This window comes from Oceanobacillus sp. FSL W7-1304, assembly GCF_037969805.1.
In the GTDB taxonomy this organism is placed as follows: Bacteria; Bacillota; Bacilli; order Bacillales; family Amphibacillaceae; genus Oceanobacillus; species Oceanobacillus profundus.
Window position 1 is genome coordinate 3,976,884 of record NZ_CP150211.1, and the last position, 115,343, is coordinate 4,092,226.

The 115,343-nt window shown below is 38.0% G+C and carries 99 protein-coding genes, 3 riboswitches and 1 other annotated feature (2 of these 103 cut by a window edge); of the genes, 74 read left to right on the forward strand and 25 right to left on the reverse strand.

Annotated features, from left to right (window positions below; genetic code table 11):
* The 3 genes in view from NYE61_RS19610 to NYE61_RS19620 are tightly spaced (at most 14 nt apart) and all read left to right on the forward strand, a layout consistent with a single transcriptional unit that may run on beyond the window.
* Window positions 1-619 carry the 3' portion of a tartrate dehydrogenase gene (locus tag NYE61_RS19610; RefSeq protein WP_095310926.1) on the forward strand. 452 nt of this gene lie to the left of the window's left edge, so the window shows 619 of its 1,071 coding nt (coding positions 453-1,071); its start codon lies off the left edge, out of view; its stop codon occupies window positions 617-619.
* Between the two features lie 4 nt (window positions 620-623).
* Window positions 624-1,370, forward strand: a complete 747-nt coding sequence (locus NYE61_RS19615; RefSeq protein ID WP_095310924.1) for an SDR family oxidoreductase — start codon at window positions 624-626, stop codon at window positions 1,368-1,370.
* Between the two features lie 14 nt (window positions 1,371-1,384).
* Entirely contained in the window at window positions 1,385-2,827 is a 1,443-nt protein-coding gene (locus tag NYE61_RS19620) for an aldehyde dehydrogenase family protein (RefSeq protein ID WP_095310922.1), read from the forward strand.
* A 345-nt stretch (window positions 2,828-3,172) separates the two neighbouring features.
* Here NYE61_RS19620 and NYE61_RS19625 read toward each other — a convergent pair whose 3' ends face one another.
* The 6 genes from NYE61_RS19625 to NYE61_RS19650 all read right to left on the reverse strand — a co-directional run bounded on the left by NYE61_RS19625 (window position 3,173) and on the right by NYE61_RS19650 (window position 9,976).
* Window positions 3,173-3,988 carry an ABC transporter permease gene (locus NYE61_RS19625; protein ID WP_095310916.1) on the reverse strand — a complete coding sequence of 272 codons (816 nt, stop codon included), beginning with the start codon at window positions 3,986-3,988 and terminating at the stop codon, window positions 3,173-3,175.
* Between the two features lie 12 nt (window positions 3,989-4,000).
* The gene (locus NYE61_RS19630; protein WP_095310914.1) at window positions 4,001-4,942 is read right to left on the reverse strand and encodes an ABC transporter permease; all 942 of its coding nucleotides are present in this window, start codon (window positions 4,940-4,942) and stop codon (window positions 4,001-4,003) included.
* A 15-nt stretch (window positions 4,943-4,957) separates the two neighbouring features.
* Window positions 4,958-6,415 (reverse strand): ABC transporter substrate-binding protein, encoded by a 1,458-nt coding sequence (locus NYE61_RS19635; protein ID WP_095310920.1) that lies wholly within the window; start codon window positions 6,413-6,415, stop codon window positions 4,958-4,960.
* Between the two features lie 223 nt (window positions 6,416-6,638).
* Window positions 6,639-7,634 (reverse strand): P1 family peptidase, encoded by a 996-nt coding sequence (locus NYE61_RS19640; RefSeq protein WP_303447542.1) that lies wholly within the window; start codon window positions 7,632-7,634, stop codon window positions 6,639-6,641.
* Window positions 7,635-7,639: 5 nt separating this feature from the next.
* A complete protein-coding gene (locus NYE61_RS19645) occupies window positions 7,640-8,659 on the reverse strand; it encodes a dipeptide ABC transporter ATP-binding protein (protein ID WP_303447543.1) in 1,020 nt (339 codons plus the stop codon).
* A 291-nt stretch (window positions 8,660-8,950) separates the two neighbouring features.
* The gene (locus tag NYE61_RS19650) at window positions 8,951-9,976 is read right to left on the reverse strand and encodes an ABC transporter ATP-binding protein (protein WP_095310901.1); all 1,026 of its coding nucleotides are present in this window, start codon (window positions 9,974-9,976) and stop codon (window positions 8,951-8,953) included.
* A gap of 579 nt (window positions 9,977-10,555) precedes the next feature.
* On the opposite strand from NYE61_RS19650, the gene NYE61_RS19655 reads away from it, so the two are divergent.
* Complete coding sequence (locus NYE61_RS19655) at window positions 10,556-11,200, forward strand: 5-bromo-4-chloroindolyl phosphate hydrolysis family protein (protein WP_187393168.1); 645 nt, start codon at window positions 10,556-10,558, stop codon at window positions 11,198-11,200.
* Window positions 11,197-12,363, forward strand: coding sequence for a toxic anion resistance protein (locus NYE61_RS19660; protein ID WP_095310897.1), 1,167 nt, complete (start codon window positions 11,197-11,199; stop codon window positions 12,361-12,363). Before NYE61_RS19655 ends, NYE61_RS19660 begins: the two co-directional genes overlap by 4 nt.
* Window positions 12,364-12,532: 169 nt before the next feature.
* Here NYE61_RS19660 and NYE61_RS19665 read toward each other — a convergent pair whose 3' ends face one another.
* Window positions 12,533-13,048, reverse strand: a complete 516-nt coding sequence (locus NYE61_RS19665) for a GbsR/MarR family transcriptional regulator (protein ID WP_095310910.1) — start codon at window positions 13,046-13,048, stop codon at window positions 12,533-12,535.
* A 463-nt stretch (window positions 13,049-13,511) separates the two neighbouring features.
* Between NYE61_RS19665 and NYE61_RS19670 the strand changes: the two genes are divergently transcribed.
* From NYE61_RS19670 to yhbH, 43 genes are all read left to right on the forward strand, one after another.
* Entirely contained in the window at window positions 13,512-14,738 is a 1,227-nt protein-coding gene (locus NYE61_RS19670; protein ID WP_095310895.1) for an NRAMP family divalent metal transporter, read from the forward strand.
* 97 nt (window positions 14,739-14,835) lie between these two features.
* The gene (pxpB, locus tag NYE61_RS19675; RefSeq protein WP_339316389.1) at window positions 14,836-15,585 is read left to right on the forward strand and encodes a 5-oxoprolinase subunit PxpB; all 750 of its coding nucleotides are present in this window, start codon (window positions 14,836-14,838) and stop codon (window positions 15,583-15,585) included.
* Between the two features lie 14 nt (window positions 15,586-15,599).
* Entirely contained in the window at window positions 15,600-16,364 is a 765-nt protein-coding gene (locus tag NYE61_RS19680; RefSeq protein ID WP_303447545.1) for a 5-oxoprolinase subunit PxpA, read from the forward strand.
* Window positions 16,365-17,330, forward strand: a complete 966-nt coding sequence (locus NYE61_RS19685) for a biotin-dependent carboxyltransferase family protein (protein ID WP_095310892.1) — start codon at window positions 16,365-16,367, stop codon at window positions 17,328-17,330.
* A 191-nt stretch (window positions 17,331-17,521) separates the two neighbouring features.
* On the forward strand, window positions 17,522-18,313 hold the full coding sequence (locus NYE61_RS19690; protein WP_303447549.1) for a putative hydro-lyase: 792 nt from the start codon (window positions 17,522-17,524) through the stop codon (window positions 18,311-18,313).
* A gap of 202 nt (window positions 18,314-18,515) precedes the next feature.
* Window positions 18,516-19,928 carry a hypothetical protein gene (locus tag NYE61_RS19695; protein WP_303447550.1) on the forward strand — a complete coding sequence of 471 codons (1,413 nt, stop codon included), beginning with the start codon at window positions 18,516-18,518 and terminating at the stop codon, window positions 19,926-19,928.
* Between the two features lie 120 nt (window positions 19,929-20,048).
* Window positions 20,049-20,702 (forward strand): GntR family transcriptional regulator, encoded by a 654-nt coding sequence (locus NYE61_RS19700; RefSeq protein ID WP_303447552.1) that lies wholly within the window; start codon window positions 20,049-20,051, stop codon window positions 20,700-20,702.
* Between the two features lie 326 nt (window positions 20,703-21,028).
* Window positions 21,029-21,880, forward strand: coding sequence for a CoA ester lyase (locus NYE61_RS19705; protein WP_303447553.1), 852 nt, complete (start codon window positions 21,029-21,031; stop codon window positions 21,878-21,880).
* 48 nt (window positions 21,881-21,928) lie between these two features.
* The gene (locus NYE61_RS19710; protein WP_303447554.1) at window positions 21,929-23,086 is read left to right on the forward strand and encodes a CaiB/BaiF CoA-transferase family protein; all 1,158 of its coding nucleotides are present in this window, start codon (window positions 21,929-21,931) and stop codon (window positions 23,084-23,086) included.
* Between the two features lie 22 nt (window positions 23,087-23,108).
* Window positions 23,109-23,642 (forward strand): MaoC family dehydratase, encoded by a 534-nt coding sequence (locus NYE61_RS19715; RefSeq protein ID WP_303447555.1) that lies wholly within the window; start codon window positions 23,109-23,111, stop codon window positions 23,640-23,642.
* Between the two features lie 127 nt (window positions 23,643-23,769).
* Window positions 23,770-24,969 carry an acyl-CoA dehydrogenase family protein gene (locus NYE61_RS19720; protein WP_303447557.1) on the forward strand — a complete coding sequence of 400 codons (1,200 nt, stop codon included), beginning with the start codon at window positions 23,770-23,772 and terminating at the stop codon, window positions 24,967-24,969.
* Between the two features lie 255 nt (window positions 24,970-25,224).
* Complete coding sequence (locus NYE61_RS19725) at window positions 25,225-26,823, forward strand: SLC13 family permease (RefSeq protein WP_303447558.1); 1,599 nt, start codon at window positions 25,225-25,227, stop codon at window positions 26,821-26,823.
* Window positions 26,824-27,017: 194 nt separating this feature from the next.
* Window positions 27,018-28,397 carry an MmgE/PrpD family protein gene (locus NYE61_RS19730; RefSeq protein WP_303447559.1) on the forward strand — a complete coding sequence of 460 codons (1,380 nt, stop codon included), beginning with the start codon at window positions 27,018-27,020 and terminating at the stop codon, window positions 28,395-28,397.
* A 224-nt stretch (window positions 28,398-28,621) separates the two neighbouring features.
* Entirely contained in the window at window positions 28,622-28,915 is a 294-nt protein-coding gene (locus NYE61_RS19735; RefSeq protein ID WP_303447606.1) for a zinc-binding dehydrogenase, read from the forward strand.
* Between the two features lie 90 nt (window positions 28,916-29,005).
* Complete coding sequence (locus tag NYE61_RS19740; RefSeq protein ID WP_303447560.1) at window positions 29,006-29,839, forward strand: N-acyl homoserine lactonase family protein; 834 nt, start codon at window positions 29,006-29,008, stop codon at window positions 29,837-29,839.
* A 74-nt stretch (window positions 29,840-29,913) separates the two neighbouring features.
* Window positions 29,914-31,386 carry an aldehyde dehydrogenase family protein gene (locus NYE61_RS19745; RefSeq protein WP_303447561.1) on the forward strand — a complete coding sequence of 491 codons (1,473 nt, stop codon included), beginning with the start codon at window positions 29,914-29,916 and terminating at the stop codon, window positions 31,384-31,386.
* Between the two features lie 48 nt (window positions 31,387-31,434).
* Window positions 31,435-32,559 (forward strand): zinc-dependent alcohol dehydrogenase family protein, encoded by a 1,125-nt coding sequence (locus tag NYE61_RS19750; protein WP_303447562.1) that lies wholly within the window; start codon window positions 31,435-31,437, stop codon window positions 32,557-32,559.
* Window positions 32,560-32,768: 209 nt separating this feature from the next.
* Entirely contained in the window at window positions 32,769-33,611 is an 843-nt protein-coding gene (locus NYE61_RS19755; RefSeq protein ID WP_303447563.1) for a fumarate hydratase, read from the forward strand.
* 51 nt (window positions 33,612-33,662) lie between these two features.
* Entirely contained in the window at window positions 33,663-34,226 is a 564-nt protein-coding gene (locus NYE61_RS19760) for a Fe-S-containing hydro-lyase (RefSeq protein WP_303447564.1), read from the forward strand.
* 219 nt (window positions 34,227-34,445) lie between these two features.
* Window positions 34,446-35,843 (forward strand): DASS family sodium-coupled anion symporter, encoded by a 1,398-nt coding sequence (locus tag NYE61_RS19765; RefSeq protein ID WP_303447565.1) that lies wholly within the window; start codon window positions 34,446-34,448, stop codon window positions 35,841-35,843.
* 289 nt (window positions 35,844-36,132) lie between these two features.
* Window positions 36,133-36,726 (forward strand): TetR/AcrR family transcriptional regulator, encoded by a 594-nt coding sequence (locus NYE61_RS19770; RefSeq protein ID WP_095310888.1) that lies wholly within the window; start codon window positions 36,133-36,135, stop codon window positions 36,724-36,726.
* A 21-nt stretch (window positions 36,727-36,747) separates the two neighbouring features.
* Complete coding sequence (locus tag NYE61_RS19775; RefSeq protein ID WP_095310885.1) at window positions 36,748-37,515, forward strand: 3-hydroxyacyl-CoA dehydrogenase; 768 nt, start codon at window positions 36,748-36,750, stop codon at window positions 37,513-37,515.
* A gap of 18 nt (window positions 37,516-37,533) precedes the next feature.
* Window positions 37,534-38,685, forward strand: coding sequence for a thiolase family protein (locus tag NYE61_RS19780; RefSeq protein ID WP_303447566.1), 1,152 nt, complete (start codon window positions 37,534-37,536; stop codon window positions 38,683-38,685).
* 20 nt (window positions 38,686-38,705) lie between these two features.
* Complete coding sequence (locus NYE61_RS19785) at window positions 38,706-39,839, forward strand: CoA transferase (RefSeq protein ID WP_303447567.1); 1,134 nt, start codon at window positions 38,706-38,708, stop codon at window positions 39,837-39,839.
* Window positions 39,840-39,878: 39 nt separating this feature from the next.
* On the forward strand, window positions 39,879-41,495 hold the full coding sequence (locus NYE61_RS19790; protein WP_118889857.1) for a long-chain fatty acid--CoA ligase: 1,617 nt from the start codon (window positions 39,879-39,881) through the stop codon (window positions 41,493-41,495).
* A 47-nt stretch (window positions 41,496-41,542) separates the two neighbouring features.
* The gene (locus NYE61_RS19795; RefSeq protein WP_303447568.1) at window positions 41,543-42,520 is read left to right on the forward strand and encodes a nitronate monooxygenase; all 978 of its coding nucleotides are present in this window, start codon (window positions 41,543-41,545) and stop codon (window positions 42,518-42,520) included.
* Between the two features lie 12 nt (window positions 42,521-42,532).
* Window positions 42,533-43,309, forward strand: coding sequence for an enoyl-CoA hydratase/isomerase family protein (locus NYE61_RS19800; protein WP_303447569.1), 777 nt, complete (start codon window positions 42,533-42,535; stop codon window positions 43,307-43,309).
* A gap of 29 nt (window positions 43,310-43,338) precedes the next feature.
* Window positions 43,339-44,496, forward strand: a complete 1,158-nt coding sequence (locus NYE61_RS19805; protein WP_303447570.1) for an acyl-CoA dehydrogenase family protein — start codon at window positions 43,339-43,341, stop codon at window positions 44,494-44,496.
* A 27-nt stretch (window positions 44,497-44,523) separates the two neighbouring features.
* Window positions 44,524-46,116: a long-chain-fatty-acid--CoA ligase gene (locus tag NYE61_RS19810; RefSeq protein ID WP_303447571.1), complete on the forward strand. Its 1,593-nt coding sequence runs from the start codon at window positions 44,524-44,526 to the stop codon at window positions 46,114-46,116.
* 57 nt (window positions 46,117-46,173) lie between these two features.
* Window positions 46,174-47,112, forward strand: coding sequence for an MBL fold metallo-hydrolase (locus NYE61_RS19815; protein WP_303447572.1), 939 nt, complete (start codon window positions 46,174-46,176; stop codon window positions 47,110-47,112).
* 133 nt (window positions 47,113-47,245) lie between these two features.
* Window positions 47,246-48,076: an aldo/keto reductase gene (locus tag NYE61_RS19820; RefSeq protein ID WP_251659272.1), complete on the forward strand. Its 831-nt coding sequence runs from the start codon at window positions 47,246-47,248 to the stop codon at window positions 48,074-48,076.
* A gap of 118 nt (window positions 48,077-48,194) precedes the next feature.
* Entirely contained in the window at window positions 48,195-48,347 is a 153-nt protein-coding gene (locus NYE61_RS19825; RefSeq protein ID WP_251659270.1) for a hypothetical protein, read from the forward strand.
* A gap of 218 nt (window positions 48,348-48,565) precedes the next feature.
* Window positions 48,566-49,006, forward strand: coding sequence for a hypothetical protein (locus NYE61_RS19830; RefSeq protein WP_095310863.1), 441 nt, complete (start codon window positions 48,566-48,568; stop codon window positions 49,004-49,006).
* Window positions 49,007-49,283: 277 nt separating this feature from the next.
* Window positions 49,284-50,006 carry a GntR family transcriptional regulator gene (locus NYE61_RS19835; protein WP_118889864.1) on the forward strand — a complete coding sequence of 241 codons (723 nt, stop codon included), beginning with the start codon at window positions 49,284-49,286 and terminating at the stop codon, window positions 50,004-50,006.
* A gap of 33 nt (window positions 50,007-50,039) precedes the next feature.
* Entirely contained in the window at window positions 50,040-51,098 is a 1,059-nt protein-coding gene (locus NYE61_RS19840) for a TRAP transporter substrate-binding protein (RefSeq protein ID WP_339316399.1), read from the forward strand.
* 52 nt (window positions 51,099-51,150) lie between these two features.
* A complete protein-coding gene (locus NYE61_RS19845) occupies window positions 51,151-53,061 on the forward strand; it encodes a TRAP transporter large permease subunit (RefSeq protein ID WP_339316401.1) in 1,911 nt (636 codons plus the stop codon).
* 98 nt (window positions 53,062-53,159) lie between these two features.
* The gene (locus NYE61_RS19850; RefSeq protein ID WP_095310854.1) at window positions 53,160-54,350 is read left to right on the forward strand and encodes an iron-containing alcohol dehydrogenase; all 1,191 of its coding nucleotides are present in this window, start codon (window positions 53,160-53,162) and stop codon (window positions 54,348-54,350) included.
* 284 nt (window positions 54,351-54,634) lie between these two features.
* The gene (locus tag NYE61_RS19855; protein WP_095310851.1) at window positions 54,635-54,937 is read left to right on the forward strand and encodes a heme biosynthesis protein HemY; all 303 of its coding nucleotides are present in this window, start codon (window positions 54,635-54,637) and stop codon (window positions 54,935-54,937) included.
* A 264-nt stretch (window positions 54,938-55,201) separates the two neighbouring features.
* Complete coding sequence (gene adh, locus NYE61_RS19860; RefSeq protein ID WP_251659264.1) at window positions 55,202-56,722, forward strand: aldehyde dehydrogenase; 1,521 nt, start codon at window positions 55,202-55,204, stop codon at window positions 56,720-56,722.
* Between the two features lie 28 nt (window positions 56,723-56,750).
* Window positions 56,751-57,110 (forward strand): DUF779 domain-containing protein, encoded by a 360-nt coding sequence (locus NYE61_RS19865; protein ID WP_095310846.1) that lies wholly within the window; start codon window positions 56,751-56,753, stop codon window positions 57,108-57,110.
* A gap of 307 nt (window positions 57,111-57,417) precedes the next feature.
* Window positions 57,418-58,458: a hypothetical protein gene (locus tag NYE61_RS19870; protein WP_118889867.1), complete on the forward strand. Its 1,041-nt coding sequence runs from the start codon at window positions 57,418-57,420 to the stop codon at window positions 58,456-58,458.
* A 727-nt stretch (window positions 58,459-59,185) separates the two neighbouring features.
* The gene (locus NYE61_RS19875; RefSeq protein ID WP_339316406.1) at window positions 59,186-61,081 is read left to right on the forward strand and encodes a PrkA family serine protein kinase; all 1,896 of its coding nucleotides are present in this window, start codon (window positions 59,186-59,188) and stop codon (window positions 61,079-61,081) included.
* A gap of 255 nt (window positions 61,082-61,336) precedes the next feature.
* Complete coding sequence (gene yhbH / locus NYE61_RS19880; RefSeq protein WP_095310825.1) at window positions 61,337-62,509, forward strand: sporulation protein YhbH; 1,173 nt, start codon at window positions 61,337-61,339, stop codon at window positions 62,507-62,509.
* Window positions 62,510-62,617: 108 nt separating this feature from the next.
* On the opposite strand, the gene NYE61_RS19885 is transcribed toward yhbH, so the two are convergent.
* Entirely contained in the window at window positions 62,618-63,817 is a 1,200-nt protein-coding gene (locus NYE61_RS19885) for an MFS transporter (protein ID WP_339316409.1), read from the reverse strand.
* A 65-nt stretch (window positions 63,818-63,882) separates the two neighbouring features.
* Window positions 63,883-64,141: a binding site (T-box leader), on the reverse strand.
* A gap of 245 nt (window positions 64,142-64,386) precedes the next feature.
* Here NYE61_RS19885 and NYE61_RS19890 point away from each other — a divergent pair.
* Window positions 64,387-65,799 carry a SpoVR family protein gene (locus tag NYE61_RS19890; RefSeq protein WP_095310820.1) on the forward strand — a complete coding sequence of 471 codons (1,413 nt, stop codon included), beginning with the start codon at window positions 64,387-64,389 and terminating at the stop codon, window positions 65,797-65,799.
* 104 nt (window positions 65,800-65,903) lie between these two features.
* Here the strand turns inward: NYE61_RS19890 and NYE61_RS19895 are convergent, their stop codons facing one another.
* Window positions 65,904-66,542: a 2OG-Fe(II) oxygenase gene (locus NYE61_RS19895; protein WP_240033811.1), complete on the reverse strand. Its 639-nt coding sequence runs from the start codon at window positions 66,540-66,542 to the stop codon at window positions 65,904-65,906.
* Between the two features lie 406 nt (window positions 66,543-66,948).
* Complete coding sequence (gene shc / locus NYE61_RS19900; RefSeq protein WP_339316412.1) at window positions 66,949-68,838, reverse strand: squalene--hopene cyclase; 1,890 nt, start codon at window positions 68,836-68,838, stop codon at window positions 66,949-66,951.
* 171 nt (window positions 68,839-69,009) lie between these two features.
* Between shc and NYE61_RS19905 the strand changes: the two genes are divergently transcribed.
* Window positions 69,010-70,140 (forward strand): DUF2515 family protein, encoded by a 1,131-nt coding sequence (locus tag NYE61_RS19905; RefSeq protein WP_339316414.1) that lies wholly within the window; start codon window positions 69,010-69,012, stop codon window positions 70,138-70,140.
* Between the two features lie 3 nt (window positions 70,141-70,143).
* Here the strand turns inward: NYE61_RS19905 and NYE61_RS19910 are convergent, their stop codons facing one another.
* From NYE61_RS19910 to NYE61_RS19930, 5 genes are all read right to left on the reverse strand, one after another.
* Window positions 70,144-70,380, reverse strand: a complete 237-nt coding sequence (locus tag NYE61_RS19910) for a hypothetical protein (protein WP_303447581.1) — start codon at window positions 70,378-70,380, stop codon at window positions 70,144-70,146.
* 301 nt (window positions 70,381-70,681) lie between these two features.
* Window positions 70,682-71,680, reverse strand: a complete 999-nt coding sequence (locus tag NYE61_RS19915; RefSeq protein WP_303447582.1) for a GTPase — start codon at window positions 71,678-71,680, stop codon at window positions 70,682-70,684.
* A gap of 561 nt (window positions 71,681-72,241) precedes the next feature.
* Window positions 72,242-73,198 carry an aliphatic sulfonate ABC transporter substrate-binding protein gene (locus NYE61_RS19920; protein WP_339317528.1) on the reverse strand — a complete coding sequence of 319 codons (957 nt, stop codon included), beginning with the start codon at window positions 73,196-73,198 and terminating at the stop codon, window positions 72,242-72,244.
* Between the two features lie 87 nt (window positions 73,199-73,285).
* Window positions 73,286-74,041, reverse strand: a complete 756-nt coding sequence (locus NYE61_RS19925; RefSeq protein WP_095310807.1) for an ABC transporter permease — start codon at window positions 74,039-74,041, stop codon at window positions 73,286-73,288.
* On the reverse strand, window positions 73,974-74,816 hold the full coding sequence (locus tag NYE61_RS19930) for an ABC transporter ATP-binding protein (RefSeq protein WP_339316416.1): 843 nt from the start codon (window positions 74,814-74,816) through the stop codon (window positions 73,974-73,976). The genes NYE61_RS19925 and NYE61_RS19930 overlap by 68 nt, the downstream gene beginning before the upstream one ends.
* 193 nt (window positions 74,817-75,009) lie before the next feature.
* Between NYE61_RS19930 and larE the strand changes: the two genes are divergently transcribed.
* Window positions 75,010-75,843 (forward strand): ATP-dependent sacrificial sulfur transferase LarE, encoded by an 834-nt coding sequence (gene larE, locus NYE61_RS19935; protein WP_095310803.1) that lies wholly within the window; start codon window positions 75,010-75,012, stop codon window positions 75,841-75,843.
* 82 nt (window positions 75,844-75,925) lie between these two features.
* On the opposite strand, the gene NYE61_RS19940 is transcribed toward larE, so the two are convergent.
* A complete protein-coding gene (locus NYE61_RS19940; RefSeq protein WP_339316419.1) occupies window positions 75,926-77,296 on the reverse strand; it encodes a hypothetical protein in 1,371 nt (456 codons plus the stop codon).
* A gap of 128 nt (window positions 77,297-77,424) precedes the next feature.
* Here NYE61_RS19940 and NYE61_RS19945 point away from each other — a divergent pair, with 128 nt between their 5' ends.
* The 10 genes from NYE61_RS19945 (at window position 77,425) to NYE61_RS19990 (ending at window position 90,758) form a co-directional block, all read left to right on the forward strand.
* The gene (locus NYE61_RS19945) at window positions 77,425-79,002 is read left to right on the forward strand and encodes an acyl--CoA ligase (RefSeq protein WP_339316421.1); all 1,578 of its coding nucleotides are present in this window, start codon (window positions 77,425-77,427) and stop codon (window positions 79,000-79,002) included.
* 89 nt (window positions 79,003-79,091) lie between these two features.
* Entirely contained in the window at window positions 79,092-80,057 is a 966-nt protein-coding gene (locus NYE61_RS19950; RefSeq protein ID WP_095310797.1) for a dipeptidase, read from the forward strand.
* A gap of 82 nt (window positions 80,058-80,139) precedes the next feature.
* Window positions 80,140-81,744: a glutathione ABC transporter substrate-binding protein gene (locus tag NYE61_RS19955; protein WP_339316423.1), complete on the forward strand. Its 1,605-nt coding sequence runs from the start codon at window positions 80,140-80,142 to the stop codon at window positions 81,742-81,744.
* A 373-nt stretch (window positions 81,745-82,117) separates the two neighbouring features.
* On the forward strand, window positions 82,118-83,713 hold the full coding sequence (locus NYE61_RS19960; RefSeq protein WP_339316425.1) for an ATP-binding protein: 1,596 nt from the start codon (window positions 82,118-82,120) through the stop codon (window positions 83,711-83,713).
* A gap of 4 nt (window positions 83,714-83,717) precedes the next feature.
* Window positions 83,718-84,416 (forward strand): response regulator, encoded by a 699-nt coding sequence (locus NYE61_RS19965; RefSeq protein WP_095310791.1) that lies wholly within the window; start codon window positions 83,718-83,720, stop codon window positions 84,414-84,416.
* 80 nt (window positions 84,417-84,496) lie between these two features.
* On the forward strand, window positions 84,497-86,170 hold the full coding sequence (locus tag NYE61_RS19970) for an SLC13 family permease (protein ID WP_339317530.1): 1,674 nt from the start codon (window positions 84,497-84,499) through the stop codon (window positions 86,168-86,170).
* A 408-nt stretch (window positions 86,171-86,578) separates the two neighbouring features.
* The gene (locus NYE61_RS19975; RefSeq protein ID WP_339316428.1) at window positions 86,579-88,045 is read left to right on the forward strand and encodes an ABC transporter permease; all 1,467 of its coding nucleotides are present in this window, start codon (window positions 86,579-86,581) and stop codon (window positions 88,043-88,045) included.
* A gap of 36 nt (window positions 88,046-88,081) precedes the next feature.
* Window positions 88,082-88,753, forward strand: coding sequence for an ABC transporter ATP-binding protein (locus NYE61_RS19980; RefSeq protein WP_095310783.1), 672 nt, complete (start codon window positions 88,082-88,084; stop codon window positions 88,751-88,753).
* Window positions 88,746-90,263, forward strand: coding sequence for a PASTA domain-containing protein (locus tag NYE61_RS19985; protein ID WP_339316430.1), 1,518 nt, complete (start codon window positions 88,746-88,748; stop codon window positions 90,261-90,263). The genes NYE61_RS19980 and NYE61_RS19985 overlap by 8 nt, the downstream gene beginning before the upstream one ends.
* A gap of 171 nt (window positions 90,264-90,434) precedes the next feature.
* Window positions 90,435-90,758 (forward strand): hypothetical protein, encoded by a 324-nt coding sequence (locus NYE61_RS19990; protein WP_339316432.1) that lies wholly within the window; start codon window positions 90,435-90,437, stop codon window positions 90,756-90,758.
* Between the two features lie 66 nt (window positions 90,759-90,824).
* On the opposite strand, the gene NYE61_RS19995 is transcribed toward NYE61_RS19990, so the two are convergent.
* On the reverse strand, window positions 90,825-92,198 hold the full coding sequence (locus NYE61_RS19995; protein ID WP_339316434.1) for an LLM class flavin-dependent oxidoreductase: 1,374 nt from the start codon (window positions 92,196-92,198) through the stop codon (window positions 90,825-90,827).
* Window positions 92,199-92,232: 34 nt separating this feature from the next.
* Window positions 92,233-92,784, reverse strand: coding sequence for an NADPH-dependent FMN reductase (ssuE, locus tag NYE61_RS20000; protein WP_339316436.1), 552 nt, complete (start codon window positions 92,782-92,784; stop codon window positions 92,233-92,235).
* Between the two features lie 381 nt (window positions 92,785-93,165).
* A riboswitch (SAM riboswitch) is annotated at window positions 93,166-93,272 on the reverse strand.
* A gap of 127 nt (window positions 93,273-93,399) precedes the next feature.
* Window positions 93,400-93,506: riboswitch (SAM riboswitch) on the forward strand.
* 87 nt (window positions 93,507-93,593) lie between these two features.
* Between ssuE and NYE61_RS20005 the strand changes: the two genes are divergently transcribed.
* The 9 genes from NYE61_RS20005 (at window position 93,594) to NYE61_RS20045 (ending at window position 103,096) form a co-directional block, all read left to right on the forward strand.
* The gene (locus NYE61_RS20005; RefSeq protein WP_339316438.1) at window positions 93,594-94,646 is read left to right on the forward strand and encodes an LLM class flavin-dependent oxidoreductase; all 1,053 of its coding nucleotides are present in this window, start codon (window positions 93,594-93,596) and stop codon (window positions 94,644-94,646) included.
* Between the two features lie 18 nt (window positions 94,647-94,664).
* The gene (locus tag NYE61_RS20010; protein WP_339316440.1) at window positions 94,665-95,633 is read left to right on the forward strand and encodes an alpha-L-glutamate ligase; all 969 of its coding nucleotides are present in this window, start codon (window positions 94,665-94,667) and stop codon (window positions 95,631-95,633) included.
* Window positions 95,634-95,648: 15 nt separating this feature from the next.
* Window positions 95,649-95,756: riboswitch (SAM riboswitch) on the forward strand.
* 357 nt (window positions 95,757-96,113) lie between these two features.
* A complete protein-coding gene (locus NYE61_RS20015; protein ID WP_339316442.1) occupies window positions 96,114-97,424 on the forward strand; it encodes an O-acetylhomoserine aminocarboxypropyltransferase/cysteine synthase family protein in 1,311 nt (436 codons plus the stop codon).
* Between the two features lie 32 nt (window positions 97,425-97,456).
* Window positions 97,457-97,819 carry a hypothetical protein gene (locus NYE61_RS20020; protein ID WP_251659245.1) on the forward strand — a complete coding sequence of 121 codons (363 nt, stop codon included), beginning with the start codon at window positions 97,457-97,459 and terminating at the stop codon, window positions 97,817-97,819.
* A gap of 29 nt (window positions 97,820-97,848) precedes the next feature.
* Window positions 97,849-98,625: an ATP-binding cassette domain-containing protein gene (locus NYE61_RS20025; RefSeq protein WP_339316446.1), complete on the forward strand. Its 777-nt coding sequence runs from the start codon at window positions 97,849-97,851 to the stop codon at window positions 98,623-98,625.
* 88 nt (window positions 98,626-98,713) lie between these two features.
* Window positions 98,714-99,838, forward strand: coding sequence for an LLM class flavin-dependent oxidoreductase (locus NYE61_RS20030; protein WP_251659242.1), 1,125 nt, complete (start codon window positions 98,714-98,716; stop codon window positions 99,836-99,838).
* A gap of 18 nt (window positions 99,839-99,856) precedes the next feature.
* Window positions 99,857-100,816, forward strand: coding sequence for an aliphatic sulfonate ABC transporter substrate-binding protein (locus NYE61_RS20035; RefSeq protein ID WP_339316449.1), 960 nt, complete (start codon window positions 99,857-99,859; stop codon window positions 100,814-100,816).
* 152 nt (window positions 100,817-100,968) lie between these two features.
* Complete coding sequence (locus NYE61_RS20040) at window positions 100,969-101,748, forward strand: ABC transporter permease subunit (RefSeq protein ID WP_303447595.1); 780 nt, start codon at window positions 100,969-100,971, stop codon at window positions 101,746-101,748.
* Window positions 101,749-101,767: 19 nt separating this feature from the next.
* Complete coding sequence (locus NYE61_RS20045) at window positions 101,768-103,096, forward strand: LLM class flavin-dependent oxidoreductase (RefSeq protein WP_339316451.1); 1,329 nt, start codon at window positions 101,768-101,770, stop codon at window positions 103,094-103,096.
* 94 nt (window positions 103,097-103,190) lie between these two features.
* Here NYE61_RS20045 and fetB read toward each other — a convergent pair whose 3' ends face one another.
* From fetB to NYE61_RS20065, 4 genes are all read right to left on the reverse strand, one after another.
* On the reverse strand, window positions 103,191-103,952 hold the full coding sequence (gene fetB, locus NYE61_RS20050; RefSeq protein ID WP_303447596.1) for an iron export ABC transporter permease subunit FetB: 762 nt from the start codon (window positions 103,950-103,952) through the stop codon (window positions 103,191-103,193).
* The gene (locus NYE61_RS20055) at window positions 103,949-104,680 is read right to left on the reverse strand and encodes a phosphate ABC transporter ATP-binding protein (RefSeq protein ID WP_095310757.1); all 732 of its coding nucleotides are present in this window, start codon (window positions 104,678-104,680) and stop codon (window positions 103,949-103,951) included. The genes fetB and NYE61_RS20055 overlap by 4 nt, the downstream gene beginning before the upstream one ends.
* A 197-nt stretch (window positions 104,681-104,877) precedes the next feature.
* Window positions 104,878-105,744, reverse strand: coding sequence for a YitT family protein (locus NYE61_RS20060; protein ID WP_095310755.1), 867 nt, complete (start codon window positions 105,742-105,744; stop codon window positions 104,878-104,880).
* A 147-nt stretch (window positions 105,745-105,891) separates the two neighbouring features.
* On the reverse strand, window positions 105,892-106,353 hold the full coding sequence (locus NYE61_RS20065) for an SRPBCC family protein (protein WP_339316454.1): 462 nt from the start codon (window positions 106,351-106,353) through the stop codon (window positions 105,892-105,894).
* Between the two features lie 157 nt (window positions 106,354-106,510).
* Between NYE61_RS20065 and NYE61_RS20070 the strand changes: the two genes are divergently transcribed.
* Complete coding sequence (locus tag NYE61_RS20070) at window positions 106,511-106,711, forward strand: alpha/beta-type small acid-soluble spore protein (protein ID WP_095310751.1); 201 nt, start codon at window positions 106,511-106,513, stop codon at window positions 106,709-106,711.
* A gap of 111 nt (window positions 106,712-106,822) precedes the next feature.
* Here NYE61_RS20070 and NYE61_RS20075 read toward each other — a convergent pair whose 3' ends face one another.
* On the reverse strand, window positions 106,823-107,917 hold the full coding sequence (locus NYE61_RS20075; protein WP_095310749.1) for a branched-chain amino acid aminotransferase: 1,095 nt from the start codon (window positions 107,915-107,917) through the stop codon (window positions 106,823-106,825).
* Window positions 107,918-108,061: 144 nt separating this feature from the next.
* On the opposite strand from NYE61_RS20075, the gene NYE61_RS20080 reads away from it, so the two are divergent.
* Window positions 108,062-108,841, forward strand: coding sequence for an HAD family hydrolase (locus NYE61_RS20080; protein WP_339316456.1), 780 nt, complete (start codon window positions 108,062-108,064; stop codon window positions 108,839-108,841).
* A 50-nt stretch (window positions 108,842-108,891) separates the two neighbouring features.
* Here NYE61_RS20080 and serA read toward each other — a convergent pair whose 3' ends face one another.
* Together serA and NYE61_RS20090 are read right to left on the reverse strand one after the other, a co-directional pair.
* A complete protein-coding gene (gene serA, locus NYE61_RS20085) occupies window positions 108,892-110,478 on the reverse strand; it encodes a phosphoglycerate dehydrogenase (protein ID WP_095310744.1) in 1,587 nt (528 codons plus the stop codon).
* Entirely contained in the window at window positions 110,475-111,635 is a 1,161-nt protein-coding gene (locus NYE61_RS20090; protein WP_339316458.1) for an alanine--glyoxylate aminotransferase family protein, read from the reverse strand. Before NYE61_RS20090 ends, serA begins: the two co-directional genes overlap by 4 nt.
* A 339-nt stretch (window positions 111,636-111,974) precedes the next feature.
* Here NYE61_RS20090 and ilvD point away from each other — a divergent pair, with 339 nt between their 5' ends.
* Together ilvD and ilvB are read left to right on the forward strand one after the other, a co-directional pair.
* Window positions 111,975-113,657, forward strand: coding sequence for a dihydroxy-acid dehydratase (gene ilvD, locus NYE61_RS20095; RefSeq protein ID WP_339316460.1), 1,683 nt, complete (start codon window positions 111,975-111,977; stop codon window positions 113,655-113,657).
* A 781-nt stretch (window positions 113,658-114,438) separates the two neighbouring features.
* Window positions 114,439-115,343: the 5' portion of a biosynthetic-type acetolactate synthase large subunit gene (gene ilvB, locus NYE61_RS20100; RefSeq protein ID WP_095310737.1), read on the forward strand. The gene runs 817 nt beyond the window's last position; the window shows 905 of its 1,722 coding nt (coding positions 1-905); its start codon is at window positions 114,439-114,441; its stop codon lies beyond the right edge, outside the window.

A 115,343-nucleotide genomic window follows, 5' to 3' on the forward strand; every position in this document is an offset into this window, starting at 1 on the left:
CGAAACAGTGATTCAAAACAGTGTTTTCACAAGGTATGGAACAGAACGGATTGTTAAATATGCATTTGAATATGCAAAACAAAAGGGAAGGAGCAAGCTTTCCGTTGCGACAAAATCAAATGCTATGAATTATTCGATGCCGTTTTGGGATGACATCGTCCGTGAAATTGCGAAGGGATATCCATCTATTCCGTTCCATTTATATCATATAGATGCATTGGCTGCCTTTTTTGTCTTAAAGCCAGAAGAATTTGAAGTGGTCGTTGCCAGTAATTTATTTGGCGATATATTAACAGACTTAGGTGCAGCGATTGCAGGTGGTATTGGTATTGCACCATCTGGAAATATCAATCCGGAAGGTACGTATCCATCTATGTTTGAACCAATACACGGATCCGCACCAGATATTGCAGGCAAAGGAATTGCTAATCCCGTTGCACAAATTTGGAGTATCAGTTTGATGTTAGATCATTTCGGTTATATCGATTTAGCTGAGAAGGTTGTACAAGCAATTGAAAGTGTGTTAGTTGAGGGTGATAACATAACACCAGATTTAGGTGGGAATGCATCAACAGCTGAGATGGGAGACAAGATTGTTAATAAAATTCTAGAGGGGTGAACGTGTGAAACAGAAGGAAAAAGTATTTATCGTTACAGGTGCTGGAGGAGGTATGGGTAATGAAGTCGTCTCTACATTACTTTCTGAAGGAGCATTTGTTGTTGGAATTGATATTTCTTTAGAAGGTATGGCACACATTACGCATAATAATTTCCGACAAGAAGAAGTAAATCTTTTAGACAGTAATCGGATTAAGGAAGTGTTTAAACAGATTTTTGAAACATATGGGAAAATAGATGGACTTGTGAATCTGGCGGGGATAGCTCAATCATCAACTCCAATTGAGGATGTTTCTTTAGATTTTTGGAATAAAATCATTGGCATTAATGCTACCTCGATTTTTTTAACATGTAAGGAAGCTGTATCCTATATGAAAAAGCAAGAGGGAGGAGCAATTATAAATGTTGGCTCTGTTTCTGTGGCAAGACCAAGACCCGGTCTTCAATCATATATCGCAACAAAGGGTGCTGTAGAAGCTTTCTCAAGAGCGCTCGCAATTGAAGTTGCCCAAGATAAAATTCGTGTTAATGTACTGCATCCAGGACCAGCGGAAACACAAATGCTTGTGCAATTTCCATCTGAGAAGGACCAAGAAAATGGATTAACACTAGATGATTTTAAAATGAGTGTACCATTAGGTGAACTGATTAAACCGACTGATATTGCGGAAGCGATTAGCTATCTGTTATCAGATGGAGCAAAGATGGTTACTGGGACAACACTCCATGTGGATGGTGGAAGAAGTTTATAGGAAGGGGTAAATAAATGGATAAGATAAAAATGCTGATTAATGGGGAATGGGTTGGAGCTGGAGAAGACGAATGGCTTCCAGTATATAATCCATCAACAGGTGAAAAGCTAGCAGAAATTGTGAATGCGACGGAGAAGCAAATTGATACTGCTGTAGAAGTTGCGCGTGAAGCTTTTGAAAGTAAGGAATGGAAGTCATTTAAACCGTATGAGCGTGGACAGTTGTTAATGGAGCTCGCAACCTATATTCGCGAAAATAAAGATAAGTTAAGTGAGTTGGAATGTCTAGATGTTGGAAAACCGATGACACAAGCAAGGAATGATATCGAAGCAGCTGCAAGATATTTTGAATTCTATGCTGGAGCGGCAGATAAGTTAATGGGGGATAGCATTCCGATTGAAGATGGACTTCTTGATGTAACTGTACTTGAGCCGATGGGAGTGACCGCCCATATAATACCTTGGAACTATCCGATTCAAATTATGTCCAGAAGTGTAGCTGCTGCAATTGCAACAGGTAATGCTGTTATTGTAAAAAGTGCGGAGGATACACCATTGACAGCAAATGCTCTGGCGAAATGGTTCGCTCAATGTAAGTTGCCAAAAGGAATTTTTCAACATGTTACAGGTCTTGGTTCAACTGCAGGCAGCCATCTGGTTTCCCATGAAGGTGTCGATCAAATTACATTCACTGGCTCTGTAAAAACGGGAATTACTGTTATGAAGGCTGCTGCTGAAAGTGTCACTCCAGTAACACTTGAACTAGGAGGGAAATCTCCGAACATCGTGTTTCAGGATGCGGATTTAGAAAAAGCGGCAGAGGGTGTTAAGAATGCAATTGTTCAAAATGCAGGTCAGACATGTTCAGCTGGCTCAAGATTACTTGTGCACTCATCAATTAAAGAGACGTTTGTTAATCAATTGGCAGAAAAATTTGCTGCATTAAAAGTTGGTCGGGGAATAAACGATCCAGACATTGGACCAATTTTAAATAAACGTCAATATGAGAAGATATTGTCTTACTTGGAAATAGGCAAAAAAGAAGGAAAAATTCTTACTGGGGGAGAACCGGTTAAAGTTGAAGATACAAGTGGCTATTATATTCAACCAACCATTATTGACGGTCTGGAGCATAATAGTACATTGGCACAGGAGGAAATTTTTGGACCGGTTCTTACTGTTTTTACCTTTGAGGATATAGAAGAAGCAATTGCACTTGCAAATCAGACGGAATATGGTTTAGTAACAGGAATTTGGACTTCAAATATTGATACAGCTCATTATACAGCTCAGGGAGTCAAGTCCGGCCAAGTATTTGTAAATAATTATGGTGCTGGTGGCGGAGTTCAAATGCCATTTGGAGGCTATAAAAAAAGCGGAATAGGAAGAGAAAAAGGATTTGAAGCATTGAAGAATTATGTTCAAATTAAAAATATTGCCGTGAAATATAATATGTAAAGAAGGGATGGTTCTTATGCGAGAAGTTGCATAAAAACCATCCCTTTATTTTAGTGTAAGAAAGCATAAAATGTGGATGTAGTATTTCTTTTACCGGAACAGCCACGTCCAGCTCCAGCGCCTAGAGAGACTTCCCTCACCTCCGTACGATAAAGAAGACTTGCCGACTGGCTAAGACATGAGACCTAGTCGCACTTATACCCTTGCGGTGAAAGTCAACATCGGCATACCCCTGAAGGGACATGTTTCCTTTATCTCCTCCGTAGGAATGTTCGACTGTCGAACCGCCCCAGAGTTCGGGGCGCAGTCCGTACGTCGCTAACCGGGCGCTTCCGCTTTTGAGCTTTATTTTGAACGAGGATCCATTAAATCCCTTAATGCGTTGCTTAATAGGTATAACCCCAATACGAGTAATGTGATTGCCCCACCAGGTGCATACGTATACCAAGGAGAGTTGATTAAGTAGCTTTGAGCATCCTTTAACATTCTTCCCCAGCTTGGATCAGGAGGCTGTACGCCTAACCCTAAATAACTGAGTGCTGCTTCTGCTAACATGGCAATTGCAAAGGCAATTGATAGAGCTACAATAATTTGCGAAGAAATGTTTGGTAAAATATGCTTAAACATTATTTTGTAGTTTTTCACTCCGATTAGCTTGGCTGCAGTCACATATTCTGCTTCTTTTTGCTGTACAAAGCCACTCCGTGTTACCCTAGCGATACTTGGAACAGCAATGATGCCAAGTGCAATAGAAGTGTTAATTATTCCTGGACCAAAAACAGCAACAAGCATTAAAGCCAAAATAATCCCTGGGAAAGCCATGAGAGCATCCATTATTCTCATGAACACTTCATCTAGCCATCCACCTGCATAGCCAGCAATTCCTCCAATTAATACACCGAAGAACCCGCCGATCGCAATTGTCAGTATACCTACTAAAAACGCTGTTTGACTGCCTTTTAAAATCCTGCTAAAAATATCACGGCCAAATTCATCTGTCCCAAAGATATGTGTTGTGCTTGGCTCTTTTAGCTTATTCGGAATATCCATTGAATTAACATCGTAAGGAGTATAGAAAAAACTTACAATTAAAATACCGATAAAGGCCAGCAGTATACCCGATCCCAATAGGAGATTGATATTTTTTTTATGTTTTTGCATGGTTTACACTCCCTAACGTAACCGGATTCTTGGATCAACGACAGAATATAAAATGTCCACAAGAAAGTTGATACATACAACGGCAACAGTTATATACATAACGATTCCTTGTACGAGTGGAAAATCCCGATTGCTTATCGATGTGATTAACAATTGACCTATTCCAGGCAAAGCAAAGACTTGTTCAACGATAATTGTCCCTGCTACAATTTCGGCAGTGATCAATCCGAAAATAGTGAGAATCGGGATCATTGCATTTTTCAAGATATGTTTATAAACAACGATTTTCTCTGGTAACCCTTTACTTCGAATCGTTCTTACATAATCAAGCTGCACCTGCTCTAAAATCGACGTCCGAACATATCGGAATTTAACAGCAACCTGTGGAATAGCAATTGTTAGTGCAGGTAATAGCAGTGTACTTAATGCACCCTGAATACTTTCAGTCCATGGAATATATCCATTAATTCGGAAAAAGTCTACATTCATCCCGATATAGAGAATAAAAATCATTCCGAGCCAGAAGGAGGGGACCGCCATCCCCAATTGGGTCACAGATGATAAAACGACATCACTAGCTTTATTTTTTCGGCGAGCTGCGAAAATCCCTAGCGGAAGTGCAACAAGTAAAACGATTAGTAATGCTATACTTGCTACAGATAATGTCACGGGTAACCGTTCCATTAGTAATGTACTGACTGGCATTGAAAAACGGATTGAATTCCCTAAATCACCAGTGAACAGTCCCTTAATCCAAGTGAAGTACTGTTCATACAAAGGACGGTCTAGACCTAACTCGCTTCTTAAATTTTCAATTTGCGTCTCATCCGCCTCAGTTCCGAGCATTGTTCGAATTGGATCACCTGGTAATACTTGAAAGACTGCAAACGTAATGACCGACACTAGTGCTACCGTTATAAAAAGTAAAATGATGCGACGAAGATAAAAGAACATAGTACCAGCCCTTCACTATTCGAATTTAACTTCTTTCATATCATGGAACCAGAATGGATAACTTTTTAGACCTGTAATATTATTCGTAGATCCCCACAGAATTTGATAATCAGCAATATAAACAGCCGGTACTTGTTCATTTAAAATTTCCTGAGCACGTTGATAGTATTCAATCTGCTTATCCCGATTTGATTCCAATAGCACATCTGACATGACTTGGTCAAATTCCTCATTATCGAAGAGGAAGAAATTCTCCGCATCGTTTTCTGAAATGTAGTCATTAAGAACCTCATAAGCAGATGGACGTCCTGTTAAATCAATGGTTGTCATTTCATAATCCCGACCGGAGTAAACACGCTCTAACCAAATTCCCCATTCAACTACCTCAATCTCAACATCAATTCCAATTTCTTTTAAGTTCTCAACTGCAATCTGAGCAATACTGGAGTATATATCATTATGTGAAGATACGGTTATTTTTGTTGAAAATCCATTGGGGTAACCAGCCTCTGCAAGAAGTTCCTTTGCTTTTTCTACATCACGGTTATAAACCTCCTGAAGTCCGTCTAAGTAATAATCTCCCATAGCAGGGCTCATATTTGACCCAATTGGCGTTGCATAGCCAGAGAATACAGAATCAATAATATCCTGCTTATTTATTGCATAGTTAATTGCTTGTCGAACCTTTACATCATTAAATGGTTCTTTATCACCATTAAATGTAATAATTAAGCTAGAATTGTTATTTTGATGTGAAACATTATAGTTACCTTCTACTTCAGAAACACGATGTCCAGGAATCCCTGTTAGATTAACCTCATTTGCTAATAGGTTCATTACAGCTGCTTGGTCATCAGATTGAAAGATAAAATTTACTTTTTCTAAATATGGCAAGCCTTCTTGCCAATATCCCTCATGTTTTTTCAGTTCCAAACTTGATCCAGGTGAATAGTTCACAAAGGCGAAAGGTCCTGTACCAATTGGATTTTCATTATGCTTCCCATCATTACTTTTTGGTATAATCGCTGATTGTAATGCGGTTAATGAGTATAGAAAGTTCGAGTTTGGTTCTTTTAATGTCATAACAAAGGTTGTGTCATCCAGTGTGTCAATGGAATCAACATTATCAAAGTTATTGGATAATTTTTCTCCACCAGCTAGTCCCATTAAACGCTCAAATGTATACATAATATCGTCAATTGTTAAATCTTCACCGTTATGAAAAGTAATCCCTTCACGGATTTTAAAGGTATACGTTAAACCATCATCAGATACTTCATAGCTCTCTGCAACCCCTTCAGTTAAGGAGCCGTCTTGTTCTGGAATAAATAACCCTTCGAACATATTTAAAATCATTTGGAAGGAAATTGATGCTGTTGCATGGTGTGGATCTAAAAAGTCTGGATCGTCATTGATACGAACGCGAATTTCCTGTGCTTGTGACGACGATTGTCCATTTGTATCACCACTCATTGCTGTAGAACTATTATCTCCCTCTGAATTTGAACAAGCACCGATTAAAAATAGAACGCAAACCAAAACGAATGATAACCAACATTTTCTCTTTAACACTGCATTCACCCCTTTTATTTAGTAAAGATACTATAAAATTTAGCTGGAGGTATTCCTTATATCGGAAGAACCAAACCTGCAAAGCATAAAGTTCTAACGAAACTTTCTTCACTTCTGTACGTTGTTAACCAGATATTTCTATTTTTCTCTCTTGTAAACTAGTATAACTTTCCATATGATTAATAGATTCTGCTGCTTTAACAGCTTTTACAATTGCCTGTTCCATTGATTCAGCTGCAAGTGCACCTAAGTAATCCACTGGATATTTCTTCGTTCCTGTTCCCAACACAAAAATAGTATCGCCATCAAACATTGTGTGAACAGGGAATATTGTTCGTGCTAAAGCATTTTGTGTAAGGCTAGCAATCTTCTTAGCCTCAGCTTTTGTTAGTTTTGCATTCATTGCAACAACTCCAATGGTTGTGTTTGCTCCTGGCTGGGCTTGATGTGTCTGGTTCTGTTTTATGTAGTCGTTACAATTGATGAATATAGACGCATCGGGGTCCCAAGCTCCGGCAAGTATTGTATTTGTATCCGGATTTTTGATATCTCCCACGGCATTTACAGAAACAATTGCTCCGACAATTAAATCAGAAGCACCCGCAAGGGATGAACTACCTAACCCTGATTTCATTGCCTTTTCAGGACCAGCTAGTTTTCCCACTGTTGCTCCACAGCCGGCGCCAACATTACCCAGAGGAAAATCCCCAACTCTAGCTTTTTTAGCAGATTCATAGCCCATTTGGAGATTAGGTCGAACGTTGGAATCTCCAATATTAAGATCAAAAATAACAGCACTTGGAACAATTGGCACTTTTGCAACGCCAACGTTAAATCCAATATTTTCCTTCTCTAAATACTGCATAACCCCAGACGCTGCTTCTAAACCGTAAGCACTCCCGCCAGCTAAGCAAATTGCATGCACTTCTTGAATTGCATTAATGGGATCAAGTGCATCCGTTTCTCTTGTGCCTGGAGCAGAACCACGGACATCCACACCGCAACTAGCGCCGTACTCAGCTATAATGGAGGTACAACCAGTTAATGCGTCTATATCCTCTACATTGCCTACTTTGATACCGGGAACATCTGTGATATTGTGATATTTCAGCAAATTCATCACCCTTAAACTTCAATTGTATGATATGGATCATTTTCTTTTGTTTCTTCTTTCTTATATAAAAAGCATGCTACTTGCTGCTCTGCATTGATGTCCTGTAGTTGTGGGCGTTTCTCTCTGCATATATCCATTGCGAACGGACACCTCGTGTGAAAAGCACAGCCAACTGGTGGATCTACTGGACTTGGCAATTCACCAGAAATCATAATTTCTTCTCGTTTATTCTCAAAATCAACAACAGGTATAGACGAGAGCAGTGCTTTTGTATAAGGATGCAGTGGGTTCTTATAAATAGATTCCTTCGTCCCTATTTCTACAATTCTTCCTAAATACATGACAGCTACTCGATCACTGATGTGTTTGATGACACTTAAATCATGGGAGATAAATAAGTAAGTTAAGTGAAACTCATCCTGTAAATCCATCATCAGATTCAAAACTTGAGATTGAATGGAAACATCAAGAGCACTTACTGGTTCATCTGCAATGATAAATTTTGGGTTAATAGCAAGTGCTCGAGCAATGCCAATACGTTGGCGCTGGCCTCCCGAAAATTCGTGGGGGAACTTTTTTAATGCTTCCTCCGATAAACCAACCTTTTCAATCAATTCTTTTATTCTGCTTTTTCTTTCTGATTTTGATAATCTTGTATGCATTTTAATCGGTTCTTCAATGATTTCCTCAATTCTCATTCTGGGATTGAGTGATCCAAAGGGGTCTTGAAATATCACTTGCATCTGATTTCGAATTACCTGCAATTCCTTTGGTTTTAAGTTTTCAATATGCTGACCTTCGAAAATAATTTCACCCTCGGTTGGCTCAACCAGCCTTAAAATTGTACGGCCAAATGTGGATTTTCCAGATCCGGATTCTCCAACAATACCGAGTGTTTCTCCCTTATAAACGGTAAGTGAGATATCATCAACTGCTTTTAATACCGGCTTTTTTCCAATTTTATTTGCCTTCACTGGAAAATAAGTTTTTAAGTTAAATACTTCCAGTAATACTTCTTGTTTTTTCGTCAACTGCTTGTCCTCCTTTCGCGTGCTGGAAGAAAGTATAAAATATGACTGAATTACTTCATGTACCGGAATAGCCTAGTCCGGCTCCAGCGCCCAGCGACTAGCGAGACTTCCCTCACCTCCGTACGATACAGAAGACTTGCCGACTGGCCGTGCCAGAGGCTTAGTCGCACTTATACCCTTGTGGTGAAAGTCAACATCAACTCCAAGTAAAAGGATGGCCGACTAAAATCAGGCTAAAGCCTAACATCGGCATACCCCTTACGGGGGCATGTTTCCTTTATCTCCTCCGGTTCAGTCCAGTCCGTACGTCGCTATCCGGGCGCTTCCGCTTTTGTTCACATGGAGGTGGCAACGGACCTGATGTCCATCTGATATACTGTCTAATGCTGGAGCAACCTCTTTGCAAATATCCATTGCAAACTCGCATCTGTCAGCAAAGCGACAGCCTTTTGGAAATTTATGTGCAGGGGGAACGTTTCCAGGAATGGAAGGTAATCTTCGCATATTTTGTTCCAAGCTCGGAATTGTTCGAAGCAGGGCTGCTGTGTACGGATGTTTTGGATTTAAAAATAATTCTTTAACTTGCGCTTCCTCAACAATCTGACCACCATACATGACTAACACGCGATCAGCAGTTTCTGCTACAACCCCCATGTCGTGCGTGATTAATAAAATTGAAGAATTAAACGTGTCTTTCATTTTAAGCATTAATTTTAGAATTTGTGCTTGAACAGTTACATCTAGGGCAGTTGTTGGCTCATCAGCAATGAGCAATTTTGGATTATTCGACATTGCAATGGCAATCATGACGCGTTGGCGCATTCCACCGGATAACTGATGAGGATATTCGTGTAATACTTTTTCTGGATTTGCAATCCCAACAAGTTTTAATAACTCCAGTGCACGTTGTTTCGCTTCTTTTTTAGAGATACGTTGATGGTATATAATAGATTCTATCAACTGGTTTTCGATCCGAAAGACAGGGTCGAGGGATGTCATGGGTTCTTGGAAAATCATGCCGATGTCCTCACCACGAACCTTTCTCATTCTTTTTTCAGTGTAGCTAAGTAAATCCTGCCCATCCAGTTCAATCGAACCACCTACTATCTTCCCAGGTGGAATGGGAATTAGTCGCATAATGGAAAGAGAAGTAACACTTTTTCCGCTACCTGATTCGCCAACTAATGCTACCGTTTCTCCCTTATTTATGAAAAAACTAACACCATCAACTGCCTTTGCAATTTTATTGTGGCCAACTTCAAAATTAACTTTTAGATCCTTTACTTCGAGAAGTTTCTCTGTCCCTAGTTGTTTCATACTACCACCTCATTCATTTAAGAATTGCAACGCAGCGTCTGTTTAAATATGACTTTTCGAAACATTAGCCCCAAAAACAAATTAAATAATATTCAGATATTATTATATAAGATAAATGATATAGATGTAAATTTCAATAGCTATATGTGTATCCTTTATTTACCGCATGCACTATTTTCGCTAATCTACTAGCCTAAAGAAGAATACTGATATTTTTTGAAAACGTTACCATTTTATGGTATTTGAACATTAATTCTAAATATTTGGATATATGAATTATAGTGGATAATTACAGTTGCTTCATTAGACATTTTGTAAAGTGTGCAGCGATATGTATTGACCTTTTGTATGATGTTTGTTTTAAATAGTTTAGTACTAAAACCTTCGTCAAAACTTGATCATACTTTAGTTCGAACATAAAAAAATTGAAACCTATTGCGAGTCTTTATCGTAATAGTATAATGGTAGGAGAATGATTTTATTTAATAATTGACTTTAATGGTAGTTCAAAAAGTCTGGGGAGAATGACATGACCTTTTTGAACTTGTATAGAGGAATTTCGAATAGGAGTTGATGGATTTGAGGGCGTTTTTACAATTTATTATTCAATCCATGCTTGGTTTTACTGGTACGATATTAACATGGCTTGTTAGCTTTTTCGCTTTTAGTCAAACCTTTTTATTATCAAGTTTGATCGCATTAGGGGGAGGTATTGTATTTTTCATTACTTCCAAGCAAATTTTGGATTATCGGTATGTGAAAAGAAATGGGTTGACAAGAAGAGAATACAAATTTATCGAAACAAACTTAAAAGAAGCAAAGCAAAAGATTTCCCGTTTGCAAAAAGCGTTATTTCGTGTTCGCTCACTGCAGGATGCCAAACGAAATTTGGAAATTGCCCGTACAGCTCAAAAAATATATATAAATGCAAAGCGGGATCCTAATCGTTTTTATCAAGCAGAAGGATTTTTCTATAATCATTTGGACTCTCTTGTAGAGCTAGCAGAAAAATACGCTTTTTTGGCAACACAGCCTGCTAAAACCAGAGAAATGGAAAGCTCGCTAAGACAAACACGTCAAACAATTACAACGCTTGGAGAAACGATAAAAAAAGATTTACATGTTATGCTTAATGATGATATGGATACGTTACAATTCGAACTTGATGTTGCAAAGCAGTCCATTCATCGGATGAATAAGAACAACAAGGGGATGATGAAATGAGTGAACACAATCAACATAAAGCTTCACAAGCAATTGATGATATATTAGCAAACCCATTTGGGGGAGAGTCTAAATACTCCTCATCAGAAACTTTAGCACAGCAAAATGCAGACAAGCCTGAGAAGTTGATTCATACGTTATCGAAAGAAAATCAAGCAAGAGCAATACAATTGGCAGAACAAATTGATCCGAAAAATAACGGGTCGATTGCACAATATGGAACAGAGGCACAATCAAAACTATTGAATTTTTCGCATGGAATGCTAGAGCACGTGCAAAAACAGGATGTTGGCGAGATCGGTTCCATTTTAAGTGATTTAATGAAGAAGCTTGAGCAAGTTAATCCAGACGAGCTTCGACCAGAAAAACGTGGCTTGCTTTCTCGAATGTTTGGTAAAATTTCTGGTACGGTAAATGAGATTTTATCAAAATATCAAAAGACAGGTGCTCAAATCGATCGTATTCGAGTGAAACTAGATCGAAGCAAGGATGCATTGATTACTGATAATGGCATGCTGGAACAGCTTTTTGATCAAAACAGAGATTATTATGACGCATTGAATATATATATTGCCGCCGGTGAAGTAAAGCTGGAAGAACTGGAAACCAAATTAATTCCGGAATTAAAGCAAAAAGCAGAAATTAATCAAAGCCAAATGGATTTTCAAGAAGTGAATGATCTCATGCAATTTGCTGATCGTTTGGAGAAACGGACGCATGATTTAAAATTAAGCAGACAAATTACGATGCAAACTGCTCCGCAAATTCGTTTGATTCAAAATACAAATCAAGCACTTGTTGAAAAAATTCAATCATCTATCTTAACAGCTATTCCGTTATGGAAAAATCAAGTTGCGATTGCATTAACGCTGTTACGTCAGCGCAACGCGGTAGAAGCGCAAAAACAAGTATCGAAAACAACGAATGAACTTTTGCTGAAAAATGCGGAAATGTTAAAAACAAATACGATTGAAACAGCCAAAGAGAATGAACGCGGACTTGTTGATATTGATACGTTGAAGCAGACACAGGAGCATTTAGTTTCTACGATTGAAGAAACGATTCAAATTCAAACAGAAGGACGTGCGAAGCGCAATCAAGCAGAGCAAGAGTTGATTGGCATGGAGGAAGAACTAAAGCAGAAGTTATTAGAATTGCGATAACACATTTGTGAGCTGGAGAACCCTCAATTGCGTTAAATCCTTTAAATAAAGCTGTTGGTTTTAATCAAAATCAACAGCTTTTGTTTGGGAAATATTGGATGATATATAGAAAAACCGTTTTTAGATATCCTGAATCTTTAATTTAGTTCTGAAAAAACCTATCTAACAATTATTTCTCTTTGGGGACATGATTAAATACTTCTCCGCTATCAAAAAACTCCACTAAACGATGAAGCCAGTCATAATAGTTTAACCATTCTTTTGTTTCACTTAACAAATCATTAATTTTTGCTTCTGTTTCTTCATTTATTGTTTCGTTTTCAAGGAGGTTTGCTAATTCGGCAGATAACTTTTTACCAACTAACCTATTCCGCTTAATTGCACGCTGCCAACCGGATGTAAATAAAGAAATAAAGGTCTGGTAATAATCCTGCTCCACATTATAAATGTCTTTGCGAACCCCTTTTTCAAATACCTTCTCGGCAATATTATGATCGACCATTTCACGAACGACTTGACTCATTCTCGTTTTGCTCATTCCAGTAGCTTCAGATAGTTCGTCCAATGTCATCGGATTTCGATTAATATATATGATGCCTAGCACCCTGCCCACAGTTGTAGAAATCCCATACATCCGCATATTATCCGCGATATTTTCAATAAATTTATCTTCAATTTGCATCATTTTTAAAGATGCCTTTTCTTCCAATAGGCTCACCTACCAATTATCAACTTTATTAAGCCACTTTACCACAGAATGTTAAAAAATTAAACTCTAATAATAGAGTGTAAAATAGAGTAAATGTAAGGATACATTAGAAAAGTTTAGCTTATACTAATTATAATCTTATTGTATATAAAAAGTTTACATTTTATCCAGTTTGTAAAATTATTATTTTAGATATTGAATCACTGTTAGAATATCTACATCTAGGTTTCCTCATTTTTGAAATATATACATGCTCATGATAGGTAATTGAAAGTGAGTTATCTTCTGCTGTGAGCATAGAATTTATAATTTCTTGATGGGAATAATTAGTTCAAAAGTTATCAAAAATACGTTTTGTGCTATAATAATAAAATCTTTCTTCATTTCATTCGATAATTGACAATCAATCTGGGGTATTTCAACATAGGAGTGTGACATCATGACAGATAAAAATAGAGGTCATCATGTGATGACAGAGAAAGACAAGAAAAGCAGGAGAAATTCGTTAATTGGTGCTGCTTTTCTAATGGCTACATCAGCAGTTGGGCCAGGTTTTTTAACACAAACAGCGTATTTTACAGAAGCACTATTGGCAAGTTTCGGCTTTGTTATTTTAGCTTCGATCATATTAGATATCGGTGCGCAGTTAAATGTCTGGAGAATAATTACGGTTTCGAAGATGCGTGGTCAGGAGATTGCCAATGCAGTTTTACCTGGCTTAGGCTTCGTTGTAGCAATATTTATTGTAATTGGTGGAATTGCCTTCAATATTGGAAATATTGGTGGATCAGGTCTAGGTATTAATGCAATGCTAGGAATCGATCCGAGAATTGGTGCTGTCATTACGGCGGGAATTGCTATTTTTGTGTTTTTATCAAAAGAAGCAGGAGCTGCTATGGATCAAATTGTAAAATGGCTTGGGGCATTGCTTATTATCCTTATTGCTTATGTAATGTTTGTGAGTCAACCACCGGTTGGTGAAGCAATTTACCGATCCTTTGTTCCTTTGGAGCTTGATGTATACGCAATTATCACAATTGTTGGTGGTACAGTTGGAGGATACATAACATTCTCTGGTGGGCATCGATTATTAGATGCGGGTATTTCTGGGAAGGAAAGTATTCCTGAAGTAAATCGAACATCCGTCATGGGAATTCTAATTGCTTCTGCGATTCGAATTTTACTGTTTTTAGCAGTACTTGGGGTAGTTTCAGCCGGTGTATCTTTAGATCCGGATAATCCTGCTGCAACTGTATTTCAATATGCTGCAGGTGAATTTGGCTATCGTATGTTTGGTCTTGTACTCTGGGTTGCGGCAATTACCTCAGTTATTGGTGCAGCATACACATCTGTATCATTTTTACGCACATTCCACGAAAAAATTGATCAATATTATCGTTATTGGATAATTGGGTTTATATTATTATCAACCCTCATTTTTGTGTTTATTGGCCAAGCTGTTACATTGCTCGTGTTTGCTGGTGCTGTAAATGGTTTAATTTTACCATTGACATTAGGGTCTATTCTGCTTGCTGCACATAATACAAAAATTGTCGGTGATTATAAACATCCTGTCTGGTTGACTGTTTTTGGTATAATTATAGTAGTGCTGACAACGTTCCTTGGAATTAGAACACTAATTCAAACATTGCCGCAACTTTTCTAATGTTGCGCAGTAATATTTTTTAAGATATAACTTTGTTTTTTATATATAATAGTGCGTGTTCAAAAAGGAGGATAGACTTTTTGAACAACCTCTAATAATGATTAATTTTAATGGTGGGATACGTATGTTTCAAATAAGTGCTTTTGGGGATACAGGTCTACGGATTCAGTTTGGTGACCATATATCAAAAGATATAAACCAACAAATTCGCAGCTTCTGTATTTTATTAGAGAAAGAAGGAATACCGGGTGTAATTGAGTGGGTTCCAACGTACACAGCGATTACGGTTGTGTACGATCCATACACGATTTTCTATAGTGCATTAGTAACTCAAATGGAGAAGTTGCAAAACAGGCTTTCAGATATGGAGCTTCCACCTGCAGAAATCATGCATGTTCCAGTTTGTTATGGAGGGGAGATGGGACCTGACCTAGCAGCAGTTGCTCGTCTTCATAACCTCGATGAATCGCAAGTGATTTCCACTCATTCAAGTGGGGACTATTTAATTTATATGATGGGATTCATCCCAGGATTTGCTTATCTTGGGGGGATGTCCAAGGAAATTGCAACAGCAAGGCTTGAAAATCCTCGTGCTGCAATTCCGGCTGGATCTGTAGGGATTGCAGGTGAGCAGACTGGAATTTATCCACTTGAATCGCCTGGTGGCTGGCAAATTATTGGAAGAACACCTATAAAATTATATGATCCGAACAGCTCGTCTCCAATTCTTTTGCGAGCAGGTAATTATATTCGTTTTAAACCAATTGATGTTGAAGAATATGAAGTGATTGAGAAAGAAGTGAATGCAGGAACGTATATTCCTTATGTAGAAACATTCATAGAATAGGGAGGTTTTAGCACGTGACCTATTTTGTTGACGTAAATAGTGACTTAGGAGAAAGCTTTGGAGCATTTAAAATTGGCATGGATGATTTAGTGATGAACTATATTTCTTCTGCCAATATTGCATGTGGTTTCCATGCTGGAGATTATAATGTAATGCAACACTCGGTAAAAATGGCGACAGAGAAAAAGCTAGGAATTGGTGCTCATCCTGGCCTTTTGGATTTAATTGGGTTTGGTCGTCGTCCAATGAAAATAGATCCGCAAGATGTCTATAATCTTATGATTTATCAGGTTGGAGCGCTTCAAGCTTTTACCCATATTAATCAAAATGCATTGAATCATGTGAAACCACATGGGGCGTTGTATAACATGGCCGGAAAAGATCCAGAAATTGCCCAAGCTATTGCTGAAGCAGTTTATGCAATTAACCCGAAACTTATTTTATATGGTCTAGCAGGAAGTGAGTTAGTCAAAGCTGGGGAAAAAGCAGGATTGCCTGTTGCTGAAGAAGTTTTTGCTGACCGCACGTATCAGCCGGATGGTTCACTAACATCAAGAACGCTTGAAAATGCGATGGTTAAGGATGCAAACGAAGCAGTTAGCCGTGTCATTCGGATGGTAAAGGATGGCAAAGTAGAGGCGGTTGATGGCTCAGATATAGCAATCAATGCAGATACTATTTGCATTCATGGGGACGAACCAAAGTCGCTGGAGTTTGCTAAACGTTTATGTACAGCATTAACGGAGAACGGAATTATCATAAAAAGAGTAGGGAAGTAAATGAGTAATACAATTATTGAAGTTGTAAAGCCAGGTCTAGCAACCTCTGTACAAGATCTTGGAAGAACTGGGTTTCAGGCATTTGGCGTTGTTGTATCAGGAGCAATGGATAGCTTCGCGTTACAGGTTGGAAATATCTTAGTAGGTAACCCTCGAGAAGCAGCAGGAATTGAAATTGTGATTATGGGACCGGAACTCCGAATACTTGAGGATACTGTACTTGCTATTTGTGGTGCAGATTTATCACCCAAGCTAGATGGGGAACTGCTCCCGGTATGGAAATCATTTTCTGTTAGAAAGGGACAAGTTATCACCTTTGGACAACCAAAAGACGGAGCATATGCTTATATTGCCGTCGCAGGTGGTATAGATACTCCTGTTGTAATGGGAAGTAAATCTACTTATACGAAAGCCGCGATAGGTGGTTTTAAAGGAAGATATTTACAAAAGGGAGATCACTTAGCTAGCAGTCCATTCAGTTTCTCTTTAAAAAGTGTGTCTGGTAGGGGATTATCTCCCACATACGTACCAAATTACAAAAATGTAGAAAAAGTTCGTGTTATCCTTGGACCAGATCAAGCAGCGATTGCGGAAAGTTCCATCGAGCAATTTTTATCATCCAGCTATAAAGTATCCACGCAATCTGACCGGATGGGATACAGGTTAGAAGGGGAAGAGCTCACTCATAAGCATGGAGCAGATATTTTATCCGATGCCGTGCTTTCTGGAACGATTCAAGTTCCTGCAAGTGGACAGCCCATTGTTCTACTAGCTGATCGCCAAACAACCGGTGGATATACAAGGATAGGGACTGTTATTTCTGTTGACCTGCCATTTGTAGCTCAGAAATATACTGGCAGTGAATTGCGATTTGAGACAGTCCAAGTGGAAGAAGCACAATTGCTTTATGTGAAACGTGAACGTTTGTTAAGATGCTTGAGTTTGGGAGCAGGAGTTATTGGATAGAAAATAATGATGGTTGTCAAGAATGAAATTGATTTTAACAGAATAAGATGCCTCATTCTTCCTGCTCGTATTAATCACCATGGCACGGAAAGCAGAGGCATCTTGTAAATCGAATTAAGATTGACATAGATGTACTAGTTGTAAATCTAAAAATCTTAAATTTGTAAACTGAATAAAAAGGAAGTGTTTAAGTGGTTAATGATACGAATGAACAAGTAAATGAAATTCGAAAGATGATTCGCAAAGGAGATTGGACAAAGCCGACGACAGGACTCGCACCTGGTTACACACAGGCCAATCTAGTGATTTTACCGAAAAAATACGCTTATGACTTTCTATTGTTCTGTATGCGAAACCCTAAAACCTGTCCGCTAATAGAAGTTACGGATGTCGGCTCATCTATACCACATAAGACTGCGCCAGACGGTGATTTAAAAACAGATCTTCCAAGATATCGAATTTATCGAAATGGAGAATTTGCTGAGGAAGTTACAGATATAACTTCTTATTGGCAAGATGATTTTGTTTCATTTCTTATCGGCTGCAGTTTTACATTTGAAAAACCGCTGCTCGAAAATGGTATTCCAATTCGTTATATTGAGGAAGGCCGAAATGTATCCATGTACAAAACAAACATAGCTTGTGAACCAGCTGGTATATTTGAAGGACCAGTGGTCGTAAGCATGCGTCCGATGAAGCCTGCAGAAGCGATTCGAGCAACACAAATTACTTCGCGTTTTCCTTCTGTCCATGGTGCACCGATCCATATTGGTGATCCGAGCTTAATCGGAATCGACGCAATTGATAGTCCGGATTTCGGGGATGCTGTAACAATTCATGAAGATGAAGTGCCTGTATTTTGGGGGTGTGGTGTAACTCCACAGGCAGCAGTTATGGCAAGTAAACCCGAATTAGTAATTACCCATGCACCTGGACATATGTTTATAACGGATGTTAAAGATGAAGAACATGCAGTGATTTAGTCTGAAACATTTCTACATTTTTATACTGCTTATCTTGGATATTAATCAAGATAAGCAGTTTTTATTATGCCTAAATTGGTTTACTAGTAAAATTTCGTCTGGAGGAACAAGTTGAAATGACGGTTGTCCATACTGTAATCTATAGACGAATTGACGGAACTATGGAAGAATAAGGTTAACATGTTGTCTAGGGGATATTACAATGAAAAATCTGACAAACTGGTGTTTGACGCTTTCTATTATAACGTTTACTGTTTTGCATTTCGTCACATATTTTTATGATAATGAATGGCTGTTAAGAATCCTTTCCATTAGTGGAATCGGAGTTTTTGTGTTTACGGTGGTCAAGTACACACCACCAAAAATAAAAATGCCATCTTCATTGTTTGTTATTGGTTTTATGATTCTATTTTTCTCTAAAACTTCTTTAGTAGAAGGATTTTGGAGCGGATTTTTACAAATGAGAAATATCATTGGGCTCCTTGTCATTGTACCAATGATTAGCTGGGTGCTACGAGAAGAGCCATTTTTGGAAGCAATTATGGGATTTGGACATCGCTTTTTGAATACTAGTCGCAAATTTTACTTTGGTATGATCTCTTTTACACAAGTTATTGCTTATTTTTTACTGTTCGGCTCGATTACGATGATGTATCAATTTGTAAATATGATTTTAAAAGATGAAAAGGGAGAAGCGTGGGAACATTTTAAAGGAACTGCTCTCCTGCGGGGATTCTCACTTTCAGTGCTTTGGGTAATTAGTATTCCAAGTTTTGCTTATGTTGTTGAAACAATGGATGCATCACTAAGCATTTCTATTATTCAGGGATTAATCATCTCGATATGTGGAATTTTTGTCGCACTACTATTTTCAAAATCGGAAGAAAAAAAGTATGGAGTAAACTTGACGGCTGGATTAAAGACTGAAATCGCAGAACTTCTAAACCATACTTCAAATAAAAAGGTGATGCACCGTAATGTTAAAGAATTTATTATCCTGTTTATTTCGTTGTTCGGCACTATATTTATATTAAATTTTATAGTAACAATGGAGCTGCTTATTTTAATTCCATTGGTCGTTATGGTCTGGATTGTAGTTTACTACATAATTAAAGGTAGGATGAACAAATTATTTGATTTAGCTAAAAGCTATGTAAGAACCGATATGGCAAAGCAATCCTATCAGCTTTGTGTCATGCTTGGAGCAGGATTTCTAATTTTTGCTCTTAATCAGACTGAATTTGCGAACTCTATCGTGAATGGGATTTATTCTCTACAAGAGATGCTGCCATTTTTGAATATATTGTATTTCCTGCCGATTATGGTAATCCTATTAGGTTTTGTAGCATTAGGTCCTCTTACGGTAATGGTTCTGGTAGCTGGTATATTACAAAGTATCCACCTACCATATCCTCCAGAGTTAATTGTATTGGCAATTACGCTGGGAAGCTCTATTTCTATATTGCTATCGCCAGTGATTATGCCAATTATTATGCTGAGTGGACAAAATCAATTAAGTGGATTTAAAAATGGCATTCAATTTAATTGGAAGTTTGCTGTTGTGTTGTATGTGTTAGTGATGGGGTATGTGCAAGTGAGGGTTTATCTGGGGTAGTCTTTAATCTATTTATAGTTTAGTAGAATTCTTAAAGAAGGTAAAAAACTTTCATTTAAACGCTTTCTTAGCTATAATACTGTATACAATATCCGGATTTTTTAGATTGGGGAAAATTTTATGGCAGACAAGATAAATTTAAGAATTGGTGATAGAGAAATGTTGCATAATCGTGTATGCAGCGTATTAAGACAAGCAATTTTGAAAGGGGATTTTAAGCCTGGTGAAAGGCTTGTACAAACAGAGCTGGCTGATCAAATTGGAGTTAGTCGCATGCCAATAAGAGAAGCATTGCGGACATTAGAATTAGAGGGACTTATAATTATGGAGCCACATAAAGGTGCAGTGGTTCGTGAGATAAAAAAAGAAGATATTCAAGAAATATATGAACTTCGATCCATGTTAGAAGCATTAGCATTAAAGAAAAGTATGGAGCACTTTTCAAAAGCGGATATGGATGCTTTATCGGCATATCATCAATCGATGCTGCAAACTTTATCAAATGAGGAGTATGTAGATTATAATGCCAAGTTCCATGATGTGTTAGTTAGCCGTTGTAAGAGTTCCCGTTTATTAAGCTTTATTGAAACGGTTTCCCATGGGTTTGCACTGGACACTCCGCAAATAATACCAGGACAAATTCAAAAGTCAAATAAGGAGCATGCTAATATTTTAAAAGCAATTGAAGAAAAAGATGCTGACAACGCTGCAGACTTTCTTGCGCAGCATATCCGCCGAACTGGTGAAGAATTGCTTACTACACTAGAAAAATAAAAGGATGTACCCTCATTTAGTTCTGACTAGATGGGGGTTTTATTTAATCTGTTAAGGATTAGTTTTAAGATGTAGATTACAATATACATTTATCAGACCGACAAACAAAGATGTATTTGAATAAAAATTCAAAAAAGGTAGAAAATGTGTTTACAAATTCAGAATGTTATACTATGATTAAAATTGTATCCAATATCCAGTATTCAAATTTAAAATAGAAAGCGTTTACGATAAAGATTTAAAACATAGAAGTAATCGTACCTATTGAAGATTTAATATCAATTTTATTTCTTACAAGAAAAGAGTTAAGAACGGAGGGAGATTAATTGTATAGATCGTGGTTGTTTGTGCCTGGTAATCAGGAAAAATATTTGAATAAAGTAAATAAATTGCCAGCAGATGTAATCATCTATGATTTAGAGGACGCTGTACCAGTTGAAAGTAAAGAGTCTTCCAGAATAAAAGTTAAGAAGACAATAAAAGAAGCTGACAAGCAAATGAACATTATAAGGGTAAATGCTTTAGCTACAACGCATTTTTTGGATGATTTGAATGGAATTATAGAAACGAATCTCTCAGGAATTATGTTACCTAAGGTTAACCGGGCGGATGACATCATTATTGCAGATTATTTGCTTGGACAACTGGAAAGAAAACACAACCTAGCAAAAGGCACCTTTTCTATTATTCCACTTATCGAAACAGCCCTTGGGGTTTATAATGTCCATGAAATTGCTCAGGCGAGTGAACGAATTTTGTGTCTTTGTTTTGGTGCAGAAGATTTCATGCTCGATTTAAATATTGAACAAAAAGGACAGCAACCTGAATTAACGTATGCTCGTTCTAAATTGGTGATTGCTTCCAGAGTAGCAGGAAAGGAAGCACCAATTGATTCTGTTTACACAAATTTTCAAGAGATTAAAGGATTAGAAGAGGAAGCCCAAGTTGCAAAACAGTTGGGGTTTCAGGGGAAGCTTGTTATTCATCCGAATCAAATTGAGGTTGTGAATGAGGTTTTTTACCCAACTACAGCACAAATTGAAGAGGCCCAAAAAATTGTGGCATTGTATAACCGGTCTATAGAAAGAGGGGAAGGCGCTATTCAGTTTGGTGGAAAAATGATCGATGTTCCTGTTGCTGAACGGGCTAAAAAAATACTTTCCTACGTTGAATTCTAACATCGTAGTATTAGGGATTGACATGAAATAAATTGGAGGAGGAACAAAATGTTACCTTTAGAAGGGGTTACTGTTATTGCATTGGAACAAGCAATTGCAGCTCCATTTGCCACCCGACAATTAGCAGATTTAGGAGCGAGGGTGATTAAAGTAGAAAGGCCAGCAGTTGGAGATTTTGCAAGAAGTTATGATTCTACTGTTAATGGGATGTCCAGTCATTTTGTATGGTGCAACCGTTCAAAGGAGTCGATTGAACTCGATTTGAAGTCTGATGAAGGGAAAGAAGCACTAAGCCGTTTGCTTGAAAAAGCAGATGTACTTATACAGAATCTTGCACCAGGTGCATTAGAGAGAATGGGTTTTGAGCCCGAAGAATTATTAGAAAAATACCCAAAGCTGATTGTTTGCAGTGTATCAGGATATGGAAAAAATGGACCCTATGAACAAAAGAAAGCCTATGATTTATTAGTTCAGTGTGAAGCTGGTCTCGTATCTATTACCGGAAGTGAAGAAACACCATCAAAAGCTGGTATTTCGATTGCAGATATTGCTGCTGGAATGTATGCGTATACAGGGGTTTTGACAGCTTTATTAAATCGTACAAAGACTGGAGAAGGAACGGTTATCGAAGTATCAATGCTCGAAGCACTGGGAGAATGGATGGGCTATCCTGCCTATTATGCTGAATATGGAGGAGATGAGCCAAAGCGTTCTGGTGCTAGTCACGCTACGATTTATCCGTACGGACCTTTTCAATGTGGCGATAGTAAAACAGTGTTTATTGGGCTTCAAAATGAGAGAGAGTGGAAGCATTTTTGCGAGCTTGTTCTTAAAGATAATGCTCTTACTGAAGATCCAAGATTTGCAACGAATTCAAAAAGGTCTGCAAATAATTACGAGCTGAAAGCGATTATTGAGACTGCATTTGAAGACCTTACCTCCGAGCAAGTAATCGAAAGAGTAGAAAAAGCTAAAATCGCAAATGCACGTTTAAATAATATGAAAGATTTCTTTAACCACCCTCAGTTAACAGCAAGGAAACGCTGGGAACAGGTTCAAACACCTAATGGAGAGATTTATGCACTTAAGCCGCCTGCTACGATTTCTGGCATAAATGCGGTCATGAAGCCAGTACCGAAACTTGGTGAGCATACAAATAAAATTTTAGAAGAAATAGGGCTAGCACCAGAAGAGCTGAAGAACTAGAAAAGGAAATGGAGGAGTTAAAATGGGAGTAAAAGAAGGATGGAATGGGCGATTTTATGGGGATTTTGAGATTGGTGATATTTATCCGCACCCATTGGGCAGAACGGTAACGAAAACAGATAACATTTATATGACGCTGCTAACACAGAACACAAACCCGATTCATTTCGATGACTATTACTCAGAGCAAACGGAATTTGGTAAGCCATTGGTAGATTCTACATTTACATTAGCTCTAGTAACCGGACAGTCGGTTACTGATCTTTCGCAGAATGCGATGGCAAATTTAGGTTGGGATGAGATTCGTCTGCCGAATCCTGTATTCGAGGGAGATGTTATCTATTCTTATTCAGAAGTACTTGAGAAAAGGGAATCGAAGTCGAGACCAAATGTTGGCATCGTCAAAGTTAAAACGAGCGGCTATAACCAACGAGCGGAAATTGTGATTACTTATAAACGTACGTTTATGATTTACAAGAAAGAATACGCACCAATGAAGGAAAATAAATTATTAGAAAAAGTGCTGGAACAGGAAAAAGGTTTAACAAACAATTAAGTGGGTTTTAAATATGAAGGATTTAGGAGATAGCATGAGGTGTTAAAAGTACACCACATTTGGGCAGGATGTAGTGAACTATGATAGCATGCTTCCGTTATTTTGTGAAAAAAAGGGGATGAACGATATGGTTAACATAAAAGAAACAGGTGCTCCAATTCAATTGAATAAAGAGGAAAGAAAGAAGCTTAGGGAAGAAGTTCATGCATTATGTCAATCCTTTGGTAATGAATATTGGAGGAAATTAGACGTACCACGTGAATATCCTTATGAATTTGTTGAAGCGCTAACAAAAGCTGGTTACTTATCTATATTAATTCCTCAAGTATATGGCGGAAAAGGTTATGGTATAGCAGAAGCGACAATTATTTTAGAAGAAATCCACCGGTCAGGGGGGCATGCAGCTGCTTGTCATGCACAGATGTATACGATGGGAGCTCTCTTACGACATGGTAGCACAGAACAAAAGGAGAAATATTTACCAGGTATTGCTAAAGGAGAAATCCGTTTACAAGCTTTTTCAATAACGGAACCGGAAGCAGGCTCCAACACAACCGGAATTCAAACATTCGCAGAAAAAACAAAAGACGGTTATATCATTAATGGACATAAAAACTGGACTAGTCGAATTTTACAATCAGATTTATTGCTATTACTAGCTAGAACAACACCATTAGAGCAAGTGGAGAAAAAGTCAAAAGGCATTAGTCTCTTCTTAGTTGACTTGCGTGAAATAAGACAGAGCCAACCAGAAGCACTTGTGATTGAACCTGTTCGGACAATGTTCAATTATGCAACGAATAAAGTGTGGTATAAGGATATGGCAATCCCTCACAATAGTATCATCGGAGAAGAAGGAAAAGGTTTTAAATATGTGCTGGATGGTATGAATGCAGAGAGAATACTGCTTGCTGCTGAAACAATTGGAGACGGTTACTTTTTTATTGATAAAGCTGTTAAATATGCCAGTGAACGAGAAGTGTTTAATCGTAAAATTGGCCAAAATCAAGGAGTCCAGTTTCCGATTGCGCGAGCTTATGCATCGATAAAAGCAGCTGATCTTTTACGATATGAAGCGGCTGCAAAGTTTGATGAAGGCGAATCTTGTGGAGAAGAGGCGAATATGGCAAAGCTTTTATCGAGTGAGGCGAGTTGGGAGGCCGCAAATGTATGTATCAATACATTTGGAGGAAATGGATTTGTAGATGAATATGATGTGGAGCGGAAATTTAGGGAAACACGAATGTACCAGGTGGCACCGGTGAACAATAATATGATTTTGGCTTATATTGGACAGCATGTGCTTGGGATGCCGAGATCTTATTAAAATAATTAAATTCATATGTATAATGGACAACAATGAAATAACCCTGTGAATAATTTCGATTATTCACAGGGTTAAATACAAAGCCGTTTTGACAGCGGATATGTAGTCAAATTCACCTTACTCATAACGATAAATCTATAATGATTAAACCTTCAACAATTAAAATAAACATATCTGATTGTTGTTAAGTGGCAAATAAAGTAAGCGTTTTCCGCCGGTGTTAATCTAATCCTAAATGTTGAAAGGAAGGGAAAAATGATTCGTTTTATTGGAAACTTAATGAAAAGCGTAAGTGTAGAACGTTCATCATCTGCAGCTCCTAACATCATAATGCAAGAGCAAAAAATACAAAACCCTACAACCAATCAATCTCCATCACCGAAAAGAACATATCCTGCAAGTAAAATAGTTGGTCTTTTATTAGGGCCAGCACTATTTATATTGATTATGTTGTTCTTTTCACCACCTGGTTTATCCTATGAAGGAAAATCTGTCATTGCTGTAACTTTATGGGTTGCTACATGGTGGATATCGGAAGCAATCCCGATTCCTGTCACATCACTTCTGCCCATACTGTTGTTGCCGATGACTGGTACTATAACTTCAAACCAAGTCACTTCCTCCTATGGGAATGACATTATATTTTTATTTTTAGGAGGATTTTTTCTTGCTGCTGCATTAGAAAAATGGAATCTTCATAAGCGTTTAGCGCTTCTGATATTAACAGTGATGGGTACAAAAACAAATAATTTATTATTTGGATTTATGTTTGCCACAGCATTCTTGTCCATGTGGATTTCAGCAACAGCGACAGCGATGATGATGATGCCAATGGGATTAGCTTTGGTAGCACAATTAAAAAACGTTAATTCAGTAGATCACGAGAAGTCAGATATTCGCAAATTTGAAAAATCATTATTATTCAGTATTTGCTATGCAGCTACCGTTGGTGGAATGGCAACGATTGTTGGGAACCCACCGAACATGGTACTTGTGGCTCAAATGCAACAATTTTTCAATATCGATATAAACTTTGGTGTTTGGATGATATTTGCAATGCCAATCGTGATTCTAATCATGTTTTTTTCGTGGTTGTATTTAAGCCGCTTTGCATTTCCTCTCCAAATTAAATCCATTCCCGGTGGTAAAGATTTAATTACAAAGGAGAAACAACAACTTGGAAAAAGTGGAAGAGAAGAGAAAATTGTAATCGCTATCTTTTTGTTCACCGCATTTATGTGGATTACAAGAGGCTTTATCTGGAATACTTACTTTCCATTTTTAACGGATGGGATGATTGCTATTCTTGCAACCGTGCTTCTATTTCTTATTCCAGCCTCTAAAGAAAAAGGGAGACGAATTTTGGAGTGGGATGATTCCAAAAACATTTCCTGGGGTGTTTTATTGTTATTTGGTGGGGGATTGGCAATTGCGTCTGGATTCCAGGAATCTGGATTATCGGAGTGGATTGGTTCTAGTTTTTTAATGATGGATGACATGTCGTTGTGGGTGATGATTACAATTTCCATTATCTTTGTTTTATTATTAACGGAAATAACGTCGAACACTGCTACTGCCACTATACTTTTACCAATCATGGCATCTGCTTCAATCGCATTAGATTTTCACCCGTTTGCTTTGATGATTTCCTGTGTTTTTGCAGCCAATGCGGCTTTCATGCTTCCAGTTGCAACACCTCCTAATGCCATTATATTTTCAACTGGTAAAATTACCATTTTGGATATGATAAAAGTTGGGTTTGCTATGAATATCTTTACTGCAGTCATTATAATAATTGCAACGTTATACTGGCTTCCGGTTGTTTGGAATATCGATTTGATAATTATTCCTTAAAGGATAGAAGTCTTAAAATATTAAAAGTAAAATTATTTACAAAATAAAGAATATAAGCTACAATATATTGTATCCAATATTACAATATCCAAAAAAATTGAACTGTAATTGAAGGCGCACTATCTATGTGTTTATTTCAAATCGAGATCAGTGTCTAAGTGAAGTGGTACGATACCTAAAATGGAGGTGTGCTTGTGGAACTAAGTAAAATAATTGCAAATTATGTAAAGGTCACAAATTATGACAGATTACCAGAAGAGGTTGTGGATTTTACAAAACAATGTATTTTAGATTACTTTGGCTCGGCTATTGCTGGTTCAGAGGAAGAACCGATACGGATCATTGATGCCTACGTATCTGAAATGGGAGGATCACAGCAAGCTACATTAATAACTGGTGGAAAAACATCTGTTGCTCAAGCAGCCTTTGTAAATGGAGCTTCAAGTCATATTGTAGAGTTAGATGACATTCATAAAGCATCCATTATTCATGCGGCTACTGTTGTGATTCCAGCAGCTTTTGCAATAGCTGAATGGAAACATCTATCAGGGAAGGCATTAATAACTGCTATCGCAATTGGCTATGAAGTATGCTATCGAATTGGTGAAGCTGTTACACCATCGCATTATTACTATTGGCATAATACCGCAACTTGTGGAACTTTTGGTGCAGCAGCGGCTGTAGCGAAATTATTGGATTTAAATGAAGAACAAATAATACATGCTTTAGGTAGTGCTGGTACACAGGCTGCGGGACTATGGGAATTTATTGAAGATGGAGCAATGTCCAAGCAATTACACCCAGGAAAAGCAGCAATGAACGGAGTAATTAGTTCACTTCTAGCAGAAAAAGGCTTTACAGGGGCACGGAAAATTCTCGAAGGTAATCGTGGCTTTTTTAATGCGATGAGTGAAAACTATGACGAATCATTGATAACAAAAGGACTTGGAGAACAATTTAAAATTATGGAAAATGGTTTTAAAATTCATGCATCCTGTCGTCATACACATCATGCGATGGATATAATGATAACTTTGAAAAAGAAAAAAGCGATAGAAGTGGAATCCATCCAAAAGGTAGTCGTTAAAACCTATCAGGTTGCCCTTAATATAACAGATAATGATAACCCAACAACTGAATATGCAGCTAAATTCAGCATACAATTTTGTACATCTCTAGCACTCGTTAAAGGAGAAGGCGGACTTAATGCTTTTAATGAAAAGACGTTATGGGATAAGAATGTTCGAAGTGTAATGGAGAAAGTAGAGGTACAAGTGGATCCAACGATTGACAAGAATTATCCTGAAAAATGGGGAGCAACAATCGAAGTCATTTTAAAAACTGGTGAAAAGATTACAATGGAAACAGATTGTCCCAAAGGTGATCCGGAAAACCCTGTAACAAGAGAAGATCTAATTGCTAAATTTTTAGAGATTACTAAAGGGTTGCCAACAGTGGAAAGTGAATCAATCGTTAATCAGGTAATGACATTGGAAACTCTTGAATCTATCGATGATATTATGAAGTTTTTTCAGGAAATGCCATTACTAGAAAAAAGTAATTATTTAAGTTAGTGGAAGAGATTGAAAAATCGGCTTTTTAATACTTATTGATAAAAATAATGCCACATAATATGAATGAACAGTAAACTGATGGATTGTGTACTGTATTCAATTTTATGTAAGCGCTATAATTTAGGGGATGATGGATATTAACACACAATTTAGATGAGGAGTTATTATCACAAGTTTATTTTGAATTAGATAAGTCATGTATTACTTTTAATCAATCTATTGTTATTCAAGAAGCAGGAGGACTTAGTTTAAATGCTACAGCTCTAGTAAAAGAAGGAGGCACAACAATTATTGTTTCAGACGGAGTAGAAGATCGACCGCAACAAGCAAAGAAATTTGAGGCAGATTATACTATTAATCTTAATGACTATGAAACGTTGGAAGACCTTACAAAAGCTATCCATGATTTAACAAATGGAGTTAATGCGGGATTTACATTGGATAACATAAAACCAGCATTAGACAGATCTTCGGCAAGAGAAGTAACGAGGGGATTATTGTTATGGAGGGAGGTGTGACGATTAATAGGATTTAATTTTGCAATTCTAACTCCAACAGTTGGTGAAATTTAGGTGTTTAGTCAAAATATAATAAATGGAGGGAAAAAAATGAACAAACCGAAGTTATATGTATTGGACACAGGAACGATGAAAATGGATAAAAACTATATGATAGCGATGCATAATCCAGCGAGTGTGGACAATCCAAATCCCCCTGCAGAGTTTGTTGAGTTCCCAGTATATGCTGTGTTAATTGATCATCCTGAAGGCAAAATTCTTTTTGATACTGGCTGTAACCCAGAAGGAATGGGTGAAGAAGGTCGCTGGCCGGAAGGGATTCAAAAGATGTTTCCTTCGTTTCAGGATGAGTCCTGTTACTTGATTAATCGGTTAGAACAATTAAACATAAGACCGGAAGATATTAAGTATGTAGTTGCTTCTCACCTACACTTAGATCATGCTGGATGTTTAGAATTATTCACGAATGCGACTATTATCGTTCACGATACAGAGCTCACTAACACGATGAAGCAGTATGCGATGACTAAAGATATGGGGGCCTATATTTGGGCAGATGTCAATGCATGGATTACAAATGATTTAACATGGAAAACAGTTATGCCGCATGAGGATGAATTAGAGCTTGCAAAAGGGATGAAAATCCTTAATTTTGGTCCTGGTCATGCTTGGGGTTTACTAGGGTTGCACATTGAATTGCCAGGTGAGGGAGGGATTATTTTAGCATCTGATGCTGTATACACATCAGAAAGCTATGGCCCACCAGTAAAAATGCCAGGAATTATCCATGATTCTCTTGGATATTTAAACGCAGTGGAAAAGATTAAGAAATATGCAGAAAGAACCAATTCACAAGTCTGGTTTGGACATGACTCGGAGCAATTCAGAAGGTTTATTAAATCAACAGAAGGTTTTTATGAGTAACGCACAAGATTAACAGATTAGTCTCGTGACATCTAGAATAGAATTGTCATGAGACTTGTTTTCTAAGGTTTAGAATGACAAAAAATGGAGGATGGATCGACATGATTGATGTCAATGCTCATTACTTTGGTTCCATAATTAATGGAGTGGAAAGAAAGGGAGAAAGAAAACGTTTAGAGGTATTTAATCCATATAACAATGAAATTATTGGAAAAATAGCATGTGCAAATTTAGAGGACGTTTATGATGCAGTTGATACTGCTCAATATGTTTTCCAGAGTACGATGAAGACAATGCCTGCACATAAGCGCTCAAATATTTTGCGGAAAGCTGCTGATCGATTAGAAGAACAATCAGAATCTTTTTCCCAAGTGTTAACATTGGAGGCAGGTAAACCAATTCGTGAAAGCAGGGCTGAAGTGGCTCGTGCTGTTCAAGTTTTAAGGTTTGCATCAGAAGGGGCAAAGTCGATTTATGGCGAACAAATTCCTATGGACAGTGCAGTTGGTGGTGAAAATCAAGTTGGTATATCCAAGCGGGTTCCTTTGGGGGTAGTAGCGGCTATTACACCATTTAATTTTCCATTAAATCTTGTGCTTCATAAAGTTGCTCCAGCAATAGCAGTTGGAAATACAATCGTTTTGAAGCCTGCCGAAAAAACACCATTATCTTCTGTACTGCTTTATAAAATATTTGAAAAAGCGGGACTTCCAGATGGAGTGTTAAATATAGTTATGGGATCAGGTCAAGAGCTTGTAGAGCCACTGGTGACGCATCCATTCGTTAAAAAAGTTACTTTTACTGGAAGCGGTGCGGTAGGGTGGAAAATAAATGAAATGGCAATGCGGAAGAAAGTAACACTTGAGTTAGGGTCAAATGCACCAAACATTATTTTTGAAGATGGAGATTTGGATGGTGCTGTTCGTTCAATTGTAATGGGAGGTTATACATATGCAGGCCAGGCATGTGTTTCCGCCCAACGAATTTATGTCCATGAAAGCATATATGATTCATTTACTGAGAAACTTGTTGCTGAGGTAGAATCTTTAAAAATAGGAGACCCACTTGAAGAATCAACTGAAATGGGTCCAATGATTACAGAGGAAGCAGCTAAACGGGCTCAATCTTGGGTTAAAGAGGCTATTGATCAAGGTGCAGAATTATTGACTGGAGGCAAAAGAGACGGAGCAATATTAGAGCCAACTGTAATAGGAAATGTGTTACCTGAAATGAAGGTTGTTTGCGCAGAAGTATTTGCACCGATTGTCAGTGTAATGTCATTTTCATCAGAAGCGGAAGTAATTGCACATGCTAATGATACTGATTATGGGTTACATGCAGGTGTTTTTACGTCGGATATTAATCGGGCAATGCGTGTAGCAGATGCTATTGAAACTGGTGGTGTTTGGATTAATGAAGTGTCTGTTCGACGTTATGATCATATTCCTTACGGGGGCGTGAAGAATAGTGGTATCGGAAAAGAAGGGGTTAAATATGCAATGGAAGATATGATGGACACAAAATTTATTGGAATCAAACTCTCTTAAGATTTTGCAGGAAATAGATATCCAAATTTATATGAGGAGTGGGTAAGTATGAAAGTAAAAACGGCTGTATTACGAACTTCAGGAGCAGCTTCTCCATATTCAGAAAGTAAGCCAATCAAGATTGAAACGCTAGAATTAGATTCTCCAGAGCATGGAGAAGTATTAATTCAAATAAAAGCAGCTAGTCTCTGCCACTCAGATTTATCTGTCATTAATGGAAGCAGACCGAGACCATTGCCTATGGCGCTTGGGCATGAAGCTTCAGGTGTTGTTGTTGAGGTTGGTGAAGGTGTTACAGATTTGGAGTCGGGTGATCATATTGTATGTGTATTTGTCCCAAGTTGTGGACACTGTGTGCCATGTAAGGAAGGCCGTCCCGCATTATGTGAACCAGGAGCAGAATCTAATACAGCAGGGACATTAATTAATGGAGGAATTAGACTCCACGATGATGAGGAAAACGTTAATCATCATGTTGGTGTATCCGCCTTTTCAGAATATGCAGTGGTATCTAGGAATTCATTAGTCAAAGTAGAAAAGGATATTCCATTTGAAAAACTAGCCCTATTTGGTTGTGCGGTTATTACTGGCGTTGGAGCTGTTGTTAATACTGCGAATATTAAATTGGGGAGTACAGTCGCGATTGTTGGTCTTGGTGGCATCGGTTTAAGTGCATTGCTTGGCGCTGATTCAGCAGGAGCAAGCAGAATTGTTGCAGTCGATATCAACGAAGCAAAATTAAAAAAAGCCAAGGAACTAGGGGCAACAGATACATTTAATTCAAAAGATCCTAATGTGATAAAGCTAATACGTGAAGCCACAGCTGGTGGGGTGGATTATGCATTTGAAACAGCCGGAGTAGTACCAGCGATGGAAGTTGCATATGGTATTACAAAACGAGGGGGAACCACTGTTACAACAGGACTACCACATCCGGAACACCATTTCTCTTTCCCATATGTCAGCTTAACTGCCGAAGAAAAAAGTATCAAAGGATCTTACGTTGGTAGCTGTGTTCCAGATCGAGATATTCCTAATTATATCAATCTATTTAAACAAGGTAGACTACCAGTTGATAAACTGATGACAGATTTTATTTCGATAGATGAGATAAATGAAGGGTTTGATAAGCTGGCAAAGGGAGATTCGTCGAGGGTTATTGTTAGGATGTAGATGATTTACAAGAGTTGCTCGATTAATGAGTGACTTTTTTGTTTTAGTACTAAGTAATTAAGTGAGCAAGATATGAGATGTTAGCCTGCTTTTTTATTTAAACATACTTAAAGTGTGATAAGGATAAGCATTCAAAAAATATATGAACGTACTGTAATCTGGGAATGTAGGTACAGTATGCTCGCTAAACAGAAAGGAGAGCTTTTCGAATGAGAAAGGTTTATTATAAGGATATAGTAAGTAAAGTAAAATTACTCTGCCAAGAAGCAAACTATGATTTAGGGCAAGACGTTATGATGGCCTTTGAGCAAGCAGCTCGAACAGAATCATCTGACATTGGGAAAGAGGTACTTAATCAGTTAATAGATAATGCAGCTATCGCAAGTGAAAATCGTGTTCCAATGTGCCAAGATACTGGAGTTTCTGTATTTATTGTTAAGCTTGGGCAGGAATGCCATATTACTGGTGGTAGTTTATATGAAGCAATAAATGAAGGTGTCAGAAAAGGTTATGAAGAGGGTTATTTACGTTATTCTATCGTGGATAACCCGTTGACCAGAAAAAATACCGGAGATAATACTCCCTCTGTTATTCATGTAGAAATAGTTGGAGGAGATGAACTGGAAATTCAAATGACTGCTAAAGGCGGAGGTGCAGAAAATATGAGTGCTCTTAAGATGCTAACTCCCAGTGACGGAGTGGAAGGAGTAAAAAAGTTCATTCTGAATACAGTGAAAGTGGCAGGGCCAAATGCTTGCCCTCCATTAGTAGTAGGAATTGGCATTGGTGGAAATTTTGAATGCTGTGCTTATCTGGCAAAAAAATCTCTATTTAAACCTGTTGGTGAGCGACATTCAAATCTAGAGATTGCTAAACTAGAAGAGGAATTAATTCAATCGATTAATGCACTCGGAATAGGACCACAAGGATTAGGAGGGAATACAACGACTTTAGATGTAAAGATTGAAGTAGCTCCCTGTCATATAGCGGCGCTTCCTGTTGCAGTGAATTTAAACTGTCATGCGAGCAGACATAAGCATGCAGTATTATAATTTACTATTTTAATAGCTTTTACCTAACAATAAGAATTTTGGAGGATAGGCATGGTTCAAAAAAAAATCAGTGTACCATTCAATGATGAAGGAGCAATAAAGTCACTTCAAGCAGGAGACCAAGTACTATTAAGCGGAACAATTTTCACAGCGAGAGATGCAGCACATAAAAGAATGGTGGAGCAACTGGAGAAAGTGGAGAAACTTCCTGTCGATTTAACAAATCAAGTTATTTATTATGTGGGTCCAACGCCTGCAAGACCCGGAGATGTTATTGGTTCTGCTGGACCAACAACAAGTAGTAGAATGGATAAATATACACCTTGTTTACTTGAAAAAGGTTTAAAAGGAATGATTGGAAAAGGTTATCGTAGTCAAGCGGTTATCGATGCTATTGTAAAGAATGATGCGGTGTATTTTGCAGCTATTGGTGGATCGGGTGCTTTATTAGCGAAACGTATTAAATCAGTTGAATTAGTTGCTTATGAAGACCTGGGGACAGAAGCAATCCGGAAGCTGGAAATAGAGGATTTTCCTTGCATGGTTATTAATGATTCAGAAGGAAACGACTGGTATAAAGAATCCCAAGCTGCATATAAGAAAAGTAAAGAGTAAGAATAGAATGTTTATAGATGTCATGCTTACAATAACACATCCGGGTAGAATGAGCATTGTAATGGAAAACGTGCCCCGTACCAAATCCTAATGGTACGGGATCATTCGTTATCCTTTAATTTTTTCCTTTGCTCTTAGTATAGATTAAAGGAATTAGAGAGAAGGGTGTAATCTATGTTTTTCAAAATGAAAGGCAAGCATCAACCCAATAGAATAAAGATGTCAGGAAACATAGTCTCGTTCTTATTTTCTACAGTCATTTTTTTAGTGCTATTGTTTCTGTTGCCAGAAGATATAGACTGGTCAGCAAAAGCGACAATATCGATTATGGTTTACGGGTTGCTATTATGGGCTTTTGAATCACTGCCGCTTGGAATGACCTCTGTCCTCGTACTTGTTTTGTTACTATTTTTACATACTGTTTCAGTAGATGTCGTATTAAGTGGTTTTGCATCCCCCGCTGTATTTTTAATTATTGCTGGAATGATGATTGCTAAAGGGGTTAATGAAACTCCTTTAATGAACAGAGTTACCTATTGGATGCTTCAAAAATGGGGATCATCTGCAAAGGGTATTTTTATCGGGATATTTTTACTTATGCAAATTCAAGCCTTTTTTATACCGGCAACTGCAGTACGGGCTTCATTAATGGTTCCTGTTGTTGTTTCTATACTCAAATCGGTTGGGGCGCAAAAGGGAAGTAATTTTAGCAAACTTATGCTTATAGGCACAGCATATGCAGGTAATATCAGTGGTACGGCAATTTTAACAGCTGCTATTGGGAATATATTAACAATAGAGATTTTACAATTATATGTTGGAAGAACAATATCATATTTGAACTGGTTTCTGTATACATTTCCTATCTGGTTAATTTTAATTATTGTTATTCCCTATATTGTATGGAAATGCTTTCCACCTGAAGAATATTCCTTTGATAAATTACAATCAACTATGAGAGAGCAAAACCAGGAACTCGGTAGACTTACCAGCTCCGAAATAAAATGTATTGTAATTTTATTCATTACAGTACTTCTGTGGATGACCGAATCATTACATGGCTATCATCCAACAGTTCCGGCTTTAATGGCAGTATTTTTAATGGCAATGCCTGGAATTGGTTTTGTGGAATGGAAAAAGCTAGTAAATATAAATTTTGATTTAGTATTATTAATCGGGGCAACTCTTTCTTTAGGTTTTGCTTTAATTGAGTCTGGAGCAATTGAGTTACTAGAAGTTCTTATTACATCAGAATACATATTAAATGTATTTTCGAATCCGTGGATTTCTATATTCGTGGTTATCTTAGTATCGCAACTTTATCACCTAGGTGTAACCAATGTATCGACTGCGGTTGTAACTTTACTGCCTGTATTGATTAGTCTGTCTCTACAGACTGGTCTGGATCCTGTAGTTATAAGCTTTGCTTCAGCAATAACAATGTTGTTTGGTTATATATTAATTGTGGAAACAATGCCAAATGTTGTTGTTCATGGAACAGGATTGGTCAGCCAAAAGGATTTTTATCTTCCTGGTATTTTGTCCACAATTGCGAGTACGATTGTAACCTTGATTGTCGTATTTACGTGGTGGAAGTGGCTGGGGTTTTGGCCGTAATTGGTGAACTTTTTCGTCGTGACAGGAGCTTAATCATTTCTGGTTCTGCAAGGAACGGAGTAATAAGCGTAAATGGCAGGCACAGTATGATTGGATAATTGAGGTATGGAATAAAAAAACACAAAGAAAACCAGGATATAAAGTTTATCCTGGTTTTCTTTTCGATAAGAATAATCTTAATTTATAAATTTAATATAAATTTTCTGACTACATACTTGACATTCAAAAACTAACTAACTAGAATAAAAAATGAAAGCGATTACAAATGGTTTGTCAGGATGTGTGATGAATGTCTTTACGTGAAAGAAAGATAGCAAAGAAAAAGGAAGAGATTTTACGTTCTGCGGTTCATATTTTTGCAGAAAAAGGCTACCAAGGAACGACAATGGAAGATATCGCCGCAAACCTCCTCATGACGAAAGGTGCTGTTTATTATTATTTTAAAGATAAGCAGGACCTACTCTATCAAAGTCACCAAATGCTGCTGGAACGCAGTATTGAAAATGTGAAATATATCCAACAACAAGACATATCTATAGAAGAGAAGTTGAAACAATCCATGGTTGTTCATATTGAGCATGTTATTCATGAACAATCTGGGTTTGAACTCATGTTGAAGCTGGAACAATTCTTTTCAGAAGAACAGCAGGAAAAGTTACGCGAGCTTCAGGCAAAGTATAGTCATTGTTTTGACGAAATAATTCAACAAGGAATCCACACGCAAGTATTTCGCAACTTAGATAAGAAAATTGCTCGAAATATTCTTTTTGGCGCGATGAATTGGGTGACACAGTGGTATACAGCTGATGGAAAAAAAGATAAAAAAGAAATCGCTGCAGTTATTGCAGATTACGTAATGCTCATGCTGCTAAAAAATAAATAAAAGTAAGGGTGGGTGGACTCGATGAAACTAGTAAGTACTGTAGCTGTGATTACAGGAGGAGCATCAGGACTAGGTGAGGCGACAACTAGAAATATAATTAAAAATGGCGGAAAAGCAGCCATTCTTGATTTAAACGAAGAGAGAGGGAAGATTCTTGCAGAAGAGCTAGGGACAAGTAGTTTATTTGTTGAGACGGATGTTACAGATGAAAAAAGTGTAGAGCGAGCACTGAATGAAACGGAAAATCATTTTGGAAAAGTTAATGTAGTTGTCAATTGTGCTGGGATTGCAATTGCTGAAAAAACTTATGGAAGAAGGGGCGTGCATGATTTAGCAGCCTTTTCTAAGATTATTCAGATCAATTTGATTGGAACGTTTAATGTTATTCGTTTAGCAGCAGAGCGGATGGGTTCCAATGAACCGAATGAGCTTGATGAACGTGGTGTAATTATCAACACAGCTTCTGTTGCTGCATTTGAAGGACAGATTGGACAGGCTGCATATAGTGCTTCTAAAGGTGGCGTTGCTGGGATGACACTTCCGATTGCTCGTGATCTTGCTCCATATGGAATCAGAGTGATGTCAATAGCGCCAGGTCTTTTTCTAACTCCAATGTTTGAAACTTTACCTGAAAAAGCAAGAGAGGAACTCGGTAAAATGACACCATTCCCATCACGATTGGGTAAACCTAGTGAGTATGCGCTATTAGTGCAGAGTATTATCGAAAATCCAATGTTGAATGGAGAAACAATTCGGCTAGATGGTGCGATCCGGATGCAGCCGAAATAACAAGGAGAGAAGTTAACTATGAGAGAAGCAGTAATCGTCGCGGCAGTCAGAACTCCAGTAGGAAAACGGAACGGATCATTGAGTGGTATTCGAGCAGAAGAGTTAGCCGCAAAACCACTGGCAGAAGTAGTGAAGCGAGCAGGAATTTCACTGGGCTTGGTTGAGGATGTCATCATGGGCTGTGTTACCCAGGTGGGGGAACAGGCTTTTGATATTGCAAGACAAGCAGCTTTAATAGCTGGTTATCCAATCGAAGTACCAGGTACGACCATTGACAGACAGTGCGGTTCAAGTCAGCAGGCAGTTCATTTTGCAGCGCAAGCAATTATTAGCGGAGATATGGATGTAGTTCTTGCAGCAGGGATTGAAAATATGTCACGGGTACCGATGGGCTCCAATATGCAAGGGGTTAAACTGAGTAATGCATTAACAGGAAACTATGAAATTATTAATCAAGGTTTATCAGCAGGACGTATCGCGGAAAAATGGGGAATCACAAGACGAGAGATGGATGAATTTTCATTAAACAGTCATGAAAAAGCGGTGGCAGCTAGAAAGAAAGGTCATTTTGAAAAAGAGATCATGCCACTTGAGGTTACACATTCGGATGGAACAAAAACAATGTTAAAGGAAGATGAAGGTCCACGTGCTAACTCATCTATCGAGAAGCTAGCAAGTCTGGCTCCAGCTTTTAAAGAGGACGGAACGATAACGGCAGGGAATGCGAGCCAAATTAGTGATGGTGCAGCAGCAATCCTTTTAATGTCACGAGAGAAAGCGGAAGAGCTTGGGCTAAAGCCAAGATTCCGAGTTTTAGCAAGAACGGTAGTTGGTTCTGATCCGACATTGATGTTAACTGGACCAATACCTGCAACAGAGAAAGTATTAAAAAAAGCAGGACTGACGATTGAAGATATCGATGTTTTTGAAGTGAATGAGGCATTTGCTTCTGTTCCAATTGCCTGGCTGAAAGAAACTGGAGCAGACACTGCGAAGTTAAATCCAAATGGTGGTGCTATCGCACTCGGTCATCCGTTAGGTGCAAGCGGGGCAAGGTTGATGACGACGATGATACACGAGCTTGAGCGTACCGGAGGACGTTTCGGGTTACAGACGATGTGTGAAGGACATGGCATGGCAAATGCAACCATTATTGAAAGACTCGATTAAGCTTTGAAAGGGTGAGAGGTATGGTTTTACAAGCGATACGTGTACTTGATCTCACAAGACTGCTGCCAGGCCCATATTGTACATTAATGCTTGCTGATTTTGGTGCAGAGGTAATTAAAGTAGAGGATCCAGTGGCTGGAGATTATTTAAGAGACTTTGAACCAAAGCTTGATGCGGATAGCGCAGTCTTTCATTCTCTAAATCGCAATAAAAAAAGTATCTGTCTCGATTTAAAAACCGAAAAAGAACGAAGCCATTTTTTAAAGCTAGTAGAAACTGCGGATGTTGTTATGGAATCGTTTCGTCCAGGAGTAATGAAGAGGCTTGGACTTGACTATGAAACATTGAAACAAATAAATCCGAGACTGATTTATTGTGCTATTACTGGCTATGGACAGACCGGTCCATATAAAGACAAACCTGGACATGATATAAACTATCTTAGCTATGCGGGCTTATTACATGTGATGGGGGAAAAGGATCGCAAACCAGTTATCCCAGCTACACAAATTGCTGATATTGGTGGTGGAGCATATCCGGCAATTGCGGGGATTTTGCTAGCATTATTTGAACGGGAGAAAACAGGAAAAGGACAGCTTGTGGATGTATCGATGCTGGACGGGGTCGTATCTTGGATGCACATGCTATTGCCAAATGCTTTTGCTGAACGAGAAGTAACTCGGGGGGAAGAGCTTTTGAACGGAGGGTTTGCTTGTTACCAAGTATATGAAACGAAAGATAATCGGTTTCTATCGATGGGTGGCATTGAACAAAAGTTTTGGAAGGTTTTTTGCGAAGGAATCGAAAGACAGGATTTCATTGACTGTTTAGATGCTCCAAAGGAGAAACAAGAGCAGATGATACACGAAACCCAAACGATTATTGCCAGGAAAACGTTGGAGGAATGGTTGGATATCTTTTCTGAAAAGGAAGCATGTGTTACACCAGTGAAGATAATGGAAGAAACACTGGAAGATTCGCAGCTGCAGGCAAGAGAAATGATACAAACAATAGCTCACCCTGAATTAGGTAACATGAAGCAAATTGGCAACCCGATAAAATTGTCGGAAAGCCCTAAAGAAACTTTTTTGCCGGCACCAAAACGTGGTGAACACACGGAATTAATTCTTCGAGAAATAGGCGTATTAAATTAGTTATCTATATTTTAATTAATAGAGAAGGGGAAATGCCCAATGATGAACACGCAATTGACACTGCCTTTTATGATCAATCATACGGAAAAGTATTATGCGAAGAAAAAGGTTATTTCACGAACACTATCTGGAACCCATTCGTTTACGTATAAGAAAATCGTGAAAAGAATGCGATCGCTTGCTAGTGCGCTTGAATCTCTTGGGATAGAAAAGGGAGATCGAGTTGGAACGTTCGCTTGGAACCACCATCGTCATCTGGAAGCATATTTTGCTGTTCCAAGTATGGGAGCAGTTTTGCATACAATTAATATCCGGCTTTCAGAAGAGCATCTCATTTACATTATTAATCATGCAGCGGATAAGATTCTTTTAATTGACCCCGATTTACTGCCACTAATTGAAAGAATTCAAGACAGGCTCCAAACAGTAGAGGCTTTTGTTGTAATGACAGATGAAGCATTTTTACCAGAGTCAAAGTTAACATCTTTATATTCATATGAAGCGCTCGTACAAGATGCTGATCCAACATATGAATTTCGGGAAGATTTAGATGAGAATGATCCAGCAGGATTGTGTTATACATCTGCCACAACTGGAAAGCCAAAGGGTGTGCTATATACGCACCGGGGAATCTACTTGCATAGTATGGCACTTGGAATGGCGAATACAGTTGGCTTGTCGGAAGCTGACATAGCTATGCCAGTTGTACCTATGTTTCATGTGAATGCTTGGGGGATACCTTTTGCAGCAGCTTGGCTTGGTGCAGATCAAGTGCTGCCCGGACCTTCGCCTACACCGCAAATATTAGCGTCTCTAATCGAAGAAAACCAAGTGTCAATAACGGCCGGAGTTCCTACAATTTGGCTCGGTTTATTAAAAGCACTTGAGCAGGGAAGCTACAACATGAAAAGCTTACGAGCTGTTTTATGTGGGGGATCGGCAGCGCCAAAAGGAATGATAAAGGCGTTTGAATCAACGTATGGTATTCCTTTTATCCATGCATATGGTATGACAGAAACGTCACCACTTGCAACGGTCTCCAGGTTGAAAAGTTATCAATCAGATTTATCGGAGGCAGATCGATTAGAATTCCGATCAAGACAAGGAATGATTGTTCCAGGTCTTGAGCTTAAGGTTGTAAATGAAAATGGTGAGGTTGCAGCAGATGGAGAGGAAATGGGGGAAATGTTGATTCGTGGCCCGTGGATAGCGGATCAATATTACAAGGATGAACGAACGGCGGATGCTTTTCGTGATGGTTGGTTACACACTGGAGATGTTGTCACGATAGATGAGGAAGGTGCGGTAAAAATCGTCGATCGTACAAAGGATCTTATTAAGAGTGGTGGCGAATGGATTTCGTCTGTTGATTTAGAGAATGCATTAATGGCACATGAAGCAATTTATGAAGCGGCTGTTGTTGCGATTCCAGATCCAAAATGGCAGGAACGACCGATAGCTTGTGTTGTACTTAAAGAAAACGCGAATGTCACAAAAGAGGAAATACTTGCGTTTTTAAAGACACAGTTTGCGAAATGGTGGTTACCGGATGAGGTTTTATTTTTAGAAGAAATTCCAAAGACGTCTGTCGGTAAATTCCTGAAAATGGCATTGCGTGATCAAGTCAAGAAACAATTAGCAATTTCCAATGAGTAATACATGATTATTTTATGGAAACAAAAAAGTAAAGGAGATTGAAGAAAATGGAATTAAACGAGTTAAAGCAGCAAATGACACTACCAGTCATTATGGCTCCAATGTTTTTAATTTCTAATCCAACCATGGTCATCGAAGCTTGTAACGCTGGAATCGTTGGTTCTTTTCCAGCCTTGAATGCCAGAACTACGGAAAAGCTGGATGCGTGGATGGAAGAAATAAAGTCGGAACTCACACAACGGAAAGAGCAAAATCCAGGCCGTAAAATTGCGCCATGGGCTATTAATTTTATTAGCCATAATTCTAATAAACGTTTTTTGGAAGACCTTCAACTAATTGAAAAGCACCAGCCACCAATTGTCATTACATCACTTGGAGATCCGAGTCCGGTAGTAAACATCGTTCACAATTATGGTGGGATCGTACTCTCCGATGTTATTAACATCAAATTCGCAAAAAAGGCGCTGGAAAAGGGAAGTGATGGTCTTATTCTAGTTTCCAGTGGTGCCGGAGGTCATGCTGGGATATTAAATCCAATTGCCTTTGTTCATGAAGTACGAAGCTTTTTTGACGGGCCACTCATACTTGCTGGTGCGATGTCTAAGGGTGAGGATATTCTAGCGGCACAGGTTTTGGGAGCAGATTTTGCTTATTTTGGAACTCATTTTATTGCTGTAAAAGAGAGCGGAGCTAGTGAGGGTTACCAGAGTATGGCAATCGCATCATCAATCGATGATATTGTTTATACCCCTGCATTTAGTGGTGTTCCAGCTAATTATTTAATTCCTAGTATTATTAATTCCGGTCTGGATCCGAAAAACCTACCAGAAAATAAAAAAATGGATTTTTCCGAGCTAGGAGATCCAACTATACGTGCATGGAAAGATATATGGGGAGCTGGACAAGGTGTTGGTGGAATTGAGAAGGTACAGTCCATTGCAGAAATTACCGAGGAGCTGAACAAGCAATATCAAGCCGCACAGGAAAAAGTGAGTCGGGAATATAATTCTATTGTGAAACAATAAGGGGGGCTCAACATGTCAGAAGTGGTACGAGTAAAAAAAGAAAACAAGATTGCTTATATTTCAATGAATCGGCCGGAAAAACGAAATGCGCTATCAGTTGAAATGGCAGATGAGCTAGTAGCTGCTTTAGAGGATGCAAATCAAGATGATGACGTGAAGGCAATTATTCTTTACGGAGAAGGGAAAGCGTTTTCCGCTGGTGGTGACCTTGAAGCAATAAATAGCCTGAATAACTCAGTGGAAATTATGAAGTACATGAAGCGTGCTTTAGCAATCATCCAAACGATAAGGAATTTGGATAAATATGTTGTAAGTGCGGTTCATGGTTTTGCTGCTGGTGCTGGATTTAGTATTGCAGTTGCAGCAGACTTTGTTGTTGCACAAAAAGATGCAAAATTCGTATGCAGTTTTACGAATGTCGGGATTATTCCAGATCTTGGCCTCATCAAGGCATTAGCAGAAAAGCTACCGGCTAATCTTGCAAAGGAGTGGATTTCTTCGGCTCGTCCGATTTCAGCAACTGTTGCTCATGAAAAAGGCGTTATTAATCGCGTAATTGAAGGAAATTTATTAGAAGGTGCAACAGAGTTTGCTCAGTTTATTGTTGATGGTCCACCACTTGCCAATCAGTTTGTAAAACAATTGGTTAATCATTCACAGGAACTAACTTATGACACGAACGATATGCAAGAAACAGCTGTACAAACGCTACTCCTTCAGACAGAAGATAATGAAGAGGGAATTCGTGCTTTTTTTGAAAAAAGGAAACCTAGCTTCAAAGGTAAGTAGTTATCATGCATCACAAAGGGGAGGAGAAAATGCATCAGACATCTGAAGAGAAAGAGGAAATTAATCTGCTTAGTAAAAGCGCAGCAGAATTTTGTAGAAAGGAAATTGCTGATCACTATGCTACTTGGGAAAAGCAAGGAAATATTCCAAGAGATTTATGGAATAAGCTTGGAAATCAAGGGTTTCTTTTACCAGAGGTACCTGAAGAATACGGTGGGCTTGGAACGACATTTTTATATTCGACAACGATTATTGAAACGTTTAGTAGATTAGGATATAACTCGATTGCCGCTAATTTATCGGTCCATGATACAATCATTGCACAATATCTATTAAACTACGGCACAGAAAAACAAAAGAAACACTACCTTCCGAAAATGGCGACCGGAGAATTGATTGGTGCAATTGCTATGACCGAACCAGCAGCAGGAAGCGATTTGCAAGGGATTAAAACGATCGCTAAGTATGATAGAAAACAAGCAGCTTATCAATTAAATGGTTCTAAAACATTTATTACAAATGGACAGCATTGTGATTTTGTTGTCGTTGTTGCAAAAACAAATTTGGATGTAAAGCCATCTCGAGGAATAACGTTGTTCATCGTGGATGTTCCTGTAGCTGGTTTTGAACGAGGAACGAATCTGGATAAAATTGGTCTGCATTCCTGTGATACATCAGAATTATACTTTGAAGATGTTCTTGTAACGGAAGCTGCTATCTTGGGAGAAAAGGATCAAGGCTTTAAGATTTTAATGAGCGAGTTACCGAGGGAACGATTAATTGTTGCAAACAATGCTGTAGCTTCGATGGAAGGAATAATTGAGCAAACGGTTCAATACGTGAAAGAGCGTGAACTTTTTGGAACAACGCTCGCCTCCTTTCAAAATACCCAATTTGTTTTAGCAGAAGTGGCAACGAAGGCAAGGGTTCAACGCTCCTTTGCTAATGAATGTACAAATCTATTAATTAAGGGAGAATTAGATACAGTAACAGCAAGCATGGCTAAGTTAAGCTGTACCGAGGTTCAGGGAGAAGTGATGGATCATTGTCTACAGCTTTTTGGAGGATATGGGTATATGACAGAATATCCCATCGCCCGAGCATATGCAGATGCAAGGGTACAACGAATTTATGGCGGATCCTCGGAAGTAATGAAGTTAATTATTGGTAAAGATCTATTCTTATAAACGATTAAAGACGAAGGAGTTGTTACGATGTTATCACCACTTACACCACTAGATTGGAAAAGACGTGCAATCAAATACTATCCAGAAAAAGTTGCTGTTATTGATGGAGAAAAGGAATTTACGTATAAAGAATTTGGCAATCGGGTGGATAGGCTCTCCCAAGCTTTAATCGAAACTGGGATCGGGGAAGGAGATCATGTTGCAGTGATGCTCCCGAATACGCATTATATGCTTGAGTGCTTCTATGGGATTTGTCAGTTAGGTGCTGTTATGGTGCCATTAAACTACCGCCTCACTGCAAACGATTTAGCGTATATTATTAACCATAGTGATGCTAAAATGCTGATCGTTGATGAGGAATTTGCTAAACCAATTGAGGAAATTCAAGAGAAGCTATCGTTGGAAACGATTATTGTTGTTGCTGTTGATGATCAAAAGACTTCTTTAACTGGAATCGATTACGAGAATTATCTAAGTGGCGTACAAGCAGACCTTATGCTTCCTTCGGTGAATTTTGATGAGAATCAGCTTTTAACGCTTAATTACACAAGCGGAACGACTTCACATCCAAAAGGTGTGATGCTAACGCACAGGGGCAATTATATGAACGCGGCTAATTTTTTACATCATTTGCGTGTGGAGCATGATGATGTCTATCTACATACATTGCCAATGTTTCATGCAAATGGCTGGGGAGGCGTTTGGGCAATTACCGCAGCAGGTGCTACCCATGTATGTTTACGAAAAGTAGATCCTCCACTTATTTTAGACCTGTTTGAAAAACGAAGGATTTCATTGTTATGTGGAGCACCAACAGTAATCAATATGCTAGTGAACGAGCCAAAGGCAAAGGATGTTAAGATAACGACTCGACCACGGATGGCAACAGCTGGTTCACCACCTGCAGCGGCACTTATCCATAAAGCCCAGGAGATTCTCGGTTTAAATATGATTCATGTTTATGGTTTAACAGAGACATCTCCATTTATCCTCTACTGTGAGTGGAAAAAAGCGTTTGATGGCAAATCAATGGATGAACAAGCAACGATAAAAGCGAGGCAAGGAATTGAGCTTGCCTTTAATGGCGAAACAAAGGTTGTCCATCAGGATGGCGAGGAAGTACGCTGGAATGGGGAAGAATTAGGTGAAATCATTACAAAAGGAAATGTAGTTATGAAGGGCTATTATAAAGATGAGGAAAAAACGAATGCAGCAATTAAAGATGGCTGGTTCCACACGGGAGATCTTGCTGTAACCCACCCGGATGGATTTATAGAAATTCGTGACCGCGCCAAGGATTTGATTATCTCCGGTGGCGAAAATATATCTTCTACGGAGGTTGAAGGTATGTTGTACAAGCATTCAGATGTCCTTGAGGTGGCTGTGATTGCGATTCCAGATGAAAAATGGGGAGAGGTGCCGCTTGCCATCATCGTGCTTCAACCCGATGCGACGTTGACAGAAGATGAGGTAATTCGCTATTGTCGTGATAATATGGCACATTTTAAAGCACCAAAGGCTGTGAAATTTGTGGAAGCGTTACCCAAAACTGCAACGGGTAAATTACAAAAGTACCTGTTACGTGAAATGTTCTGGGAAGGAGAAAGGAAAGTTAACTAATAAGAAGTAGAACGAAGCTATGCTTAAGTGTGTTTTTAGAGAAGGAAGTGAATTGTTGTGTTAGAAGAATACGGAATCCAATTAGTTAAAATTGACCTTCCCTTTCGCCTAAACCATGTAAATTGTTTTCTGGCAGAGGGGGAAAATGGTTTTCAAGTAATTGATACAGGGCTGCATAATAAATCAACTGCAGAGCGATGGGAGAAAGAATTGGATGGTAAGACAGTAACAAATATTATCATTACACATTACCATCCAGATCATTTTGGTTATGCTGGAGGGTTGCAGAAAAAGATGGCTGCAAAAGTTTCGATGTCACGTATTGATGCTGAGGCAGGTCTGGTAGCATGGCAGGAACATTTTTTAAATGGTCTGCATGAAAACTATCAGCTGTCGGGAATTCCTGCAGATGTTGCAACTAAAATGAGCTCGAATACAAGGGAATTTGTACCGCTGGTAACACCATATCCAAATGTTTACCATTATTTTGAGGAAGGTGAATCGATTCCGATTGGAAAATATGAATATGAGGTGATTTTTACACCTGGACATTCAGATGGACTAGTAAGCTTTTATAACAAAGAAAAAAATATGCTGCTTTCAACCGATCATATTTTACCAAGCATCACACCGAACATTTCCTACTGGTTTCATGGTGACCCAAATCCTTTAGGAACGTATTTTACCTCATTAGCTAAAATAAGAAAATTGGATGCTGATTTAGTCGTACCATCACATGGAAACCCATTTAACGGTGCAAGCAAACGGATTGATGAAATTAGAGCACATCATGATGAACGATTAGGTGTACTTATAGGTATATTAAAAAATGGACGTACGATTTATGAGGCTACCGAAAAGCTTTTCAAAAGGCAGCTGACCATTCATGAAACAAGGTTTGCGGTTGGTGAAACACTCGCCCACTTGGAATATCTACGGTATAACGGGGAGTGTCAGCGGGAAATTAGAGATGGGAAGTATTGGTATACACTGTAAATTGGGTCCCAGATAAACGATTTAATTGTTTACCTGGGATTTATTTATGCCTACTAATAAACATATAGATTAACAATGTCCATTAAAAAAGCTAAGATAAGATAGATGGAGAATGGAATAGGAGGGGTTCGATATGATTACACATTTGCAGGATACCGTTACATTAAATAATGATGTGAAAATGCCAGGGTTTGGACTTGGAGTTTATAAGGTTGAAGATGGAGAAACGGTGGTCAATGCTGTTAAAGCGGCATTAAAGTATGGGTATCGCAGTATTGATACTGCATCTTTTTACGATAATGAGGTCGGGGTTGGGCAGGCAATCAGTGAGTCTGGTATCCCTAGAGAAGAGCTTTTTATTACATCGAAGGTTTGGAATGATGAACAAGGCTACGAGAGCACGTTGGAAGCCTATGAAAGAAGTTTACAGAAATTAGGGCTTGCGTATTTAGATCTTTATCTCATTCATTGGCCAGTAAAAGGAAAGTATAAGGAAACGTGGCGAGCTATGGAAAAATTATATAATGAGGGCAGGGTTCGGGCAATTGGTGTTAGCAATTTTCATGTACATCATTTACAGAAATTATTAAAGGATAGTCATGTTCAACCTGTCATTAATCAAGTAGAATTTCACCCGCATTTAAGCCAAATGGAGCTGCGGGAATTTTGCGCAAATGAAAATATTAAGTTTGAGGCATGGTCACCATTAAAACGTGGACAATTGTTTGATGATCCAACACTTATAGAAATTGCAAAAAAACATGGGAAAACAACAGCGCAGATCATTTTGCGCTGGGATATTCAGCATGAAGTTATTACCATTCCTAAATCGATTACAGATGAAAGGATTAAAGCGAATGCGGACATATTTGATTTCTCACTCACAAAAGAGGATATGGAAAAGTTGGATGCGATGAATAACAATGATCGGGCAGGGACAAATCCAGATAGCTATGATCTTTAGAAATGCAACATGCTACATTTGAATTCTAACTATGAAACAGTGTACATAGAATGAATTAGGTCAGAAAAAGAGTAAAAAGCAATTGCCAATTTGACCAATTCAAACAGGAGGTGTACGTATGACCGGTCGCAAACTGATTTGGATCGTCACCGTACTATCACTTCTCATTATTTCTGTTTTAATCATTGTTTCAGCGTTAAATAGCACTGAAGATGTGGTGGATGATCAGTGGAACATTCACTCCCTTATGCATGAAAACCTTTTTCACTAAAAAAGAAAAATCTTACATCTATCATATCAATGATGCAAGGTTCAAATGAATCTGCATCATTTATGGAAGTAGGAAAGTAAAATAACTTTTCTACTTCCATAAGTGCAACTAGAGCATTCGCCTATAGCCGAATGCTCTGTTTTCTAATGTTTAGAGTTTAAATTTTTCTAGTAATAGCTTAGAATTTAATTGATGAAATTGCTAAGAGAGGTTATTTTATGAAACGACTGATAGCCGTAATGATATGTATACCAATGCTGTTATTGAGCGGATGTTTTAATGCAGTAGCTGTATCTGTAGTATCAGATATGTATGAAGCAGCTTTATTGGAAGATGATGAATTAGTAGAAACATATTTTTCCGAGGATTATCTAGCGAGGCACCCGCTAGAAGAGTTATCGGACGAGTTAGCGGAAGACGTTCACAATCGTGGTGGGATAAATTTACTAAATATGAAAGAGCTTCAAGAAAGAAATCTCCAGAAAGATATCTCCCAGGATCTGAATAATGTGTATGATGAGGACTGGCGTTTTATCGTGGTTCAAACAGGTGAAAACACCATTAAAACATGGGTAGTTTTAAGAGGTGAAACACAATATTACATTGTAGATGGTCAGGTGATGGATGTTAAGACGTATAATCGTGAAGTATTGAAATAGCTAGAAGCCATTGTATAGGTTTAAGAAATAAGAAAGGTTCATCCTTTCTTGTTTTTATGCGATTCTATCAACAGTATAGAGATTGGCATGTATGTTCAATATTAGAAATTATAATAAGGTATATTATAATTTCTGATAATCCGAATTTACAGAATCTATTGACTTATAAAAAAGCAACTGTTTTAATAAAAGAAAATAATAGCTTAATCGTCAAGATGAGATTTCTGGTACGTACGACATGACATCACTACTAGTATACATGCAAAGGAGGATGTAGATGATTAATGCTGATTTACCAATTCCATTACACGCACAAATTAGTAATTTGCTGGAAAAGCAAATTCGAGTTGGAGCATATCAAGAAAAGATACCCAGTGAGCGAGAATTAATGGATATGTATGCTGTTAGCAGAACGACAGTCAGAGAAGCTGTTTCCAAATTAGTAAATGAAGGAAAACTTCAAAAGGTTCATGGAAAAGGTACATTTATTTCTGAACATCCCCCAATACAAGAGTGGTTAACCTCATTAAATAGCTTTACCGATACGGTAATAAGAACGGGAATGAATCCGAGCAGCAGGCTATTATATTCTGGAAAACTATTACAGCAAGATGGAGTGAAGATATTTGAATTCAACAAGGATGCTTATTTAATCGAGCGGTTGCGTTTTGCAGATAACATTCCAGTAGCAATTGAAAAGCACTTTTATCCATCCGAAATAGGAATAAAGCTTTCAGCATTTGACTTAAATACAGCAACAATTTACGATCTGTTAGAAAATGAACTATCTATCAATTTAAGTGAAGCAGAGCAATCAATTACAACCCATCAAGCTAATAAACAAGAAGCTGCACATTTAGAAATACCTGAATCCTCAACTGTACTTTGTACAGAAAGAGTTATTTATGATCAGTTTGGAAAAGCTGTTGAGTCTTACCAAGGCTTATATCGTCCGGATATGTATGTTTTCCGTATCAAAATAAAAAGAAAACTAACATAAATGTAAGCGTTATCAAATGAGAGGAGTTATTTGATGAAAAAAGTGAAATCCACTGTTATTATCCTCCTAGTTATTTTAGCCTTCTTAAGTTTTACGTTGATTGGAAATAATGTACTCAATCAAAATGCTATTGCTGGTCAATCTGAGGAAATAACACTGCGACTTGGTCAATCAAAAGCTGGTAGTCACCCAGTTTCAATCGGAATTAACAAATTTGCGGAACTAGTTGAGGAGAAGTCAAATGGAAAAATAACCGTGGATACATTTCACGATTCTCTGCTCGGAAGTGATAGAGAAGTAATCGAAAGTGCTCAGAGAGGAAGTCTGGAATTGGCCAGCTCCTCTACTCCAAATATGACTAGCTTCACAAATTATTTTACCGCTTGGGATCTTCCTTATATTTTTGAGAATAAAGAAGAAGTGTATAAAGCCGTAGATGGGAAGCCAGGAGAAATCATTCGAAAGGAAATGGAAAAGTCAGGATTCAAAGTTATATTCTTTCCTGACTATGGATTTCGTCAGGTTGTTAATAACGTAAGACCAGTTAAACTTCCAAAAGATATGGCCGGGCTTAAAATTAGAACAACAAATTCTAGAATTGAACAAGCTGATTTTAGTGAATTTGGTGCAAGTCCGACACCTGTAGCTTGGTCAGAGGTCTTTACTGCATTGCAGCAAGGTACAGTAGAAGGAGAAGGAAATAGCTATTCTTTGCTTTGGGATTCCAAACATCAAGAGGTGTTAAATTATGCTACTGAGGTGAATTATAATTACAGTTCGGACATCGTTGTTATGAATAAAGATAAATTTGATGCACTATCAAAGGAATATCAAGATATCATTATGGAGGCTGGCCTAGAGGCAACGGAATGGCAACGTGATCTTGCGAATGAAAGAGAAGATGAAGCAAAGCAGCAGTTTATTGATTATGGAATTGAAATCTATGAACCAACAGAACAAGAAATGAAGATATGGAAGCAAACTGCAGAGCCAGTTTGGGATCAGTTTGTGAAAGAGGGAGTGGCAGAGCCTGAGTATGTCGACATCATTCTTGAAACACTTGGGAAGACAAGGGAAGACATCTTTAAATAATCTATTTCAGTTTTAAAAAATCCCTCAACTGGGTGGGAGGAGCTGAGAAAATATGGGGCGAGATTTATCTGCAATGGAAAATAGGCATCATAATTCACCACTAATGAAAAAAAACAGCGGATTACTAAAAACATTGAAATTTATGGATCAGCGATTTGAGGAAGTGCTAATTGTACTGGGCTTTCTGACGTTTATCATCTTAATTAATCTTCAAGTGATCAATCGATATATTTTACCATTTATTGAGTTTGCTAATATTACCACATGGACAGAAGAAGTTTCCCGCTACATTTTTATTTTTGTTTCATTTCTAGGTGCTAGTCTAGCTATTAAAAAGAGAGATTCAATCCAGGTTACTGCTTTAGTAGACAGGTTTCCTTCAGGATTACAAAAATCGATTCATATTGCCAACACAATTTTTATGCTTTACTTCAGCTACATGATTGTTAAATATGGATACACGTTAATTATGTTCCAGTTTGAAACAGGTCAGACTACACCAGCATTATCTCTGCCGATGGCAATCCCTTATAGCGCTGTACCACTTGGCTTCTTGCTTATGGCAATCCGCTTAATTCAAAATCTAATGCAGGATACAAAACATATGGATGTAAAGGATGGACTAATTGGAACAATCCTTGCATTTATAATGATCCTTCCTGTCTTGACCTTAGGTGAATCAAGCATATCCTTGTTGCTATTTGGCTATTTTATATTGTTTATTGTTCTTGGTATGCCGATTGCTTTTGCACTCGGTGTTAGTACATTAGCAACGGTATTAGCTACCAATGCAATTCCTATAGATTTTTTTCCGCAGACCGCATTTACAAGTATTGATAATTTCCCAATCATGGCTGTTCCGTTTTTTATTGCTGCTGGAATTATTATGGGTGGTGGAAACATCATCAGAAAGCTATTGAATTTATCAGATGAGTTACTTGGTTACTTGCCAGGTGGTCTTGCACTCGTAGCAATTGTGACAAGTATGTTTTTCTCAGCGATTAGTGGGTCGGGTCCTGCAACGGTTGCAGCTATTGGAACATTATTAATACCAGCTATGATCAAGCAAGGATACTCACCAGGGTTTGCAACTGCGGTCGTAGCTGCTGCAGGAACAATTGGAGTTATTATTCCCCCTAGTAATCCTCTGGTGATTTATGGAGTTGTTTCCCAACAGTCGATTTCACAATTGTTCATTGCAGGAATAATTCCTGGAATTCTGACAGGCATTGCCTTAATAGTGGTGACTTACTTTATTGCAAAAAAGAATGATTGGCGAGGAGATAAAACTGCTTTCAGTTTAAAAAATACATTGTCTGCTGCGTGGGATGCCAAACTAGCTTTACTCGTTCCCATATTTATTTTAGGCGGTATCTATGGTGGATTCATGACCCCTACGGAAGCGGCAGCAGTTGCAGCTGGCTATGGAATTATTATTGGAATGTTTATCTATAAGGATATGGATTTTAAAGGTTTATATAGAAATCTAGCAAAAGCAGGCATTACATCCTCGGTCATTATTTTACTAATTGTGATGGCAAGTATATTCGGGAGATTAATCACATTGGAAAGAGTTGCAGAAGTAGTAGCTAACTTTGTACTGGGTATTAGTGAAAATAAATGGGTCATTCTGCTGTTACTAAATGCTTTCTTATTACTCGTTGGTTTAATAATGGAGTCATTAGCGGCAATCGTTATTTTAACACCGATTTTGCTGCCAATGGCACTAGCAATTGGGGTAGACCCAGTTCATTTCGGTTTGATTATGATTTTCAATTTAGCAATTGGATTCATTACACCACCAGTAGGAGTGAATTTATTTGTTGCAGCTGGAGTAGCCAAATTGAAAATAGAGGAAGTGGTTAAAGGAATTGGAGTATTGTTAATTACGATGGTCGTTGTTCTGCTACTTGTCACCTATATACCAGATATCAGCTTATGGCTGGTTGAATATATGAGGTAATGGGTTTCGTTCATTTAATAATAGTGCTTTGAAGGGAGTGAGTAACTGCAAATACTGAAAAAATTATCAGATGGAAAATTACTGAAGGAGGTTTAATAATGGCTTCAACATATTTACCACGTCAAATTGAACTGGGATCAAATAGCTTAGAACACTTAGGGAAAATAGCAGTTGAAAATGGAGCAACGAAGTTATTTGTCGTAATGGATGCGTTTCTAGCTTCTGAAGGTCTAAATTATGATGTGAAAATCAAATCTATCGTACAAAAACAAAATCTTGCAGTTACGATTTTTTCTGATTACAGGGGAGAGCCTACAACTGATCACCTTCTTGCCGCATTGGATAGTCTGCTCAAATCTAATGCAGATTGTGTTGTCGCAATCGGGGGAGGAAGCGCTATAGACATTGCCAAAGCAGCTTCTGTGTTTGCGGTTAATCCAACTTTAGCGTGGGAGGATATAGCTGCTCAAAACCGGTTGAAAAGGCTTCCGCTGCTGGCTGTGCCTACTACAGCTGGTACTGGTTCTGAGGCGACAAAAGTAATGGTCGTAAAAAATATGAAGACAGAGATTAAAATGAATCCAGGACATAAAGACTTGGTACCAGATGTTGCTATTCTAGATCCGTTACTGACAAAAAGTCTACCAAGTCAATTCACAGCTTACACTGGTCTTGACGCACTGGCCCATGCAATGGAAGCATATGTATCAACGCTTGCCAGCGCAACAACAGATAATTATGCGCTAAACGCAATTCGTATGATTGGCAGGTCGTTACCTAAGGTTTATGAAAACGGAGCAAATGTGGAGGCTCGTGAAGAAATGCTGCTCGCAAGCTGTTATGCCGGAATTGCTTTCTCCAATGCATCTACAAATTTGGCACATGCTGCAGGGAGACCATTAGGTGCAAGGTTTAATATTCCACATGGATTAAGTGTTGCGCTGTTATTACCGTTTGTAGTCGAATTTGGCCTAGAAGCAGCAGCAGAGAAATATGCAGCTATTGCAGTAAATTTAGGAGAAGAAGATACTGGAGAAAGAGATCAATTAGCTAAACAGGCTCATAAGCTAATTAAATCATATAATGATAAATTTGCCATTTGGGAGGATGCGTTACGATATATTGACTTAGAGGAATTTAAAGATAGCATTCCGCTGCTTGTAGAAGATTCCTTTAGCGGTAATGGAATTGTGACTAATCCTAAAGTTCCAGAAGCTTGCGATGTGGAGCATATATTTCATTCCCTGCTAAAAAAATTAACGCAAATAGCACAAATCCAGACAGCTTAAATATTTACTTATTCTGGCTGGTAGTGACGTCCTAACAAGTGGGTTCAATATGTAATGGAATAAGTAACATGTATGGATTATGAAAGTGAAGGATTATTTATTCAGATATTAAAGCTTTTACAAGGCGATTATGAGTCATGGAAGAAATAATTAGAAAAATCTCCGAATGAATGGGGATTTTTTTAATTCTCCCTAAAGCCAGTCTGAAATATTAGGATTTTCATCGATTTCATGGGATAATATATACTTGTACAACAGATGCATAATAGATTGGAGACTAGAACATGAAATGTAAAATAAATCGTAATGCAGCAAAAATGCTAAAGGAAATGCTGGCAAAAGAAGAAGCAGAAGGCAAAATGATCCGAGTAAATATTTCTCATATGCACGGTGATCATGCACATTATGGTATTTCTTTAGATACACCAACAGAGCATGATGAAATTGTGAAAACAGATAAAGATGTTGATATATTGCTTGATACACGTGAGGAATTTTTAGATGGAATTTGGATTCAATACTTCTTTGTGAACAACGAAGGATTTGTGATTACCAACCCATCAAAAGGGCATAGCCATCATCATTAAAATTAGGAAAAGCTGTGACGGGAAGATTGGTCACAGCTTTTTTTTAGCAGATAAGAAAGTATAAACTTTCTTATCTTGCATAAGTGCAACTAAGAGATTCGCCTAAAGGCTTGGCAATGTTGAGTTTATTAAGGTTTTTTAGGCGAATCCACCAGATTTATTTGAATGATTCTGATAATACCGATATAATTGAAAATAGGGAATACAACATGATTCTTCAGCATGTATTTGTAAATCATTACAATATAAGAGGAGGAATGGAGTATGAGGTATGCAAACCCAAATACAGAGGGTTCAATCGTCACATTCAAGGAGCGTTATGATAATTTTATTGGAGGGGAATACCGGCCACCGATGAATGGAAAGTATTTTGAAAACGTCAGTCCCGTAACGGGCAAGGTATTTTGTGAGATTGCTCGCTCTACAAAAGAAGACGTTCAGGCTGCAGTTGATGCGGCTAATGCAGCAAAAGACGCTTGGGGAAAGACTTCTGTTACAGAACGTTCAAATATATTAAATAAGATTGCCAATCGCATGGAAGAAAATTTAGAAAAGCTGGCAGTCGCTGAAACCTGGGATAATGGAAAAGCAGTCCGAGAGCCGTTAGCTGCAGACATACCGCTTGCTATTGATCATTTTCGATATTTTGCAGGTGTTATCCGAGCACAAGAAGGTGGGATCAGTCAGATTGACGATGATACAGTAGCATACCACTTTCATGAGCCACTTGGTGTCGTCGGACAAATTATTCCTTGGAACTTTCCATTGCTGATGGCAACATGGAAGCTAGCGCCGGCACTTGCTGCTGGGAACTGTGTCGTACTGAAGCCAGCTGAACAAACACCGGCTTCCATCCATGTGTTCATGGAGCTTATTCAAGATCTGTTACCACCAGGTGTTGTTAATATTGTAAATGGATTTGGTGTTGAAGCAGGAAAACCACTTGCTACGAACCCTGGTATTTCCAAAGTAGCATTTACAGGGGAAACAACTACCGGAAGATTAATTATGCAATATGCATCTGAAAATATTATCCCTGTTACACTGGAGCTTGGTGGCAAATCACCAAATATTTTCTTTGAGGATGTACTGGATGCAAATGATGGTTTCTTGGATAAAGCGGTGGAGGGCTTCGTTATGTTTGCACTCAACCAAGGTGAGGTTTGTACATGTCCGTCTCGTGCTCTGGTCCATGAATCGATCTATGATCAATTTATGGAACGTGTGATCGATCGCGTAAAACAAATTAAAATTGGTCATCCGCTAGATACGGAAACAATGATGGGGGCACAAGCTTCACACGAGCAATTGGAAAAAATCGCATCTTATCTGGATATCGGAAAACAGGAAGGTGCAGAGGTCCTGATTGGTGGCAATGTAAACAGGCTTGAAGGTGAGCTTGAAAATGGTTATTATGTCGAGCCAACGATTTTTAAAGGGAATAATAAAATGCGTATTTTTCAAGAGGAAATTTTTGGACCTGTTCTTTCCGTGACAACGTTTAAAGATAAAGAGGAAGCTATGGAAATCGCTAATGACACATTATATGGATTAGGTGCAGGTGTTTGGACACGTAATATTAACATAGCTTACCGATTTGGCCGTGAAATTCAGGCTGGCCGTGTATGGACAAACTGCTACCACCAATACCCAGCACATGCAGCATTTGGCGGCTATAAGAAATCAGGTATCGGACGGGAAAATCATTTAATGATGCTTGGCCACTATCAGCAAACGAAAAACTTATTAATAAGCTATAGTGAAGGTCCAGCAGGATTATTCTAAATAGGGTCTGATAAAGGGAGGCGTTTACATGGTCGAACGTGTAACGGCTACAGAGGACGCATTACGTCTGATTAATACCTTGATCAACATTCACGGATCTTTAATGTTTCATCAATCAGGAGGGTGCTGTGATGGCAGTTCACCAATGTGCTATCAACTCGGAGAATTTCGAACTGGAGAATCAGATGTTTTACTAGGAGAGATAGGCGATACACCTTTCTACATGTCAAAAGATCAATACGAATACTGGAAGCATACCCAGCTCATTATTGATGCAATCGATGGTAGAGGTGGAATGTTTTCATTAGAAGGTCCGGAAGGGAAACGATTTATTACGAGATCTCGTGTATTTACAGAAGATGAAATGCGTCAGTTAGCAAACAGTTAATAAGAACGGGAAGAAGCTGGGACATAACAAAAGTGTTTAATGTTAAAGACGAACGATGCATAAGCTTAGCTTTGGAAATATACGTAGACTCCAGCCGTCTCTGGATGCGCGAAGTATATTTCCGGAGCGAGTTATTTGTACCAATCATGTTCGGTTTTTATTTCATAAAAATACTTTTGTCTCAGCTTCTTCTTGTATCAATAAACTCCAGAAATTACCTGCTCACAAATGTATGGTCGTAGAACATGATTCACATTCATTTGGGCAATACATAAACTAGGAAAAACGACCAAAAGGATGTGTTAACTTGTCTATTCATAACTATTATGTGAGTGGGAATACTGCAGTGGGATTAGTGAATTACTTACAGACAAACATAGAACAATTAGAGACAATTATTTATTTAAAGCATCCCTCTGAAACGTATAAAACAAATATTTTAAAAAAGCTCATTGACATCTATAATTCAACGGATAAGCTAGAAGCTTTAAAAAGCCCTCTGGGCAGAAACTATTTAGATGGTATAATCATTCGTGAAAAATCTGTAGCAATCGTTACCGACCGCATTGCATTAAATGAGACAAAGGGGATAGAACTTGATTTAGAGCAAATAACTGGGAAGCATCAACCAACAGCTGAAAAGAGGGAACTACAAGATAAGGTGAATCATTTTACAGAGAAAGCTTATGAAAACTTTGCAACAGGTCTAAAAATTCATGATGATTTAGAAGCCATTTATATTAATGAAATGAACTTCGAACGAGCGGATAAGTTAGCCGAAACTTTTATTCAAGGTTTATTGTCTTCAGCCACAACCTTGAATAGAGATGCGCAGGTATACCACCGCTTATTTGGTACGAATACACCGAATGGAGTTGTTAATGAGGTCCCGCATTTAATCGAAAACCTTTCTAATGTTTATTATATTAAAGGAAGAGCAGGTACTGGAAAATCAACCTTTATGAAAAAAATTGCAAAAGCATGTGAAGAGCGTGGGTATGATGTGGAGTTGTATCATTGTAGCTTTGACCCCAAAAGCTTAGATATGGTTCTCGTCCTTGAGCTTGGATTTTGTATATTTGATAGCACGGATCCACATGAATTTTTTCCAGCTCGTGATGGTGAAAAGGTAGTGGATTTGTATGTGGAAGCTGTTACTCCAGGTACTGATGAAAGGTTTGCAACGAAAATTGATACGGTGAATCGTAATTACAAATCGTATATGAAAAAAGGGATTCAGGATTTAGTGGAGGCAGGTAAAGCTTTTGAAGAATTGGAACAACATTATATCATTACAGATCGAGTTATCGAAAAAGCGGTCGAGTCTATACAAGACATAATTAAATAGTAAATGAAAAACAATCCAGATACAATCAGCTCTGGGTTGTTTTTTGTTCAATGTAAATGGGATTTAGTCAGTTATAAAAAGAAGACGGGCAACTGATTTGACATTTTCGACCTCATGCAGTCTGCCTGATTTATCTTGTGAATAGATAACGAGACGCATTGTATTGGAACAGATATTAATGATTGCATAGTAACTTCTTATCCTGCTAGTGCACCAGCCTTTATTAGATTATTTGCATTATATCATACCCTGGATTCCTATAGATTAACTTGCTTTTAAAGAGAAAATTACAATTCCCCGCCTTTTTAAGGGAAAACAAATATAATAACTAGCTTGATTTATTTTTCAAAGTAGAATAGCCAAGTCCAGCTCCAGCGCCCAACGACTAGCGAGACTTCCCTCACCTCATGACACGATAAAGAAGACTTGCCGATTGGCTGTGCCAGAGGCTTAGTCGCACTTATACCCTGGCGGTGAAAGTCAACACCGTCTCTAGGTAAAAGGATGGCCGACTAAAACCAGGCTACGCCTAACATCGGCATACCCCTAAAGGGGCATGTTTCCTTTATCTCCTGCGTAGGAATGTTCGACTCGTCGAACCACCCCAGAGTTCGGGGCGCAGTCCGTACGTCGCTACCCGGGCGCTTCCGCTTTTGAATACAAAGCATGAAAAGATGTGTCCGTGCATAGGATATATAAACCGCTGCATAGATGGAGGGAGTAGCTGATGAATATATTAAATAAGGCGAGAGACTATAGGGAAGAAGAAAATCGTTTAAAATGGGAAGGTACATTTGAAGAATATTTAGAGATTGTTAAAGAGAGACCAGAAGTCGCACAGACAGCACATTCTCGTGTATATCATATGATTAAAAGCTCAGGAGTTACTGAAAAAGACGATAAGAAGATGTTCCACTTCTTTGGGGAAGGAATTTTTGGATTAGAGACGGCCATTGAACGATTAGTAGAAGAGTATTTTCATCCAGCGGCTAAAAGGTTAGATGTAAGAAAGCGGATATTATTATTAATGGGTCCAGTAAGTGGTGGGAAATCGACCATCGTCAGTATGTTAAAGCGAGGACTTGAGCAATATTCACGTACTGAAGAAGGGGCAGTATATGCGATAAAAGGCTGCCCAATGCATGAGGATCCGCTTCATTTAATTCCACAGCATTTGCGAGAAGATTTTTATGAAGAGTATGGTATCCGAATTGAAGGGAGTTTATCACCATTAAATACAATGCGACTTGATCAGGAGTATGGTGGCCGTATTGAAGATGTGAAGGTGGAGCGAATATTCTTCTCAGAGGATAAACGTGTTGGGATTGGAACGTTCAGTCCATCTGATCCGAAGTCGCAGGATATCGCTGATTTAACCGGGAGTATTGATTTCTCTACGATTGCAGAATATGGATCTGAATCCGATCCACGGGCATATCGTTTTGATGGAGAATTAAACAAGGCAAATCGAGGCATGATGGAGTTCCAAGAGATTTTAAAAAGTGATGAAAAGTTCCTTTGGCATTTATTATCTTTGACTCAAGAAGGAAATTTCAAGGCTGGGAGATTTGCGTTAATTTCCGCTGATGAGCTTATTGTGGCGCATACCAACGAATCGGAATATCGTTCCTTTATAGCAAATAAGAAAAATGAAGCATTGCATTCTCGAATTATTGTAATGCCGATTCCATATAATTTAAGAGTTAGTCAGGAAGAACGAATCTACGAGAAAATGATTAAAGAAAGTGATATTGCGGATGTTCATGTGGCACCACATTCACTTCGAGCTGCTGCGATATTTTCAATCCTGACAAGATTGAAGGAATCGAAGAAACAAGGAATTGACCTTGTGAAGAAGATGAGGCTTTATGATGGCGAAAGTGTTGAAGGGTTTAATCAAGTGGATACAGAAGAGTTAAAGAAGGAATTTCAGGATGAAGGAATGTCTGGAATTGACCCTCGTTATGTCATTAACCGGATATCCTCAACGATAATTCGTAAGGAAGTGCCATCGATTAATGCATTAGATGTATTGCGCTCGTTAAAGGATGGACTTGATCAACATCCGTCTATTTCAAAGGATGACTTGGAAAAATATATGAATTACATTGCGGTAGCAAGAAGAGAATATGATGAGATTGCGAAGAAAGAAGTACAAAAAGCGTTTGTTTACTCGTATGAAGAATCAGCTAAAACGTTGATGGATAACTATTTGGATAACGTGGAAGCGTACTGCAATAAAAATAAATTACGTGATCCACTTACTGGAGAGGAAATGAGTCCAGACGAAAAGCTGATGCGATCGATTGAGGAACAAATTGGGATCTCAGAAAATGCGAAAAAGGCATTTCGTGAGGAAATTCTTATTCGACTTTCTGCTTATGCAAGAAAAGGAAAACGATTTGATTATAATTCACATGAACGTTTGCGTGAAGCAATTCAGAAGAAACTATTTGCAGACTTGAAGGATGTTGTAAAAATTACGACATCATCGAAAACACCAGATGAGTCACAATTGAAAAAGATAAATGAAGTCATTGCACGTCTCATCGATGAACATGGCTATAACTCTGTGTCTGCTAACGATTTATTACGCTATGTTGGTAGTTTGCTAAATCGATAATGTGTGAAGAAAAAATGCGAACAGGGCTGACTTAATGTTAGTCCTGTTTTCACTTTTTGGAGGGTTGATATGAGAGAGGCTGCACTTAGATAAACTTTATGAAAACTGCATATATATAAATGAAATATTGATTATTCTTTTGTTTTTATACTAGATTTCTTGAATTAGTGGCAATAACTTGTTTCTCTCTGCATAGTATAAAGAAAGTATATTTTCATAATAAGAGATTGAAAATTCAAATAGGAGAGGATACAAATGACTGAAGAAAATGAGCATAACTTTGTTGTCTCCCAGGAAAACTGGTCTCTCCATCGGAAAGGTTATCAGGATCAGCAACGTCATATTGATAAAGTGAAAGATGCGATCAAAAATAACTTGCCAGACCTTATTAGTGAAGAGAATATTATTATGTCCAATGGGAAAGACGTCATTAAAATTCCGATTCGATCTTTAGATGAATATAAGATACGTTATAACTATGAAAAATCGAAACATGTAGGGCAAGGAAATGGCGATTCCGAAGTAGGAGATGTAATTGCTCGTGATCCGAATGCGGATGCGAACGGGCAAAAAGGTGCAGGAAATGGAAAGAAGGCAGGAGAAAATCCAGGAACCGATTATTACGAAACAGAGGTTTCGATTGCAGAAATAGAAAATGCGCTATTTCCAGATTTAGAACTTCCAAACCTAAAGCAGAAGGAATCGGCAGAAATCACAACAGAGAAAATTGAATTTAATGATGTTCGAAAAAAAGGGTTAATGGGAAATGTGGATAAAAAACGAACCATTTTAACAGCACTGAAACGCAATGCAAGAGATGGAGAAGCGAAAATCACACCAATTTATAATGAAGATTTACGTTTTAAGACATGGAACGAAGTGATTAATCGAGAATCAAAAGCAGTTGTCATTGCCATGATGGATACGAGTGCATCGATGGGAAATTTCGAAAAGTATATGGCGCGAAGCTTTTTCTTTTGGATGAATCGCTTTTTGCGAACAAAGTATGAAACAGTGGAATTTGCATTTATTGCACATCATACGGAAGCAAAAGTAGTTTCAGAGGAAGCATTCTTTTCGAAGGGAGAGAGCGGTGGAACAATCTGCTCGTCTGCTTATAAAAAAGCGTTAGAGCTGATAGAAGACAAATTTAGTCCATCCCGTTATAATATCTATCCATTTCATTTTTCAGATGGAGAAAATATTAGCTCAGACAATGCAACATGCATCAAGCTCGTAAAAGAAATTATGGATGTTTCCAATATGTTTGGCTATGGAGAAGTAAATGGGTATAACCGTTACTCCACATTAATGAATGCATATAAAAATATTGATGATCCAAAATTTCGATATTACGTGTTAAAGGAAAAAGGCGATGTTTATCATGCGATGAAAAGCTTTTTCCTAAAAGGTGCAGCCACAGTTTAACAAAGTAAGAAATTCGTTGTTTATATCGATGGAAAATATACAAACAGAGGAATTCACACAGCCAATGTGTGAATTCCTCTGTTTCTAACTATTATCATTACGAAACACTTAATGATAGTAGTTGCTGTTTGATTTATTGAATACAACCAAATAAATTACAAACCCTAGCACTAAAAATACAAAACAACCTATAATATAAATTAGTCGGATCTCAAATAGTTCAGCAGCTATCCCAATAGTTGCTGTAAACAGAATGATTAAGAAAGCCTCTAAAATTCCTAACACACTTGAAAATCTCCCCATAATATCTACTGATACATTATTTTGATAAAAAGTTAAAAAGCCAGTGTTTGCAAATGACAGTGCAAATGTTAAAGTAAAAAATCCTATAGCGGCCCAGATGAAATTATGTGAAAAAGCAAAGATTAAATAACCAGCTGGTGTAAAAAGGGAACCAAAACCAATTAGAATATTTAGCTTTAATTGTTTAGTGAATAAAGTGTTTATGAATGATCCTACAATAATTCCCATTCCTGCAACAGTTACAAGGAATCCATAGGAGCTTTCAGATAAAGAAAGTATTTCGGTTGCGAATGCGGCTTCTAAAGAATCTAAAGCAGTCATAAGTACTGTAATTCCACTAAAGAAAACATAAATCAAAGTCACATAACTATTTGATTTGCTAAAACGAAGAATCTTTTTCCAGTCATTTACAATTAAAGTAATGGTAACTTTTTCTGAAAGGTCATTCTGTTTTCTTCGTTCTAGATTTGGAAGTAAAAGAATAATGATTGCAGATAAACATAATGCTATAGCATTTAATTGAATGGCTAAATTTGGAGTCCCAAGTATAAAGAGGAACCCTGCAATGGAAGGGCCTAGTATAAAACCACAAGAATTTATAAAGTTTCTCAGTGCATTAAACCTTTGCCTATCGTCTTTGGGGATCACCCTTGTCATATAAATCATAGAAGCTGGCGCAAACATGGAGCTTGCTATATTAATGGCAAAAGCAAAAGTATAAATGAGAACTAGTGAATCGATATAAGCTAATGTAAATATAAATATTGCTCGAATTAAATCTAAGAATATCATTAAACTTCTTTGGTTTATTCGATCAATAAAACTTCCAGCCCAAAAATTAGTACATAAAGTTGCAACTGGAATAAGGATATAAAGAAATGATATGGCTAAGGGAGATCTTGTCATGTCCAATACAATTAAGTTCAATGAGATTAAATAAACCCATGCACCTAAATTTGAAACACCGATTCCTAACAAAAGTAAAAGAGGGTATTTCCACTTCACGAGATCAACTCCTAAATCTAGAATTATTTTGCGAACAAAAAAGTCTCACCCCCAAGGTTAATAACCTTGGGGACGAGACTCTTTGAATTTAGAAGTTCGTGGTGCCACCCCAGTTTATTTCTGTATCTCCACAGAAACCTTTTCGAGTACGAAATATACTCTATCTCTATAACGGGAGAACCCGACACATCATCATAATCGATAAGAATAATCCTATGTGCAGCTCTAAGTTTTGGTTCAATGTGCTATTACATCCTCCATTTCCAGCTACTGGAGTTCTCTGTTATGCTTGAACACATTTACTCTTCTCTTCATTGCCTTTTAATATAGAGTTATTTTACTATAATTGACCGAATAAAAAAAGAATTATTAAAGGAACAAAAGTCAAATGATTGATCCTTTAAAATTTATTACTATTTTTTCGATTGAAAGTGATAAATGTATATGCTGTCACATATAAAACTTCTTTAGATTCTTGCTTAATCGTATAAACTGTTTACCGAGGCTTACGATTTGTTGGACATTTTTCTTCTGACATATCATAAACTATATAAAGCACTTGTGGAGGGATGAAGTTGACACAATCAAAAGAGCTAAAGTTTGCAATTGAAGAAATCACAGAAATTGCAACTGGTTTTGGGCTTGATTTTTACCCGATGCGTTATGAAATTTGTCCAGCAGATATTATTTATACATTTGGTGCATATGGAATGCCAACACGGTTTACGCATTGGAGCTTTGGAAAGCAATTTCATAAAATGAAGCTTCAATACGATCTTGGGCTAAGTCAAATATATGAGCTAGTAATCAATTCTGACCCATGTTATGCCTTTCTGCTCGATACAAACAGCTTGATACAAAATAAATTAATTATCGCACACGTACTAGCTCATTGTGATTTTTTCAAAAACAATGTGCGCTTCTCAAATACGAGGAGAGATATGGTTGAGAGCATGACAGCTACTGCAGAACGAATTGCTGATTACGAGATGCTGTATGGGAAAGATGAGGTGGAGAGTTTCTTAGATGCAATTCTGTCGATTCAAGAACACATCGATCCATCGATTATTCGTTCGAAACTACCTATAGTAGACGAGGATGAAGTGGAAGAAGAGCAACGAACAAAAAGTCCATATGACGATTTATGGAGTTTAGACGAGAAACGAATCGACCCAAAACCGAAAGTTAGAAAACGACTAAAAAAACTGCCGCCTAAGCCTGAAAAGGACCTATTACTATTTATTGAAGAGCACAGTCGTGAATTGGAGGATTGGCAACGTGATATTTTAACAATGATGCGTGAAGAAATGCTCTATTTCTGGCCACAGCTCGAAACGAAAATCATGAACGAAGGTTGGGCATCCTATTGGCATCAGAGAATTTTAAGAGAAATGGATTTAACAACCGATGAGACGATTGAATTTTCCAAGTTAAACGCTGGGGTCGTTCAGCCATCACGTACTTCGATTAATCCCTATTATCTAGGAATAAAAATATTCGAAGATATTGAAGAACGTTATAATAATCCGACTGAGGAAATGCAATACCGAGGTTACAAGCCGAATGCCGGCAGGGAGAAAATTTTTGAGGTTCGGGAGATTGAATCAGATATTTCATTTATCCGCAATTATTTAACGAAGGAACTTGTCGAACGGGAGGATATGTATTTATTTGAGAAAAAGGGAAGAGATTACCGAATAACGCAGAAGGATTATGAACAGGTAAGGGATCAGCTCATATCGATTCGGGTAAATGGTGGTTTTCCATATATTGTCGTGGAGGATGGAGATTATCTGCGTAACGGTGAATTATATCTCGTTCATGGGTATGAAGGAACAGAATTAGATATTCGTTATTTAGAGCATGTAATGCCATATGTTTATCAGCTATGGGGAAGACCAGTTCATATGGAGACGGTAATTGAAGGAAGGGAAACGGTGTTTACCTATGACGGAAGAGAAGTATCAAAACGAGGGAAATAGAATTGATAGATTGGCTTAAAAAATTATTAAAGGTTGGGCGAGCTAATGCAAGGTAAAAGAGACTTGACTGTTTAAGTCTCTTTTACTGTATATTTCATTATTGATTATCTCACTCTTTGTCTTCTCATCCATTGTGTGGCTATCCATTTTTCCCCTGCAATTACGGGCGCTCCACCATGTAAGGTCTGTTCATTTAAGGTGTGATTGGTATAGAAATATTCAAAGTACACTGCCATTCCCTTTTTTGGAGAAACAGTAAAATTCAACTCCGGAAAGTAGGTTTCTCCACCTTGTTCGACCTCATTTAAATACATGACCATTGTACTGATTCGGTTGTTTTCGGATGCTTTGCTTGTAGCTGAAAAGTAATCAAAATGAGCTTTATACTCTTGTCCAGGCGTATAATTTAGAATTTGAAGCCCTTCAGCATGTTCTACGGGGACGTTCATAATATTGGATACTCTTTTTTCAATAGTAGACAGAATGCTGTGTTCAGTGCCTTCAAAAAACATACCGCTGCTTGTCCGAATGTCATTTACTTCCCGTGAATAGCCGATTTTTGAACGATGCATGTTATCTTTTGACAATCGAATGAGTTCGTCGCACTCTTCATCGCTCAAAACATTCCCTAGTACTACCACGAGCGGTTCTTCTAGACGAGCTACGATATGAATCTCTCGATCTTCTGTTTGAAACCGGTTTCCAATATGATGAAAAATAGTTTGTTCGTGTACCTTTGTCAACGTGCATCGACTCCTCAAATGAGCTTAATTTCGGAACAGAGTTTTCTAGATTAGTGCTCCAATATTATTATACTATAAATATCTGCTTCTTTTGTAAATTACCTTCTTTAATTATCGGTAATGGTCAGTTCAAGAAGAAAATAAATTGATTATAAGAGGAAATTTAATAGGGAATATAACGGTAATGAATTTATTGAGCTAGGAGTTTTTTTAAAACATGAGGGTAATTGAGGGATAGTTTAGAACTATGACAAAAATATAATCGTAATTCCTGATAAGAGGTTTTTCTCTTACTACTTGTTTTACATCGGCCTCTAAAATCTAAATCTATTTAGTAATCTCTAGCAGCTAGCGCAATTGAGAAAACGGGACGGAGAGACCAAAGGGACCTGTCCCTCTGTCTCCATCATTCTAAAAATTTATTCTTATAGTGACTCAAGGCTAACAAAGGGAAAATATATTGGTAACTATGATAATGAATGTAAAATCCTCCTGCCATTCCTTGCCCTGCTGGATAGGATAAGGTCCAACCCTTTTTATTTGAAGTGTCCAGCAAAAACTTTACTCCCGCCAATATTTCTGGTGTGACATTATCAGATGCCGCAATAAGCGTATCTAATGCCCAGGCAGTATGTGTTAATGTGCTGACCCCGAGTGGGGTATAGGATTGATTGATATCACTATAACAAGATTCTCCCCATCCTCCATCTTGATTTTGAATGCTTATCAGCCATTTTAACGATCTTTGAACGGAAGAATGCTCGGTATCAACTCCAGTTGAAATCAACCCGGTTATGGCTGCCCATGTTCCATAAATATAACAAATTCCCCATCTTCCATACCAAGAACCATTTTTTTCTTGATTGTTCCTTAGCCAATTCACTCCATTTTTTATCGCGTTATGATTTTTAGACAAATTGGTGAAGTTGCCGAAAAACTCCAGGGTCCTACCTGTTAAATCTGCGGAAGAGGGATCTGTTAATAAATATTCAGCCCCTTCAATTGGAATAAGCTTTACAATCTTTTTATCCACATTTTTTTCGAAAGCAGCCCATCCGCCATCATAATTCTGCATGGAAAAAATCCAGTTGATTCCTCTGTCCCAAGCCTGTCGATAAACGACCTCATGTTGTACTAAATCAGTGATAGATCGTAATGAAGCCGTTGTATCGTCAATATCTGGGTTCAAGGTGTTCTTATCAGAAAATCCCCATCCGCCCGGGGTTTTCGTTGGATTATGAATCGCCCAGTCACCGTAACGATACTGTTGATGGGAAAGTAAGTAGTTATTTGCTTGCCCGATCATTGGATCGTCCCAGGCAATACCAGCGCCTTGTAATGCATAACTGATTAAGGATGTGTTCCAGACGTTTGCCGTTGTGTATTGCATATGCGTTTTGCCGTCAATTTGACAGGCCATGCCTTTCAATCCCTCTACTGCTTTTTTTATGATTGGGTCGTTTTTGGGAAATCTGAGAGCTAATAACGAAAAGATCATCAGAAAGGTAGAACTAAAATAATTGTAAAAGGTCCCATCCGATTCGATTCGGTCTAGCATATATTTTTTCGTCTGTTGTATGGCCATGTTATGGATGTATTCGGGGAACCCAAGGATATTTTTAATACCTTGTTGAATAAAGGAATAAAAGGAGCGCCACTCCCCAGATCGATTTAGGAAGAATTCGTCATTTTCTGCATTTCCCCTTGAAAGAAACAAATCAGAAAGATCGGGGCTTCTATTCGTTTTCATCACAAATTTTTGATCGGCTAAGATTAATATCGGTGCAATGTTCGTTCTTCCATAAACGGAAAAATCGAAAAAATTAATAGGGAATGACAATGGTAAAAGAATAAATTCAACAGGCATGGGAAAGAAACTAGGCCATTTATATTGACCGGTTAGAGCGAGCATGATTTTGGCAAGCATATGACTTTTTTCAATACCGCCCCATGCCAAAATACACCTTCTTGCAGCTTCCAATTCTTTATCATTCTTATTTCGGTAACCAGAATATAAAAGTGCATAATAAGCTTCAACGGTAGCAGTTAAATTTCCGTTTTTTTCATCATAAAAAAGTTTCCAGGATCCGTTTTTCTCCTGTCTGCTAAGTATTCTTTCGACTAAAGCCTGGATGAGCTTTTCATCATTTATTTCCAAGGTACGAAGCAAAATAATCATATAGGCATCCGTAGAGACGCCTGTTTCAAAAGGATAATCCCAGGATCCATCAGAGGATTGATCATTTTTTAATACCTCGATAATTCGATTGATTTCATCTGTTATTTTGCTTTTCACAATGACACCTCCAAACAGCTATATCATTTTATTCCATCCCTATTGTAAAAATTCCAAAATCCTAGAATACAGCTTGTTGCTTTTATAACTTTTCATCATTTATTCTCATACATATCCATAACATAGTTAGTAAAGGAGTGATGCTCCATCATTGGATTTTTAACAAAGAAATTGGCCAGTCAACCAATTACTCCTGAACTAGCAGCAATAAAAAAGGAATTAACGAAGAAGTCGAGACCCGCGATTCATGAAAATAAATTAAATGCTGTGGAACATGAATTATTCGAATACATTCATCGTGAAACGAAAAAAAGAAATGTAAATAATGTGACCAGAACGAATGCCTACTTAGAATTTTATATAAGGTTCCCTGAAATCCACTGGGCCTTTCTAGGACATATGGTTTCTCGAAATGGTGGATGGAACATGACCGATTTAAAAGGAAGTCTATTATCCAGGCTATTATCTGAGGAGGAAAAGAAGGATTTTTTTACTTTTTTAGAGCGAGGCAATTGGTTAATCTTTCAGGACATTTATCCGCAATTACTGCTCTATGAAGAAAGTGTAAAAAGAAACACCAATCTTTTTTACCTTTTACCATTGTTTCATGTCTCCTTTTTCATGAGAGTAGTTTGGGATTATTTCTACCAAATCAAAGATCGACATCTTTTGACCGCCGCACTTATTGTCAATGAACAAAGCTATTTGGAGAAAAGAGTCATCCAAAATCCTTATTATCAATCCACTGTACTGGAAACACTGGAATATAAACTGCATGAGTTATTGGATTTAAACCAAATCATTTTTCCATCAATCGATGAAAAGGAGATAAGAATTATTGGTCAAACCATTCACCAATTTGCCTCTTTACATAACCGGATTTTGTTGGGAAAACGTTTGTATCAATTACTTTTTGATAAAGAAAACTATCTATCTATTTATAAGTGGGCGATTCAACACCCCCACACTGGATCAAGAAAAGATTTTTGGCCTCATTTATTTAACGATCTTGATGAATCCGTACCTGGGGGATCTTACCAGCGAAGAATAAAAGACTGCTGCATCAAATCAAACGCCCCAAAATTATATAGTCCCATATTAAAGTTCGCATGGAATAATATAGAACAAAAAGAAGCAGAGAAAGGGGACTGGTATTTGAATTGGAAAGTAGTTCATTATTTAAAAATGGATATGTTTAAAGGAAATGGAGCTATTTATCATGAATATTGTAAAACCCTTGAGAAAATCGAATTTTCAATCCTCGCGAAAGAAGCATTATTACCGAAGAAATCACAGAATTAAAACCTATTTATCTGCCATTATTTTTGCATCACTTATAGGAACGTATTTAGATCTTTTGCTGGTGGGGGCAGGTCTGTATTCTTTTCCAAGGCGTCCGTTTTCCGAGCTATTTACAATAAATATCTTATTCACGCTTTGTATTCTTCCGTTATTTTCCCTTACCATTATTTTTGTATTGAAGAGGTTACATAAATTACCCAGGTACATTTTTCTTTTCCTTTGCAGTTTATTTGTATACATCGCAGAACAAATAGCAGAGCAATATGGTTTATTTATTCATTCTGTATATTGGAAACATGAATTTTCTCTTTTGGGTTACTTTCTCTTCCTTATCGTTATTTGGAGGTTTTATAGATGGTTAGAAAATTGACAGAGGGGGCCGGTTCTTCTAATTGATTTTAAAGGTAAATGAGGATACAAGGGTATGAGTAATTATTAAAAATTGTTTAGACACCAAGTCTACCACGAACCGCAAAAAGTTATTATAAAGGATATTAGGAAAACATCCATAACGAAAGGCAGCTTTCTGGCTGCCCTTTTGTTATGAATTAATCTTGTCCTTTTTCCGGAAATACTCGTATAACGATTTTAAGCTATTCGCATCTAATTCAATATCATTCTCATATGCATATTTAACAGCATATCCGAGAGCGAGCGTCATTCCTCCGGCAATGCTTCCGCCTGCCACAGATCCAGCTCCAGGAATGAATTTAATGACTTGACGGAATAGCGTTTTTCCGATATTCCCCGTGATGGTTGCTATCGTTAGCTCTTTAGCGCGCTCTTTAGATAGTGGTTTTTCATAAAGCGTTGCTAGCTTAACCAATAGTGCAACCTGAATTCCGGTTAATGGAATAAAGTCTGAACCTGGTATTGGAGCAGCCCCAACAGCAGTTGCGGAGCCTGAAGCAGCTACAATCCACCTGTTAGCCGTAGAAGATTTTTCTTTTACAAGCCTCGCAAATTGTATTTCTTTATGTTTTTTTTTCAAAATAGCCATTATTTCATTTCGAAGCTTATCAATGTTTTCTCCTGTTCGAGAAGAAATAGGAACGACATTATATTTATTTTTCGTGTGCTGTTTTACATATTGGATAAGGCTTGGTATGTCATCTGCTGCATCGATTTTATTTAAAACAAAAAGGATGTTTTTATTTTCCTTTGAAATCATATCAAATGATCTCTTTTCACCTTCAGAAAAAACCGTTCCGGCTGCATTTAGAAAGAATAGGATGACATCTGCATTTTTATAAAATTTCATTGTTTCTTCCGAGTTATGACGATTAATATCATCCAGACCAGGTGTATCTGCGAAAATGATTTTGTCACGATATATATAGCGATCGATTCCTGTGGTCTCGCCTGGCTTCGCTCCAACCAAGGCAACCTCTTCACCGATTATCTGATTAATCGTTGATGATTTTCCAGTGTTTACATCCCCAATCATGGCAAATAATATCTCTTTATCCAACTGGGCATTGATTCGATCTGTTTCTTGTTTATATGCATTCTCAAATTCTTGATCGTTAAATTGTGTCAAGATATCACATCCTTAATCATTATTTTACCAGATTAGTGAAGTGTAGACACGTAAAAATTAAACTTGCTAATATATTAGGCTCAAACAGTTTCTTGTATTGACGATGCGATTTTTTGTTTGCTGCAGATAAGATAAAATGCGAACTAACTTCTGTTTTTTTAAGTTTGAGCAGTTTCCGGCGTCCGGGATTGTTCCGAGCAGTCGCTTTCCGTCACCAGTGAGGCACTTTGAACTCGTTATTCGGAGTTTCAATCTGGCAAACGGATAAAAAATAGGGAAAATTCAACGATAGAAAGGCTGTCACGGCCGATTTGAGAATAAAAAAATAAGAAGAATCGACCGAGATAAGGCTTATCACGGCTGATTAGAAACCAAAACGGTGAAAAATCTACTTAGTAAAACATTTTAGGCAGAGATGAAAGTCAAGTTGACAACCCCAGCTACGGAAATTCAATTAGCAGTGCTCCAACCATAATTGCACGCTACTTCGCTTTCTCTTTCCAATAAACACAAAAAGCTGTCGTAAATAGTAAGTCTTCACAACAGCTTCATGTTAAATCTCTATTCTTTTAGTCCTTTTAATATCGAAAGGTTAATCATCCCATCAATGTTATTGCTTGAAACATATTCAGCTTCTAAGCTGATGTCTGCCATTTCTTGAATCACTTGCTCATTAACAGAGGTTGTAACTTCCAAGTTATTAAATGCTGCTTCTACTTCATCGGCATTAAGCTCTTGTCCTGTGAGTTCTTTCAAATGCTCAATAACTAATGCTTGGCTTTCCTCTGGGTTTTTCTGGATAAATTCTACTGCGCGAAGGTGAGCTTTTAAATAAGACTCGGTCAATGCGTCATTTTCCATAAAATTCTCCGAAGCAGCAACTACTGTATTCGTAGATTCTTTCCCCCATGCGAATTCATCCCAGTCAAGCAGTTTTTGTCCATTCGCTTGTGTTTCCAGCACATACCCCCATGGTTCCTGTGTTGCTGCAGCGTGTACGGAATCCTGTGAAAAAAGGGTGGTTGTGTCTGCGGGGGCAGCTGCATATAACTCAACAGTTCCACCACTTGTAGTCGGTGATAAATCAACCTCTTGCAGTGCTTTACGGAGCATCACATCCTGTGTGCTTCCAATAACAGGAATTGAAACGCGTTTTCCGTCTAAATCAGCAAGTTCGGTAACACCGCTGTCGTTATCGGCAACTAAGACAGCGCCGCCATTTACAGCACCAGATATAATGTGATAGCTTGGATCCTTTACATAGATGTTTAATAGTGGGCCAGGACCAACGGTACCAACATCAATTGTTTCTGTAGCCATTGCTTCCATAAATAACCCGCCATTTGTTACTGTCTTCGTTTTTAACGTAATATCCTCACCAAATTCTTCTTCAAAATAACCGTTCTCTAAACCAACAATTGTTGCAATATGTGTCAAATTCGGGAAGTAGCCAATGGTTACTTCATTCGTCTCATTTTCTTCTGAAGATCCGCCACACGCTGATAAGAATACCAACATAGCTGTAAAAGCCATGCCCAGAATCGAATATCTACTCAATTTTTTACCCCTCCAAATGAAATACATAGTTTCATAGATTCAGAAGTTTTAGGAAGACAATCCCCATTTTTTCTGAACACTTCGATCAAGCTTTGTGAAAACAACATTGTCAATAATTGTTCCAATAATTGCGATGATAATCATCACAGATATAACTAAATCCATTTGACCTAACGAACGTCCTGTTTCAAGTAAATGACCAAGTCCACCACCAGCACCAAGTAATTCCCCGGCCATTAACGCACGCCAGGAAAACGCCCAAGCTAACCGCATGCCAGAAATAATTTGTGGGACGGATGCAGGGATAATCACAGTTCGCAATAAATGAAATCCACTAGAACCAAACGTTTTCGCAACCCGTTGATAGAGGGTAGGTACATTTTTAAATCCGCTCGTCGTATTCATGGTCATCGTCCACGTTGCACCAATTGTGACAACAAACAGGATCGCTGTTTCTCCAAGACCGAACCAGACAATTGCAAGTGGCAGCCACACAATACTAGGAATGGACTGTAATGCAACGACTAGAAATCCTAGTGTCTCATCAACAATTTTAAAACGCCATATTAAATAACCAAGGAATAGTCCAAGCGTTGATGCGATAATAAATCCAAAGAGCAGTCGCCCAATACTGCGAAACATGGCTTCTGTGATTTGTCCACCAGTAATTCCTGTGAAAAGTGTTTCGAGCACCTGGAGTACTCCGGGAAACATAAAGTCCGGAACGGATGAAAGTCTAGATGCCACTTCCCATATCACCGCTAGAATCCCGATGAACAGAACCCGTCTTAAAGCTGTAATCATCTCCAAGCTCCTCCCTTAGCACTTTTTCCATTTCTTCTTCTAATGCAGCAAGAATCTTTTGTTCCAAATCAAGTGTAATACTATCTGGGGTTACTCCGTCTTGCGTGGTTTGAACAGTAAACGTTGTTTTAATTTTTCCCGGTCGCGTCCCCATTACAATAACTTTTTGAGATAAAAGCACTGCTTCACGTATATTATGCGTAACAAATAAAACAGTCACTTTCGTTGTTCTCCATATCTCAAGTAATTCGTGATGAAGCGTCATTCTTGTTTGTTCATCCAATGCAGCGAATGGTTCATCCATTAATAAAATATCAGGATCCATAACAAGAGCTCTTGCAATTGACACACGATGCTTCATTCCGCCAGATAGTTGATGCGGATAGGCACTAGCATAGTTGCTTAAATGAACAAGCTTCAGCATTTCTTTTGCCTTTTGTTCCGCCTCTTTTTTCGGTGTTTTTTTCAAAAGTAATCCATACATTACATTGTCCAGCACGGTTGCCCAAGGAAAAAGCCCATCCTCTTGAAACACAACAACACGATCTGGACCTGGATTATTTACAGGTTCTCCAGCCACTTCAATTTTGCCCTTTGTCGCTTTATCCAGACCGGAAATTAAATAAAGTAATGTAGACTTTCCGCAACCAGAAGGACCGACAATCGAAACAAACTGGCCTTTTTCAATATCAAAGCTTATATCATCCAAAACCTTCAATTTATCGTTTGTATTATGTTGAAAACTTTTTTCAACACCCTTTAAAGTGAGATACACTATATTCACCGCCTTTATATAATTCATAGTAATATTATAGGTTTTATTATAATATGTAGCCAACGCTTAAATTTGTCAACTAAATATTATTAAGCGATTTCATTGACAGTGTTTTGTTTGGACGATAAACTAATAGTGAAAGAATTGTTTATGTTATAATGGTTTTAACTATATACAAAGTGAGGCGAAGCAAATGAGTAATTCAATGGATCAAAAAAACAGTCAGCTTGGTCAAATCCTTACTGATATGGGCCGTGTAATGGTTGCGTTTTCAGGTGGAGTGGACAGTTCATTTCTATTAAAGCGTGCCCAGCAGGAATTAGGTGACGATGTGCTAGCAGTAGTAGTAGCATCTGAGCTTTTCCGACAAGAGGAATTCGATGGAGCAGTAGAGCTTGCTGAAAAAATGGGTGTACGTGTCCTAAAAACAGAAATGAAAGAATTAGATAATCCAGCAATTGTAGCAAATACGCCAGACAGCTGGTACCATAGTAAAAAAATGCTTTACGTGCGACTGAATGAATTAGCTGAAGAGCTAGGTTACCCGTATGTATTGGATGGCATGATAATGGATGATATGGATGATTTTCGGCCAGGCCTGAAAGCGAGAACGGAAGAAGGCGCACGCAGTGTCTTACAAGAAGTTGGCCTTTATAAAAACGAAATTCGAGAGCTATCAAAGCAATTGGAAGTACCTGTTTGGAATAAGCCTGCGTCTTGCAGTCTAGCATCTCGATTCCCATATGGAACAGAAATTAATCGTCAAAAAATTAACCAAGTTAATGAGGCGGAGCTTTTCCTGATTAAGCTTGGATTTGATATGGTACGTGTACGTTATCATGAAAATGTTGCAAGAATTGAAGTTACAGAAGATTCAATAGTAGATTTACTCAACCAACGCGAGCAAATCCAATTAAAACTTGTATCATTAGGTTTTGATTATGTATCTGTTGATTTAAAAGGCTATCGAACAGGAAGCATGAATGAAGTATTGCCGAAAGAGCAATTAGAAACTGAGGTAGGTTAAAAAAGAAGAGAGCCGTTCGTTACCTAATAGGTGCGGACGGTTCTCTTCTTTTTAATCAAATACGAGTATTTCCAGTTTCTGATTATCGATTCATCTGTAGAAATAACTGTTGGTATGCGGTAGCTTCTTCTTGTTGCCCGAGCTGATTATAAATTTTTGATAAGTACGACACTGGCTTTGGATTATTTGGATGCATTTCCATTTCCCATTTGAAGCAGTCGATCGATTTTTCTAATTGCTGAAAATGAACATAGAGTTCGCCCAGCGCAAATTGCTGATCGGGGTCTTCTGTCATTGTTTGCATCTTTCTTAGCTTTTGTTCGATAGGTAAATGGAAATTGGCTTTACGAAAAGCCTCGGTCCAGTCTAAAATATCATGAAGAGAATAATGGTTAAAAAATGCAGTAACGAATGGTGTGACTAACTTATCTAATATACGGGCATCGAAGCTGCATAATGTAAGCAATCTTGTTTTAGACAATTGATAGTGAGAAGAGAGCACATCGGAATCAGCTTGCTCAAATCGGGTGATAATAGCGTCCATTTGTTCAGGGGTTGGTTGGAAATCAGTCTTAAATAGGAAGTGAACGAAGTCATTTGCCTTTCCAGTGGATAAAAGCAGTTGCATACTCTTTTCTCGAATGGCAGCGTGCTGCTTTAGTTGTTGTAAAATTAAAAGCTGATCGTCTAAAGAGAAGTTTTCTAATAGAAATATGACGGTGGAGTTGTTTTCTTCTGAATCATGTAATTGGAGCAATTCACTTCTAACTGCAAGTTCATCAAGAAGGCGGTTTTGCTCACGATATAATTGAAAGAGTAATTTTAGGAAGGTTTGATTACCTTTAAAACTTTCGAAAGAAGCTTCGAAATAAATTGGGTCCTTTTCGTAAAGGGTTGTCATGTTTTGATAGATTGGTTTATAAGTTTGAAATTGCAAGTTGTGCAGCATATCATGAGCAAATTTATTATTTGGATATGCAAGGCTGTAGCAATTCAACAGTTTATAGGCAGCGAAATGTTGGCCATTTCTGCGATATTCATAAAATGTTTGTCTAAATAATTTATGGGTGGATTCCAATTTTATAAATGAATCGAAATAGGAAAAGATAAGCGCAGTTTCAAGCGTTGTGTATTTTTTTTGAATGCTTTTATAAAGCTGATTAAATGAAATGAGGTGGAAGGATTTCTGTTTTTTGATTAGAGTCCTAGTAATTGGATGCTCACCCAGGTAGCGAATACCATTCTTAAATGCTTGATGAACATGAGAGTTAATTTTAATTTGATTACGTTTTGCCCCGTTAATAAAATTATTTTTATAAAAAATCAAATAATAATAGTTGCTATTTTTATCGGTGGCTTCTAACACTTTGCTCTGTTTGTAGAAAACAAGCTGGGTTGCTGTTAGGTGTAATTTTTTCTTGTTCAACTGGACTTGAAATTGCATTTTCGTCATCGTAGAACCTCCTCCTAGTTAATTCTATCTTACCATACTTAATCGATATCCTCGAATTTTGATATTTCTAATCCTATTCTGATATAATGATTAGGAGTTAGTATCAGGTTCTAAATGGAGGTTATAAAATGAAAAAGGAACATTTAATTGCACCGGAAATGTATAATATTGTGATGGAAATAGAAAAATACGCCAATGAATCAGATCGAAAGGCAATTATATGGGAAGATGAACAGGGGAACAGAAAAGAAATTACATATCAAGTACTTATGCGAAATGCAAACCGGATTGGAAATACTTTTCTTGAACATGGGCTTAAGAAAGGTGATAAATTATTGGTCATGATGCCCCGGATTATCGAGACCTATGAAGTGTATCTTGCTGCATTAAAGGCAGGAATTATAATTATCCCTTCTTCAGAAATGCTGCGAACAAAAGATTTGCAATACCGGATTACGCACGGAGAAGTACGGGCTATTGTAAGTTATGCTGATTATGTAGATCAATTCAAAACTATAGAAGAGTATCCAACACTTATGAAGTTTTCTGTTGGTGAAAAAGCTGAAGATTGGAGTCTGCTTGATGAAATAAAAGAAAATGCATCAGATGAGCTAGAAATGGTAGCAACTACAAGAGATGATATCGCATTTTTACCTTACACTTCTGGAACAACAGGTAATCCTAAGGCAGTTATGCATTCTCATGGTTGGGGGTATGCACATATGCAAACAGCTCCAGCAAACTGGTTGAGTATACAAAACGGTGATACTGTTTGGGCAACTGCAGCTCCAGGTTGGCAAAAATGGGTATGGAGTCCGTTTTTATCTGTACTCGGTTCTGGTGCGACAGGCTTTGTCTATAACGGGAAATTTAGTCCAAAAAAATACCTAACCTTATTAGAGGATAATCAAGTCAACGTATTCTGCTGTACACCGACAGAATATAGACTAATGGCGAAGTTAGATAACCTTTCTGAATACAGCCTTTCAGCATTACATAGTGCAGTTTCTGCCGGAGAACCATTGAATCGTGAAGTGATTGACAAGTTCGAAAAATATTTTGGCGTTACCGTTCGTGATGGCTACGGTCAAACGGAGAATACACTGCTCCTTGGATTTTTAAAAGGAATGAAAGTAAAGCCTGGATCGATGGGAAAACCAACACCGGGAAATGGTGTGCAGCTAATTGATGAGGACTGTAATCCAGTTCCTGTTGGAAAAGTTGGAGATATTGCAATTCCGCTAGATACACCAGCATTATTTAAATCATATTATAAGGATCCAGAGCGTACCAAAAAATCGCAACGAGGTAATTTTTACATTACAGGAGACCAAGCCAAAATAGATGAGGAAGGCTATTTCTGGTTTGAGGGTAGAAACGACGATATTATCGTGAGCTCTGGTTATACAATTGGACCGTTTGAGGTAGAAGATGCATTGACAAAGCATCCAGCGGTAAAGGAATGTGCAGTAGTTGCAAGCCCAGATGAAATTCGGGGGAATGTAGTAAAAGCATTTATTGTTTTGCAAGATCGTGAAGATGCGGATAACCCAAATCTAATAAAAGAATTACAAAACCATGTGAAGCAGTCAACTGCACCATATAAATATCCAAGAAAAATTGAATTTATTGAGGAACTTCCCAAAACTTCTTCCGGAAAAATTCGCCGGGTGGAATTGAGACAATATGAAAAAAATAATGCATAAAAACAATAAGACGAAGAGATGATCAATCTCTTCGTTTTGTTCATTTCATTGAATTAGTCATGATAAAATAGAAAAAGGAGTGTGGAAAAATGAAAATAGTTGATACACATTGTGACGCGCTTTTAAAGTTGCAGCTTTCGAAAAGAGGGCAATATGGAAACCAGTTATCTCTGGATTTTCGTACAGCCCCTGAATTACAAACGAATTTATTCCGTTTAACGAAGGGAAATGTCATGCTTCAATTTTTTGCTGTCTTTATTCCACCGCATGTACCATCAGATGAAAAGTGGCAGCATGCTTTAGAACAAATTGATCTATTTCATACGGAGATTATCAATAAAAACCCAAAGATGAAGCATATTAAAAAATGGAACGAACTAGCTTCCCTGAAGCCAGGGGAAATTGGTGCAGTCTTGACATTAGAAGGAGCCGATGCATTTGGCAATGATTTAATGAAGCTTCGGCAGCTATATCGCTTTGGTGTTCTATCTATTGGGTTAACGTGGAATAATGCCAATCTTTGCGCGGATGGTGCAGAAGAGCCTCGTGGCGGTGGATTAACATTGTTCGGTAAAGAGGTCGTTCAATTGAACAATGCTCAAAAGGTGTTTACAGACGTTGCACATTCAACAGTGAACGGATTTTGGGATATTATTGAGCATGCTGATTATCCAATTGCCAGTCATTGCAATGCAAGAGCGATTTGCAATCACCCTAGGAATTTGGATGATGAACAAATCAAAGCATTGATTACCAATAATGGACTTATTCATGTTGTCTTTTATCCTCCCTTTATTCATAAAGATAAAGAGGAAGCTCAAATAGATGATTTACTGAAACATATTGAGCATATTTGCGCACTTGGTGGTGTACAGAATATTGGGTTTGGATCGGACTTCGATGGGATATCAAACTTTGTTACAGGATTAGAGGATGCTTCGTCATATCCAACTCTTATTGAAAAACTTCTACATTATTATTCAGAGGATGAGGTTAAGGGTTTTAGTTATCAAAACTTTTTAGAACATCATATGGTTAAAGAATCAGTTCAATAAGTGACAAAAGTTTGAAATTAAAGATTAATTTCGATATATTAGATGAGTTAAACTACATAAACGAATAAGGAGAAAACAGCACATGAGAATGCGGAAGAAATCTTATATTTTAATCTTTTTAATTGGCTTTCTAAGCATCGCGCTTGTTGCTTGTGCAAGCGAACCTAATGATGTAGATGATGCAGATGAAGGAAACCCAGATGGACAAACAACACAAGGTGGCGATTTAATTATTGCCAAGCAATCTGATGTGGTGTCACTTGATCCAGCTGCATCAAATGATACGCCATCTAGTGATGTACAGCGCAATATCTTTGAAACACTCGTAACACAAGATGAAAATATGGAGAACCAGCCATTGCTTGCCGAAAGCTGGGAGCAAATTGATGATACAACATGGGTATTTAAGCTTCGCGAGGGAATCACATTCCATGATGGTTCTGATTTTAACGCGGAGGCAGTGAAAGCAAATATCGATCGTACACTTGACCCGGAAGTTGGATCACCAAGAGCGATTATGTACAACATGATTACGGAAGTAGAAGTAATCGATAATTATATCGTTCAATTTAAAACAGCGTATCCATTCGCACCACTTCCAGCACATCTTGCACATCCTGGTGGAGTGATGATTTCAAAAGAACAAATTGAAGAAGATTATGCTGCGATGGAAAATGGCGAAAATCCTGGAACTGTCATTAGTGCAAACCCACAAGGAACAGGGCCATTTGTCTATGATGAGTGGCAGCCAGGCCAATTTGTACGCTTGTTAAAAAATGAAGATTATTGGGGTGAGCCTGCAGTACTAGATTCGGTAACATTTAAAGTTGTTGCGGAAGATTTAACTCGTATCGCAGAACTTGAAACTGGTGATGCGGATATTACAAATCCACTGAGTCCATCAGATGTTAGCCAAATCGAAGCAACAGATGGCATATCCGTTCAACGCCAAGAAAGCTCTGCATTATCTTATTTGGGATTTAATATGGCAAAGGAACCATTTGATGATGCACGTGTAAGAAAAGCAATCTCAATGGCAATTGATAAAGAGCAAATTATTGAGGGGATTTATGATGGTATAGGAATACCTGCAAAAGGTCCAATCGCTCCGAATGTATTTGGTTATAGTGAAGAGGTTACGGGTCTTGATTATAATGTAGAAGCTGCGAAGGATTTGCTAGCTGAAGCTGGGTTCGAAGACGGCTTCTCAACAACTATCTGGACGAACGATGATCGCCAGCGGATAGATACTGCAACAAATATTCAGGCTCAGCTTAGGGAAATTGGAATTACTGCTGAAGTGGAAATCCTGGAGTGGGGAGCAATGCTTGAGCAAACAGCTAATGGCGAACACGATATGTTTGTCTTCGGCTGGACAACGGTTACTGGTGATGCAGATAATGGACTATATCCGTTACTCCATTCAGATAACCTGGGTAATGCTGGGAATCGTACGTTTACCGAAGATGAAGAGCTTGATGAACTATTAGATCAAGCCCGCCAAACTGTTGATCCCAATGAGCGGTTGGAACTCTATCGTCAAGTACAGGAACTATTAGTTGAAATTGCACCAATGGTTTACATCCATCATCAGGAATATTTAATGGGCGTAAATGAAGACGTGAATGGTCTAACGCAAATGCCGACACAGCTTTTAAACCTGAAAGATGTATATATGAAACAATAACATAACTCCTTCTAAGGTGATATATCTTAGAAGGAAGTTTTTTATTTACGAGAAAGTACTATTATGGAACAAAAATAACGCAAGACAAATGGTATTAAATTCCCTGATTCATTAATCTTTCTTAACGTTGACACAAATACTGAAAAGTATAATACTAATAAACGTATGCTCTTTATTCTGAAAAGAAATTCAATTGATTTGAGATACAAAACGTATAGAGCACCTATACGCATAGCTTCCCAATTAAAATAAAATTGATAAATCATAGAAGAATGCTTTTTTGTTATGAGATACATCAAAATTGGGTCACTATCTCTAGCTTAAACACCATTTCATATAACTTGTATACAGTATTTAAAGGAGTGCGTGACAGATGAAGCAACTATGGGGGAAAGTTTCATTAAAAGGCCAAGTGATGTTATTTACTAGTCTTATAGTTATACTATCACTCCTAATATTGAGTTTGTTTGTGGCTTATAACCAATCCAAAAATACAAAGGATAATCTAGCCGAAAAGGTTCAAATTAGCGCAAGCCACATTGCTTATAATACACTTATTCAAGATTCACTACTTGTTGGAGAAACCAATCAAGAATTAATTGATTACGTTGAGCTTGTTCGTGAAGAAAATGACTTTCTATATATTGTCGTAATGGATAACCAAAAAATTCGTTTTACCCATCCTGACCGTGAAAAAATTGGACAAACCTTTGTTGGGTCAGATGCTGAAGAAGTCTTGGATGGCGAAAAATATACATCAGAAGATATAGGCACATTAGGCCCGTCCATGAGGGCTTTTCATCCTGTTTGGGATCAACAAGGCAATCAAATTGGAGCTGTTTCTGTCGGGATTGCAACGAAATCGATTCAAGAAGCTGTCTTAGAAAATCAAATTATCTTAATTATGATTACTGCGATAAGTTTAATCCTTGGTCTTATTGGTGCTTGGTATCTCGCTAACCGAATGAAGAAAACATTGAATGGCATGGAGCCAAAAGAAATCGCTTTAGCTGTTCAAGAAAGAAATTCCATGCTTGAGGCTGTTAATGATGGGATGTTAGCGATAAATAATACGGGAGAAGTTCTTTTAGCCAACGATACAGCCCAGCAATTTTTAAGGCGGACTGGCTACCAAGGACAATTCGAACATACTCCTATTGATCTTATTTGGCCAGAGTTAAAACTTCAAGAGGCGATAAAGACAAAATCTACTGCCCTCCATGAGCTAATCAAAAGAGGCGATGTTGAAACAATCGTCACTCGAGTTCCTATCTATGTCAATAATCAATGTGTCGGTGCACTGGCAACCTTTAATGAACGAAGCCAACTCAATGACTTAATGAGACAACTTATTGGAGCAGAAGTGTATGCACATAGCTTAAGAAGTGAAACACATGAATTTATGAATAAACTTCATATCATTCAGGCGATGGTTGAAACAGAATCCTATGAAGAATTAAAAGATTATATTGCAGATATATCTGAGCGTTACCATCTGAAAACAGCAAGTGCTGCAAGCCAAGTCGGCCAGCTAGTTGAAGATGTGAGTATTGCTCATTATCTAGCTAAAAGAATTGGCTGGATGGAACAAATGGGGGTTAACGTTCATGTCCAAAGTGGAATACCTTGGCCAAGCATGAATACGGAGTTCATTGATACTTGGGTTACGGTGATCGGTAATACTTGTGATAATGCATGGGAAGCGATGAAGCATAAGGAGCATAAAAACCTGACACTCACATTAAAGCAAGTCGGTGGAGTGCTGCGTTATGTGATTGAAGATAATGGCATTGGGTTTTCGGCAAGCGAGCAACAAGTTTTAATAAGTTCAAAAAAAGGTGATCATGGATATGGAATAGCCAATATCAAAAAGAAAATTCAGCTGCTTAATGGAACATTAGACATTTTATCTGAAAAAGATAAAGGGACTATTATTACGGTTCACATTCCTTATACAGAAAGGAGCTAAGCAAATGATTAAGGTTGCAATGATTGAAGATGATGTAGATGTTAGTAGATTTCACCGTCTATTTTTAAATAAAATAGACGGTTTTGAACTTATATTTGATACACATACGCTCGAAGATGGATTGAAAAAACTTAAGCAACATCAACCTGATCTACTTCTGCTTGATGTTTATATCGGCACGACGAATGGTCTCGACCTACTGAAAAAAATTCGAGCAGAAGGAATAGATTTGGATGTGATCCTAATTACTTCAGCTAATGATGCGAAAACGGTTCAAACGGGACACCGCTTTGGTGTTGTCGATTATTTAATCAAACCATTTTCTTTTAAACGTTTTCAAAAAGCTTTAAATCGATACCGTTTGAACAAGCTAGATAAAAGTGAAGTTTTTTCGCAGCAAGAAGTTGACCGATTATTTCATAAGGGCGGACAAAATAAAGTCTATACGCTGCCTAAAGGAATTACGAAAGAAACTGCCTTTCGTATCATGCAATGTTTGATTGAAATCGATGACTGGCTTACTGCAACGGAGCTTGCTGAAAAATGTTCCATATCACACGTATCTTTACGTAAATACCTGCGTTTTTTTGAGGAAGAAAAATTAATCGAAACACAATTAATTTACCAAGTTTTAGGTCGGCCTTTACAAAAATATAAAGCTACAATTGACGCACCTCTTTTTTTAGAAGCTGGTTTCATTTAATTAAATAAACTAGACGTAGCTTCTGGTTTCATGAATAATGTAGTAAACGCTTTCAAATATTTGAAAAAGAGGTGGATATGATGAAACAAGACTTTGCCCTTGTTTGGAACAAAATGTGGCAGCAGCATAAGAAAACAAAAGATGCACTTAACGTGTTTGCTTATGCTAAAAAAGACAGTCAAGCCTTAAAAAAGGAGTCAGGTGATTATGAACAACTGAATCAAAAAGATGCTAAGCCAAATAAACCAAATGAGAAAAAACCTTACTCAAAAGGTCAACAGGTTGGATTAATATTAGGACCGATGTTATTTGTGCTAACACTAATTTTCTTCTTTCCAGAAGGTCTATCAACAGAAGGAAGGTTTGTATTAGCTTCTACTCTATGGATTGCTACGTGGTGGATTACAGAAGCGATTCCGATTCCGGTGACGTCCTTAATGCCCCTTATTTTACTGCCACTGACAGGAAGTATGGAAGGTTCAGCGGTTGCTTCTGCTTACGGAAATGATATTATTTTCTTGTTTTTAGGTGGTTTCTTTATTGCGACGGCGATGGAAAAATGGGATTTACATAGAAGAATCGCCCTGTTCATTATAGCTGTTATTGGAACGAGTACACAACGGATTTTACTCGGATTCATGTCGGCTACCGCCTTTTTATCGATGTGGGTTTCTAATACAGCGGCGGTAATGATGATGATTCCAATGGCTCTTGCAATAACTGCACAAGTAGCTGCTACACTTAAAGGTCAAAAAGATGGATCAGATTTGCCAAAATTTGAAAAGTCAATGCTTTTTGGAGTTGGTTATGCTGGGACGATTGGCGGTTTTGCGACCTTAATTGGAACACCTCCAACTATAATACTTGCCGGACAGGTTAGAGAACTATTTGGCATCGAAATTTCCTTTGCATCATGGATGTTGTTTGCAACACCACTCATGATCATAGTCCTGCTTAGTACTTGGTATTATTTAGCAAAAATTGCTTTTAAGATTAATCTTAAACAGATACCGGGTGGAAAAGAATTGATCCAAGATGAGAGAAAGAAGCTTGGGAAAATTTCCTATGAAGAAGGCGTTGTTTCAGCCGTCTTTGTTTTTGCCGCTTTTATGTGGATTTCAAAAGACTTTTTCTGGAGTGGAGAAAGTGCACTGATTTACCAATTACCAGGAATTTCAGATGGGATGATTGCCATGATGGCAACTGTTCTATTATTTTTAATCCCCGCAAAAGCGAGTCCGCGTGTACTCGAGTGGGCTGATTCGAAAGACATTCCATGGGGTGTGTTGTTATTATTTGGTGGAGGACTTGCAATTGCAGCAGGTTTCCAATCAAGTGGCTTATCTAGTTGGCTAGGAGAACAGCTTACAATACTCGATGGTCTCCATATCTTTATCATTATTGCTGGTGCAACTTTATTAATTATGATGTTAACAGAAATCACGTCTAATACAGCTACAGCGACTATGATTATGCCAATTTTAGGTGCTTTAGCAGTTGCGATTGATGTCCACCCGCTTGCTTTAATGGCTCCATGTGCCATTGCGGCTAACTGTGCATTTATGCTGCCGGTTGGAACGCCGCCAAATGCGATTATATTCGGGACTGGAAAACTAAAAATTATCGAAATGGTAAAAACAGGATTTGCTTTAAATGTGTTCTCAACGATACTCATTGTTTTATTTGCTTATTTTATGCTGCCGCTTATATTTAATATTGATTTAACAACCTTCCCAGAGGGGTTATTAAAATAATAGTATTCAAAGAAGTAATACAAGTATGGTGTAACTTAAGAAAATCCTTCTAAGATAGTAGAAATCTTAGAAGGATTTTTTATGCATTCATTTGTCTTAGGACAATATATTATCAAATACAGAGTTTGCTAGTTTCTAGGAGAGGTTTCTGTAAAATTGATTATGATGGAAATGGTAATTTTATCCAATCAATAAGTAAATACAAATTTTGGATTTTTTTTAAAATATTAGTTGTTTTTCTGGTGTATTACGAATATAATACATTTATATTACAAAAATAATACAATTAAATAGAGTGAGGTGAGAGTTAGCTTCCAAGGGAGCCTTGAATAACATCTATCATACATATATTTATTCATAAGTGGATTTATTGGCAAAAGTGGAATTATTTTAGTGAGGGGGTTTGGAATGAATTTTATTAAACGTGGGTTTTTAGGTATTACAAGAAAAAAAGGGAAATCATTAATTTTATTAGCAGTTATTTTTATTTTAGGGAATTTAATATCAGGAGCAATTTCTATTCAACAGGCAACTGGTAATGTAGAAACGAATATTAAAGATAGACTGGGAACTGCCGCAACGCTCGAGCTCGATCATGAAGCAGTGGAAGATCTAAGCGAGGAAGAGTGGCTAGAGATTGAAAACATAGACATTGATTTGATAAAACAAATTGGTGCGCTTTCCTATGTGAAATACTTTGATTATAATACGTCTACCTATCTAGGGTCAGAGAGCATTGAGAGCTATCAGGGTGAAGGGACGGAAGATGAAGTAGTTATGATGGGCCCCAGCATGGACTTTAAGCTGAATGGAATTAACTATGCTCCCGTGATTGATTTTGAAGAACAGAAGGGTAAATTAGTTGATGGTCGCGTTTTTACCCAAGATGAAGTGGACAATGGCACTTCTGTAGCTATCATCTCAAATAAATTGGCAGAAAAAAATGATCTAAATGTAGGTGATACTTTTACATTAGAGAATGCAGTCTATACGTATGATGAAGAAACAGGTGAAGAGGATGTAGTCACTTCTCGAGATGTCGTATTGGAAGTAATTGGCTTATTTGAACCGCAGTCAATTAAAGAAGATATAGAAGTAGACTCAGATACCGGTATGATAGATTGGATGGACATAGAGTATCAAAATACAGTGTATGTTCCAAATGAGATTGTCGCCAGCGAAAATAGATATCATATGGAAGAATATATGAAAGAGGATGAAGAATTTGCAAAAATGATGGAAGAAGAAGGGGACTCTTTCGAATATTACACACCGATGTTTTATTTAAACAGCCCTGAAGATAGTGAAGCATTTGAAGAAGAGGTAGCTCCATTGCTGCCCGAATTTTATACTGTAATCAATGCTACGGATCAATACGATAGCATCGCAGGACCAATGGAGTCGATGTCCAAACTAGCAAAATATGTTTTGCTTGTTGCTGTAATTGCAACGGTGCTGATAACTGGATTAGTAGTTTTACTATTCCTCCGGGACCGGAAACGCGAACTGGGCATTTACTTATCCTTAGGGGAACGACGGATCCGTGTGGTAGGACAAATTCTAATTGAAGTGATGGTGGTTGCAGTAATTGGTATCACATTATCCTTGTTTAGCGGGAATCTCTTAGCTGGACAGGTATCTGATATGATGATGAAAGCTAATGAGAATCAAGATGAGTATTATGAAGAGTATATTTATTTTGGTGATACACAAATAGATTTGACAACAGAGGATGTCATAGACTCTTATGAGGTAAATCTTAACTCAAGCTATGTTCTGGGCTTCTATGGAATTGGCCTGTTAACTATTTTAATTTCAACGGTTATCCCGCTAATTTATATTGTAAGGCTAAATCCGAAGAAAATACTGATGTAATAGAGAGGTTACGCTCATTACTAGAGAGGTGAGAATATGATATTAGAAGCGAAAGATTTAAATTATTATTATCAAGATGGCGAACAGCGTCGTTATATCTTAAAGGATACATCTGTCTCTTTTGAAAAAGGGAAGTTTTATACGATTTTAGGGCAGTCCGGTTCAGGGAAAACCACCTTGTTATCATTACTCAGTGCCTTGGATTCGCCCCATAGCGGAGAAGTATTATTTAATGAAGAAGACATTAAGAAAATTGGCTATGAAAAGTACCGTCGTAATAATGTCGGGATTATTTTTCAAAGCTATAATTTAATACCGACCTTTACAGCTGTGGAAAATGTACTGGTTCCTATGACGATTACGGAAAATGAAATTCCAGAAGATGCAAAGACAGTAGCTTATAATTTACTAGATTATATTGGTATTGTAAAAAGTAAAGCAGATCGTTTCGTTAATAAGCTTTCTGGGGGGGAGCAGCAGCGTGTGGCTATTGCCCGAGCTCTCGCGACCAATGTGGAATTAATTCTTGCTGATGAGCCTACAGGAAACCTTGATGAAGAGATGGAACAGGAAATTATTGATATTTTTAAAAAATTGGCACATGAACACGGGAAATGTGTCATTGTGGTAACGCACTCCAATGAAATTGCTTTACAGTCTGATCAGGCTTTCCATTTGAGGAAGGGTGCACTGTCTTCCTATGAGTGATTTTTTATCAAAGTTTAATAAAGACAAGTATGATGATCTGGTAAATGAAAAAGAAGACAAAGAAATAAAAGATAAGAAAGAAGAGAAAAGTGTTAAGCAGGAAAAAATAGAAACGCAGCGGAAGCAGGAAGAACAAGCTTCTGCTGCGGAAAGTGAAGAAACAGTACCTGAGCGTAATACCCCGCTTAAGTCAGAGTCTAATTCTTCCAGAAGCAGTCGCCGTCAAGACGCAGAAGAAGAAGTAGAAATTGATCAGGATTATCGAAAGAAAAAAAGACGCCGGATGTGGCTGATTATTTCTGGAACTGTCATAGCTTGTGTTTTGATATTCTTCATTTACTATATGCTTGTTCATGTGAAAGTTGAAAATTTTGTGGACAAGCCTGTTTCAGAAGCACGTGCTTGGGCAAGTGAAAATGATGTAGAGGTTGAATTAGCGCAGGAATATAGTATGGAGTATGATGCAAACCAGATTATTTCGCAAAGTGTATCTCCTGGAGAAAAGATTAGAAAAGGAAAAACGCTTCAATTAACTAGCAGCTTAGGAGCTGACCCAGAAGAGGTTATTCCGCTTGTTGATTTTTCGGAGATGACACATGAGGAAGCGCAAACCTGGATTGATGAAAATAAAGCAGAAAATTTGCAGATGGTCACAGAATATAGCGATGATATCGAAGAAGGTGGCTTTATTCAGTTTTCCATCAGGGATAGCAACATTGATGAATCAGAATACAAGCGTAAAGATAGTGCTGCTGTCTATTATTCAAAAGGAAAAGAAGTTTTCGAGAAGAATATCAACATACCTGATTTTGCTGGGGTAGCCAAAGAAGAAGTAGAAAAATGGGCAGAAACCAATGAAATTGAAATGACATATGAAGAATCGGATTCCGACACGATTGAAGCCGGGAATATTATTAGTCAGAGTGAAGCACCAGATGAAAAAATTGCTAAAAGGGATAAAATGAAAGTTGTTGTCTCATTGGGAGAAGCTACTGAAGTTCCGAACTTTGGGGAGCTGACTCCAGAAGAAGCTGTGGCAAATTATCCTGATCTACTCGTGACAGTAAAACATAAATTTAGCACAGATGTTTCATACGGAACACTTATTTCACAGTCCGTTGAGGCAGGAACAAAGCTGACGGATAAAGATAATAAGAATATTACCGTTACTTATTCAGAAGGAAGTCCTTATTTACGTGATTTTCGAGGTCAGTTAGAAGGCGATCTGCCAAGATTGTTTTATGAAGAATATCACTCGAAAGGTGCCGATATTAACTATATTGTGAAATATGTTGATTCCCCTGAAGTGAAAGGTACCGTCGTGGACATGGGTGTATTTAATGAATTTGTTCGGATGACTTATACGGTTGAAATCCGTATCAGCAATAATGCTTCGGCAGCACCGAATCCGTCCGATTACTTTGAGGATGCACCGGAAGATTATGTAGTAGGTGGCGGACCGGAACAACCTGTGGAAAGTGATGAGAGCGATGAGGTTTATGAGAAATAAAAGCAATATTATTTTAGACTGAGAAGCCTTTAAAGTTATAATGGGAGTACTATCATTTATAGGGATAGTGCTCCTGTTTTTAATTTCCATACAAGAGAATTGAGTCTAAATGTATATTTTCATAAAAAACGGCAGAAATTATTTAATGACTTTAAATTAGTGGGTGAATTGATGAAAAAATTGATTTTTGCAGTGGTTCTTCTCCAAGTAATTGTCCTAGCAGTGTCATATAATACAGTGAATGCAGAAGTAATAGAGCATGAGAGTAATGATAAGGAATCACATCATAATTGGGTAGAATATAGTACGGATACAACTGTATTGGAAGTAGGTTCTCATGAGGGTTCGTATATGAAAAACCTCCTTAGATATTCATATGTATGTGATATTTCTCATAAAATAAAAACAGTTGTTTATTACTGTGATGAACATGATCATACGAAATCTGAAACATTTTTGGAAGAAGTAATACATAGTGAGGAGCACAGACATTGAATGGTAAACTCACCAGTAAAAAAGCATGCCTATAATGAAATGGCATGCTTTCTTTTTTAGTTATTTCTACTTTACAAGCAAGTGTTTTTTCCTTCCAGGATGCGTATCAAGGAGCTTATCGCCTTTTCCAAATAAGTTATCTCTTAAAGTACTTCCTTCATATTCGGTTTGAACAAGCCCTCTTTCTTGTAAAACAGGTATGACGAGCTCAACGAAATCATTAAAAGACCCTGGAGTAATGGCATATGCGATGTTAAATCCGTCTATACCAGCTTCGTTGACCCATCGCTCCATCTCATCTGCAATCTGTTCGGGAGCGCCAATTGCCGTTGCTCCCATTCCACCAATACCAATTGTTTGGATAACATCCTCTACTGTTGATGGTCGATCAGGATGGATTTTTGTGAAATTTTCAAGTGCGGACCGAATCGAATCATTTTCGATATAACTGATTTCTTGATCCTTTGCGTACTGGGATAAATCGACTCCAGTCCACCCACCGAATAGTGCTAGTGCACCTTCTGCACTTATATATTGTTGATAGTCTTTATATTTTTCTTTAGCCTCTGCTTCTGTTTTGCCAACAATCGGTACAAACATCGTAAGAATTTTTATTTCTTCTTTGGATCTTCCTGCCCGTTCGATATCTTCTTGCAGTTTATCCACGGTTGCTTTTGCTGTTGCAATCGTTGGTGCGCCAATGAAAACAAGCTCCGCATTATTAGCAGCAAAAGCACGCCCCTTTTTGGATGCGCCCGCCTGATAAAGAACAGGGGTCCGTTGGGGAGAAGGCTCACATAGATGAGCACCAGGGACCCGGTAATATTTTCCTTGATGGTTAATATCATGAACTTTACTTGGATCTGTAAAAACGCGATTTTCTTTGTCAAGCTTTACCGCATCATCTTCCCAGCTTTCTTCCCAAAGCTTATAGCAAACTTCCAAATATTCCTCCGCAATATTATAGCGTTCATCATGATTAATCTGATCTTCTAATCCCATATTAACAGCTGCGCTTTTTAAATAAGAGGTAACGATGTTCCAGCCAATACGTCCATTTGTTAAATGATCTAACGTACTGATTTTACGAGCAAATGTGTATGGATGCTCATGTGTCACAGAAGCAGTAATTCCAAAACCGAGATGCTTTGTCACTGCTGCCATGTATGGAACAATTAGAAATGGATCATTAACTGGTGATTGCACACCATTTCTTACTGCTGCATCACGGGATTCACCATATACATCATAGGTCCCTAATACATCTGCAATAAAGACTGCATCGAATCTTCCATTTTCTAATGTTTTTGCAAGCTCAGTCCAATAGGCACTATCTTTGTATCGATGCGACTGATCATCTGGATGTGTCCATAGTCCAGGTGATTGATGTCCCGGAGTATTCATATCGAAAGCATTTAAAAAAATACGCTTTTTTGTCATATTATTTCTCCCTTTTTATTATTGAATAGCATCTTTAGTACGTAACAACTTCTCTAGCAACTGGATTATTTATAAGCTGAACAAAGTAAAAGAGTTGTTTTTTTGTTCGTTGTAAAATATCTTCATCAATAATTGGAAGGGGATTTTGCTTATCAATCTGTCTATCCAATAGGTAAAGACCTTTTAAATTATGTGCTTTTAATGTAGCAAGAACTGGCTTTAACGTATATTCGACAGCAAGTAAATGGGAGGGACTTCCACCTGTCATAAGCGGTAGTACTGGCTTATGTTTCAAAATATCCTGTGGCAATATATCAATCAAAGCTTTTAGCACACCGGAATATGCTCCTTTATATACTGGTGATCCGACGATTAGTCCTTTGGCATGTTGGATTTTGACTGCAATTTCTTTAACAGCAGTACTATTGAAATTTCCTTGAAATAAATCTTCATAGGCTACATCTTTTACGGAAATATGCGTTACTGAGAATTGCTCACCTTCTAATAAAGTACCTAAATATTTAAGCACCTGCTCAGATCTTGAAAACTCAGAAGGACTTCCGGATAGAATTACAATCTCGCTCATGTAAACATTCTCCTTTAGCTTTTTATTTGTACTCTACGAAACACTGGTTAATATTAGACTTTTGAGAAACTGCACTAATCTGTAATGATGGATTGGTACGTATACTCGCTACGGAAACACACTACGCTTTATTCGGGGGACCCGTGAACCTTTTTGAACTGTCGTTTTTGAAGTCTCACTATGGCTCCGTCCCCCGGCAGAAGTCACTGTTTGTTTCCACCGCTAGTGCTAGATCATTGTGTATATTTAGCGGAATTGCTCATACCACAGCAGTTAGTTCACAGTTTAAATTTAGTTGACAGGTACTAAATATTTAATACGAGTAAAAAACCCCCTTTTCTTCTAAAAAGAGAAAAGAGGGTACACTACATCATTTATCAGCTCTTATCTCTCAAGAAAAAATCTTGCTGGAAGTAGCACCTTTCTAAAATAATTAGTGGTTGCTGAAGCGTCATAGGGCCAGTTCCCTCAGCTTCTCTTGATAAGAATTTTCAATTGTTGGATATATTCTAATATATCAAATCATATAAGTCAACTAAGAATTATAAGAATTAATTGATTGACATTTCTTAAGTTCTATATTATTATTCAACCAACAACTTCATTATTTGATTTATCTTATCACGAGAGGTGGAGGGACATGGCCCAAAGAATCCTCGGCAACAGGTTCATTTAAGAATACTGTGCTAATTCCATCAAGCGGACTGCTTGGAAGATAAGAAGAGCATACATACATAATATGTAAAACCTCTATTCTTATCCTAGAATAGAGGTTTTTTGTTGAACAGAAGTTAGGAGGAGATGGAACAATGAAATATGGGTTTTGGTTACCGATTTTTGGTGGATGGCTAAGGAATGTAGAGGATGAAAATATGCCACCAACATTTGATTACGCAAAGAAAGTCATTCAACACGCTGAAACGTGGGGTTATGATACAACGTTAATAGCTGAATTATATTTGAATGATATTAAAGGGATTGAAGCCGATTCTATTGAAGCATGGACAACTGCCGCAGCACTGGCAGCTGTTACCGAGAAAATGGAAATTATGACCGCTGTCCGACCGGTATTCCATAACCCGGCGGTAACTGCTAAAATGGCCGCAAATATTGACCAAATTAGCAATGGTCGATTCACTTTAAATGTTGTCTCTGGTTGGTGGGAGGAAGAGGCCAAACAGTATGGTGGAGAATTTACAGAGCATAATGATCGCTATGATCGTACAAGTGAATTTTTAGAAGTTTTAAAAGGATTATGGACGGAAGAGACATTTTCTTATGATGGAAAGTTTTATAACATTAAAAATACAAATTTATCACCAAAGCCAGTTCAACGGCCAAATCCAATTTTATATGCTGGTGGTGAGAGTGAAAAAGGAAAGCAAGTTATTACAGCTTATTGTGACGCATATGTGATGCATGGCGGAACGGTGGAAGAAGTTAGGAATAAAATTGAAGATATGAAGAGACGTAGAAAGAAGGCTGAAAAAGAAGCATTGCAATCATTTAGTATGGCTGCCTATGTTATTTGCAGAGATACGGAGGAAGAGGCACAGGAAGAATTACACCGTATTACGACAGTTAAAGATGCTGCAGGCTATGCAGGTATGAAAGATTTTACAACGAAGTCAGAGCTTGAGCAACAGCTTAAATTGCAAGATTACTCAGTATCAAACCGGGGATTGCGTCCGAATCTTGTTGGCACACCGGAACAAATTGCAAAGCGAATTTTAGCTTATGAAGCAGCCGGAGTAGATCAACTATTATTACAATGCTCTCCACAGCTTGAAGAATTGGAACGCTTTGCAAAGCAAGTAATGCCTAAGGTTGAAGAATTACGTAATTCATTAACGCATATCTAAGTTAGGGGAGAATTATAAATGAGTAAAATATACGTTATCCATGAAAATAATGAGTGGACAGAGCATTTAATTAATCGATTAAAAGAGCTTAATTTACCTTATGAAGATTGGTTGCTTGATAATGGTACGGTTGATCTTAGTGCAGCACCTCCAGAAGGGGTTTTTTACAATCGGATGAGTGCCTCGTCACATACCCGTGGAAATCGGTTTGCACCAGAATTAACGAATGCTGTACTCGCGTGGTTAGAGCATCATGGAAGAACTGTAATAAACGGCAGTCGTGCACTGCAGCTTGAAGTAAGCAAGGTTCTGCAATATCTTGAGCTTGAAAAGTATGGTGTTAAGACACCAAAGACAATTGCAGCTGTAGGGAAAGAAAATATTTTACAAGCAGCAGAAGCTTTTAAAGGGAAGAAGTTTATAACGAAGCATAATCGTGCAGGTAAAGGCTTGGGCGTTCAATTATTTACTTCCATAAACGCACTGCAAAATTATGTGGAAGGGGAGTCGTTTGAAGAGCCGGTTGATGGCGTTACGTTACTTCAAGAGTATATTGAATCTCCGGAATCCTATATTACGCGATGTGAGTTTGTTAATGGAAAGTTCCTTTATGCTGTGCGTGTGGATACATCAGAGGGATTTGAATTATGTCCGGCAGATGGTTGCACAATCGATGATCTTTTTTGCCCGGTGGGTGAAGAAAGTGCCCAGCCAGCTAAGTTTCAAATTCGTGAGGGATTTAATCATCCAGTATTAGAAAAATATGAGCGTGTCCTAGCGGCGAATAATATTCGTATTGCAGGAATCGAATTTATTGAGGATAAGGATGGGAATATTTACACGTACGATATTAACACAAATACGAACTACAATAGCGAAGCAGAAGCAAAAAGCGGAAAATACGGTATGCTGGAAGTAGCGAGGTTTTTAGGGAGTGAACTGGAGAAATTGAGAGAACATGTAGGGAGTTCCCCCAGTGCAAATTAGTTGACCCATAAAAAATCCTTATCTAGAGTCTGGGGAAGAATCTGGTCTAATGATCCTGCGGCAGCAATTATGTCATAAGTTGAGTAGCAAGGTGCCAATTCTTAATTCCACTGAAAATAAGGAGGGTGTATGTGATAATTCAAAGAGGCTGCGAGATATCTAAAGTATTTAAATAAATGAAGAACGATAGACAAACTTAGCGCAGAAAATATACGTAGACGGAAGGGGCATGGGTGAGACATTGGGGTACATATCACAAGGGTGCTCACCATCTGTCGCTTGATGCTCTAAGTATATTTCCGAATCGGATATTTTTGTCAATCATGTTTGAATGTTTACTGATAAAAACACTTTCAGCCTCTTTGTTATTGAAAAACATTTTTTAAAAGCGATGTTTTTTTATCTGTTAAACCAAGTTAACCTATCTGTTTAATTAAATTAGTTTTGCTGCCATTAAATAATGAAAAGGAGATATAAAAAATGACGAATGAACATGATGGTATTTTAAATTTTAATACTATTGCACAGCACGGGGGACAAGAACTTGATGCGGTAACACATTCTAGGGCTGTACCTATCTATCAAACAACATCCTATGGGTTTGAAAGCACAGATCATGCTGCATCCCTATTTCAAATGCAGGAGGAAGGATATATTTATTCACGTAATGCGAACCCAACTAACCGGGTCCTTGAAAAACGCCTAGCAGGGTTAGAGGGTGGTGTGGATGCATTTGCAGTTTCTTCTGGACAATCAGCCATCACAATCGCTTTATTAACACTTGCAAAAGTAGGAGATGAGATTGTGACAACAAATGGATTATACGGTGGAACGTACAATCTTTTCTCTGAAACGTTTAAACGTTTTGGTGTAACGGTTCGTTTCGTTGATGGAACAAATTTCTCAGAAATAACCAATGCGATTAATGCAAATACAAAGGCAATTTTTACGGAGACAATTGGGAATCCTGGGCTGCAAATAGCTGATATCGAAAAATTAGGCCAAATAGCTGATGAACACGGTATACCTTTAGTTGCAGATTCTACTTTCACGACACCGTATCTCCAATGCCCGATCGCATTTGGAGCAGATATTGTTATTCATTCGACAACGAAATTTATTGGTGGGCATGGAACATCGATTGGCGGAATCATTATCGATGCAGGAAAGTTTAACTGGGCAAATGGTAACTTTCCAGAATTTACAACACCCAAAGATTCACTAAATAACCAATCATATGTGGAACTGACTAGTGAAAGTGCTTTTATTTCAAAAGCTAGATTTGAGTTAGGGCATGATCTTGGAACAGCCTTATCTCCTTTTAATGGTTGGTTATTTATTCAAGGGCTTGAATCACTGTCGCTTCGAATGAAACAGCATGTCGAAAATACGAAACAGATTGCTGCGTATTTAAATGAGCATGAACTTGTAACATGGGTAAACTACCCTAGTTTAAAAGGAGATGGTCAATTTGAGCTTGCGGAAACTTATTTACCTCGTGGAGCAGGAGCAATCTTTACATTTGGCATAAAAGGAGGACTTGAAGCGGCAAAAACGTTTATCCAATCGGTAAAGCTTTTATCACATGTCGCTAATGTAGGTGATTCAAAAACACTTGTTATCCATCCGGCAAGTACGACCCACTCTAGATTATCACCAGAAGAGCAGCGAATTACCGGTGTTACACCAGAATTAATTCGAATATCGGTCGGATTAGAAGATGCTGAGGATATAAAAGCTGATATTAATTCCGCTTTACGGAAAAGCCTGGGAGCTAGTTTTGTAGAATAAAGAAAAATACAAAGAAGTGAGGAGAGAAAAGTATGATTATTGCTGCAGTACTGGATGAAAGGAAGTTTATCGTACCAATTGTTGAAGGAAAGGTTTTACGGATTTATAATTCAAAAACTAAACAGGTTGCAGACTATGAAAATCCAGCTGTACATTTAAAAGAAGGAAGAAGGGGTGCAGCATTAAAATTTGCTGAAAAGCAAGGTGTGGAGGCATTCGTTGCCCCACCACAGACATTCTGTGAACTGTCATATGAAAAAGCTAGAAATGATGGTATTCAGTTTTTTCAGTTAAGCAATTCAATCTCATTTGACCAATTTGAAGATAGAATTAAGTCCAATTTACTTTTGCATCAATCAGAGTTGCCAGAAAATGAAATTGCTCCTAGTTTTTAAAAATGAATGAGAAGGAGGCTCTCTCTAGAATGACAAATTTAGGTGTCGAATTGGAAATCAACCAACTCGAAAAATCCTTTGGACATTTAGAAGTATTGCGTGAAGTTGATCTACGTATCAATCCTGGTGAATTTATTGCAATTGTTGGAAAGAGTGGATGCGGAAAAAGTACCTTGCTTAGACATATTGCTGGCCTTGAGAAAGCAACCACCGGAGAGGTTAAGCAGGATGATATCCTATTAGATGGTTTAAATAAACAGGCACGAATTATGTTTCAAGATGCTCGGTTATTGCCTTGGTTAACAGTTCTGGAGAATGTTGGAGTTGGATTAGGTTTAAAGAAAGAATGGATGGAACAAGCGAAGTGGGCTTTACAACAAGTCGGCTTAGAAGAGAGGGCAAAAGAGTGGCCAGCCGTTTTATCAGGAGGACAAAAGCAACGGATTGCTTTAGCTAGAGCATTGGCATCAATACCAAAATTGATGCTTCTTGATGAACCATTGGGAGCGCTTGATGCGTTGACTAGGTTAGAAATGCAGTTACTTATTGAGGAACTTTGGTTGAAACAGAAATTTACAACGATTCTGGTTACTCATGATATGAGTGAGGCAATTAAGCTTGCGGACCGTGTTATTTTAATTGAAAACGGTTCGGTGAAACTGGATTTGCGAATAGATCTCCCAAGACCAAGAACTCGATCAAATCCAAAATTTGCAAAGTTAGAAGAAGAACTTTTATCGAGTGTACTTGGAAAACAAAAGCTTGATATACAGGAACACAGGATGAGAAAAGTTGGAAATGAATAACTTTACTATGTGATTGATTGCAGTTTTATTCTTATATCAACGGCTTTGAAAAAAGAAGTTAAATATATAACATTGTGGAGGTTTTAACATGGTTGAATTTATTACAATGGCACCAACATCAGGCGATGGAGAGTTTGTTGGCGCATCCAGCAATAATGCTTCACGCAGAAAAGTGAACCCTTGGACAGGGACAGATGAAAGTTCGGAAAGACTGCCTACATTTGAATATATTAGGGATATTGCACAAGCAGCAGAAAAAGGAGGATTCTCAACATTGTTATTGCCAACAGGTGGAGGGTGCCTGGATTCCCTAGTTGTTGCAGCTAATTTGATCGGTCAGACAGATCGCTTAAAATTTCTTTTTGCGATTCGCCCGGGTTCGATTCAACCAACTATATTTGCTAAACAGTTTGCTACAGTAGATTATTGGTCAAGAGGAAGAGCGCTCGTTAATGTGGTAACAGGAGGTTCTCCAGTGGATTTAGCTGCTGATGGTGATTTTTTGGATCATGGAACAAGATACCGGAGAACTCGGGAGTATATTCAAGTATTGAAACGACTATTTACAGAAGAAACCGTTAATCATGAAGGTGAATTTTATAAACTTCAAGGATCAACATTATTTCCAAAGCCTGAAGCTATACCAAAAATATATTTTGGTGGCGCATCAGATGTTGGTAAGGACGTAGCAGCAGCGGAGTCTGATGTTTATATGTTATGGGGGGAAACACTGGAAAATACGAAAGAACGAATTAACGAAATGAAGAAACGGACAGCAGCTTACAATCGGGAATTGAGTTATAGTGTTTCTTTTCAAGTTGTATTAGGTCAGACAGAAGAAGAAGCTTATAAGAATGCTGATAGACTGCTCACAAAGGCTGAAATTGATTTGTTAAACGAGAAAAAGCAGGCAACAGCAAAAGGTGATTCCGTTGGTGTAAAAAGGCTGCACCAATTAATGGAAGAAGGGCGAGAAAATAATTTTAAGATTGGCCCTAATTTGTGGGCGGGACTGACCCAGGTATTGTCTGGAAATTCGATTGCACTCGTTGGAACGCCAGATCAGGTTGCAGCACGGATTGTGGAATTTGCTGATTTAGGATTCGATAAAGTATTGTTACGGGGTTTCCCGCATTTAGAAACAATACAAGAAATAGGTGAAAAGGTTATACCCAAGGTGCATGAGATTATTAGCATACGGCAAACAGTATAGGTGAGAGGAGTATATAAAATGGATTATTTTTCGAAAAGGAACATGTTCATTTTGTTCAGTATATTATTGCTATCCGTTCTATTTGCAGGGTGCAGTGCGATTGCAGGTTCCTCGGATGAAATTAAAATCGGTTATCAGAAAAATGGCACAACACTGACTCTAAAGAATGATGGGGAGCTTCAAAAAGAACTTGAAGATCTAGGTTATACAGTTACTTGGTCGGAGTTTAATACTGGTAGCTCAATTCTTGAAGCATTAAATTCTGGAAGTATTGACTTTGCAGGAGCCGGGGATATTCCGTCTATTTTTGCTTTAGATAAAGGAAGTGACTTTAAATATATTGCTAGTGAACCATCTGCCCCAACATCGGAGGGGATTTTAGTAAGCGAAAATTCCGATATACAGTCTCTTGAAGATTTAAAAGGGAAGAAGGTTGCTTATAATAACGCATCGATTGCTCAATATTTATTAACGAAATCGCTTCACGCTGTCGATTTATCGATTGATGATATTGAATCTGTCATTCTTAATCCACCAGATGCTAGTCTTGCTTTTGAAAAAGGAGAGGTAGATGCATGGGTTGTTTGGGATCCATATTTAGCTGATGCTGAATCTAGAGGGAATGTGGTTTTACAGACAGCAGAAGATATTGTTCCATACAGATCATTTTACTTTGCGACTTCTGAGATAACCGAGGAAGCTCCTGAGGTAGTCGAATTATTCATTGAACACTTATCACAAGTTGGCAAGAGTATTGATGCGGATCCTACTGAAGCAGCTGAGCTATTAGAAGAAGCGACCAAAATTCCTTCGGCCACATGGGGAACGGTCTTAGCAAGAAAACAATCCAATGTACAGTTTATAGACAATCAAGCAATAGAAGATTTACAAGTCGAAGCAAAAGATTTATTAGACATTGGGTTAATTAATAATGAAATAGACTTCACAGAGAACATTTGGTATCCAGAAAATAAATAATTAAAATCAGTTAATTAATGGCTAGCTTAGCAGATAGGAAAGTATAGACCTTCCTATCTGCATAAGTGAAATCTAGGTGTGTACCACCAAACATTCTATTCATAGTTCATAAGTTCACGGATGAATTATGTAAGTAAAAGGAAGTGAAAAAAGTGAAAGAAAAAACTAGTAGTTTTTATGACCGAATAGCCCCGTGGATAATTCCGGTAGCATTGTTATTGGGTTGGCAGTTATTTACAATGAACAGATCAATTTCAGGCAGCATATTGCCTCCCCCTTTGGAAGTTGTTCAAGCGGGTGCTCAAATGGCTGTGAATGGAGATCTGTGGACTCATATTTTTATTAGCTTTAACCGTGCATTAACCGGTTTTATAATCGGTGGTGGATTAGGGTTAATTTTTGGTTTATTAAATGGAATATATCCGATTGCGGAGAAACATTTAGACACTACCGTTCAAATGTTCCGTAATATCCCACATTTAGCTTTAATTCCACTTATTATATTATGGTTTGGGGTTGGTGAAGAGCCCAAAGTTATTTTGGTAGCTATTGGTGTCTTTTTTCCAATTTATATAAACACGTATCACGGCATTCGTTCGGTTGATAAGGGGCTAATTGAAATGGGAAATGTTTATCGATTATCAAGGCAGAAGCTTTTTTCAAAAATTGTACTGAGGGGAGCACTGCCATCTATTTTAGTTGGAATTCGATATGCACTGGGAACAATGTGGGTAACGTTAATCGTAGCAGAAACAGTAGCAGCTTCCTCTGGAATTGGTTACATGTCAAATAATGCCCGAGAATTTATGCAACTTGATATCGTTGTTCTAGCGATATTACTATACGCACTTTTAGGGAAGCTGGCAGATTCTCTTGCGAAGCTATTAGAGAGCAGACTCCTAAAGTGGAATCCAGTTTATCAAAAGAAATAGTATGAAAGGATTGAAAACAGTGGAGAAAAAACAGATAGCTTTAGGTGTTTTTCTTATGGGAACAGGTCATCATATGGCCTCATGGAGACACCCAGATGTTCCAGCCGATGGATTTGAAGATTTTAACTTTTATCGTGAAGTTGCTGAAATTGCTGAGAAAGGAAAGCTAGATATGATTTTTTTAAGTGATGGTCTTTCTTTTCATCGATTATCACACCCTGCAGAATTAGTAAGGCTAGATCCGCTTACACTTCTTCCTGCATTAGCTGCTGTTACAAAAAAAATTGGTCTTGCAGCTACAGCATCAACAACATACAATGAGCCATTTCATCTAGCTAGAAAATTTGCTTCACTAGATCATATAAGCAATGGAAGATCAGCATGGAATGTGGTGACGTCCTATTATGAGCACGAAGCAAGCAATTTTAGTAAGAAGGAACATTTAGCGCATGACCTACGCTATGAACGAGCAGGTGAATTTGTCGAAGTCGTGAAAGGTTTATGGGATAGTTGGGAAGACGGAGTACTTATTCGTGATAAAGAATCTGGTGTTTACTTTAATTCTGATAAGTTGCATTCATTGAATCATGAAGGAAAGCATTTTTCTGTAAAAGGACCATTAAATGCATCGCGTTCACCGCAAGGTCATCCAGTTATCGTTCAGGCGGGGTCTTCAGAAGCTGGCACAACGCTTGCGGCCCAGACAGCGGATGTTATTTTCACAGCACAGCAGACGCTTGAAGGGGCACAACAATTTTATAAAAAAGTAAAGAAAAAGGTAATTGCCTCTGGAAGAAAACCGGATGAAGTAAAAATTATGCCAGGTGTTTCCCCTTTTATAGGCAGGACAGAGGCTGAGGCTAAAGAGAAATATGAGCAATTACAAGACCTGATTGTTTCAGAGATTGGACTTGATTTCTTATCCGATTATCTTGGTGGTATGGATTTCTCAAATCTTTCACTTGATGATCAACTTCCGGATGAAATCCCGAAAACGAATGGAAACCAAAGCAGAAGAGAATTAATAATTGAACTGGCGAGGCGAGAAAACTTAACAATTAGGGAGCTTTATAAACGAATTGCTGGTGCAAGAGGACATTTCACGATATTCGGTACACCGGAACAGATTGCAGACCAATTAGAAGCTTGGATTGTAGCTGAAGGTGCGGATGGTTTTAATTTAATGCCTCAATATTTACCTGGTGGCTTAAGCGAATTTGTTGAACAAGTTATTCCAATACTTCAGCAGCGCGGGCTATTTAGAAAGGAATATGATTACAGTACACTTCGGGGCCATTTAGGTTTGTTAATGCCGGAGTCTAAATATTCAGCATTAAAAACCAGATAATATGTAGAGGCATGTCTGCTGCATGCCTCTATAATTTCTGTTCATAATAACATTCAAACACGAGGTTAAATTATAAAAGCTACTGCGAATCAGTTTAAGTATTCTTATCATTCTTCAACAATTGCATCCGATTGTTAAATAGACTTGGATAGGATAAGAATCCTAGCATGGCACTTGTAACGACAGCAGAAGTTAAAACTAGAAAAAGAATAAGTAATTGAAATTGTACAGCTTGTATAGGATCTGCACCCGCAATGATTTGTCCACTCATCATTCCAGGAAGCTGAACGAGCCCAATTGTTTTCTGGCTTTCAATTGTCGGTATTGTACTTGCTTGAATCGATGTAATAAGTTGTTTATGAATTGCTTGCTTTGGTGTTCCGCCAAGGGATAGAATTAGCTCTGCTTTATCTTGATGGGTATCAATTTCAGCTGTAAACCGATTAAGAAATAGAATCGAAAGCACCATCGAATTCCCGATCATCATACCACTAATGGGAATAATATATTGAGCCGTGGGTGGTATAATGTGGAACCCGAGTAAAATACTTTGAGTTAATACTTCGATGAAAACATATGTCGAAACGAGTTTCCATGTAATCCCTTTTATCGTAACACCTTTTTTCCTTGCATTATGTGTTGCAGCAAAAATCATCAACATAATCATGAGTATGATAAAGATCATACTTTCTGAGTCAAATACGAATTGCAGAACAAAGCCAACTGCTAATAATTGTATCGTTGAGCGAATCACTGCGACAATGGTATCTTTTTCTAATCCTAGATTAAGCGTTTTTGATAATAAAATTGGTATCAAGACGAAAATAAGAGCTAAGGCTAATGTCAAATAGCTCATACATTAACCCCCTCTACAAATTGTTTTACTCTTTCATCTTGAGGGTTATCCAGAAGGCTAGTTTCTCCAGTTTCAACAACTTCTCCGTTCATCATCACCCATGTATAATCCCCAACTGATAAGGCCTGCTGTAAATTGTGGGTAATCCATATAATTGTTGTACGATATTTCTGGTTAATTTTCACAATCAATTCCTCAATATCTTGTTGTGAAACACGGTCAAGTGAAGAAGTAATCTCATCAAGCAATAAAACTTTTGGTCGATTTACAAGCGTCCTCGCTACTGAAACTTTTTGTCGCTGTCCACCAGATAAATCCTTGACATTTCGATATAAAAATTCTTCATCTAAGCGAACATCGCGCAGTAATTCCTTTGCTTTTTCCTCTTTTAACTGTTTACCTTGTAATGTTAAAGGCAGGGCTAAGTTTGAAAAAACCGTACCACTTATCATAGTTGCACTTTGTAATGCTAACCCGATATTGCGACGTAATGTGGTTGGTTCATAATCCGTAATCGGTTTATTTTTAATATAAATTTCACCGGATTTTGGTGATATAAGTCCATTACATAATCTAAATAATGTTGTTTTCCCAGCGCCTGAAGGTCCAACCAATGTTGTTATTTTCCCTTCAGGAAAGGAGCCGGTAATATCCTTTAAAATATGTACGTCTCCATCAAAATAATTCACATGGTTTAACTGAATTACTGTATTGTTGCTTGCTGTCATTGTGCTCCACCTTTTTTCATAATACAAGCCTGTTTTAATTTTCTTTTAAACACGCTTAATAAATCGTTCCCTAATAACAAGGTTTATAATTGTGACAATACTTATTATCGTTTATTTTTAATAATGATGCTAAAATTATGCACAGAAAAGAGAAGTGAACTTAAAGAAGGCATGCTACATGCATGCCACTAGAAACCTTATAATTTTTGACCATAATAACGATCTAGAGAAAAACCGCGGCCTAAAATTTCAGATGCATTAATAAAAATAACAAAAGTTGAAGGAGCTTCTTTTTGCAACAGTTTTTTCAGCTGCACGGCCTCTTGTTGTTCAGTTACACAGAGAATCATTGTCTTATCAAGGTTAGAATAGCCGCCGACAGATCGAACTTTCGTTAAACCACGGTCGATTCCTTCATGAATAAGAGTTTGAATTTTTTCTTCTTCATCGGTAATGATTAAAATTAACTTTGTCGCTGTTGTTCGTAATTGAACAAAATCAATTGCTTTTCCACTAATGTAGATAGCTAATAGCGCAAATAAAGTGAGTTCTAAACTAAATACGATGATGGAGGCAATTACGACAAGCCCGTCCACAATAAATTGAGAATACCCGCTTGATATACCGGTGAACTTCTTTACGATTTGTGCGATTGCTGCCGTTCCACCTGTTGATCCATTTCCTTTATAAACAATACCTAGTCCAATACCGAGTAAGATTCCACCGTAAAGAGCTCCTAGCAGTGGATTCGTAATTTCAATCGGAATATCCGCTGAAAGATAAATAATCAAAGGAACCCAAAATGTACCTAGCAGTGTTTTGAAGCTGAAGTCTTTACCTAACGCAAACCAGCCAATAAAGAAGATTGGTATGTTAATCACGAGTTGAACAAGTGCTGGACTTAGTGCGTATATTTCAAATAGGATGGTGCTAATTCCTGATATACCACCTGCCGCAAGCTTTGCTGGCAGAAAAAATGTGTTATAAGAAAGTCCGACAAGTGTGGCGCCAAGGATAATATAGATATATTCCATCATTGATTTATTCTGTTTTAATTTTTTCATTCGCTTATTTCCTTTCCGTTTTCAACCTAACCTTATTTACTTTATCATTTGCGAGCATTAGAGTAAATAGCATATAACTAAGCGTTGGTCAAAAGGAAAGGGTATATAAAAACACGGATTCAAGTTGAACCCGTGTAAGCTATCTTATTATACAGTTGCTGTCATTTTTTCCGTTTCAGCGATTTTTGCCGCAACTTTCTCTGTGAATTCTTTGCCGATTTTTGGTATGACTGTTTTTAATACGGGATTGATCATCGCTCCCATCATGCCTTTAACCGTAATATTTAAGCTTCCGGTTATTTGTGTTTTTGCTTGGGATAAGGGAGTTGCTTTAAAATATCCGTCACCTACCCAGCTTTCGCTTGAACCACTTAATTCAAATATAATGTGTGATGGTTCTGTCCATTCAGTAATCCGGACTTTCACACGTACATCTTTTTGAACTACTCCAATATCACCGTGTAATTTCCATGTTGATTGACGCTCATTAATAATTTCATGTTCCGTATATCCTGGAACAAGGGGCGCCCAGTTATTCATGTCACTAACAAAATTCCAAATCCTTTTACTTGGCATATCTAATTCGACATGATGGATGCTTTGTGCCATGCGTACTGACCTCCTTTGCCTATGTAATGAATACATGCAAATTTAATATATGATGCAAATGCCATTTTTAGACTAAGTAGTATAGACATAACCTTAACTATTCATAATAAAATGGAGCAGTTTAATTCTGTTCAACTACACCGAGGAGTGATCGATGATGGCTCGTAACAACAGAAATCAATTGTTAGTGCCTGGTGCGGAAAATGCAGTGGACAACATGAAGGAAGAAATTGCAAATGAGTTCAAAGTAGAACTTGGAGCTGATACAACTGCACGTGAAAACGGTTCGGTGGGTGGCGAGATGGTCAAACGAATGATCAAAATCGCTGAGGAAAGTATGGTTAATAAACGTAATTAGTTGGTAGTAATTGAGGATACCCGGTTATATAGTTGGGTATCCTTTTTTAGCATAGGTATAGGATAGTTTTTTTCAAAAAGAAACCGGCAGAATGCCGATTTCTTTTTGAAATTATTGTTTTACAGCGCTTTTTGCTTCAACTTTCTCAATCCAGTTAAACGGATCCTCTAATTTTCCATATTGGATGCCAGTTATTGTGTCATAAACCTTTTGGGAAACTTCCCCAGTTTTTCCTCCGTTAATTACCATATCCTTACCTTCCCATGACAATTGCGCGATAGGGGAGATAACAGCGGCAGTTCCGGAACCAAATGCTTCTTCTAATAAACCTTCTTGATGCGCCTGATATAGTTCATCCATAGAAATTCGACGTTCTGATACTGGTATATTCCAATGTTTAAGAAGTTCAATTACAGAATCTCTAGTTATGCCAGCAAGAATACTTCCATTAAGCTTTGGTGTTACAACTTCTCCATTGATTTTGAAGAATACGTTCATGCTACCAACTTCCTCAATATACTTTTGTTCGACACCATCTAACCAAAGTACCTGGGCGAACCCGCCTTTAGCAACATCCTCCTGTGCTTTTAAGCTAGCAGCATAGTTTCCACCGGTTTTTGCTTCACCAGTACCGCCTTTAACCGCACGAACGTACTTGTTTTCAACAGCAATCTTAACAGGGTTAATCCCTTCTTTGTAGTAAGCGCCAACTGGGGATAGAATAACGATAAATTTATAATTGCGTGATGGTGCAACACCAAGATAGGGCTCTGTTGAAATAATAAATGGTCGAATATAAAGCGATGTTCCATCAGCGTCAGGAACCCAGTCTTTATCCATTGCTACAAGCTGTTTAATTGCCTTTAATCCGAATTCCTCATCAATAGGCGGAATGCAAAGTCGGTCACTTGAACGATTTAATCGTTCCAAATTCTTTTCTGGTCTAAACAATTGTACATCTCCGTCTTCCGTGCGAAATGCTTTTAATCCCTCGAAAACGGATTGCCCGTAATGGAATATCATGGAAGAAGGATCGATCATTAGAGGTTGATATGGTACAATGCTCGCATTATGCCACCCTAATGGATCAGAATAATCCATCACAAACATATGATCTGTAAAAGCTCTGCCGAAAATAAGCTGATCAGAATTGGGCTTCTCTTTTTTTGTTTCACTTAGTTGTAAGCGAATTGTTTTGTCTTCCATATCAATTATCTCCTTGTTCTAAAAGTTTCTATATATCATAATAGATATTTAGAATTTGTGCAAGACTTAATTTTTAATTAATTTTGTTAAGTTAGTTTTATTTCGATATGTTAAAATGAAAAAAAGGTTTAAAGGAGATGAAAAATGATTAAAGCAGTAATTTTTGACTTAGATGATACATTGCTTTGGGATGAAAAAAGTGTTAAACACGCTTTTGAAAGGACTTGTGAGCTGGCAGTTAAGAAATATGGTCTCAACCCAGATGAGCTGGAAGCTGCTGTTAGAGAGCATGCTAGAAAGCTTTATGCTTCGTACGATACATATGAATTTACACAAATGATCGGAATTAATCCATTTGAGGGACTTTGGGCGAATTTCTTGGATGAAGGGGAGGACTTTGCTAAATTGAAGGAAATTGCTCCCCTGTATCGTAGGGAAGCATGGACAGCAGGGCTAAAAGCGCTAGGTGTTGATGATCCTGAATTTGGCTTGGAGCTAGCAGAAGCTTTCCCGCGGGAGCGAAAGAAAACAGCACTTTTATTTGATGATACGATTCAAGTACTGGATAAATTGAAAGGGCACTATCAACTGCTCATGTTAACGAATGGATCTCCAGAGTTACAAAATACAAAACTGACACTAACACCGGAATTAGTTGCCTATTTTGATCAAATCGTGATCTCTGGTGACTTTGGAAAAGGAAAACCGGATCCAACGATTTTTGAGCATACTTTAAAATTGCTTTCGCTCGATAAAGATGAAGTAGTCATGGTCGGTGACAACCTGAATACTGATATACTTGGAGCAAAAAGGGCTGGGATAACATCTGTATGGTTAAATCGACATGACAGAAAACCAGAAGATGTTAAACCAACGTATGAAATCACAAACTTATTAGAGCTTTTGCCAATTCTTGAAGATTAGGTAATACACAAAAGCACACCGTCCAAAAATAGAGGTGTGCTTTTAATCTGCTATAAATCAATCGATGTTACTTCTTTAATCTCCTCAAGACTCTTTAATTCTTCCATTGCTTCTGTTTCTAAATGTTTATCGATCGTCAGTACCATGATTGCATTCCCGCCGATATCTGAACGGTCTACTTGCATCGTAGCAATATTTATTTGATGCTTTGCAATGGTGCTTCCCATTCGACCAATAACACCAGGCTGGTCAACATGCTGGATAACAACAAGGTGACCTTCTGGAGTAACGTCAATACTATATTCGTCGACTTTCACAATCCGCGGTCCAAATCCATTCAGCAAAGTACCGGCAACTTTACGTGTTCCTGATTTGCTCTTTACTTCTACTGTGATTAAATTCGTAAATCCTTTTGTTGAAGAGGTTTTATTTTCATTAACGATAATTCCTTTTTTATTTGCAAGATATAATGCATTGACGTCATTTACGTGATCACCTAAGTGACGTTTTAAAATCCCTTTAATTGTGTTGCGTGTTAATGGTGCTACTTCCATATCGGATAGGTCACCAGAATAGGAGATATTAATTTCTTCTGCTACATCCTTCGTCAAATCAATTAAGAAAACTCCTAATTTCTCAGCTAAATGGAAATAAGGTTCAATTTTATGCATCAGCTCACTTGGAACAGAGGGAAGGTTGACTGGATTTTTCACGACATCTCCATTCAAAAAGCTGAGCACGTCGTGACTGACATCAACAGCTACAATTTCCTGTGCTTCAATGGTGCTTGCACCTAAATGTGGTGTTGCTACTACTTCTGGCAGTTCTAATAATTTATGATCGATAAAAGGCTCTTCTTCAAAGACATCTAATGCGGCCCCAGCCACTTTTTTTGAAATAATTGCATCATATAATGCATCTTCATCAATAATTCCACCGCGTGCACAATTTATAATGTGAACCCCTGGCTTCATGCGTTCAAAGGCTTCAGCGTTAATAAGATGTCTTGTCTCTTTCATCAATGGCGTATGAACTGTAATAAAGTCAGCTTGCTCAATAACCTCTTCTAGTGTCCCATAACCAATACCCATTTTATCTGCTTTTTCTTTTGTTAAAAATGGGTCATAGGCAATGACGTTCATACGCTGACCTTTTGCACGGAAAGCAACTTCTGCACCAATTCTACCTAGACCAACTACACCAAGTGTCTTATTTTTTAGTTCTACACCGACATATTTTTTACGGTCCCACTTTTTATGTTTTAATGCATGGTACGCTTGTGGAATATTTCGTGATAGTGACATAAGCATCGCAATTGTATGCTCTGCTGCTGAATTGGTATTTCCATTTGGCGCATTGACAACGATAATACCATTCTCAGTAGCAGCATCGAGGTCAATATTGTCAACTCCAACACCAGCACGACCAATGATTTTTAACTTTTTAGCTTTATTAATTAATTCACGCGTTACCTGTGTTTGACTTCGAACGAGCAAAGCATCAAATTCGCCGATTCGATCTTCCAGTTCTTCTTTACTTAAATGTGTTTCGATGACAAGATTCATATTCGGCGCTTCACGTAGTGGTCCGATACCATCCTCACTTAGCGGATCACTGATTAAAATGTTAAACATTATGCTAGTACCCCCTGTTGTAAATAAACTTCCTGAGCGGCGCGTATGCCTTGTCCCAACTCAATCTGCTTGCCGATTTTTCTTAAGCTGATTTCTACGATACCGATAATTTGCAGCACATCTGCAGGAGAACAATAGCCCATATGGCCAATTCGGAAAATTTTACCCTGTAGATGCTGCTGCCCGCCAGCAACTGATAAATTAAATTCTTGCTTCATTACTTTTCTTAAATCCTCTGCAGCAAAATCATTCGGTCTAATTGCAGTAACCGTCGGTGAAGCTGCATCATCCGCTGTCAGCAAAGGAATTTCCATTGCTTTAAATGCTGAACGTGTCATTTTTTTCATTAATTCATGTCTTGTATAGACATTTTGCAGACCTTCCTTTTCTACAAGATTCAACACTTGATCTAATCCAAACAATAAGGATAGTGCAGGTGTGAATGGCGTAGAATCATCGGCAAGACTCTTGCGATATTTTCGCAAATCGAGGTAGAAACGGGCTTGTTTGTTTTGCTCAATGATTTTCCATGCTTCTTCACTCACTGTAATAAAAGTTAATCCTGCTGGAAGCATCATTGCTTTTTGTGAGCCTGTAACGAGTACATCAATTCCCCATGCATCTACTTCTGTATCGACTCCGCCAACACAAGAGACACCATCAACAATCACAAGTGCATTCGAATTTTCGTGAACAACTGTACACAATTCTTGAATCGGATTTAATATACCTGTGGAAGTTTCACAATAAGTAGCAAAAACGGCTTTTATATTTGGATGATCCTTTAAGTATGTTTTTATGTATGCTGGATCAAATGCTGCACCCCACTCTACATCGTAGCGCTGTACGGCAACATCATATGCCTGACAAATTTTCACAAAACGATCACCGAAAGCTCCAGTAACAATAACGAGTACCTCATCACCAGGTTTAACTGTATTAACAACAGCAGTTTCAAGTCCTGCTGTACCACTTCCAGAAACAATTAATACGTCTTGTTCTGTTCCGAAAATCGGTTTTAATCTTGGTTTGATTCGCTGGATTAAATCTTTTGTTTCTTTTCCACGATGTCCAATCATCGTTTGGTTCATAGCCCGCTGCACACTTGGTGGAATTGGGCTTGGTCCGGGTATTCTTAATAAATGCTGATCTGCTAGCATGTTGCACTGCTCCTTTTTTTGAGTTTATATGATTCATTTACTCTTGTACGGATGTCATTTTTTGAGAAACGAATTCATTCATATAGCAACCCATATTAGTTATTCAATATAACAAGTATACAACTGTTGTCAACAAATTTTGCGAAGTAATATTTTTCAGTAAAAATAACTGAAATAAATGTAATCGCTTTATGTATGTATGTGGTTGGATCCGTAATTAATTTAACATTGTCCATTTTAATATTTTGATGCTATGAACATTCTGTTTATTTTTACAATTTGATTGAAGTATAGATTGATTAATCATATAATAGTGCGAAAGAAAGGTGGTATCCTCAAATGAGTAAGGATTTGCGAATCAAAAGTAATGCTTTTGACGGAACTATGCGAGCCCCAAATCGTGCAATGCTGCGGGCTGTTGGTGTTTCAGATGAAGATTTTAAAAAACCAATGGTAGGTGTAGCAAGTACTTGGGCGGAAGTAACACCGTGTAATATCCATATTGATGAACTGGCTGTTCGTGCTAAAAAAGGAGTGCGAGAAGCTGGTGGTGTTCCATTGATTTTTAATACGATAACAGTATCTGATGGAATTTCGATGGGGACACAAGGAATGCGATATTCATTACCAAGTCGTGACATAATTGCTGATTCGATTGAAACGGTTGTCGGAGCAGAAAACTTAGATGGACTTGTGGCAATTGGTGCTTGTGATAAAAATATCCCAGGATGCATGATTGCAATCGCGAATTCGAATGTCCCATCCGTTTTTGTTTATGGGGGAACTATCGCACCTGGAACACATCGAGGAAAAGACATTGACATCGTTTCCGTGTTTGAAGGCGTTGGTAAGCATAACAATGGTGATATTGATGATAACGAATTAAAAGCGATTGAATGCAGTGCATGCCCTGGTGCTGGTGCATGTGGAGGAATGTATACTGCTAATACAATGGCTTCGGCCGTAGAAGCAATGGGAATGAGTCTCCCAGGAAGCTCTTCCAATCCAGCAGAATCTAAAGAGAAAGAGGAAGATGTAAAAGCTGCTGGACAAGCTGTTTATTCCATGCTGGAAAACGATATTTATCCTAAAGATATTATGACAAGAGAAGCATTTGAAAATGCGATTACAGTTGTGATGGCACTTGGAGGATCGACCAATGCAATTCTTCACTTGCTTGCAATTGCTCATGCAGCAGAAGTAGATTTAACAATTGATGACTTTAATCGAATACAGGAAAAAGTACCGCATCTTGCAGATTTGAAACCTAGTGGACGTTTTGTGATGCAAGACTTGCATCGAGCAGGCGGGGTGCAAGCAGTTATGAAGCTGCTTCTTGAAAATGGCTATCTGCATGGAGATTGTTTAACGGTGACAGGAAAAACAATCGCTGAAAACCTTGCGGACGCACCATCACTTGCAGATGGTCAGGAAATCATAATGCCTTTTGATAGTCCAAAACGTAAAGATGGACCATTAATTGTTTTAAAAGGGAACTTATCGCCAACAGGAGCTGTTGCTAAAGTATCCGGGGTGAAAGTCACACGTCATACAGGACCGGCACGTGTATTCGATACCGAAAAAGAAGCGACTGCAGCCGTTATGGCGAATGAAATCAAGGATGGGGATGTTCTTGTAATTCGTTATGTGGGGCCTAAAGGCGGACCTGGTATGCCTGAAATGCTCTCCATTTCTAGTATTCTTGTTGGTAAAGGAATGGGTGAATCGGTTGCGCTATTAACCGATGGGCGATTTTCTGGTGGTACACATGGTCTTGTAGTTGGTCATATTTCACCAGAAGCACAAGCAGGTGGTCCAATTGCACTCTTACAAGAAGGTGACATGGTAACGATTGATTCGGGTGAAAAATTAATTTCTGTCGATCTTTCTGAAGCTGATCTGGAGAAACGTCGTAAAGACTGGATAGCCCCACCGTTATACAGTAAAGGGATACTAGGCAAGTACGCACATAATGTTTCCTGTTCATCCAAAGGTGCTGTTACAGATTATTTGAATAGATAACATTCATTGCGAGCGTCTGTTTGAAGACGCTCGTTTTTTAGTAGGTAGAAAACAGATGAAAATACTTTTATCTGCATTAGTGAAAGAAAATTATTTTCCTAAAGGATATGAAAATCCCAAATCTGCTAAGAAAAATTTACAAATCTAAGAGAGTATGAGGCTTCAATGTTGTAAACGCATACAAAAAGACGAACTAAATAAAATTATCTAAAAACTTCTGAAAAACTCTTGACTCTTCCCGGAAAACATTATATGATTGACCGCAATATCAAGAATTCAATTAACAAACCTATTTTTCTGAATAACGAATTATAGTTGTTACTATGAATTTTCAAAATCTTATAACTGTTGGTTTAAAACTAAATACAATAACTCGATGACGAGAAAAAAAGAACATGCCACGTGTATTCACAGAGAGCTGGGGTTGCTGGAAGCCCAGAAATACATATTGTTCTGACATCTTCTCTGAGTGCCGTTTTGAACGGAGCGTAAGAACGATGCTTTTATTAGATTCGGTCAGGTGCAGTTTTTGTGTACCTGTTATCCAAGTAGGCTAATTATCAGCCTGCCGAGGTAGTATTCGTGAGGATGCTATGAACATGGGTGGTACCGTGAAAAGAAGACTCTTTTCTCCCCAATAATTCTGATGTTATGCAGATTATAGGGGAGAGAAGGGTCTTTTTTTACTGGAAGGAAAACTCACAATTTCCTTACTGCATAAGTGCAACATACTGAATGCCAAGTTTTCTAAAATTAATATGAACCTAAGGAGGTAGCAGTAGTGAAAGTTGAGGCTAGTCACGAAGTGGAAATGAAGGGGAATTTGATAACAGGTGCTGATTTATTAATTAAAACATTAGTGGACGCCAAAGTGGACACCATATTCGGTTATCCGGGTGGCGCGGTATTACCGATCTACGATGCGTTGTATCGTAACGAGACACCATTTGAGCATGTCCTATCACGTCATGAGCAAGGCTCCATTCATGCAGCAGAAGGATATGCTCGTGTGACAGGTAAGCCTGGAGTAGTTCTAGCAACATCAGGTCCTGGTGCAACAAACTTAATTACTGGGATTACGGATGCCATGATGGATTCTATACCACTTGTTATCTTCACTGGTCAGGTAGCTAAAAATGTTATCGGGACCGATGCCTTTCAAGAAGCAGATGTAATGGGGATAACAACACCGATTACCAAGTACAATTATCAGGTAAGTGACGTTGCGGATTTGCCGAGAATTGTTAAAGAGGCATTTCATATAGCGACAACAGGTAGACCTGGCCCAGTCGTAATTGATATACCGAAGAATATTTCAGCGAACATCACGATAAATGATTTTGAAGATGACTTTTATCTACCAGGTTATCAACCGACAATTAACCCGAATCCATTACAGATTGTTAAACTTGCAGAAGCCCTAAGTCGTGCAAAGCGTCCACTGCTGCTAGCAGGAGCAGGTACATTGTTTGCAAATGCTTCAGAGGAACTGAAGCAATTTGCTGAAAAATATAAGCTTCCTGTCACGACCACGTTGCTTGGTCTAGGGACTTTTCCGGGTACGAATGAGCTTTCGCTAGGTATGGCAGGGATGCACGGAACATATGCAGCAAACATGGCAATTTATGAATGCGATTTGTTAATCAATATTGGTGCAAGGTTTGATGATCGATTAACTGGGAAGAT

What these genes read in the sequence shown, in the direction of transcription:
- NYE61_RS19760 (WP_303447564.1), top strand. Translation starts at nt 33,663, where the DNA reads ATGGTTCAAAAAAAAATCAGTGTACCATTCAATGATGAAGGAGCAATA.
- NYE61_RS19845 (WP_339316401.1), top strand. Translation starts at nt 51,151, where the DNA reads ATGGGGCGAGATTTATCTGCAATGGAAAATAGGCATCATAATTCACCA.
- NYE61_RS20055 (WP_095310757.1), bottom strand. Translation starts at nt 104,680, where the DNA reads ATGACAGCAAGCAACAATACAGTAATTCAGTTAAACCATGTGAATTAT.
- NYE61_RS19715 (WP_303447555.1), top strand. Translation starts at nt 23,109, where the DNA reads ATGGGAGTAAAAGAAGGATGGAATGGGCGATTTTATGGGGATTTTGAG.
- NYE61_RS20035 (WP_339316449.1), top strand. Translation starts at nt 99,857, where the DNA reads ATGGATTATTTTTCGAAAAGGAACATGTTCATTTTGTTCAGTATATTA.
- yhbH (WP_095310825.1), top strand. Translation starts at nt 61,337, where the DNA reads ATGACTGAAGAAAATGAGCATAACTTTGTTGTCTCCCAGGAAAACTGG.
- NYE61_RS19835 (WP_118889864.1), top strand. Translation starts at nt 49,284, where the DNA reads ATGATTAATGCTGATTTACCAATTCCATTACACGCACAAATTAGTAAT.
- NYE61_RS19790 (WP_118889857.1), top strand. Translation starts at nt 39,879, where the DNA reads ATGATGAACACGCAATTGACACTGCCTTTTATGATCAATCATACGGAA.
- NYE61_RS19970 (WP_339317530.1), top strand. Translation starts at nt 84,497, where the DNA reads ATGAAACAAGACTTTGCCCTTGTTTGGAACAAAATGTGGCAGCAGCAT.
- NYE61_RS19960 (WP_339316425.1), top strand. Translation starts at nt 82,118, where the DNA reads ATGAAGCAACTATGGGGGAAAGTTTCATTAAAAGGCCAAGTGATGTTA.
- NYE61_RS19925 (WP_095310807.1), bottom strand. Translation starts at nt 74,041, where the DNA reads ATGATTACAGCTTTAAGACGGGTTCTGTTCATCGGGATTCTAGCGGTG.
- NYE61_RS19620 (WP_095310922.1), top strand. Translation starts at nt 1,385, where the DNA reads ATGGATAAGATAAAAATGCTGATTAATGGGGAATGGGTTGGAGCTGGA.
- NYE61_RS19785 (WP_303447567.1), top strand. Translation starts at nt 38,706, where the DNA reads ATGGTTTTACAAGCGATACGTGTACTTGATCTCACAAGACTGCTGCCA.
- NYE61_RS19800 (WP_303447569.1), top strand. Translation starts at nt 42,533, where the DNA reads ATGTCAGAAGTGGTACGAGTAAAAAAAGAAAACAAGATTGCTTATATT.
- NYE61_RS19650 (WP_095310901.1), bottom strand. Translation starts at nt 9,976, where the DNA reads ATGAAACAACTAGGGACAGAGAAACTTCTCGAAGTAAAGGATCTAAAA.
- NYE61_RS19865 (WP_095310846.1), top strand. Translation starts at nt 56,751, where the DNA reads ATGGTCGAACGTGTAACGGCTACAGAGGACGCATTACGTCTGATTAAT.
- NYE61_RS19725 (WP_303447558.1), top strand. Translation starts at nt 25,225, where the DNA reads ATGATTCGTTTTATTGGAAACTTAATGAAAAGCGTAAGTGTAGAACGT.
- NYE61_RS19850 (WP_095310854.1), top strand. Translation starts at nt 53,160, where the DNA reads ATGGCTTCAACATATTTACCACGTCAAATTGAACTGGGATCAAATAGC.
- NYE61_RS19685 (WP_095310892.1), top strand. Translation starts at nt 16,365, where the DNA reads ATGAGTAATACAATTATTGAAGTTGTAAAGCCAGGTCTAGCAACCTCT.
- NYE61_RS20070 (WP_095310751.1), top strand. Translation starts at nt 106,511, where the DNA reads ATGGCTCGTAACAACAGAAATCAATTGTTAGTGCCTGGTGCGGAAAAT.
- ssuE (WP_339316436.1), bottom strand. Translation starts at nt 92,784, where the DNA reads ATGAGCGAGATTGTAATTCTATCCGGAAGTCCTTCTGAGTTTTCAAGA.
- NYE61_RS19810 (WP_303447571.1), top strand. Translation starts at nt 44,524, where the DNA reads ATGTTATCACCACTTACACCACTAGATTGGAAAAGACGTGCAATCAAA.
- NYE61_RS19985 (WP_339316430.1), top strand. Translation starts at nt 88,746, where the DNA reads ATGAGTGATTTTTTATCAAAGTTTAATAAAGACAAGTATGATGATCTG.
- NYE61_RS20010 (WP_339316440.1), top strand. Translation starts at nt 94,665, where the DNA reads ATGAGTAAAATATACGTTATCCATGAAAATAATGAGTGGACAGAGCAT.
- NYE61_RS19950 (WP_095310797.1), top strand. Translation starts at nt 79,092, where the DNA reads ATGAAAATAGTTGATACACATTGTGACGCGCTTTTAAAGTTGCAGCTT.
- NYE61_RS19825 (WP_251659270.1), top strand. Translation starts at nt 48,195, where the DNA reads ATGACCGGTCGCAAACTGATTTGGATCGTCACCGTACTATCACTTCTC.
- NYE61_RS19755 (WP_303447563.1), top strand. Translation starts at nt 32,769, where the DNA reads ATGAGAAAGGTTTATTATAAGGATATAGTAAGTAAAGTAAAATTACTC.
- adh (WP_251659264.1), top strand. Translation starts at nt 55,202, where the DNA reads ATGAGGTATGCAAACCCAAATACAGAGGGTTCAATCGTCACATTCAAG.
- NYE61_RS19965 (WP_095310791.1), top strand. Translation starts at nt 83,718, where the DNA reads ATGATTAAGGTTGCAATGATTGAAGATGATGTAGATGTTAGTAGATTT.
- pxpB (WP_339316389.1), top strand. Translation starts at nt 14,836, where the DNA reads ATGATTAATTTTAATGGTGGGATACGTATGTTTCAAATAAGTGCTTTT.
- NYE61_RS19990 (WP_339316432.1), top strand. Translation starts at nt 90,435, where the DNA reads ATGAAAAAATTGATTTTTGCAGTGGTTCTTCTCCAAGTAATTGTCCTA.
- NYE61_RS19840 (WP_339316399.1), top strand. Translation starts at nt 50,040, where the DNA reads ATGAAAAAAGTGAAATCCACTGTTATTATCCTCCTAGTTATTTTAGCC.
- NYE61_RS20075 (WP_095310749.1), bottom strand. Translation starts at nt 107,917, where the DNA reads ATGGAAGACAAAACAATTCGCTTACAACTAAGTGAAACAAAAAAAGAG.
- NYE61_RS19910 (WP_303447581.1), bottom strand. Translation starts at nt 70,380, where the DNA reads ATGTATACAAATAAACTGCAAAGGAAAAGAAAAATGTACCTGGGTAAT.
- NYE61_RS19630 (WP_095310914.1), bottom strand. Translation starts at nt 4,942, where the DNA reads ATGTTCTTTTATCTTCGTCGCATCATTTTACTTTTTATAACGGTAGCA.
- NYE61_RS20025 (WP_339316446.1), top strand. Translation starts at nt 97,849, where the DNA reads ATGACAAATTTAGGTGTCGAATTGGAAATCAACCAACTCGAAAAATCC.
- NYE61_RS19625 (WP_095310916.1), bottom strand. Translation starts at nt 3,988, where the DNA reads ATGCAAAAACATAAAAAAAATATCAATCTCCTATTGGGATCGGGTATA.
- NYE61_RS19855 (WP_095310851.1), top strand. Translation starts at nt 54,635, where the DNA reads ATGAAATGTAAAATAAATCGTAATGCAGCAAAAATGCTAAAGGAAATG.
- NYE61_RS19670 (WP_095310895.1), top strand. Translation starts at nt 13,512, where the DNA reads ATGACAGATAAAAATAGAGGTCATCATGTGATGACAGAGAAAGACAAG.
- NYE61_RS19805 (WP_303447570.1), top strand. Translation starts at nt 43,339, where the DNA reads ATGCATCAGACATCTGAAGAGAAAGAGGAAATTAATCTGCTTAGTAAA.
- NYE61_RS19775 (WP_095310885.1), top strand. Translation starts at nt 36,748, where the DNA reads ATGAAACTAGTAAGTACTGTAGCTGTGATTACAGGAGGAGCATCAGGA.
- larE (WP_095310803.1), top strand. Translation starts at nt 75,010, where the DNA reads ATGAGTAATTCAATGGATCAAAAAAACAGTCAGCTTGGTCAAATCCTT.
- NYE61_RS19795 (WP_303447568.1), top strand. Translation starts at nt 41,543, where the DNA reads ATGGAATTAAACGAGTTAAAGCAGCAAATGACACTACCAGTCATTATG.
- NYE61_RS19820 (WP_251659272.1), top strand. Translation starts at nt 47,246, where the DNA reads ATGATTACACATTTGCAGGATACCGTTACATTAAATAATGATGTGAAA.
- NYE61_RS19695 (WP_303447550.1), top strand. Translation starts at nt 18,516, where the DNA reads ATGAAAAATCTGACAAACTGGTGTTTGACGCTTTCTATTATAACGTTT.
- NYE61_RS19890 (WP_095310820.1), top strand. Translation starts at nt 64,387, where the DNA reads ATGAAGTTGACACAATCAAAAGAGCTAAAGTTTGCAATTGAAGAAATC.
- ilvD (WP_339316460.1), top strand. Translation starts at nt 111,975, where the DNA reads ATGAGTAAGGATTTGCGAATCAAAAGTAATGCTTTTGACGGAACTATG.
- NYE61_RS19740 (WP_303447560.1), top strand. Translation starts at nt 29,006, where the DNA reads ATGAACAAACCGAAGTTATATGTATTGGACACAGGAACGATGAAAATG.
- NYE61_RS19720 (WP_303447557.1), top strand. Translation starts at nt 23,770, where the DNA reads ATGGTTAACATAAAAGAAACAGGTGCTCCAATTCAATTGAATAAAGAG.
- NYE61_RS19710 (WP_303447554.1), top strand. Translation starts at nt 21,929, where the DNA reads ATGTTACCTTTAGAAGGGGTTACTGTTATTGCATTGGAACAAGCAATT.
- NYE61_RS19780 (WP_303447566.1), top strand. Translation starts at nt 37,534, where the DNA reads ATGAGAGAAGCAGTAATCGTCGCGGCAGTCAGAACTCCAGTAGGAAAA.
- NYE61_RS20090 (WP_339316458.1), bottom strand. Translation starts at nt 111,635, where the DNA reads ATGCTAGCAGATCAGCATTTATTAAGAATACCCGGACCAAGCCCAATT.
- NYE61_RS19875 (WP_339316406.1), top strand. Translation starts at nt 59,186, where the DNA reads ATGAATATATTAAATAAGGCGAGAGACTATAGGGAAGAAGAAAATCGT.
- NYE61_RS19770 (WP_095310888.1), top strand. Translation starts at nt 36,133, where the DNA reads ATGTCTTTACGTGAAAGAAAGATAGCAAAGAAAAAGGAAGAGATTTTA.
- NYE61_RS20005 (WP_339316438.1), top strand. Translation starts at nt 93,594, where the DNA reads ATGAAATATGGGTTTTGGTTACCGATTTTTGGTGGATGGCTAAGGAAT.
- NYE61_RS19920 (WP_339317528.1), bottom strand. Translation starts at nt 73,198, where the DNA reads ATGTTGGTATTCTTATCAGCGTGTGGCGGATCTTCAGAAGAAAATGAG.
- NYE61_RS19940 (WP_339316419.1), bottom strand. Translation starts at nt 77,296, where the DNA reads ATGACGAAAATGCAATTTCAAGTCCAGTTGAACAAGAAAAAATTACAC.
- NYE61_RS19975 (WP_339316428.1), top strand. Translation starts at nt 86,579, where the DNA reads ATGAATTTTATTAAACGTGGGTTTTTAGGTATTACAAGAAAAAAAGGG.
- NYE61_RS19660 (WP_095310897.1), top strand. Translation starts at nt 11,197, where the DNA reads ATGAGTGAACACAATCAACATAAAGCTTCACAAGCAATTGATGATATA.
- NYE61_RS20060 (WP_095310755.1), bottom strand. Translation starts at nt 105,744, where the DNA reads ATGAAAAAATTAAAACAGAATAAATCAATGATGGAATATATCTATATT.
- NYE61_RS19765 (WP_303447565.1), top strand. Translation starts at nt 34,446, where the DNA reads ATGTCAGGAAACATAGTCTCGTTCTTATTTTCTACAGTCATTTTTTTA.
- NYE61_RS19945 (WP_339316421.1), top strand. Translation starts at nt 77,425, where the DNA reads ATGAAAAAGGAACATTTAATTGCACCGGAAATGTATAATATTGTGATG.
- NYE61_RS19955 (WP_339316423.1), top strand. Translation starts at nt 80,140, where the DNA reads ATGAGAATGCGGAAGAAATCTTATATTTTAATCTTTTTAATTGGCTTT.
- NYE61_RS20015 (WP_339316442.1), top strand. Translation starts at nt 96,114, where the DNA reads ATGACGAATGAACATGATGGTATTTTAAATTTTAATACTATTGCACAG.
- NYE61_RS19750 (WP_303447562.1), top strand. Translation starts at nt 31,435, where the DNA reads ATGAAAGTAAAAACGGCTGTATTACGAACTTCAGGAGCAGCTTCTCCA.
- fetB (WP_303447596.1), bottom strand. Translation starts at nt 103,952, where the DNA reads ATGAGCTATTTGACATTAGCCTTAGCTCTTATTTTCGTCTTGATACCA.
- NYE61_RS19700 (WP_303447552.1), top strand. Translation starts at nt 20,049, where the DNA reads ATGGCAGACAAGATAAATTTAAGAATTGGTGATAGAGAAATGTTGCAT.
- NYE61_RS19830 (WP_095310863.1), top strand. Translation starts at nt 48,566, where the DNA reads ATGAAACGACTGATAGCCGTAATGATATGTATACCAATGCTGTTATTG.
- NYE61_RS19995 (WP_339316434.1), bottom strand. Translation starts at nt 92,198, where the DNA reads ATGACAAAAAAGCGTATTTTTTTAAATGCTTTCGATATGAATACTCCG.
- NYE61_RS19635 (WP_095310920.1), bottom strand. Translation starts at nt 6,415, where the DNA reads ATGAGTGGTGATACAAATGGACAATCGTCGTCACAAGCACAGGAAATT.
- NYE61_RS20065 (WP_339316454.1), bottom strand. Translation starts at nt 106,353, where the DNA reads ATGGCACAAAGCATCCATCATGTCGAATTAGATATGCCAAGTAAAAGG.
- NYE61_RS19745 (WP_303447561.1), top strand. Translation starts at nt 29,914, where the DNA reads ATGACAAAAAATGGAGGATGGATCGACATGATTGATGTCAATGCTCAT.
- NYE61_RS20080 (WP_339316456.1), top strand. Translation starts at nt 108,062, where the DNA reads ATGATTAAAGCAGTAATTTTTGACTTAGATGATACATTGCTTTGGGAT.
- NYE61_RS19665 (WP_095310910.1), bottom strand. Translation starts at nt 13,048, where the DNA reads ATGATGCAAATTGAAGATAAATTTATTGAAAATATCGCGGATAATATG.
- NYE61_RS19640 (WP_303447542.1), bottom strand. Translation starts at nt 7,634, where the DNA reads ATGAATTTGCTGAAATATCACAATATCACAGATGTTCCCGGTATCAAA.
- NYE61_RS20020 (WP_251659245.1), top strand. Translation starts at nt 97,457, where the DNA reads ATGATTATTGCTGCAGTACTGGATGAAAGGAAGTTTATCGTACCAATT.
- NYE61_RS19980 (WP_095310783.1), top strand. Translation starts at nt 88,082, where the DNA reads ATGATATTAGAAGCGAAAGATTTAAATTATTATTATCAAGATGGCGAA.
- NYE61_RS20030 (WP_251659242.1), top strand. Translation starts at nt 98,714, where the DNA reads ATGGTTGAATTTATTACAATGGCACCAACATCAGGCGATGGAGAGTTT.